Genomic DNA, 115,343 nt, shown 5'->3' with positions numbered 1-115,343 from the left:
GCCGGGGATATTCGCTGCGGTATCGGTGAACGAGTGCACCGCGCCGCCATAGCTGATCAGCTGCCAGTCGACCTTGGCCGCGTCCATCTCGGCTTCGAAAGCCGGTAGCTGCTCCTTGGGCACGAACGGGTCGGCGGCGCCATGCAACACCAGCATCGAAGCCTTGACCCTGCCCTCCACGGCTGGCAGCGGCGTATCCAGGGTGCCATGGAACGATACAGCGGCCAGCAGGCGGGCATCTTCACGGGCCAGCTCCAGGGCACAGCAGCCGCCGAAGCAGAAGCCGAAGGTGGCCAGCTTGCCAGGCTCCAATACCGCCCTCGATTGGCCCAGCAACTGGTCCAGCGCCGCCTTCAAGCGCTTGCGCAGCTCGACGCGGTCATTCTTCAGCGGCGTCATCGCCGCACCGGCTTCATCCATGTCCGACGGACGCAGGGTCTGGCCGTAGATGTCGGCCAGCAACACCACATAACCCTGGGCGGCAACCTCGCGGGCGATCCGTTCGGCGCCCTCGCCCACCCCCATCCAGTTTGGCGCCATCAAAAGCCCAGGCTGCTCACGGGCGCCCTGGGTATAGAACAAACGGCTCTCATAGGCTTTGCCGGCAACATGATAGACCAGCGATTCGACGGTAACCTTGCTCATGCACTCCTCCTTGCACCATGAAAAAAGCCCGCCGAAGCGGGCTTTCCTGCAACTACTTAAGCCGACAATTCGACCAGTAGCTTGTTCAGGCGACGAACGTACGCCGCCGGGTCCTTGAGGCTATCGCCCGCCGCCAGCGCGGCCTGATCGAAGAGGATGTGCGAGAAGTCGGCGAAACGGTCTTCGCTTTGCTCGTTGTCCAGTTTCTCGATCAGCGGGTGGCCAGGGTTGAATTCGAAGATCGGCTTGGAGTCCGGCACCTTCTGCCCGCTGGCCTCGAGAATCTGGCGCATCTGCAGCCCCAGGTCCTGCTCACCGATGGCCAGGATCGCCGGCGAATCGGTCAGGCGGTGCGACACGCGCACTTCGCTGACGCTTTCGCCCAGGGCCACCTTGAGGCGCTCGACCAGGCCTTCTTTCTCCTTGGCGACTTCTTCCTGGGCCTTCTTGTCCTCTTCGGAGTCCAGCTTGCCCAGGTCCAGGTCACCACGGGCGACGTCGACGAAGCTCTTGCCGTCGAATTCGCTCAGGTAGCTCATCAGCCACTCGTCGATGCGGTCGGTCAGCAGCAGCACTTCGATGCCTTTCTTGCGGAAGACCTCCAGGTGCGGGCTGTTCTTGACCTGCGCATAGGACTCGCCGGTGAGGAAGTAGATCTTGTCCTGACCTTCCTTGGCACGGGCCAGGTAGTCGGCCAGGGCAACGCTCTGCTCGCCGCTTTCATCAAAGGTGGAGGCGAAACGCAGCAGGCCGGCGATCTTCTCTTTGTTGGCGAAGTCTTCAGCCGGGCCTTCTTTCATCACCTGGCCAAAGTTCTTCCAGAAGCCCTTGTACTGCTCAGGCTCGTTCTTGGCCAGCTTCTCGAGCATGTCCAGCACGCGCTTGGTCAGGGCCGACTTCATCGAGTCGATGATCGGGTCTTTCTGCAGGATTTCGCGCGAAACGTTCAGCGACAGGTCGTTGGAGTCGACCACGCCCTTGATGAAGCGCAGGTACAGCGGCAGGAAGGATTCAGCCTGGTCCATGATGAACACGCGCTGTACGTACAGCTTCAGGCCACGTGGCGCTTCACGCTGGTACAGGTCGAACGGGGCACGGGCCGGTACGTAGAGCAGCGAGTTGTACTCAAGCTTGCCTTCGACCTTGTTGTGGCTCCAGGCCAGCGGGTTCTCGAAGTCGTGACCGATGTGCTTGTAGAACTCCTGGTATTCCTCGTCCTTGATCTCGGTGCGAGGACGGGTCCACAGGGCGCTGGCGCGGTTGACGGTTTCCCATTCTTCGGCCGGCTTTTCTTCGCCTTCGGCGGCTTCGACCTGTTTTGGCAGCTCGATCGGCAAGGCGATGTGATCGGAGTATTTCTTGACGATGTTGCGCAGGCGCCAGCCGTCGGCGAACTCTTCTTCACCCTTTTTCAGGTGCAGGACGATGCGGGTGCCGCGCTCGGCCTTGTCGACCGTGGCGACTTCGAACTCGCCTTCGCCCTTGGACGACCAGTGCACGCCCTCGGCGGCTGGCAGGCCGGCGCGGCGGCTGAACACGTCGACCTTGTCGGCAACGATGAAGGCCGAGTAGAAGCCCACGCCGAACTGGCCGATCAGGTGCGAGTCCTTCTTCTGGTCGCCGGTGAGGTTTTTCATGAAGTCGGCAGTGCCGGACTTGGCGATGGTGCCCAGGTGCGCGATCACCTCTTCGCGGCTCATGCCGATGCCGTTGTCTTCGAGGGTGACAGTGTTGGTGTTCTTGTCGAAGCTCAGGCGGATTTTCAGCTCGGCGCCGCCTTCGAGCAGCTCTGGCTTGGCCAGGGCTTCGAAGCGCAGTTTATCGACGGCGTCGGAGGCGTTGGAAATCAGTTCGCGAACAAAGATTTCCTTGTTCGAATACAGGGAATGGATCATGAGGTGCAGCAGTTGCTTCACCTCGGTCTGGAAGCCCAGGGTTTCTTTTTGAGTTTCCACACTCATGGTCTTCAACACTCCGATCTGATGACAGTTGTCGCTGGGCAGGCCGACGGCCTGCTTTCACGGCGGGATGCACAACAGATGGGGGTGGCTCGGGCTATTTCAAGGGCGAGGTCATTTCTTCGATCTTGAAATGCGCCCGCGCCGTGGCAATCGGTTCGTCCGGGTCGCCTTGCCAGGCGGTGATCGCGACGTTGGTCACCCGCCGGCCCTGGCGCCACAACTGACACTGGGCGTAAGTGTCACGGTAATGGCCGGCGCGCAGGTAATCGATGGAAAAGTCGATGATTTTCGGGATCGCCGCACTCTCACTGAAAATCAGCAGGTACAGCGCCGCCGACAGCTCCATGAAGCCGGCGATTACCCCGCCGTGGATCGCTGGCAGCAACGGATTGCCGATATTGTCCTGGCTGGCTGGCAGGCAGAACAGCAGGTCGTCGCCCTGGCGGCTGCACTGGATACCAATCAATCCGGCATAAGGAATCAGCCGCAGCAAGGGTTCATAGTTGCCTTCGGCATGTGCCTGGCGCAGTTGCTGGTGCACTTCTGGCGGGATCATTGGCCGCTCCCCTTGAGCGTGTTGGCGAAATTGAGACCGCCCTTGATGCCCTTGCCCAGACGCATGAAGGTGCCGACCACCTGGGCGATCGGTTGCTCGGGATCGTCCTGGTAGGCCACCCCGCGGGTGAAGATCACATCCCGCGAGACGCGGTAGCAATAGGCGTGGCCGAAGATATCCTTGCCGGCCTCGGCCGGGTGCATGTAGTCGATACGCAGGTCTAGCGTCGGGCATACCTCGAACTCAGGCAACACGCAGAGGGTGGCCATGCCGCAGGTGGTGTCCATCAGGGTGGTGATCGCACCGCCATGCACGGCCCCGGTTTGCGGGTTGCCAACGATCTGTGTGGAATACGGCAGTATCAGGGTCATGCCTTGCGCGTCCGCGTGATGCACCCGCATCTGTAATACCTGACAATGACGCAGTGCCGAGAGAAAGCGTTGGGCCATAGCCTGCAAAGAAGTGTCGATCATTTCAAAAAACTCTCAGGCCGTTGAGGCCATGCACAGAGAAAGGGAAATGTCCATATAGATCCATTTGTTATATATCTGTATGGTGCGCGGAACTTCTACCGGTTACTTGAGCTCAAAGGAACAAGTAACTTATTCCACAAGGAGAAACACCCCATGCGTAAACCTTTTGCTTTTGCCGTTATGCTCGCCGCTGCTCTGGGTCTGGCCGCTTGCGATAAAGCCAGCGAAAATAAAGCCCAAGATGCTCAGCAACATTCCGAGAACGCTCAAGAGAAAATGAACGAAGCTCAGGATAAAGTGAACGAGGCAGCGAAAGAAAACGTCGAAGCCGCCAAAGATCAGGCCGAAGCGCAACAAAAAGCCGCTGAAGAAGCTGCGAAAGAAGCCGCTCCTGCTGCCCCAGTTACTCCTGCTGAGCCTGCTAAACAGTAAGCAAGCCTGCCGGAATAAAAAAAACCCGACACTGTCGGGTTTTTTTATGGCTGCCGAAACTGGATTAAACGATTCAGTCGTCACTCTTCAGGCAAGGTTCTCTTTAGCCGGCTCCGGCGCAGGTGCCTCGGTAGGGGTGTAAACCATCACATCGAGCACATCCGAATGGAACTCGCGACGATAAAGCACCAACACTACCCCGGTACTCATCAGCATGAACAACCAGGGGCCGATAAACCAGCAGAGCATGGCCATCCCGAAGTAATAAGAACGCAAGCCGAAGTTGAACTGGTTGGCCGCCAGCGAAATAACCCTGGCCGCTCTAAGGGCAAATGCCTTGCGCTCCAGTTCACTGACATGGCGCTCACCAATCATCGGCGCCGAGCCCACCAGCACCGCGGCAAAGTTGTATTGGCGCATGCACCAGCTAAAGGTGAAGAAGGCATACACAAAGACCATCGCCAGGCACAGCAACTTGATTTCCGACATCCCCTGGGAAGCCTGCTGGACCAGCGGCAAATCCGCCAGTAACGATACAGCGCGGTCCGAAGCCCCGAGCACGGTGAGAATACCGGCCAGAATAATCAGGGTGCTGGAGGCGAAGAACGACGCATTGCGCTCCAGATTGCCGATCACGCTGGCATCGGCGATGCGGTTGTCACGCAACAACATGCGCCGCATCCAGTCTTCGCGGTAAAGGTGCAGTACGCTGGCCAGGCACGCAGTATCACGGCCCTTCCAGGTCGCGTAGCGGGTATAACCGCCCCAGCAGACGACAAACCAGCAGGCGGCCAGCAGGTGGATCAGATTGCTTTGAATGAAGCTCATGCAAGGTCCTGATTGAAGTTTCGAGCACAATAAAGCCCATTGACCGGCTTTCGACGCTTTACCGCAGAAAAAGACACGTCTTGCCCGCAGAAACGAAAAAGCCCCGCATCCTTTCGGACGCGGGGCTTGGAATCTGCCGTGACGGACACCCTGTTGGCTTGTGGCCGGTGTCCGTTACATGGCTAACTCAGGCCAGCGCTTCGCGCGGCTTGCCCAGCATGCGGTCACACAGCACCGCAACACCCAGGGTCACCACCGAAGGCACCAGCCAGGCCAGGCCCTGCTCGCTCAGCGGCAGATGCGCCAGCACGTCCGGCAGTTTGCTGGCCAGCACAGTGCCTTTGATGGCATCGATCATGCCGAACAGCAACGACACCAGCATCACTGGCGCCAGGATGCGAACTTGCGAGTTCCACAGGTCCTTGCAGAAGCTCAGGCCTACCACCACGATGCACGGCGGGTAGATAGCGGTCAGCACCGGGATCGAGAACAGGATCAGCTTGGTCAGGCCCAGGTTGGAAATCAGCAGCGAGAAGGCCGCGAGGATCACCACCAGGGTGCGGTACGACAGCGGCAGCACCTGGCTGAAGTACTCGGCGCAGGCGCAGGTCAGGCCGACGGCGGTCACCAGGCAGGCCAGGGCGATCAACACGGCGAGGAAGCCGCTGCCCAGCGAGCCGAAGGTGTGCTGCACGTAGGCATGCAACACCGCGGCGCCGTTGCTGGCACCGGCGGCGATCTCATGGCTGCCGGCACCCAGGCGGAACAGGCTGATGTACACCAGGGCCAGGCCGACACCGGCGATCAGGCCAGCGATGATCGCGTAGCGGGTGATCAGCTGCGGCGACTCGACGCCGCGCGAACGGATGGCGTTGACGATGACGATACCGAACACCAGCGCACCGAGGGTATCCATGGTCAGGTAACCATTGATGAAGCCCTGGGAGAACGGCGCGGCAACATAGGCTGGCTGTGCTTCGCCGATACCACCGGCTGGCAGCATGAACGCGGCGATGCCGAGTGCGGCCAGGGCAATGATCTTCAGCGGCGCGAGGAAGCGGCCGACAGTGTCGAGCAGCTTGCCCGGGTACATGGACACCGCCAGCACCACCAGGAAGTACACCAGGCTGTAGATGAACAGGGCCAGCGGGCTTTCACCGGTCAGCGGCGCAACACCTACCTCGAAGGATACGGTGGCGGTACGCGGGGTGGCGAACAGCGGGCCTACCGACAGGTAGCACACCGCTGCCAGCAGGCCGCCGGCGACCTTGCCGATCGGGCTGCTCAGCGCATCCATGCCGCCGCCGACCTTGGCCAGGGCGATGACAGTGATGACCGGCAGACCCACAGCAGTGATCAGGAAACCCAGCGCCGCCATCCACACGTGTGGACCGGATTGCAGACCGACGATAGGAGGGAAAATGATATTGCCCGCGCCGACGAACAAAGCGAACGTCATAAAACCAAGTGCCAGGATGTCCTGGCCTTTCAAAACTTTCATTAAGGAAATACCACACTGCTGAAATCGGGATTTAGAGAGGGATTTCCCCTTGGGTGAGGGAAATGCTGCCTGGCTGGATGAGCCAGACCCGTTTAGCGTGTCGTTCCCTTTTGGGGAGCGGGCACAAAATGAGTGCATAGGTTAACGAATTTGTCATAGAAACGCACTGTTGCAGGGCTGCTTGTCCGATGTGTGAATATGCGTGTCGCTTGCGCGACAGCTCCAAGCCGCAAGTTACAAGCCGCAAGCTTGCCGCAACACCCTCTTGCAGCTTGAAGCTTGTCGCTTGAAGCTGCTGCCCAGTAAACAAAAAAGGCCACCCGAAGGTGGCCTTTCTTGTTTACTGGGCAGTGATTACTTCTTCACTTCCCAGCCAGTCAGCTCGGCCAGGGCCTTGCCGATGTCTGCCAGCGAACGCACGGTTTTCACACCAGCGTCCTGCAGCGCAGCGAATTTCTCGTCTGCAGTGCCTTTGCCGCCGGAGATGATGGCGCCAGCGTGGCCCATACGCTTGCCCGCAGGAGCGGTAACACCAGCGATGTAGGAAACCACAGGCTTGGTGACGTTGGCCTTGATGTAGGCAGCCGCTTCTTCTTCAGCCGAACCGCCGATCTCGCCGATCATGACGATCGCTTCGGTCTTCGGGTCTTCCTGGAACAGCTTCAGGATGTCGATGAAGTTGGAGCCCGGGATCGGGTCGCCACCGATACCGACGCAGGTGGACTGACCGAAACCGGCGTCAGTGGTCTGCTTGACCGCTTCGTAGGTCAGGGTGCCGGAACGCGAAACGATACCGACCTTGCCTGGCAAGTGGATGTGACCTGGCATGATGCCGATCTTGCACTCGCCCGGAGTGATGACGCCTGGGCAGTTAGGGCCGATCAGGGTAACACCCAGCTCGTCGCACTTGACCTTGGCATCGAGCATGTCCAGGGTAGGAATGCCTTCGGTGATGCAGACGATCAGCTTGATGCCGCCGAAGGCAGCTTCCAGGATCGAGTCCTTGCAGAAAGGAGCCGGAACGTAGATGACCGACGCGTCAGCGCCGGTAGCTTCTACGGCTTCTTTGACAGTGTTGAACACTGGCAGGCCCAGGTGGGTGGTGCCACCCTTGCCCGGGGTCACGCCGCCGACCATCTTGGTGCCGTAGGCGATGGCCTGTTCGGAGTGGAAAGTACCTTGCGAGCCGGTGAAGCCCTGGCAGATGACTTTGGTGTCTTTATTGATCAGGACGCTCATTACTTGCCCTCCGCAGCTTTGACAACTTGTTGAGCAGCGTCGGTCAGGCTGGTTGCAGCAATGATGTTCAAACCGCTTTCTGCCAGTACTTTAGCACCCAGTTCAGCGTTGTTGCCTTCCAGGCGAACAACAACCGGTACCTTGACGCCGACTTCTTTCACAGCGCCAATGATGCCTTCGGCAATCATGTCGCAGCGAACGATGCCGCCGAAGATGTTGACCAGAACGGCCGCGACATTGCTGTCGGACAGGATGATCTTGAAGGCTTCGGTAACGCGCTCTTTGGTAGCACCACCACCTACGTCGAGGAAGTTGGCTGGCTTGCCGCCGTGCAGGTTGACGATGTCCATGGTACCCATGGCCAGGCCGGCACCGTTGACCATGCAGCCGATGTTGCCTTCCAGGGCCACGTAGTTCAGCTCGAAGCTGGCAGCGTGGGCTTCACGAGGGTCGTCTTGCGACGGGTCGTGGAAGGTTTTCAGCTTAGGCTGACGGTACATGGCGTTAGCGTCGATGTTGATCTTGGCATCGAGGCAGTGCAGGTCGCCGTCGGCCTTGATGACCAGCGGGTTTACTTCCAGCAGGGCCAGGTCGTGTTCTTTGAACAATTTGGCCAGGCCTACGAAAATCTTGGCGAACTGAGCAACTTGCTTGCCTTCCAGACCCAGCTGGAACGCCAGTTCACGACCCTGGAATGGCTGAGCGCCAACCAGTGGATCGATAGTAGCCTTGATGATCTTCTCAGGAGTTTCGTGAGCGACTTTCTCGATGTCCACGCCACCTTCGGTGGAGGCCATGAACACGATACGACGGCTCGAACGGTCGACTACAGCGCCCAGGTACAGCTCTTTGGCGATGTCAGTGCAGGATTCGACCAGGATCTTGGTCACTGGCTGACCGTTGGCGTCGGTCTGGTAGGTCACCAGACGCTTGCCCAACCATTGCGCAGCGAACGCCTTGGCGTCTTCCTTGCTGCGAACCAGCTTGACGCCGCCCGCTTTACCGCGACCACCGGCGTGGACCTGGGCTTTGACAACCCACTCGGTGCCACCGATCTTGTCGCAGGCTTCTGCGGCAGCTTCAGGGGTGTCGACTGCGAAACCCTTGGAAACTGGCAGGCCGTATTCAGCGAACAGCTGCTTACCCTGATACTCGTGAAGATTCATGCTTTTTACCGTCTTCGTTAGGTACTGCGCTTCGGCGCTGCGCCCCAAAGGAGTGCCGCGCCACCTGTGACCACTTGCCCCCGGTATGCTCCGGGAGTTCGAGTCCGGCGGACTTTCCGCGGTGAGTCATGCACGCAAGACTCACGACGGGCCACCCGCCGTGGTTTCTTATTGTTTAACGCTTCTTACGGTTGGCAACGTGAATGGCACCGCCATTCACTGCCAGCGCGGCTTCATGCAGCGCTTCGGACAGGGTCGGATGGGAGAAAACCATCATGCCCAGATCTTCGGCGCTGGTGCCGAATTCCATTGCGATTGCACCCTGCTGCACCAATTCGGCAGCCGATGGGCCAATCACGTGTACACCCAGGACGCGGTCGGTCTTGGCATCGGCGATGACCTTGACGAAACCACCGGTGTCGTTGGCAGCCATCGCACGGCCGCTGGCCGCGAACGGGAAGGTGCCCACGTTAACCTCAACGCCTTCGGCCTTCAAGGTCTGTTCGGTTTTACCGACCCATGCGATTTCCGGGTGGGTGTAGATAACCGACGGGATCAGGTCGTAGTTCATCTGGGCTTTGTGGCCCTTGATGCGCTCGACAACCATGATGCCCTCTTCCGAGGCCTTGTGCGCCAGCATCATGCCACGAACCACGTCACCGATGGCGTAGACGCCCGGTACGCTGGTCGCGCAGTGATCGTCGACGAAGATGAAACCACGCTCGTCGATGGTCACGCCGCTGTCGGCAGCCAGCAGATCGGTGGTCACCGGACGACGGCCGACCGCAACGATCAGCTTGTCGAAGGTGATCTTCTGCTCGCCGTTGGCATCGGTGTAGGTCACTTCGACTTCAGCGCCGTTGACCTTGGAGCCGGTCACGCGAGCGCCCAGCTTGATGTCCAGACCTTGCTTGGTCAGGGTTTTCAGCGCTTCCTTGGAGACAGCGGCGTCAGCGGCCATCAGGAAGGTGTCCAGGGCTTCCAGGACGGTGACTTGCGCACCCAGGCGAGCCCAGACCGAACCCAGTTCCAGACCGATCACACCAGCACCGATCACGCCCAGGCGCTTAGGTACGGCCTGGAATTCCAGGGCGCCGGTGGAGTCGACGATGACATTCTGGTCGACCGGAGCCGGTGGAATGTCGATCGGACGCGAACCGGAAGCCAGGATGACGTTTTCGGCTTCGATGATTTCGGTGGTGCCGTCAGCCTTGGTGACTTCGACCTTCTTGCCAGCCAGCAGCTTGCCGTGGCCCTGGATCGAGGTCACGCCGTTGGCCTTGAACAGGGTGGCAACACCGCCGGTCAGGTTCTTGACGATGCCGGCCTTGCGGCCAACCATCGCGGCGACGTCCATCTTCACTTCGCCAGTGGAGATACCGTGGACGTTGAAGCTCTCTTTGGCTTCCTTGTATTTCCAGGAGCTGTCCAGCAGCGCCTTGGAAGGAATGCAACCCACGTTCAGGCAGGTACCGCCGAGGGCCAGCTTGCCTTCGCCGTCAGTGTACTTCTCGATACAGGCAGTGCTCAGACCGAGCTGCGCGGCCTTGATGGCAGCTACGTAGCCGCCAGGACCTGCGCCAATCACTACCACATCAAATTTTTGCGACATTCAGAAAATCCTCTTTAAAGCTGCAAGCGATAAGCTGCAAGCCACAAGTTCAAGCGCAAACCGTTCAGGCTTGCCGCTTGAAGCTTGCAGCTTGCAGCTGCTCAATCAGATATCCAGCAGCAGACGAGCCGGGTCTTCCAGCAGGTTCTTGATGGTCACCAGGAAGGTCACGGCTTCTTTACCGTCGATCAGACGGTGGTCGTAGGACAGTGCCAGGTACATCATCGGACGGATCACGACCTGACCGTTAACGGCCATAGGACGCTGGATGATGTTGTGCATGCCCAGAATCGCAGCCTGCGGCGGGTTGACGATCGGGGTCGACATCATCGAACCAAAGGTACCACCGTTGGTGATGGTGAAAGTACCACCGGTCATTTCGTCGATCGACAGTTTGCCGTCACGGGCTTTCTTGCCGAAGGTGGCGATGCCGTTCTCGATCTCAGCCAGGCTCATTTGCTCGGCGTTGCGCAGTACCGGTACCACCAGGCCGCGGTCGCTGGAAACGGCAACGCCGATGTCCGCATAACCGTGGTAGACGATGTCGGAACCGTCGATCGAGGCGTTGACGGCTGGGAAGCGTTTCAGCGCTTCGGTGGCCGCCTTGACGAAGAACGACATGAAGCCCAGGCGCACGCCGTTGTGGGTCTTCTCGAACAGGTCCTTGTACTTCGAACGCAGGGCCATGACTTCGGTCATGTCGACTTCGTTGAAGGTGGTCAGCATGGCCATGTTCGACTGTGCTTCTACCAGGCGCTTGGCCACGGTAGCGCGCACGCGAGTCATCGGCACGCGCTTCTCGGTACGATCGCCAGTGGCGACAACCGGGGCAGCAGCGGCGGCTGGCTTGGCGGCAGGAGCGGCAGCCGGAGCGGATTTCTTCGCTTCGATGGCAGCAACCACGTCTTCCTTGGTGATGCGACCGTCTTTGCCGGTGCCCTTGATGCTGTTCAGGGCAATGCCGTTTTCTTCGGCCAGCTTGCGGGCAGCCGGAGCGCCGATGGCGTCTTCGTCGCCAGCAGCGGCGGCGGCAGGAGCAGCGGCAGCAGGCGCGGCAGCAGCGGCAGGTGCTGCGCCAGCAACGCCACCTTCTACGATCGAGCCCAGGACTTCGTCGGACAGGACGGTGTCGCCCTCGCCCTTGACGATTGCACCCAGTACGCCGTCAGCGGTAGCCAGTACTTCCAGGACAACCTTGTCGGTTTCGATGTCGACGATCAGCTCGTCACGCTTGACGGCTTCGCCCGGCTGCTTGTGCCAGGTGGCAACGGTGCCATCGGCAACCGATTCCGGGAAAGTAGGGGCTTTGATCTCGATAGCCATTATCAGTGGTTCCTTAAATTCGGTTTCTGGTGCGCGATGGCATTAAACGGTGAAGGCATCTTGCAGCAGTTTTTCCTGCTGCTCGGCGTGCATCGAAGCGTAACCACAGGCAGGTGCTGCCGAAGCATCGCGACCGGCGTACTCGAGGACCAGGTCCTTGTTGTGACGGGTCAGGATACGACGCATGTGGTGCTGGCTGCTGTACCAGGCGCCCTGGTTCATCGGTTCTTCCTGACACCACACCACATCCTTGAGATTGGTGTACGGCGCGAGGATTTCGACCAGGTCGTCTTCAGGGAACGGATACAGCTGCTCGATACGCACGACGGCGATATCTTCGCGGCCTTCGGCACGGCGTTTTTCCAGCAGATCGTAGTAGACCTTGCCGCTGCACAGGACCAGGCGCGTGACTTTTTTCGGATCGAGGGTATCGATTTCCGGGATCACGGTCTGGAACGAGCCTTCGGCCAGTTCTTCCAGGGTCGAGATGGCCAGCTTGTGGCGCAGCAGCGACTTTGGTGTCAGCACGATCAGCGGCTTGCGCAGCGGACGGATGACCTGACGACGCAGCAGGTGGTAGATCTGAGCCGGGGTGGTCGGTACGCACACCTGGACGTTGTGCTCGGCGCACAGCTGCAGGTAACGCTCCAGACGTGCCGAGGAGTGCTCAGGCCCCTGCCCTTCATAACCGTGTGGCAGCAGCATGGTCAGACCGCACAGACGGCCCCACTTGTGCTCGCCGCTGGTGATGAACTGGTCGACAACCACCTGGGCACCGTTGGCGAAGTCGCCGAACTGGGCTTCCCAGATCACCAGCGCGTTTGGCTGGGTGGTCGAGTAACCGTATTCGAATGCCAGGACCGCTTCTTCGGACAGGAACGAATCGTACAGGTCGAAACGTGGCTGGCCTTCATAGAGGTTCTGCAACGGGATGTAGGTGCTGGCGTCCTTCTGGTTGTGCAACACCGCATGGCGGTGAGAGAAGGTGCCGCGACCAATATCCTGACCCGTCATGCGAATCGGGTGACCTTCGAACGCGAGGGTGGCGTAGGCCATGGTTTCGGCGTAGCCCCAGTTGATCGGCAAGCCACCGGCTTGCATCTTCTGGCGGTCTTCGTAGATCTTCGAAACCTGACGCTGAACCACGAAGCCTTCCGGCAGTTCCAGCAGCTTGGCCGACAGTTCCTGCAGGGTCTTCAGATCGAAGCGGGTGTCGTGACGCGCGGTCCAGGCGTGGCCCAGGTACGGACGCCAGTCAACGAACAGCTCCTTGTTCGGCTCTTTGACCAGGCTTTTTACGACGTGCAGGCCGTTGTCCAGCGCGTTGCGGTACTCGTCGACCTTGGCCTGGACGCGCTCGGCGTCAAGACGACCCGACTGGGTCAGGGCTTCGGCGTACAGCTCGCGGGTGGTGCGCTGCTTGGTGATCTGCTGGTACATCAGCGGCTGGGTGCCGTTCGGCTCGTCGGCCTCGTTGTGGCCGCGACGACGGTAGCAGACCAGGTCGATGACCACGTCACGCTTGAACTGCATGCGGTAATCAACCGCCAGCTGGGTCACGAACAGCACCGCTTCCGGATCATCACCGTTGACGTGCAGGATCGGCGCCTGAATCATCTTGGCGACGTCGGTGCAGTACTCGGTGGAACGCGAGTCCAGCGGGTTGCTGATGGTGAAACCAACCTGGTTGTTGATCACGATGTGCACGGTACCGCCGGTCTTGAAACCGCGGGTCTGCGACATCTGGAAGGTTTCCATGACCACGCCTTGACCGGCGAATGCCGCGTCACCGTGGATGGAAATCGGCAGTACCTTGTCGCCAACGGTGTCGTTGCGACGGTCCTGACGGGCACGTACCGAACCTTCAACCACTGGCGAGACGATTTCCAGGTGCGAAGGGTTGAACGCCATGGCCAGGTGAACTTCGCCACCGGCGGTCATCACGTTGGACGAGAAGCCCTGGTGGTATTTCACGTCACCGGAACCCAGCTCGACCTTCTTCTTGCCTTCGAACTCGTCGAACAGGTCGCGCGGGTTCTTGCCGAAGGTGTTGACCAGTACGTTCAGACGGCCACGGTGGGCCATGCCGATGACAACTTCCTTGGTGCCGTAGGAACCGGAGCGTTGAATCAGCTCGTCCAGCATCGGAATCAGGCTCTCGCCGCCTTCCAGGCCGAAACGCTTGGTGCCCGGGTATTTGGTACCCAGGTATTTTTCCAGACCCTCAGCGGCGGTGACGCGCTCGAGCAGGTGGCTCTGAATATCCGCGGAGAAGACTGGACGCCCACGTACGCTCTCCAGACGCTGCTGGAACCAGCTGCGCTGCTCGGAGTCGACGATGTGGGTGAATTCGGCGCCAATGGTGCGGCAATATGTCTGCTGCAAAGCGTCGAAGATTTCGCGTAGGCTCGCTTCCTCTTTGCCGATGAACAGGTCGCCGGCACGGAAGGTCGTATCAAGATCGGCATTGGTCAAGCCGTAATGATTGATCGACAGGTCTACTGGCGCAGGGCGCTGCCACAACCCCAGGGGGTCGAGCTTAGCAGCTTGGTGGCCGCGCATACGGTAGGCCTGGATCAGTCGCAGAACTTCAACCTGCTTCTTCTCGTGTTCACTGCTCACGCTGCCGGCGGAAACCGGTTGGGCGCGGCGCTGGTTCTTTGCCAGCAGTACGAAATGGTCGCGGATTGTAGAGTGCGATACATCGGTAGCGGTGCTGCCTTCGGCGGGCAACTTCTGGAAGTAAGTGCGCCACTCTTCTGGCACAGCGTTAGGGTCGTGCAGGTAAAGCTCGTAGAGCTCTTCCACATATGCAGCGTTACCACCTGAAAGGTGGGCGCTATCCCACATGCGCTGCATCACGCTTTCTTGCATGCTTGGTCACCCTCGGTTAGGGGACGGATCGGCAAGAGCCACAGCACGCCTGGAAAAGTCCTAATGCAGCGACCCAACCAAGCCACCAAGGATCCTACAGATTTTCCGGGTACCAGCCCGGAAGCCCCTGCTGGTCTCATATCTTCATAGGTAAAAGCTTGGGCTTTGTGGGCCCCAGCTCGGGTTTCACCTTGGTGCGGGCAACGGCCCGCACCTTGGCGTACTACGGGTACAACACTTTTAAAATCAGGTACCGCTTTGCAGCAGCATGTTACGTACGTGACCGATGGCCTTGGTCGGGTTCAGACCTTTAGGGCAAACGTTCACGCAGTTCATGATGCCGCGGCAACGGAACACGCTGAACGGGTCATCCAGCGAAGCCAGACGCTCCTGGGTCTTGGTGTCACGGCTGTCGGCCAGGAAGCGATAGGCCTGCAGCAGTGCAGCTGGACCGAGGAACTTGTCCGGGTTCCACCAGAACGACGGGCAGGAAGTCGAGCAGCAAGCGCACAGGATGCACTCGTACAGACCGTCCAGCTTTTCACGCTCTTCCGGCGACTGCAGGCGCTCGATGGCCGGAGCCGGCGTGTCGTTCTGCAGGAATGGCTTCACCTTCTCGTACTGCTTGTAGAAGATGCTCATATCGACGACCAGGTCACGAATGACCGGCAATCCAGGCAAAGGGCGGACGATCAGCTTGTTGCGCTTGACCACGGCCGAAAGCGGCGTGATGCAGGCCAGACCGTTCTTGCCGTTGATGTTCATGCCATCGGAACCGCAAACACCCTCACGGCAGGAGCGACGATACGAGAAACCTTCGTCCTGCTCTTTGATCAGTGCCAATACATCGAGAACCATCAGGTCCTTGCCGCCGGTATCGACCTGGAACACCTGCATCTTGGGTGCCGAGTCGGTATCGGGGTTGTAACGATAAACTTCGACTTGCAACATTGTGGCCACCCTTAGTAAGTCCGGACTTTAGGCTCGAACGCCGGAACGGTTTTCGGCGCGAAGTTGACGGCGCGCTTGGCGACGCGCTTCTCACCCGGGAAGTACAGGGTGTGGCACAGCCAGTTTTCGTCGTCACGGTCTTCGAAGTCTTCACGGGCGTGCGCACCGCGGGACTCTTTACGGACTTCTGCAGCAATTGCAGTGGCTTCAGCGACTTCCAGCAGGTTCTGCAGCTCCAGCGCTTCGATACGCGCGGTGTTGAAGGCCTGGGACTTGTCGTTGATCTTGACGTTGGCGATACGCTCGCGCAGGCCAGCCAGTTGCTCGATACCCTTCTGCATGTATTCGCCAGTGCGGAATACACCGAAGTAGTTCTGCATGCAGCTCTGCAGCTCGCGACGCAGGGTAGCCACGTCTTCACCGGTGTTGCGCTCGTTGAGCTTGTTCAGGCGGCTCAGGGCAACATCGATGTCGGTGTCGCTGGCGTCGAGGTATTCGATACCGTCGCTCAGCGCTTTTTCCAGGTGCAGGCCGGCAGCACGACCGAAGACCACCAGGTCGAGCAGCGAGTTGCCGCCCAGGCGGTTGGCACCGTGAACCGATACGCACGCCACTTCACCTACCGCGAACAGACCCGGGATGATGTGATCAACGCCATCGGCGTCCTGGGTCATCGCCTGACCATGGATGTTGGTGGCAACGCCGCCCATCATGTAGTGGCAGGTTGGGACAACAGGAACCGGCGCGACCACAGGGTCGACGTGAGCGAAGGTCTTGGACAGTTCACAGATACCTGGCAGGCGGCTGTGCAGCACTTCTTCACCCAGGTGGTCAAGCTTGAGCATCACGTGGTCGCCGTTAGGGCCACAGCCGTTGCCGGCGATGATCTCTTTAACCATGGAACGGGCCACAACGTCACGACCAGCAAGGTCTTTGGCGTTAGGCGCGTAACGTTCCATGAAACGCTCGCCGTGCTTGTTGATCAGGTAACCGCCTTCACCACGGCAACCTTCAGTGACCAGTACACCAGCGCCGGCGATGCCGGTCGGGTGGAACTGCCACATCTCGATATCCTGGACCGGAACGCCTGCACGCAGGGCCATGCCGATACCGTCACCGGTGTTGATCAGGGCATTGGTGGTGGAGGAGTAGATACGGCCTGCACCGCCAGTCGCCAGAACGGTGGCCTTGGCTTTGATGTACAGGGTTTCGCCGGTTTCGATGCAGATTGCAATCACACCGACGAACGCGCCTTCCTGGTTCTTCACCAGGTCAACGGCGTAGTACTCGTTGAGGAAGGTGGTGCCTGCCTTCAAGTTGCCCTGGTACAGGGTGTGCAGCAGCGCGTGACCGGTACGGTCGGAAGCGGCGCAGGTACGGGCGGCCTGGCCACCTTTACCGAAGTCCTTGGACTGACCGCCGAACGGGCGCTGGTAGATACGGCCTTGTTCGGTACGCGAGAACGGCAGACCCATGTGGTCCAGCTCGAACACGGCAGCAGGGCCTTCCTGACACATGTATTCGATAGCGTCCTGGTCACCGATGTAGTCGGAACCCTTGACGGTATCGTACATGTGCCAGCGCCAGTCATCGTTCGGGTCGGCCGAAGCGATGGCACAGGTGATGCCACCCTGGGCCGATACAGTGTGCGAACGGGTCGGGAAGACCTTGGTGATCACGGCAGTCTTGTGACCGCCCTGGGCCAGCTGCAGCGCAGCGCGCATGCCGGCACCGCCGCCACCAATGATGATGGCGTCGAATGTAATCGTAGGAATGTTAGCCATGAATCAGATACCCCAGAGAATCTGCACACCCCAGACGAAGTACGCGAACATCGCGACACCACATACCGCCTGGAACAGGAAACGTACGGCAGTCGCCGACTTGCCCAGCGCCATCGGCGTCAGGTAGTCGGTGGCAATGGTCCACATGCCGACCCAGGCGTGAGCGCCCAGGGCCACAAGGGCCAGCAGACTGAAGATACGCATCGCGTTGTTGGAGAACAGAGCGTGCCACTGGGCAAACTCGATGCCCGGGTGCGCGATCAGGTATCCGATCAGGAAAATGAAATAAGCCGCGAGAACGACCGCAGAAACGCGCTGCGCCATCCAGTCATAGAGGCCCGAACGCGAGAGGTTCGTGACGTTGGTTACCATATCCAAACTCCTGCCAGCACAATCACCACCACGGAAACGGCGATGATAATTTTCGAGCCCAGTCGGCCGCCTTCCAGCGTTTCACCGATGCCCATGTCCATGATCAAGTGGCGCACACCGGCTACCAAGTGATACAGCAAGGCGGACAGGAGGCCCCATGCCACGAACTTGGCCAGCGGACTGGTCAAGCATGCCTTCACCTCGGCGAAACCTTCCTCCGAACCCAGGGATTTGCCCAATGCATAAAGCATGAAGCCAAGGCCCAGGAAGAGGATGATGCCGGAAACACGGTGAAGAAATGACGTAACGCCGGTAATGGGGAGTTTGATGGTCCTTAGGTCTAGGTTTACAGGTCGTTGGCTTTTCACGGCTTTTTTCACACTGAAGAGCCCCTAGCAAGCAGGGCAAAGTTGTTGGTAAGTGTACTGGTCAGGTACCCACCACCCAGGGAGTGACGACCCCAGCAACACGGGCTTGCAAGCCCCTGGCGGTCGGGGGCCGATTATAGACAGTTAGGCTACTAATGACAACGCAGACACCTAGCCCAAATAGCGCATTGCCTTTAATGAACAAAAGGCGTAAACGGGCGGTAATTTCGAGGAAAAACAGCGCCCAAAGCCCTTTACAACCGTGCTTTAGGCAAATTGACATTCGAATTTATCTCACTATAGTGGTGCGGGCCCTGCGTGGGGGGTCTGTCTGATGATTTCAAGCATTAATAGGAGGCCACATGGCTGACAAAAAAGCGCAGTTGGTCATCGAGGGCGCAGCCCCCGTCGAGCTGCCCATTTTAACCGGCACCGTTGGTCCCGATGTTATCGACGTTAGAGGGTTGGGGGCCACGGGTCACTTCACTTTCGACCCTGGTTTCATGGCGACCGCATCCTGCGAGTCGAAGATCACTTATATCGACGGCGACAAGGGTATCCTGCTGCATCGCGGCTATCCGATCGAACAGCTGGCCGAAAAATCCGACTACCTCGAGACCTGCTACCTACTGCTCAACGGCGAACTGCCGAATGCCGAGCAGAAGGCCCAGTTCGTCAGCACCGTGAAGAACCACACCATGGTGCACGAGCAGTTGAAGTCCTTCTTCAACGGCTTCCGCCGCGACGCTCACCCGATGGCCGTCATGTGCGGCGTGGTGGGTGCCCTGTCGGCGTTCTACCACGACTCGCTGGACATCAATAACCCGCAGCACCGCGAAATTTCCGCGGTCCGCCTGGTCGCCAAGATGCCGACCCTGGCGGCGATGGTGTACAAGTACTCCATGGGCCAACCCATGATGTACCCGCGCAACGACCTGTCGTACGCGGAAAACTTCCTGCACATGATGTTCAACACCCCGTGCGAGATCAAACCGATCAGCCCGGTACTGGCCAAGGCAATGGACCGGATCTTCATCCTCCACGCCGACCACGAGCAGAACGCCTCGACCTCTACCGTCCGTCTGGCAGGCTCCTCCGGCGCCAACCCGTTCGCCTGTATCGCCGCCGGTATCGCTGCACTGTGGGGCCCTGCCCACGGCGGCGCCAACGAAGCGGTACTGACCATGCTCGATGAAATCGGCGATGTCTCGAACATCGACAAGTTCATCGCCAAGGCCAAGGACAAGAACGATCCGTTCAAGCTGATGGGCTTCGGTCACCGCGTTTACAAGAACCGCGACCCGCGCGCCACCGTGATGAAACAGACCTGCGACGAAGTCCTGCGCGAGCTGGGCATCAAGAACGACCCGCAGCTGGAACTGGCCATGCGCCTGGAAGAGATCGCCCTCACCGATCCTTACTTCATCGAGCGCTCGCTGTACCCGAACGTCGACTTCTACTCAGGGATCATCCTCAAGGCGATCGGCATTCCAACCAGCATGTTCACCGTGATCTTCGCCCTGGCGCGGACCGTCGGCTGGATTTCGCACTGGAAAGAAATGCTCTCCAGCCCGTACAAGATCGGCCGCCCTCGCCAGCTGTACACCGGCTACGAGTCGCGCGACATCGTCAAACTGGAAGACCGCAAGTAAGCCTTTGGGCCGAACACGAAAAAGGCTGCCTTCGGGCAGCCTTTTTTATTGGGGCCTGGGGGGGGGGGGACTCATCGCGGGGCAAGCCCGCTCCTACAGAACCTGTGGGAGCGGGCTTGACCCGCGATTATCTAACAGTTGACCAGCACCCCTCACCCACCACAACTGTACTGACTATTTCTCAGCCCTCTCCTTCAATGCCTTCAAGGTATTGAACGGCGCATCCACCACAAACTTGTTGGCCACCATCGACGGCACGCTGCCGCCCGGCTCGGTATGCACCTGGTAAGTCACCTCGGTACCACCGTCTTTTGGCTGCAGCTTCCAGAAGCCATCAACCTTGGCCACCCGCACGAAACCCTTCTCTTCCGGCAGGTATTTCGGCACACCTTCAAGCTTGCGGGTCAGGCTGCCATCGGCGGCCTCGGTGGTGGTGACATGCATGACCGAATCACGCGCAGTGACCGGCCACGGGGTATTGAACTGGGTGTAGGTCCAGCTCTGGTCGCCTTCGGTTTTCAGCAGCTTTTGCGACTTGCACTCATGAATCCAGGCACAGGCACCGACGACATCTTCCTGCAGGGCCCTGACCTTCGCCAGTGGTGCCTTGATAAAGGTGACGCCGCGGTAGGCCTTGTAATCGGAACCGGCAACCTCGCTGAGCTCGACCTTGATCCCGTCCTCGTTCTTGGCCTGCTTCCAGTCCTCGGCATGGGCCAGCGGCACCAGTACCGCGCCAAGCCCCAACACCAGTGCCACTTGTTTAAACGATCCCATTCTCTTGTTCCTTATTGTCGAAGATCCGCGATTCAAGCTGCCGTCATTTGCTCCAGCCACCCCAGGATCCTGATTGCCTCGTCGCGGTCGTTGCCGCAGATTTCGGCCTCTGCCTTGAAACCACCGCACACCGCCGGACGCTCGGGTTTGCCGAACAAGCCACAGAGATTGGCAACCGATAGGTGCAAGCAGCGCTCGCCGGCTGGCTTGCCCTTGGGCATACCCGGTATCGGCGAGCTGATGGAGGGCGCGATGCAGCAGGCGCCACAACCTTCACGGCAGTTCATGACAACAGAATCCTCGGAGTAACAAATGATGAATGAACCCGGATAGTAACCGCTTAAACAGGCGTTTGAAATTACTGACGGGATGAAATATCAGCTGCACATGCGATGACCGAACAGTCAGTTTCGCCCTACTGCTTGAACTCGAACTCGATCGCCGCGCCCTCGACATCCTTGCGGCTTTCGTTTCGCAGCTGCAGCTGCATTTCGTTGCTGATCAGCCGGCCATTGAGCTGGAAGGGGCTGTCGGACGGAGGCTTTTCGCCGAACAGGTAGGGCAACAGCGGCTTGGGCAGCGGCGCCTGTTCCTGGGTATCGGGCTTGAGCTCCTTGACCATGCCGGAGGGCAGGCTCAGGTCCAGCTTGGCCTTGGGCAATGGCTGCGGTGCCGCCTTGACGTTTTTGCGCGTGCTGCGCTGGGCGGCCTTGGTAGTCGCCTTCTTTCTCACCGGTGCCGCTTTCACCTGCTTTGGCTTGGCGGCAGGCTTGACGCTTTTCGTTGCAGGGGCCTTGCTCGCCGGTGCGGTTTCAGCCACTGCTACCGAGGTACAGGCCAATCCACCCAGCAAACACAGGGACAACCCGATACTACGCAACACTTTCATAGGCACCGACGACTATCCCTGAAAATGCTTATGCTCCCCGTTCCTGACACGACTGGCAAGTCTAGAAAAAAGCGCCCGAGGCAGATTCTTGGCATAACTGGCTGGCCAACATACCCAAGGTCATTACTGCCCGCTCCGCCTCACGGTTCCACGGGATGCCGCAGTTCAGGCGAATGCAGTGGTTGAACTGCTCGGTGTTACTGAAGATCAACCCCGGCGCAATACTGATGCCCTGCTGCAGCGCACGTACATGCAACTCCTGGGTGTTGACCCGCCCCGGCAAGCTGACCCAGAGGATGAAGCCGCCGGTGGGCCGGGTCATCTGCGTACCTTCAGGAAAGTGCTGCTGCACCGCCAACTGATAAGCACTGAGATTCTTCCGATACTCCTGACGGATGTAGCGCAAATGCCGATCGTAGCCGCCGTTCTCCAGATAGGACGCCACCCCCATCTGGGTCACGCTGCAGGCCGAATGGGTAGTGAAGGTCTGCAAGCGCTGGATTTCCGCCTGGTACTTGCCGGCAACCATCCAGCCAATTCGCACCCCTGGCGACAGGGTCTTGGAGAAACTCGAGCAATAGATCACCCGCCCTAGCCGATCGAAGGCCTTGAGGGACTTGGTCTTGCCTTGCTCGAACATCAGCTCGCCGTAGATATCGTCCTCGACGATCTGAATATCGAAGTCCGAGGCCAGACGCAGCAACTGCTTCTGCCGGTCTTCCGGGATGGTGCCGCCCAGCGGGTTGCTCAGGCGCGCGGTCAACACCAGTGCCTTGATCGACCACTGGTTGGCGGCCAGCTGCAAGGCCTCAAGACTGATGCCGGTGGACGGATCACTGGGAATTTCGATGACTTTCAGGCCGAGCAAATCGGCCAGTTGCAGCAAGCCGTAGTAAGTCGGCGATTCGGCGGCGATCAGGTCGCCCGGGCGGGTCAGCACCCGTAGCGACATCTGCAGGGCATCGACGCAGCCATGGGTGACCACTACTTCGCTGGGGTCGACCACCACACCGGCATCGCGCATGCGAATGGCGATCTGCCGACGCAGGGGCTCAAATCCCGGGCTGAACATGTAGCTGAAGGCCCGTGGGCTATGAAAGCGGGTGACCTTGGCCAACTGCTGGTGCAGCGCCCGCACCGGCAGGTAATCGACATGGGGTACCGCCGCGCCAAAAGGGAACACCCCGTCGCGCCGAGCCTCGGTCAGCACCTGCTGGATGATGCTGCTGCGCGTGACCAGGCCGGGGCGCTCGACCCGGGCGATATCCGGCGTCTGCGCGGTCAGTGCCGGGGTCTGGTGCACATAGTAGCCGGACTGTGGCCGCGCGCGGATCAGGCCCTGGTCTTCGAGGTTGGCGTAAGCCTGGAGCACCGTGGCATGGCTGACATTGAGCTGCGAGCTCATCTTGCGCACCGACGGCACGCGCTCCCCTGGCTGATACACACCGCGGCGAATATCTTCGGCCAGTTGCTGGGCGATGCGCTGATAAAGCAGCAGGTTGGTCATGATCAGTTCTCGACACGCAGGCAATGTAGTTGTTTTTGTACGGCTGTTTTGAGCAAGAATACCGGAACAGTTGCGAAGTGTACTGGGACAGATTGCAGAATAGTCGACAATACAGTTGCGTGACAGAGGCTGGCGTGTGCCATTTTTCACAACCAGGCGATCGCCCATAAAAAAACCCGGAGCTGTGCGGCCTCCGGGTTTCTTCATCTATTACTCAGCGCGCCGCGCCAAGCTTGCCCTTCTCGTCGGAAAAGACGATCTCGACCCGACGGTTCTGCGCCCTGCCCCGCTCCGAGGCGTTAGCCTCGACCGGATACTGGTCGCCATAGCCTTCGACCTGGATGCGTTTTTCATCGACGCCCAGATCGATCAGCATATCTGCCACCGCCTGCGCCCGATCACGGGAGAGCTTGAGGTTGTCTTCCGGCGTACCGGTGCTGTCGGTGTAGCCCTCGATACGCACGACCCGCTTGGGGTTGAGCTGAAGGAATTGCACCAGCTTGAGCACGGTGCGGCTGGCCGAGTTCTTCAACTCCGCATGCCCGGTATCGAACAGCACGTCGCCCAAGGTCATGACTAGGCCGCGATCGCTCTGCTCGGTGGCCAGGCTGACAATCTGCGCCTCCAGCCACTTACCCTGCTGCTGCACGCTGGCAAGCTTGGCTTCGCGCAGGGCCAGCTGCAGGCGCTGACGCTCGAGCTCAAGCTTGGCCAGACGTTCCTGATTGAGCACCAGGTTGCTGTGCTCACGGGCGATGTCGCTGTAGCGCTGGCTCAAGTAAGCGTAATGACGCACATCGGCACCGGTGCCCAGATAACTGGACAGGCGCTCGGCACGGGCCAGGGATTCACCGGCACGAATCACGTCACGCGGCGCGCTGCGCAACACGTCGGAATCGTCCTTGACCGTCTGAAACTTGGCCGTAGCCTCATCCAGCGCCACCTCGCTGCGCTGGCTGGCACAACCCTGCAAGCCCACCACGCCGAGCAACAACAGTGCCACCAAAGGTTTGATCGAACTCACCGCTGCTCCCCCAACTGTTTACGCAGGCGATTGACCCGCGACTGCAGCAAGTCCAGCTGCTCCTTGCTCTTGACCGTCAGCACCCGCGCCTCGGCCAGACGCGCATCGAGCTCGGCCTGCTCGGCGCGCATGCGCGCGTCGCGATAGGATTCACTGGTCATGTTGGAACGAGCCCGGGCCAGTTTGTCTTCAGCCAGCTTCAGCTCGGCCACTTCATCGGTGGCACCGACCGCCTTGGCCTGCTCCAGCGCCTGCTCGGACAAGCGCAGCTGTTCATTGGGGGCCGGGTCATTGGCGCACCCGGCCAGGGCCAGCAACGCCAGAACGGCGAATAGTGAATGAGTTCTCACGCAATCTTCCTACTGTTTAGGGGCATCCAGCGGCGCCTGCATCTGCGCTTTCCAGCGTTCGACATTACGTTGCAGTACCGCCTGGGACACGCCGGAGGCCGGCAATTCTGTCAGTTTTTTTGCCAGTTGTCCGCGCAACCAAGCGTCATTACACGCCGAATTATGCGACAGCGCCAGGTACAACCCCGGACGGTCCAGGGGCAAGCCGCGGGCAATCAACTCGTTGCTCATGCCCAGGGTCTGAGCCATGGCCATGCCGGCGTAGCGACCGGCCAGCACATAGTCGACCTGGCCGAGCAGCAGCTTCTGGAAGGCCTGGGTCAGGTTCTGTGCCGGCGCAAGCTGCAATTGACTCCTGGCATAGGCGGTAAATTCGGGTGTCATCCGCGCCTTTTCCGAGACGCTGCCCTGATGCTCATGCAAATCGGCCAGGGTGTTGTACACCAGCGTCGAATCGTGGCGGGTCCAGACTACATATTCATTGTTCAGCAACGCGGGGTGAACATAGTCGACCGTGGTCAGCTCGGCCACCGCGAAGGGTGAGTCGATCAGCAGGTCGACACGCCCGCTGCGCACCTCTTCCAGCGCCTGGCTGCGGCTGCCGCTGTCGAGGACTTCGACTTTGAGCCCCAACTCGCTGGCGACCTGCTTGAACAAATCAACGTTGGCACCCATCAAGTGCTTGGGATCTTGCGGGTCGCGCCACGAATAAGGCGGGGCATCGGGGCTGCCGGTGGCCACCAGCCGCTCGCACTTACCCACCGCCCAGGCTTGCAACGGCATCAACACCGCAGCGAACACCAGCGCCGTGTTTATCCGGCAACGCCTTCCCATGCAACGACTCCCTGATCTTTTTACCCCGAATGAAAAAGCCCGATCCGACGGGCTGTGCAAGGCAGGCCTGCACAGCCCGAACGGACCGGGCTCTTTTATAAGTGAAGCAGCTGGATTAAACCAGCTTCTCCAGCTCAGGGATGGCTTCGAACAGGTCAGCCACCAGGCCGTAGTCGGCCACCTGGAAGATCGGCGCTTCTTCGTCCTTGTTGATCGCAACGATCACTTTGGAGTCTTTCATGCCGGCCAGGTGCTGGATCGCGCCGGAGATACCGACGGCGATGTACAGCTGTGGTGCAACGATCTTGCCGGTCTGACCGACCTGCATGTCGTTGGGTACGAAACCTGCGTCGACCGCAGCGCGCGAAGCGCCAACGGCAGCGCCGAGCTTGTCGGCCAGGGCGTACAGGTGCTTGAAGTTGTCACCGTTCTGCATGCCGCGACCGCCGGAAACGACGATCTTGGCAGCGGTCAGCTCTGGACGGTCGGACTTGGCCAGCTCTTCGCCAACGAACGCCGACTTGCCCGCGTCGTGGGCAGCAGCGACGGCTTCAACGGCAGCCGAACCACCTTCGGCGGCAACGGCGTCAAAGCCGGTGGAACGCACGGTGATGACCTTGACGGCAGCGTTCGATTGCACGGTGGCAATGGCGTTACCGGCGTAGATCGGACGTTTGAAGGTGTCAGCCGATTCAACCGAGATGATCTCGGAGATCTGGTCTACGTCCAGCAGCGCGGCAACGCGCGGCAGGATGTTCTTGCCGTTGGAGGTGGCAGGTGCCAGCACGTGGCGATAGCCCTTGCCCAGCTCGGCGACCAGTGGCGCAACGTTCTCCGGCAGCTGGTGAGCGTAGGCGGCATTGTCGGCAACCAACACCTTGGCAACGCCGGCGATCTTGGCCGCAGCTTCAGCGACGCCAGCGACGTTTGCGCCTGCGACCAGCACGTGGATGTCACCACCGATCTTGGCGGCAGCAGCAACAGTGTTCAGGGTGGCCGGGGCAACGGCACCGTTTTCGTGTTCAGCGATAACCAGGATAGTCATTTAGATTACCTTCGCCTCGTTCTTCAGTTTCTCGACCAGTTCAGCAACCGACTTGACCTTGATGCCAGCGCTGCGAGCAGCCGGCGCTTCGACTTTCAGGGTCTTGTTGGTGGAGGCGGTGGAAACGCCCAGCGCGTCTGGAGTAACGGTTTCCAGCGGCTTCTTCTTGGCCTTCATGATGTTCGGCAGCGACGCGTAGCGCGGCTCGTTCAGGCGCAGGTCGGTGGTGACGATGGCTGGCAGGTTCAGCGCAACGGTCTGCAGGCCGCCGTCGATTTCACGGGTGACGTTGACCTTGTCGCCAGCGACTTCGACCTTGGAGGCGAAGGTGCCCTGGGCGTAACCGCTCAGTGCCGCCAGCATCTGGCCGGTCTGGTTGTTGTCGCTGTCGATGGCTTGCTTGCCAAGGATCACCAGCTGCGGTTGCTCTTTGTCGACCACTGCTTTGAGCAGCTTGGCCACGGCCAGCGAAGTCAGCTCTTCAGCCGATTCGACCAGGATGGCGCGGTCGGCACCCAGTGCCAGGGCAGTACGCAGTTGCTCCTGGGCAGTGGCCGGGCCGACGGTAACGACGACGATCTCGCTCGCAACGCCCTTTTCTTTCAAGCGCACGGCTTCTTCTACGGCAATTTCGCAGAAGGGGTTCATGGACATCTTGACGTTAGCAAGGTCGACGCCGGAGTTGTCCGCCTTGACGCGAACCTTGACGTTATAGTCGACCACTCGTTTGACAGCTACAAGAACCTTCATGGATTCCTCGTTACTCTCCGGTGAAAAGAATGTCGCCTGGGACAAACCCGGCGATTGCGCGTGGGTACAAGGGCACCTCTAAAAACGATCACAGGTGGACGAATTTAACCCTGACCCAGCAGTCTCGATTCGGCCTGTCAGTTGCAAAACCCGTGGGTCATTATTTGTCGTGGCGTGTAAACTCCACTACAAAGCGGGTTGTGGCGTAACTACCCTGCTTTTCGCCTGGTTTTTAGGGGTGCTCCTGCATCCGGCGGTCAGCCTACGGCGAGCGCAAAACCGCTCGTATCTTGACCGTAACGCCCAATCCGGTCAATACGGCAAACCGGTCAGCTTCAAGCCGCGCTTCTTTGATTTTACTGGGCTGGGGCAAATTCAAACAAACGTTTGTATTGGACCCCGTGAGTGGTGTAGATATAATGCGCGGCCAAGAGAAAGCGGTGTAGTCCGTCATCGCTCGAGCTACAACCCGAGCGTCTGAAAAATGACCGCCTGACACCCGCCAACAAAGAAAAACCGATGAGCCTTGAGTAGGAGAGAACCTGTGGAACGCGAATACATGGAATTCGACGTGGTCATTGTCGGCGCTGGCCCGGCTGGCCTGTCCGCCGCCTGCCGACTGAAGCAGAAGGCCGCCGAAGCCGGTAACGAAATCAGCGTCTGCGTGGTCGAGAAAGGCTCGGAAGTCGGCGCCCACATCCTCTCCGGTGCGGTATTCGAACCGCGCGCCCTGAACGAACTGTTCCCGGACTGGAAAGAGCTCGGCGCGCCGCTCAACACCGAAGTCAAACGCGACGACATCTACGTGCTCAAGGATGCTGGCAGCTCGATCAAGGTCCCCGACCTGTTCGTGCCCAAGACCATGCACAACCAAGGCAACTACATCATCTCCCTGGGCAACCTGTGCCGCTGGCTGGCCCAGCAGGCCGAGAACCTGGGCGTGGAGATCTACCCGGGCTTCGCCGCCCAGGAGGCGCTGTTCGACGAGAACGGCGTGGTCCGCGGGATCATCACCGGCGACCTGGGTGTCGACCGTGAAGGCAACCCCAAAGAAGGCCTGTACACCCCAGGGATGGAACTGCGCGGCAAGTACACCCTGTTCGCCGAAGGCTGCCGTGGCCATATCGGCAAGCAGCTGATCAAGCGCTTCAACCTCGACAGCGAGTCCGACACCCAGCACTACGGCATCGGTCTCAAGGAAATCTGGGAAGTCGATCCGGCCAAGCATGAACAGGGCCTGGTGGTGCACACCGCCGGCTGGCCGCTGGACGTGATGAGCCCCGAAAATACCGGTGGCTCGTTCCTCTACCACCTGGAAAACAACCAGGTAGTGGTCGGGCTGATCGTCGACCTGTCCTACAGCAACGCCTACCTGTCGCCGTTCGATGAGTTCCAGCGCCTCAAGCACCACCCGGTGATCAGCAAGTACCTCGAAGGGGGCAAGCGCATCAGCTACGGCGCCCGCGCCATCAGCAAAGGCGGCCTGAACTCGCTGCCGAAGATGGTCTTCAACGGTGGTGCACTGATCGGTTGCGACCTCGGCACCCTGAACTTTGCCAAGATCAAGGGCAGCCACACCGCGATGAAGTCCGGCATGCTCGCCGCCGAAGCGGTGGCCGATGCCCTGCTGGCCGGCAGCGAAGGCGGCGACCAGCTCAACAGCTACGTCGAAGCGTTCAAGGCCAGCTGGCTGCATGAAGAGCTGTTCGCCAGCCGTAACTTCGGCCCGGCCATGCACAAGTTCGGTCCGATCTTCGGCGCGGCGTTCAACTATGTCGACCAGAACTGGTTCGGCGGCAAGCTGCCGTTCACCCTGCACGACACCAAGCCGGACTATGCCTGCCTGAAGCTGGCCGCCGACTCGAAAAAAATCGACTATCCAAAACCGGATGGCAAGCTGAGCTTCGACAAGCTGAGCTCGGTGTTCCTCTCCAGCACCAACCATGAAGAAGAGCAGCCATGCCACCTGAAACTGGCTGACGCGAGCATCCCGATCGCCACCAACCTGCCGCTGTACGACGAACCGGCGCAGCGCTATTGCCCGGCCGGCGTGTACGAAGTGGTCACCCAGGAAGACGGCAGCAAGCGCTTCCAGATCAACGCCCAGAACTGCGTGCACTGCAAGACCTGTGACATCAAGGACCCTTCGCAGAACATTACCTGGGTCACCCCGGAAGGCGCCGGTGGCCCGACTTACCCGAACATGTAAGTCCGCTGGCAGCTAAAAAAAGCCCCCTCGCCGTTGTGGCCAGGGGGCTTTTTTATGCTTTGCATCAGGCCAATCTGACCTCTGCGAACAACTCAGGGTGCCCGATCAGCGGTCATTCAGCGAGTAACGATTGTCACAGCAGATGAACTCAGCAGCGTACCGCCTGATCTTCGAAGGCCAGCACCTCGCGTGCGCCGAAGTACATCGCCGTGAGCACACCCACCGCGCCCATGACCAGACAAAAGCCGACACATACCCATGGGCTCCACGGCATCAGGGCAATCAGCAGCAACGGCGTGGTGCTCGCCCACAGGGCGTAGGCAATGTTGTAGGTAAAGGAAATCCCCGACACACGGATCTGGGCCGGGAACAGCCCGACCATCACCGACGGCACCACCCCCACCACCCCACAGGCCAGGCCTGCAAGCGCATAGGCCAGCCCGGTCCAGCCCCAACCACTGACCAGGCTGGCATAGAGACCGGCAATGCCCAGCGGCAGCAACAGGCTGTAGAACATCAGCGCCCGCCAGGCGCCGATACGGTCGACCAGCAAACCCGCCAGCACACAACCGATGTTAAGGAAGACGATACCCATGCTGCTCAAGGCAAAGGTGTGCCCGGCGCTCATGGCAAAACGCTGCTGCATCACCGTCGGGGTGATCACCACCAGCACCACCACCGCCGACGTCAGCACGCACGTCAGCAACGCAGCCGGAATCAATGCGCGGCGATGGTCACGCAGGACGGTACGCAGCGGAAAGGCCGGCGGCTGCTCACGTTGCTCGCGCAAGGCGAGAAACACCGGCGTCTCGCTCAGCCAGCGGCGCAGCCACACACCAATCACGCCAAACACACCGCCGAGCAGGAACGGGTAGCGCCAGGCGTAATCGAGAATTTCCTGCGGGCTGAACAGCTGCGCCAGCGCCGTCGCAGTCAAGGCGCCCAGCAGGTAGCCGAACGTCAGCCCCGCTTGCAGGAAGCCCAGGGCATAGCCGCGCCGCCCGGGCGGCGCATGCTCGGCGACGAAGGTCCAGGCGCTCGGTACCTCGCCGCCCACCGCTGCCCCTTGCAGGATACGCAAGGCCAGCAGGATCAGCGGCGCCGCATAGCCGATATCGGCGTAGGTCGGCATGACACCGATCAGCAGGCACGGCAGGGCCATCATCAGGATGCTCAAGCTGAACACCCGCTTGCGCCCCAGATGATCGGCAAAATGGGCCATCAGGATGCCGCCCAGCGGCCGCGCCAGGTAGCCGGTGACGAAGATCCCGAAGCTCTGCAGCAAGCGCAGCCATTCGGGCATCTGCGGCGGGAAGAACAGCTGGCTCAAGGTCAGGGCGAAGAACACGAAAATGATGAAATCGTAGATCTCCAGCGCCCCGCCCAACGCCGCCAGGCTCAGGGTCTTGTGATCGCGGCGCGACAGCTGCAACGGGCGTGCAGGGTCAGTGGCAGTCATAGAGGTATCCGCAAATGAACAGAAGCCGGCGCGACCGGGCGCCAGGGCAAACGCAAGAGGATAGCAAATGCCGACCGACCGTACCCAGCGCAAAGGCCGGGACAGGCCTAGGACTGACGGGAAAACGCGGTCTGGGCGAAGTTCATCCGCCGCGGGGCATAGCCCTGGTTGGCAGCGCGCTCGGCAACGGCGGGCAAGCGCCCAAGCACCTGCGGCGAATCGATGATGTTCATGAAGGACTGGATGGTTTCGTTGTCCGGGACCTTGGGCAGGCTGACGCTCACTGCCCGGCGCTGGCTGTCAGGAATGGCGGGGATCTTCAAATGCTGCGATTCATACAACAACGCGTGCTGAATCAACGGGTTGACCTGGCAAAAGCGCTCGAGGTCGACCCCGGCATGGCTGGCCAGGTCGATATTGCCCAGCAGCAGGTTGAACGGTTGCAATGCACTTTGCACCAGGCGCTGCAGATCTTCGAAACTCTCGACCGGGGCGATGCGGTAGTAGCCCATGCCATTGAGCATGCGCTCCAGTTGCAGCAACTGCATCGGGTGTTCGTCGGCGATCAGTATTCGCAGCGATTTGTTCGGCATTGTCTATGACCAAGGCAAACAGCGTTAGCGATGTTCCTTGACCATACTGCGCCACTCATCAATTGCAGGCTATTGGCGAGCACCCGCCAGATAAAGGGTCTGTATTGATAGTTGTCGGGAATCGGGCAGAAATCAAGCAACGTCACCACGAATTTTTCACATCCGCCCCGCGCCTGGCCTTACTGCGACTCCCATTCGCGCATCCGCACCCGGCAATGTTTCATGGCATTGACAATGTGTTTTTCCACCAGACTGCGCGAGATACCCAGGCGCTCGGCAATCTGCGGGTGCGACAGGCCATCGAGCTTGCGCAGCAGGAAACACTCGCGACAAGGCTGGCTGAGCTCGGCCAGGGCACGCTGCATCAGGTCCAGGCGCTGGTTGAGGTCCATGCTCTGGGACGGCGCCGGAGAAAAGAAACGCTCATCGGTATCGAGCACTTCAAGTGGCTCGGCCTGGCGCAGCAGCCCGCGCCGATGACCGTCGATCACCAGGTTCAGGGCCGTACGGTAGAGAAACGCGCGCGGATGCTCTATGTCATTCCCGCCAGTGCGCTCCAGTACCCGGATATAGGCATCGTGGGCAACGTCTTCAGCGGCCTGCCGGTTACCCAGGCGGGCACAAAGGAAACTCACCAGTTCGCGATAGTAGCTTTCCAACACAACACCTGGCCGCGACATCTGCGGGAATTCCCTTGGCTCTGGGTTAAGCGGGTCTGAATGATGGCAGAATGCAATAATACAAATTATAATTATTCTCAGCAAGCACCTCGCACCCCGGTAAATTCCAACGCCTTCACCTCGTTTACCTGGGAGCCTCCCGTGCCTGTCGAGTCATACCGCCAGGGTGAAGTCACGGGCCCTACCTTCTGGCTGGAACCCCTGCATGAGACGTTCTTCCACTCGCCGCCGCGCGGCCCTCTACAGCCTCGGCCTGCTAAGCCTCGGCGCCCTGCTCGCCTGGACAACCCTGCCAGCCGGCAGCGACCCGCTCAGTACCGTGGCCGTCACCCGCGGGGATATCGAAAGCAGCGTCACCGCCCTGGGCACCTTGCAACCCAGGCGCTATGTGGACGTTGGCGTCCAGGCGTCCGGACAGATCCGCAAACTGCATGTGGAGGTTGGCGACCAGGTCAAGGAAGGCCAGTTGCTGGTGGAAATCGACCCTTCGACCCAGCAGGCCAAACTGGATGCCGGGCGTTTTTCGATCGAAAACCTCAACGCCCAGCTCGATGAGCAGAAGGCCCAATACCAGTTGGCCGAGCAACGGTACAAGCGCCAGCGCAACCTTGCCGCTGGCGGGGCAACCCGCGAAGAGGACTTACAAAGTGCCCAGACCCAACTCAAGGTGACCCAGGCGCGCATCGACATGTATCGCGCACAAATCCGCCAGGCCCAGGCCAACCTGCGCAGCGATGAAGCCGAGCTGGGCTACACGCGCATCTATGCACCGATGTCCGGCACCGTGGTCGCTGTCGATGCTCGCGAAGGCCAGACCCTCAACGCCCAGCAGCAGACCCCGCTGATCCTGCGCATTGCCAAATTGTCGCCCATGACCGTCTGGGCGCAGGTCTCCGAAGCCGATATCGGCCACGTGAAGCCTGGCATGACGGCCTATTTCACCACCCTGGCCGGCGGCAAACGGCGCTGGGCCAGCAGTGTGCGGCAGATTCTACCGGTGCCGCCCAAACCCCTCGATCAAACCAGCCAGGGCGGTGGCAGCCCGGCCAGTGCCAGCGGCAGTGGCGCCAGCAGCAAGGTGGTGCTCTACACCGTGCTGCTGGATGTCGACAACCCGGACAACGCATTGATGGCGCAGATGACCACCCAGGTGTTCTTTGTTGCCGGGCGCGCCAGCAAGGTGCTGACCGTGCCGGTGGCGGCACTGGATGAACACGCCGATGGCAATGACCTGCGCATCGCCCAGGTACTCGACAGCAACGGTACGGTCAACCAGCGCCAGGTGCGCACCGGATTGAGCGACCGTCTGCGGGTACAGGTGCTCGACGGCTTGACCGAAGGCGAGCGCCTGCTGATCGGCGCACCCGCCGCGAGCGGGGGTTGAATGTCCACGCCCCTGATCGAACTGCGCGATATCCGCAAATCCTATGGCGGCATCGATACGCCCAAGGTCGAGGTGGTGCGCGGTATCAGCCTGGCCATCCACCCGGGCGAGTTCGTTGCCATTGTCGGCGCCTCCGGCTCCGGCAAATCAACGCTGATGAACATCCTCGGCTGCCTGGACCGCCCCACCTCAGGCAGCTACTACTTTGCGGGCAAGGACGTTGCCGAGCTCGACACTGACGAACTGGCCTGGCTGCGCCGGGAGGCCTTTGGTTTTGTCTTCCAGGGTTACCACCTGATCGCCTCGGGCTCGGCCCAGGAAAACGTCGAAATGCCAGCGATCTATGCCGGCACCCCCGCCACCGAACGCCACGCCCGCGCCGCCGCCCTGCTCGAGCGCCTGGGCTTGGCCAGCCGCACCGGTAACCGCCCACACCAGTTGTCCGGCGGCCAGCAGCAACGGGTGTCGATCGCCCGCGCCTTGATGAACGGCGGGCACATCATCCTCGCCGACGAGCCAACCGGCGCGCTGGACAGCCAGAGCGGCGCCGAGGTGATGGCACTGCTCGACGAACTGGCCAGCCAGGGCCATGTGGTGATCCTGATCACCCACGACCGCGAAGTCGCGGCACGGGCCAATCGGGTCATCGAGATTCGAGACGGGCTGGTGCTCAGCGACTCGGCAGCGCAACAGGCCTGCCCCGAACCCGGCACTCGCGGGCTGCGGGCCGAAGACCTGCGCCAGCGCCTGAGCCAGGGCGCGACCCTGAACGGGGCCTGGAAAGGCGAGCTGGTCGAAGCCCTGCAAGCGGCCTGGCGGATCATGTGGATCAACCGCTTGCGCACCGCCCTGACCCTGCTGGGGATCGTCATCGGCGTAGCGTCGGTGGTGGTCATGCTGGCCGTCGGTGAAGGCAGCAAGCGCCAGGTCATGGCGCAGATGGCCGCCTTCGGTTCGAACATTCTTTACCTCAGCGGTAGCGCGCCGACCCTGCGCGAACCTGCCGGGGTCGTGACCCTCAATGATGTCGCCGCAGTCTCCAGCCTGCCTCAGGTGAAGATGATCATGCCAGTGATCGGCAGCAAACTGATGGTGCGCTACGGCAGCAACAACCAACAGTTCTATGTCGGCGGCAACAACACGTATTTTCCCGAGATTTTCAACTGGCCGGTGGTCGAGGGCAGTTTTTTCACCGAAGCCGACGAACAGCACGCCGCAGCCGTCGCCGTGATTGGCCAGAAAGTACGCGAAAAGCTGTTTGGCGCCAGTACCAACCCCATCGGCCACTACATCCTGGTCGAAAACGTGCCCTTCCAGGTGATTGGCATGCTCGCCGGCAAAGGCGCCAGCTCCGGGGACCAGGACAGCGACGCGCGCATCGTGGTGCCCTACTCGGCTGCGGCAATCCGCCTGTTCGGCAGCCGCGACCCGGAGTATGTGACCATTGCCGCCGCCGACTCGCGGCGCGTGGCCGACACTGAAGCGGCCATCGACCGACTGATGCGCAAACTCCACCATGGCAAGCACGACTACGAGCTGACCAACGACGCGGCGCTGATTCAGGCCGAAGCACGGACACAGAACACCTTGTCGCTGATGCTGGGTTCGATCGCCGCCATCTCCTTGCTGGTGGGTGGCATCGGGGTGATGAACATCATGTTGATGACGGTTCGCGAGCGCACCCGCGAGATCGGTATCCGCATGGCTACCGGCGCCCGCCAGCGCGACATCCTGCGTCAGTTCCTCAGTGAAGCGGTGCTGCTGTCGATGGTCGGCGGCGTGACCGGCATTGCCCTGGCGCTGTTGATTGGCGGCGTGTTGCTCCTGGCCGATATTGCCGTGGCCTTCTCCTTGCCCGCCGTGCTCGGCGCCTTTGCCTGTGCAGTGATCACCGGCGTGGTGTTTGGTTTCATGCCGGCCCGCAAAGCCGCCCGCCTCGACCCGGTCAAAGCCCTAACCAGCGAATAATCCATGAACCTGCCCTGCCGTCTCAGTTTCCTCTCGATCAGTTTGGTGCTTGCCGCCTGCACGTCGACCGCCCCTACACTTTCAAGCGGCCTGCAGGCGCCAGCGCAGTGGCAAGGCCAGGCGACCAGCACCCCGCTGCCCCACGAGAACTGGTGGCGGCAATTCTCCAGCCCCGCGCTTGATCAACTGATCGAACAGGCCAGGCGCAACAGCTTCGACCTGGCCGCTGCCGCAGCGCGTATTCGCCAGGCCCAGGCTTCGGCGGTCATTGCCGGCGCGCCGTTGTTGCCCGAGCTCAAGTTCAGCCTCGATGCCAGACGCCAACGCCTGCTGCATGGCAACGGCTTCGACCAGCTCGATGCCAGCAGCCGCGAACGCACCAGCACCTCGTTCGGCACCCGCTTGAGCGCCAGCTACGAAGTGGACTTCTGGGGCGGCAAGACTGCCGCACGCGACAGCGCCCTGTTCAACCTGGATGCCAGCCGTTTCGATCGCCAGACCGTCGAACTGACCCTGCTCAGCGGCGTCGCCAACAGCTACCTGCAGAGCCTGGCCCTGCGAGAGCAGGTGCATATTGCCCGCCTCAATCTGAGTAATGCCGAGGATGTCCTGCGCCTGGTCGAAACCCGCTATCAATCCGGCTCGGCCACCGCCCTGGAACTAGCCCAGCAACGCAGCCTGGTTGCCGGCCAGCAACGCCAGGTACCACTGTTCGAGCAGCAGTTGCAGGAGGCGCGCATCACCCTGGCGACCTTGCTCGGCGAGCCAGTGCAGGCGCTGCCCGCCCTTGAAGAATCGATCACCCGCCTGAACTGGCCGCAAATCGGCAGCGGCGTGCCCAGCGAGCTGCTTAGCCGCCGTCCGGATATCGCCACTGCCGAAGCCAGCCTGGCCGCTGCCCAGGCAGACGTACGGGTAGCCCGCGCGGCGATGCTGCCGAGCCTGACCCTGGGCGCCGACCTGGGTTCAGGCGCCGATACCTTTGCCCAGGTGATGCGTAGCCCCTACTACACCTTGAGTGCCGGGTTGGCTGCGCCGATCTTCAACAACGGCCGCTTGCGCGCCGAACGCGACAAAGCCCGCGCTAAGCAGGATGAACTGCTGGAGAATTACCGCAGCAGCATCATCAACGGCTTTGCCGATGTCGAAAGGGCCATCAATGGCATCAGTGGCGTCGACCAGCAGCGCCAGTCGCAGGATGAGGAAGTGGAGCAGGCGCAGATCGCTTTCAGACTGTCTGAGCGCCGCTACCAGGCGGGTGCCGAGACCCTGCTGACAGTACTGGAAACCCAACGCACGCTGTATCAAGCCCAGGACCAGCAGGTACAACTGCGCCTGGCCCGGTTGCAAGGCAGCGTGGCGCTGTACAAGGCATTGGGTGGCGGATGGCAGGTGGTTCGCTAAATCATTGGCCTGCCTGCACAAACCCTGTGGGAGCCGGCCTTGCCGGCGATGGCCTGCAAAGCAGGCCCAATACAAGGAATCAGGAAACAATCCCGCGCAATGACAGATGCCGCGCATACCAGGGCCGTTGCGGTACCCGGCGGACCAGGTCGCCAATCTTGTCGTCCTCACCAAAAGTGATACGCAAGGCCAGCTTCATGGTCTCTACATCCATTTCCACCGACTTGCCGGGGAACATCCCTGGCGTGGTACTGCAACCATGGGTCACTGGCCCCAGCCACGGGTCATCGACTTCGACCCAGCGTCCCGGGGCAAACCACTGCACCCCATTGACCTCAAGACGCCGTACTTGCCCGGGGTTGTAGCGCTCGTGGGCCCGGAACCAGTCCTCGATGCGGTCATCGATCCAGCCGTGAAAGCCCCAGAACACCGGATTCACATGGGACGAGAACGGGTCGCCGAGAAAGTCGTTTTCTGCTCCGAACCAACGCCCGGCAAAATCGGCCGGATCACGCGCAAAGGGAACCGGAGCACCGTTGACCGGGTCACGTGGCACCGAGGCCCAGCCCATGTGCAGCCAGTCGTGCAGGTTCATCTCCAGCTCCGAACCGAACGTGCCAAGGGTCAGCTTCGACAGGTACAGCGGGTCCTGGTACTGCGACTCCCAGACCTGAAAGTTACTGCAGAACGTCTCCCCGGCCTTGATCGCCGAGACCCACTGGCCATAAGCCTCATCGCCCGGCGCCCGCCACCCGGGCGGCACGCAGTAGCCATCGTGGTTATCGTAGTAGCGGGCAAAGCCCTGGCGGTCGTGCTCGACACTGGGTTGCGGCAAGGGGAAATGCCTCCAGGAAGGCAGGTCCTGCATGGAGCGGGCAGTGCCCAGCATGTGTCGGTGCATGAACAAAAAGTCCACCCCCGAGCCATTGCGATGCTTGCGCGGGCCTCGGGCATCACGCTCCCGCTCGCGCGGGCCAGGCTGCCAGCCCAGGCCGCGCAAGGCACCGTGCTTTTCTTTCGGCAAGCGGTGCCACTTGTCACGGGTGGCATGCCAGAGTTGATGGAACAACCGGTGCTCGGGGCTGATCAGCCAGGCCTGCAATTGCGGTGTATAGGGCAACCGCTCACGGGCCTCGGGAAACAGACGTTTGACGGCAACGAAACGGCTGTCGGCCAGGGGCAACGCCATAGAACGATCCAGCGGCTGCAAGCGGCCACTGAGGGTACCGCTGCCGGCATTGCCGAAGTTGCCCCAGACTTCATCCAGGCTCGCCGAACATTCGTAGCCCGGCCCACCCAGGTTGCTCATCAGTCGCCAGCGCACCGTGGCCGTAGAGGCCGCCAGCAAGTCACCCAGCACCCGGTAAGCTGCCGGCCCATCACTGCGCAGGACGCTTTCGCGATCGACATATCCGCGCAGGCCACGGCCCTTGGTGGCGACGTCCAGGTACATCAGCACGCCTTCGCGAGGTAAGCCGGCCAGGCCGCCATCGACACCGTCAAAGCGCAGCTCCCAGACCCCACGCAACTGATCGGCCAATTGCTGGCCAGCGCTATCGGCCAGCTCGACGCTGGCCTCGCCGGGGGTCACGATATCGTCCTCGGGATCATGGGTCAGTTGCTTGTGCGCATAGTAGGCGGCTGGCACCGTCGCGCCCGCCACTGCCAGACCAGCTATGAATCCTCGTCGCGAAATCGTCATCGTCCTACCCGTATCAGCCATGAAGCAGGCTTTATCCAAGCTAGGACGTATCCTGAAAGGGTAAATTTAAGGTTCTTCACGGAATCCTGGGGGGCTAGGATCCTTGGCTTGGCTTGTTCCGGCTGCGAGCTTATCCATTTGCTGTGGCGCCGCTGCCAGCAGCGGCGCCACACCGAATGGATAAGCCCGCAACCTCAGCATCCCAACCCAAGGATCATAGTCCCCAGGACTCCGTGAAGAATCATAAAAAAGCCCGGTGCACTGCACCTGGCTTTTTTCCATAACGGAAGTTTACAAGCTCGCCACCGCCGCGCCGACGGCACGGGCAAACCGTCCGGCCACTTCATCGACTTGCTCAGCGGTGATGATCAGCGGCGGCAGGAAGCGCACCACCGCCCCCTGACGACCACCCAATTCGAGGATCAAACCGCGCTTGAGGCATTCACGCTGCACCAGCGGTGCCAGACGCGGGCAGACTGGCGGATGCCCTTGGGTATCGAGCCGGCCATTGGGATCGACCAGCTCGACACCCAGCATCAAGCCACGGCCACGGATGTCGCCCAACTGCGGGAAGTCTTGCTGCAGACGCCGCAGATGGCCGGCTAGACGCTCACCCATTGCCTCGGCGTGCGCACACAGGTCATGCGCCTTGAGGAAATTGATCACCGCCGAGCCTGCGGCCATGGCCATCTGGTTACCCCGGAAGGTGCCGGCATGCGCCCCTGGCTGCCAGGTGTCCAGCCATTGGCGGTAAACCACCACCGCCAGCGGCAGGCTACCGCCAATGGCCTTGGACAGCACCACGACGTCAGGGGTGATGCCCGCGTGCTCGAATGCGAACATCTTGCCAGTGCGGGCAAAGCCGCTCTGAATCTCATCGACGATAAGCGCTACACCGGCTTTTTCAGTGATACGCCGCACACCGCGTAGCCACTCGATATCCGCCGGAATCACCCCGCCTTCGCCCTGGACCACTTCAACGATCACCGCCGCCGGCAATTGCACGCCGCTTTCCGGGTCGCTCAGCAGGTTTTCCAGGTAGTGCAGGTTGACCTTCACACCCGCCTCGCCGCCCAAGCCAAAAGGGCAACGGTAGTCATAAGGGTACGGCAGGAACTGCACGCCATTGGCCAGCAGGGCCGCCAGCGGTTTCTTCGGCCCCAGGCTCCCCATCAGGCTCAGCGCCCCTTGGGACATGCCATGGTAGCCACCCTGGAACGACAGTACGGTGTTGCGCCCGGTGGCGGTGCGGACCAGTTTCAGCGCCGCTTCCACCGCATCGGTGCCGGTCGGCCCGCAGAACTGGATTTTCGCTTCGCTGCGCAGTTGCTCAGGCAGCAGGCTGAACAGGTCCTGGACGAACTGGTCCTTGACCGGCGTAGTCAGGTCCAGGGTATGCAGCGGCAGTTCATCGGCCAGCACTTGCTGGATCGCTTCGATCACCACCGGGTGGTTATGGCCCAGGGCCAGGGTGCCGGCACCGGCCAGGCAGTCGATGAACTGACGCCCTTCGACGTCCTCGACATAGAGGCCACGGGCACGCTTGAGCGCCAGCGGGATACGCCGCGGGTAGCTGCGGGCATTGGATTCCTGCTGGTTCTGTCGGGCCAGTAACGGCGATTCGTCGAATGCGTAAAGTGTTTCAGGAGCCAGGGTGTCCGAAGACACCGGGTGCGCCTGGGCAAGGCTGATAGCGACTGACATCGGGGAAAACCCTCGCAAGCAAGCGGATGTGCCCGTCACGCGCCTGTTACCAGATGGGTGCGGGTTGTTATCGCTTGAAAAACGCTTCAGCGCCGCGAGGATTTAGCCGCTTGGCTGTCACCGCTGAGGTTTTTTTCTGGCCCGCAGTACACAGCCCCTCATTGCGCGCGTGTGCGCAATGGAATCTGCAGCAGTACCCGCAAGCCATCGCTGCGGCTGTCAAAGCGCAAGCTGCCGGCGCAGCGCTGGACGATCGCCTGGACGATGGCCAGGCCCAGCCCGCAACCGCCACTCTGGCTGTTGCGCCAGAAGCGTTCGGTCAGGTGCTCAAGGTCCTGGTCGGCAATGCCCGGGCCGTGATCGCGGACCAGGAACGCCACCCGGTCCTGCTCCACCTGCACCGCCAACTCCACGGGTGCGCTTGCGCGGGTATGCCGCAGGGCGTTGTCGAGCAGGTTGCGCAAGGCCGTCACCGCCAGCGGCGTGGGCATGCCGAGGTAGACTTGGGCCGCACCGGGTGCCAACTGCAGATCAATACGCCGGGCGTTGTCGATGCCGGTGTCCTGAATCGCCTGGCGAGCGATCTGCTCGGCATTGCATTGCAGGCCATCTTCGAACGACAGGCGACCTTCCACCCGCGCCAGCAGGAGCAATTGCTCAAGCGTCCGATGCAGGCGATCAGCGCCCTGTTCGGCATGCTCCAGCGCCTGCTCGCGGACCTCGCCGTCGGTCATCCGGGCCACCTGCAGGTGGGTCTTGATCGCGGTCAGCGGGCTGCGCAGCTCATGGGCGGCATCATCGGTCAGCCGCCGTTCGCGCTCGATGGTCTGGCCGATGCGCAGGAACAGCTGGTTCTGGGTTTCCAGCAACGGTTGCAGCTCACTGGGCAGGCCGCGCACCTGCAGCGGCTCAAGGGAATCCGGGCTGCGCCGGCGCAAGGCATCGCGCATGCGGTTGAGCGGCGCCAGGCCCTTGCCAACCCCCATCCACAGCAAACCGAGACTGCCGAGCAAGGCCATCAGCACCGGCGCCGAGGCCGCCAGCAGGATCGAACGATTCAGGGCCTCGCGCTCCTGGTGGCGGTCGGCGGTGGTGATGCGTACATCGCCATGGGCATAGGTGAAACTGCGCCAGCGCGCACCATCGATGGTCTGGTCGTGAAAACCGCTGCGCTGGTCGTCGAGGGTCTGTTCGTTGTTGTGGCTGTGGGCGAGGATTTCACCCCGCAGCGAGCTGACCTGGCAGGCCATGCCGTCGACGCTCAGTTGATCAGCGCTCAGGCGCGTGCCCTCGCCCTTGCTCGACAACGGCTGCGGCAACTGGTCGACGAGACCTGCGACCATGCGCGCCGAGGCCACCAGGCGTTGATCGAGGGAGAACATCATCTGCATGCGCAGGTCGCGCAGCATCCACGCCGCCGCCAGCACCCAGATGACGATGAAGGCGGTACCCAGGATCAGGGTCAGGCGCAAACGCAGGGTCATGGTTGCGGCTCCTGCGGCAATTGCGCCGGCCCCAGGCGATAACCCAGGCCACGCACCGTTTCGACGATACCGTTGCCCAGCTTGCGCCGCAGGTGATGGATATGCACGTTCAGGGCATTGCTCTCGACCTCGTCACCAAAGCCGTAGACGCTGTCCTTGAGCTGCTCGCTGGACAACACCCGGCCACGGTTGTGCAACAGCGCCTGCAACAGCGCCTGCTCGCGGCGCGAGAGGTCGACCGGCTGGCCGCCCAGGCAGGTTTCACGGCTGCTGGGGTCGTAGCTGAGCGGGCCGTGTTCGATGACGTTCACCGCCCGTCCGGCCGCACGGCGCAACAAGGTGTGCAGGCGTGCGGCGAGCTCGCGCAGGTCGAAGGGTTTGAGCAGGTAGTCGTCGCCACCGGCTTGCAGGCCCTCGACCCGATCGGTGACCGCATCGCGGGCGGTGAGGATCAGTACCGGCAATGAATGACCCTGCTGACGCAAGCGCTGCAGCAGCTTGAGGCCGTCTTCGTCGGGCAGGCCCAGGTCGAGCACCATGACATCGAATGCCGCGGCCTGGAGCATGGCCTGGGCCGCGCTGGCGCTGGCCACCCGGTCGACGGTCATGCCCTGGGCGGTCAGGCCGGCGCTGATGCCGCTGGCGATCAGGTCATCATCCTCGCAGAGCAATACGTGCATGGTCGGGTCTCGGTCATGAAAGGCCTTATTCAAGCCCAGGCGGATTAACCGAGGATTATGCCGCGCCAGGCCACAGCCGTCGCGGCCTTGGCGACAATCGTCAGGCGCCGGGTTAACTTTCGGTTAATCGGGCTGGGCCAAGCTTGGCCCTTCATCGCATTGCCAAGGCGTCGACATGCGCGTTTTTCTGTTTGCCCTGATGTTCCTGCTAAGCGGCCTGAGCCAGGCCAACCCGTTTGCCCAGAGCGACTTCCTGCCGGTCAACAAGGCCTTCGTGTTCAGCAGCGAACGCCTGGAGACCGGGCAGATGCGCCTGCACTGGCAGATCACCGACGGCTACTACCTGTACCAGAAACGCCTGAAATTCGACGGCCTGGCGCCGGAGCAGCAGCCCGAATTGCCCGCCGCCCTGCCCCACAGCGACGAGTATTTTGGTGAAACCCAGGTATACCGTGGCGAACTGGAACTGATCCTGCCCGCCAGCGCCAGCGGTGAACTGCGCATGGGCTGGCAAGGCTGCGCCGATGCCGGCCTGTGCTACCCGCCACAAACCAGCCTGGTCAGCCTGGGCGGCACGACCGTCGACACGCAAGCCAGCGACCAGGCCCTGGCCGGTGGCCTGCAGCAGTCCACTCTGGCCTGGAGCCTGCTGGCCTTCCTCGGCCTGGGCCTGCTGCTGGCCTTCACCCCGTGCTCCCTGCCGATGCTGCCGATTCTCGCCGGGCTGGTCCTGGGCAGCGGTGCCAGTGCCCGCCGCGGCTGGTTGCTGGCCAGTGTCTATGTGCTGAGCATGGCCCTGGTGTATGCCGCCCTGGGCGTGGTTGCCGCGCTGCTGGGGGCCAGCTTTCAGGCCTGGCTGCAGCAACCCTGGCTGCTGGGCACCCTGGCCGGCTTGTTCGTGCTGCTGGCCCTGCCGATGTTCGGCGCCTTCGAGCTGCAGCTGCCGGTGTGGATTCGTGACCGCCTGGAGCGGGCCGGGCACGGCACCCGTGGCGGCAACCTGTATGGCGCCGCCTTGCTCGGGGCCTTGTCGGGCCTGCTGATGGGCCCGTGCATGACCGCACCGCTGGCCGGCGCCCTGCTGTATATCGCCCAGAGCGGCAACGCCGTGCATGGTGGCCTGGTGCTGTTCACCCTGGGCGTGGGCATGGGCTTGCCGCTGCTGTTGCTGGTGACCCTGGGCAACCGCTACCTGCCACGCCCGGGCGCCTGGATGAACCGGGTCAAGGGCCTGTTCGGCTTCGTCTTCCTGGCCATGGCGCTGTATACCTTGCGCGCGGTGCTGGAGCCGTCGCTGTGGCTCGGCCTTGCCGGCGCCTGGCTGATCGCCCTGGCCTGGGCCGCGTGGCCGGCGTTGCAGGCACTGCGAGCGCTGCGCGCAGCGTCGCTGCTGCTGGGGTTCTGGGGCAGCCTGTTGATCGTTGGCGCTGCCGCCGGTGGCAATGACCCGTGGCAACCGCTGCAGCCGTTTACCGCCGGCAACGGCCCGGCAACCCTCGCCGAGCACCGCGATGCCTTCACCACCGTGAGCCAGCCAGCCGACCTGCAGCGTGAGCTGGAGGCGGCCAAGGCCCAGGGCCAGTGGGTGATGCTCGACTACTATGCTGACTGGTGCGTGTCGTGCAAGGTCATGGAAAAACAGGTCTTCGCCCGTGCCGACGTGCTGGCGGCACTGAGCGGCGTGCGCCTGCTGCGTCTGGATGTAACCGCTGATGCAGCGTCCAGCCGCGAGTTGCTGCTGCGCTACCAGGTCCCGGGCCCGCCCAGCCTGATCTGGATCGGCCCGGAGGGCAGCGAACGCCGGGCCCGACGCATCACCGGTGAAATCGATGCGGCGAACTTTCTCCAACACTGGGCCGCCACCCGGAGCCAAGGATGATGCTGACTGTCGCGCTCGGGCCGCTGACCATGGCCCTGAACCACCTGCTGCTGATCTGTGCCCTGGCCCTGGCCAGCCTGGTCGGCTGGCGCGTCGCCAAGCGTGGTGGCGACAACCCGGAATCAGTGCTGTTCGGCCTGTTCTTGCTGGGCCTGTTCAGTGCTCGCGTGGGTTTTGTCATCCGCTACTGGTCAATGTACCAAGGGGACCTGCTGCAGATCATCGACCTGCGCGACGGCGGCTTCCTGCTCTGGCCAGGCCTGCTCGCGGTCGCCATCGGAGCGTTCTGCCTGGCTTATCGCCGGCCGGCCCTGCGCCGGCCGCTGGGCTGGGGACTGCTCAGTGGCGGCCTGTTCTGGCTGCTCGGCAGCCTGGCCAGCCATCTCTATGACCAGGGCACACAACTGCCCGACATGAGCCTGCGCAAGGCCAACGGCCAGGCCGTACAATTGGCCGAGTACCGCGGCAAGCCGCTGGTGATCAACCTCTGGGCCACCTGGTGCCCGCCGTGCCGGCGCGAGATGCCGGTGTTGCAACAGGCCCAGGGCGACTACCCGGACATCACCTTCCTGTTCGTCAACCAGGGCGAGGCGCCACAAACCGTGGTCACCTTCCTCGCGACCACGGGCCTGAACCTTTCCCACGTATTGTTCGACAGTGGCGGCCAACTGGCACAGAAAGTCGGCTCCATGGCCCTGCCCACGACCTTGTTCTACAACGCCGAGGGCCGCCTGGTCGGCAGCCACCTGGGCGAACTGTCGCGTGCCAGCCTCAGCCACGCCCTGCAATCTTTCGAGCGCGCGCCCGCGCCTGCCGCCCCATCCCCCACAAGGAACGTCGCATGCGATCTCTGCTAAAACTGCCCCTCACGCTGGCCCTGGGCCTGATAACCAGCCCACTGGTGCTGGCCGAAGACTTGCCCAAGGCCGTCCAGCAGCTGGAAGCCAAAGGCGCGAAAATCAAAGGCAGCTTCGATGCCCCCAACGGCCTGCGCGGCTATGCCGCCGAGTACCAGAACCGCGGCTTGGCGCTGTACCTGACCGCCGATGGCAAGCACGTGCTGGTGGGTAGCCTGTTCGACGAGCAGGGCCAGGACCTGAGCCAGGCGCCGCTGGAAAAACTGGTGTATGCGCCGATGGCCAAAGAGGTCTGGGCGAAGATGGAAAAAACCGCCTGGATCGCCGACGGCAAGGCCGATGCACCGCGTATCGTCTACCTGTTCAGCGACCCCAACTGCCCGTACTGCAATATGTTCTGGCAGCAGGCGCGGCCCTGGGTCGAGTCCGGCAAGGTGCAATTGCGCCATATCATGGTCGGCATCATTCGCGAAGACAGCCCGGGTAAATCCGCCACATTGCTGGCCAGCCATGACCCGGCCAAGGCCCTGGCGCAACATGAGCAGGCCGGCAAGGCTAGCACCCTCAAGGCCCTGGAGAAGATTCCCGAAGCCGTACAAAGCAAGCTCGACGCCAACCTGGCGGTGATGGAAGAGCTCGGTCTGTCAGCAACGCCGGCCATTTTCTACCTGGACGACCAGCAACAGCTGCAAACCCAACAGGGCGCACCGCGACCGGAGCTGCTCGGCAAGATCCTCGGCAAACGTTGAACAGCCGGCGGATGTAACAACAGGGCGGTCACGGCGTCTGGAGAATACCTGCCTCATCCAACCACAGGACCTCGCCATGACCCGCCCTGCCTGCCTTGACCGTTTCCTCCACTCCTCCCTCGACATCCAGCTGCTGCGCTGGAGCCTGATCCTGATCTTCTTCGGCTTTGGCTATACCAAGTGGTTCGACTACGAAGCCCAGGCGCTGATCCCGCTGATCGATAACAGCCCGCTGTTGTCCTGGCTGCACCTGGCCTTTGGCATCCAAGGCGCCAGCTATGCACTGGGCGTAGCAGAATGGGCGACTGGCGCGGCGTTGCTGGCCGGTATCTGGCAACCGCGGGTGGCAGTGATCGGAGCACTGGGTTCAGTGCTCACCTACACCACCACCCTGACCCTGATCATCACTACCCCGGGCGGCTGGGAGAACAGCGCCGGGGGCTTTCCGGCCATGGGTGGGGCGACGTCCTTCCTGATCAAGGACGCCGTATTGCTTGCCGCATCGGTCGCCTTGCTCAAGCACGACCTGCTGCGTACCCGCCCCGCCCCGGCCTGAAGCCCTACAGCGCTTCCAGCTCGGCCATCAGGTCACTGAGGCGGTCGACCTTGTCGTCGCTCAGCTCACTGGCCTTCAGGCCCTCGACATAGGTCGCCAGTTCCTCGACGGTACTGCACTCGAACATGGCCCGCAGCGGCACGTTCAGTTGCAGCACCTTCTGCACCCGCGAAGCGATCTGGGTGGCCAGCAATGAATGCCCGCCCAACTCGAAGAAGTTGTCGCGTACCCCGACCCGCTCAGCCTTGAGCACCTCGGCCCAGATACCGGCCAGGGTCGCTTCCAGTTCGCTGCGCGGTGCCAGGTAGGCCTGACGGTGCTGGGCGCCGATGTCGATGGCCGGCAAGGCCTTGCGGTCGAGCTTGCCGTTGGTATTGAGCGGCAGTTGCTGGAGCCAGGCCCAGTGTAGCGGCACCATGTACTCCGGCAGCTCGGCACGCAGACGCTGCTTGACCTGTTCCAGCTGCACGGAGGTATCGGCGCCTGCGTTGCTGGCCACCAGGTAGCCAACCAGGTGCTTGCCGTTGACCCCGTCCTGTACCCCGACCGCCGCATCACGAATCGCGCTCTGCTCATGCAGGCGTGCTTCGATCTCGCCCAGTTCGATGCGGTAGCCGCGAATCTTCACCTGATGGTCGATGCGCCCGACGTACTCGAGCACACCGTCGGTACGCCGACGCGCCAGGTCGCCAGTGCGATACAAACGTTCACCAGGCGCACCGAACGGATGCGGGATAAAGGCTTGCGCGGTGCGCACCGGGTCACCGACATAGCCACGGCCGACGCCGGTACCGGCAACGCACAGCTCGCCCACCGCCCCTAACGGCACCAGCGCCTGATCGTCGCCAAGCAGGTACAGGCGGTTGTTGTCGGTCGGCGTGCCGATCGGCAGGTAGCTGCCCCGGGTCGAGGCGGCATCGACGCGGAAGAACGCCACGTCATCCGAGCACTCGGCCGGGCCATAGGCATTGACCAGGCCAATGTGCGGATAACGCTGCAGCCACTGCGACGCCAGTTCCGGCGGCATCGCCTCACCGGTCGGGAGCATCCAGCGCAAGCCATCGAGCTGTTGGTGGTCGTTGGCAAGCATGCCCTGGATCAGCGACGGCACGCTCTCCAGCACGCTGATGCCGGTAGCCTGCACATGCACCAGCAAGCCCTGCGGGTCGTGGGCAATGGCATTCGGCACAATCGCCACCTGGGCACCAAACAGCGGTGCGGCGAGGAACTGCCAGACCGAAATATCGAAGCTCTGCGAGGCGGTCTGGGCAATCACGTCCTGCTCGTCCAGTTGCAGGTACGGCACCTTGCTCAACTGGTTATTGAGCATGCCGCGCTGCTCGACCATCACCCCTTTGGGCAGCCCGGTGGAGCCGGAGGTGTAGATAACATAGGCGAGGTTGTCCGGCCCGCTGTAGATGCCCGGGTTGCCATCCGGCCCGGCAGTTGCCTGGATCTGCTCCCAGATCAGCAGTTTCGGCCGCCCGGCACAGCTCAACTCGTCGAGCAAGGCACGCCCCTGCTCGGCACAGGCTTCACTGCACACCAGCACCGGTGTGCGGCTCAGTTCAACGATCCGTTGCAGGCGCGCACCGGGCAGGCCAGGGTCCAGCGGCAGGTAACCGGCGCCGGCCTTGAAGCAGCCGACGATCATGCCGAGCAATGGCAAGTCGCGTTCGGCCAGCAACGCCACTGGCTGATCGACCGCCACACCGGCGCCCACCAGGGCATGGCCCAGGCGGTTGGCCTGGCGGTTGAGCTCGGCATAGCTCAGCGTCTGCTCCAGGCAACGCGCGGCAATACGCTGTGGATGCGCCGCCACCCGCGCCTCGAACAATTCGGCGTAGCTCTGCTCCAGACTGTAGGCCTGCTCGCTGCGGTTGCAGTCATCGAGCAGGAAACGCCGCTCGGCTTCACCGAGCAACGGCAGTTCGCTGACATCGCCCTGGAAGCCCTCGGCCAGGGCCAGCAGCAAGCGCTTGAACTCGGCCAGCAAGCGCTCGACCGTGGCAGTATCGAAGTAACGCTGGTCGAACGACAGGTGCAGCCCCAGGTCGTCGCCTGGATAACAGACGGCGGTCAACGGGAAGTTGGTGTGGGTGCGCCCGGAATCGGAGCTGGCGTTAAGGCTCTGCGCTCGATCAAGTACGGCAACCTCCACCGGCGCATTCTCGAATACGAACAGGCTGTCGAACAGCGGCTGGCCCTTGGGCAGCTCGCTGCACTCCTGGATGCTCACCAACGGCAGGTACTCGTACTCGCGCAGCTCCATGTTGCGTTCCAGCAGGCCTTGCAGCCACTGGCGCACGCTGCAGCGCTCACCCGCTGCGGGCAGTTTCACCCGCAGGGCGATGCTGTTGATGAACAGCCCGACCGTGCGCTGCATCTGCGGCATGCTCACCGGCCGGCCGGCCACGGTAACGCCGAAGACCACGTCGCGCTCACCGCTGTAACGGCTCAGCACCAGCGCCCACGCGGCTTGTGCAAAGGTGTTGATGGTCAGCTGATGAGCCTGGGCCAACTCGCGCAGGCGGGCACCATCGACGGCATCGAGGCGGGTGTAGCAATCGCCGACGACCATGCCGGCATTCTCCACCGCGTGGTCACGCAGCAATGGCCGGTCGCTGGGCACCGCGGTGCTGCGCTCGAAGCCTTCGAGGTTGTTGCGCCACCACTGGCGCGCCTCGTCCAGGTCCTGATGCTGCAACCAGCCGATGTAGTCGCGGTAGCGCGGCGGCACCGGCAACTGCTCCTGACGGCCCTCGCCCATGGCCAGGTAGATCTCGAAGAAGTCGTTCATCAGCAGCGAACGGCACCAGGCATCGATGAGGATGTGGTGGTTGCTCATCATGAACCAGTAGCGGTCCGCGCCCACTCGCACCAGGCGCAGGTGGAACGGCGCCTGCCGGAGCAAGTCGAAACCGGCTTCGCGCTCCTGCTTGTGCAACGCTTGCAGGCGCGCTTCCTGTTCAGCTTCGGGAATAGCGGACCAGTCCTGATAGTCGACCGGCGTCGCCCCCGGCTTGTGAATGATCTGCAGCATGGCCTCGCCCGCATTCCAGCAGAACGAAGCGCGCAAGGCCTCGTGACGGCCGACCACCGCTTGCCAGGCTGCGGCGAAACGCTGCGGGTCGAGGGCGCTGTTGATCCGGTAGCGGTCCTGCATGTAGTAGATGCCGGTGCCCGGTTCCAGCAGGGTATGCAGCAGTAGCCCCTCCTGCATCGGCGTCAGCGGGTAGACATCCTCGATCTGCGCAGCGGCGACCGGCAAGGCATCGATCTGCTCCTGGCTCAACTGCGCCAGGGGGAAGTCCGAGGGTGTGAAGCTGCCGGCGCCCGGGCTCAGGCAATGCTCGATCAGGCCGATCAGTTCCAGGCGGTAGGCCTCGACCAGGGTTTCGATGGTCTGCAGGTCGTAACGCTCGCGGCTGAAGGTCCAGCGCAGTTGCAGCTCACCGCCATAGACCTGGCCATCAACGCTCAGCCAATTAGGCAGCGGCGACTCCAGGTCGTGGGCCAGCCCGGTACTTTCATCCACCGGCTGGTACAGCGCGCCGGCCTGGAACTGCTGGTCGAACTGGCCCAGGTAGTTGAAGGTGATACGCGCCTGCGGCAGCGCGGCCATGGCTTCGCGCACCGGGGTGTCGGCCAGGTAGCGCAGCACCCCGTAGCCCACACCCTTGTGCGGCACAGTGCGCAGTTGCTCCTTGATGGCCTTGATCGAAACGCCTTGCCCCGCAGCCCCTTCGACGTTCAACGGGTTCAGGCTCAGCGGATAGGCACTGGTGAACCAGCCGACGCTGCGGGTCAGGTCCATGTCCTCGAACAGGTTCTCGCGGCCGTGGCCTTCCAGTTGCACCAGCACCGAACTGTCGCCGCTCCAACGGCACAGCACGCGGGCCAGGGCGGTCAGCAGCAGGTCGTTGACCTGGGTGTGATAGGCACCGGGTGCCTCCTGCAGCAGTTGCCGGGTGCGGGTCGCGTCCAGGCGCACGCTGAGGGTTTGCGCCTGCTGGTGCAGATTGGCCCCTTGCGGATGATCACAGGGCAGTTCGCGGCTGGCGGTACTCAACTGTGCCTGCCACCAGGTTTGCTCGTCACGCAACGAATCACTGCCAGCATAGGCCACCAGCCGCGCGGCCCAGTCGCTCATGGCGCGGGTCTTGGCCGCCAGCAACTGACCGCGGTACAGCGCCTGCAAGTCTTCCAGCAATACGCGCCAGGAAACGCCGTCGACCACCAGGTGGTGGATCGCCAGCAACAGGCGCTGGCGCCCCTCGCCGTCCTCAACCAGTAAGGCGCGCAGCAGCGGCCCCTGCGCCAGATCGAGGCTGCGCTGCACATCGCTGTACAGGGCCTGGCAGTCAGCCAGATCGGTCACCGACGCTTGCCAGAGCAACTCGCGGTGGTCGGCCTGGGCGTATTCGCTCTGCCATTGCCCATCGGCCTGGGTGAAGCGCAAGCGCAAGGCATCATGCTGCTGCAGCAACTGCTGCAACGCCTGCTCCAGGTTCTTGCCATGCAAGCGTTCGACCGGCGCCAGCAGGACCGCCTGGTTCCAGTGCTGGGGTTGCGGCACATCGCTGTCGAAGAACCAGTGCTGGATCGGCGTCAACGCCGCACGTCCGCTCAGCGGGCCCTGATCGACCTGGGTGGTTTCACTGCGACTGACCACCGTGGCCAAAGTCTGGACGGTCTGATGCTGGAACAGGTCGCGCGGGGTGAAGTGCAGCCCGGCCTGACGCCCACGGCTGACCACCTGGATCGACAGGATCGAGTCGCCACCCAGTTCGAAGAAGTTGTCCTGCAGACCGACCTGCTGGACATTCAGCACTTCACGCCAGATCGCCGCCAACTGCTGTTCCAGCTCGCTGCGCGGCGCTTCATAGTGCTGACGGCCCTGCTCCAGGTCCGGCGCCGGCAACGCGCGGCGGTCAAGCTTGCCGTTGCCGGTCAACGGCATTTGCGCCAGCAGCACCAGGTGGGTCGGCACCATATAGTCCGGCAGGTGCAGGCGCAACTGCGCCTTGAGTCCGTCGCGCAGCTCGGCCTGCCCGGCGGCATCGGCCTGGGCCTGGTCGCACACTAGATAAGCGGCCAGTTGCTTGCCGCCAGGCATGTCCAGGGCCAGCACCACCGCCTCGCGCACCGCCGGGTGTTCGAGCAGGCGGGTTTCGATCTCGCCCAGTTCGATACGGAAGCCACGAATCTTCACCTGATGGTCGATACGCCCGACATACTCGACCAAACCGTCGGCACGTTGGCGCACCAGGTCGCCGGTACGGTACAGGCGCCCGCCGTTGTCGCTGAACGGGTCAGCGACAAAACGCTCGGCGCTCAAACCCGGGCGTTCGTGGTAACCCTGGGCCAGGCCGGCGCCACCGACGTACAGCTCGCCAATGCCACCTTGCGGCAACAGGGCCAGGTCGGCATCGAGGATGTACGCCGTGCGGGCACCGACCACGCGGCCGATCGGCACACTGCCGGCGCCGGCTTCAAGTTGCTCGGGAGCCAGGCACGCCAGGGGCATGACCACGGTTTCGGTCGGGCCATAGGCGTTGTAGAACTGCTGCGGCGTGAACGCCTGGCGAATTCGCTGCAGGTGCTCGCCGGTCAAGGCCTCGCCACCGGTAATCACCAGGCGCACCGGCAGGCTTTCATTGCGGCTGGCCAGCCACTGGGCGAGCTGGCTGCCATAGCTGGGCGTAAAGCCTAAGATCGACACCTGCTGCTCGCGGATCAAGCTGCAAATCTCTTGCGCCCCCCACTGCCCTTGCCCACGCAAAACTACCCGTGCACCACAGAGCAACGGCACCAGCAAGCGCTCGGTGGCAGCGTCGAAGTTGATCGAATAAAAATGCAGCTCGCAGTCGTCGCTGCGCATGCCAAAACGCTCGATCACCGCCTGGCAGTGCATGGCGATTTCACCATGGCTGACCACCACGCCCTTAGGCTTGCCGGTGGAGCCAGAGGTGTAGATCAGGTAGGCCTGATGACCCGGCAAGGTCAGCGCTGGCAAGGCTTCGCGACTGTAGGCGGCAAGCGCATCGCGGTCCTCTTCCAGGCACCAGCGGCCGACCTCGGCGGGCAACGCCCCGAGGGCCTCGAACAGTGCACGCTGGCCCAGCAGCAACGCAATGCCGCTGTCCTCGATCATGTAATGCAAGCGTTCCAGCGGGTACTCCGGGTCCAGTGGCACATAAGCGCCCCCGGCCTTGAGGATCGCCAGCAGGCCAACCACCATCTCCAGCGAGCGCTCCAGCGCCAGGCCGACGCGCACCTGCGGGCCGACGCCGCGCTCACGCAGCACGCGGGCCAACTGGTTGGCGCGGGCGTCGAGCTCAGCGTAGCTCAGGTGCTCACCGGCAAAGGTCAGGGCCAGGGCATCCGGCTGACGTGCTGCTTGTTCACTGAACAGCTGGTGAATGTTCTGCCCCAGCGCCAGGGCGCTGTCGCCCTTGAGCGAATCGCACAAGGCCCTTTGCTCGACCGCCGCCAGCAACGGCAACTCGCCCAGGCGTTGCTCGGGATCACCCAGCAGTGCCACCAGCAGGTTCTGCCAGTGGGCGGCCATTTTCGCGATGCGCGGCGCGTCGAACAGGTCGCGGCTGTAGGTCAGGCAGCAACCCAGGCAGCGGTCGAGGTCGGTGACTTCCAGGTTGAGGTCGAACTTGGTCGCGCGGGCGTCGTTGACCAGGTACTCGACCTGCATCCCGGCCAACTCGCGGCTTTGCTGGAATTCCCAGCGCTGGACGTTGCACATCACCTGGAACAGCGGGTTGTAGGCACTGCTGCGAGGCGGTTGCAGGGCCTCGACCAGTTGATCGAACGGCAGGTCCTGATGGGACTGGCCATCGATCACGGTCTGGCGCACCTGCTCGATCAACTCAGCGACGCGCATTTGCCCGTCGAGCTGGCAACGCAGCACCTGGGTATTGAGAAAGGCGCCGATCAGGCCCTCGCTTTCCGGACGAATACGATTGGCCACCGGCGCACCGATACGCAGGTCGGTCTGGCCACTGTAGCGGTACAGCAACACCGCCAGCGTGGCGGTCATGGTCATGAACAGGGTCAGGCCGTGCTCGGCATTGAAGGCGCGTACCCGCGCGGCCAGCTCCGGGCTCAGGTCGAAGCGATAGAGCTCACCGTGATGGCTCTGCAGCGCCGGGCGCGGACGATCGGCAGGCAGTTCGAGCACCGGATGCTCATCGCCCAGCTGGGCTTGCCAGTAATCCAGCTGACGCTGGCGCTCGCCGTTTTCCAGCCACTGGCGCTGCCACACGCTGTAGTCCAGGTACTGCACCGGCAACGGTGGCAGCGGCGATTCGCGCTCGTCGACAAAGGCCTCGTAAAGCTCGCCCAGCTCGCGGGCGAAAATATCCATGGCCCAGCCTTCGGTAACGATGTGGTGCAGGGTCAGCACGAAGTAGTGCTCTCGCTCGCCAGCCTTGACCAGGCAGGCGCGCAGCAGTGGCCCGCGCTCCAGGTCGAAGGGCTGGTGCGCCTGCTCGTCGGCGAACGCCTGCAGGCGTTGCTCGCGAACCTGCGCTGTGGCACTGGAGAAATCCAGCCAGCTCATCTGCAGGTTGCTGTCCTCGGCCACGCACTGATACGGCACGCCGTCGATGCTCGGGAAGGTCGTGCGCAGGGTTTCGTGGCGCACGATCAGCGCTTGCAGCGCCTGCTCGAAACGGCTGACATCCAGCACCCCGCTCAGGCGCGCCATGCCGCCGACGTTATAGGCCGGGCTGTCCGGCTCCATTTGCCAGAGGAACCACATGCGCTGCTGGGAGTAGGACAGCGGCACCGCCTGGCGACGGTCGATGCGCTGGATCTCGCCTTGCAGGTTGTGCGCACCGCTGCGCTGGATTGCCTCCACTGCCGCGGCAAAGGCGCCCAGCTCGCTGGCCTCGAACAAGGTGCGCAGCGGCAACTCGACGTTGCAGGCCTGGCGGGTACGGGAAATGATCTGGGTGGCCAGCAGCGAGTGGCCGCCCAGGGCAAAGAAATCGTCCTGCAAGCCGACCCGCTGGATACCCAGCACCTCGCGCCAGATCGCGGCAATCTGTTGCTGCAGGGCGGTACCCGGTTCGATGTGTTCACGCGATTGCCATTGCGGCTCGGGCAAGGCCTTGCGCTCGATCTTGCCGCTCGGGCCCAGCGGCATCTGCGCCAGGTGAACCAGTTGCGCTGGCACCATGTAGGCGGGCAGTTGCTCGGCCAGGGCTGCCAGCAACTGCGCGCTCGCGTCGATACCGCTGTAGTAGCCAACCAGCTGCGGGCCGGCGGCGCTGTCGCGAATCATCACCAGCGCCTGCTCGACGCCGGCCTGCTTCAATAGGCAAGCCTCGACTTCTTCGGGCTCGACCCGGAAGCCACGCAGCTTGACCTGCTGATCGAGGCGGCCAAGGTACTCCAGCGCCCCCAGGTCAGCCAGCCAGCGCGCCCGGTCGCCACTGCGGTACAGGCGCTGGCCGTCGCCATCGGGCTGCGGCACGAACCGTTCAGCGGTAAGCCCCGCACGCCCCAGGTAACCCCGGGCCAGGCCGGCACCGCCCAGGTACAGCTCACCCGGTACGCCAGGCGGCGTCGGTTCCAGCTCGGCATCGAGTACCCGGCACAGCACATTGGCCAACGGCCGGCCGATCGGCGAGCGCGTGCCGTCGGCAGCGCTGCATTGCCAGTGAGTGACGTTGATGGCGGTTTCGGTCGGGCCGTAGCGGTTGTGCAGAGCCACCTGCGGCAATACCTGCTGCACCCGCTCGCGCAGGTTTGCCGACAGTGCCTCACCGCCAGAGAACAACCGGCGCAGGCTGCTGCACTGTGCGGCCAGCGGTTCCTGGACAAACACCTGGAGCAAGGCCGGAACGAAATGCAAGGTGGTCACGCCATGCTCGCGCACCAGCTCGGCGATGCGTTGCGGGTCGCGGTGCTCGCCAGGGCCGGCGAGCACCAGCTGGCAACCGTTGGCCAGCGGCCAGAAGCATTCCCACACCGACACGTCGAAGCTGATCGGCGCCTTTTGCATCAGCACGTCGCTGTCATTCAATGCATAGCGCTCCTGCATCCACTGCAGGCGCTCGGCCAGTGCCGCATGGGTGTTGCCAACGCCTTTGGGTTGGCCGGTGGAGCCGGAGGTGTAGATCACATAGGCAAGATTGTCACCGTGCAGGTGCAGGCCCGGCGGCTGGCTTGGCCAGCTGTCGAGCTTGAGGCGGTCCATGGCAATGGCGCTGACCTCGGCCGGCAGGCTCAGGCGCTCGAGCACGTCGCTGTGACTGAGCAGCAGGCTCGCGCCACTGTCGGCGAGCATGTAGGCCAGACGCTCGGCTGGATAATCGACATCCAGCGGCACATAGGCCCCCCCGGCCTTGAGAATGGCCAACAAGCCAATCAGCAGTTGCGGCGAACGATCGGCGGCAATGGCCACGCACACATCCGGGCCGACGCCCTTGTCACGCAGGTAATGGGCCAGACGGTTGGCTTGCTGGTGCAGGCTGGCGTAGTCGAGACAGCCGCCCTGCCACACCAGGGCGGTACGCTCCGGGGTCTTGCGTGCCTGTTCGTTGAGCTGCTCGACCAGCCAATGCTGCGCCTGCGGTGCCGGGGCCTGGCCCCACTCGAGCAACCGCGCGCGGCCCTCGGCATCGAGCAATTGCAGCGCGCCAAGGGTGACGTCAGGTTGCGCGCAGACCTGTTCCAGCAAGCCGGTCAACTGTTCGATCAGGCGCTGCACGGTCGCCGCTTCGAACAGTTCCACGGCGTAGTCGAACGACAGCGTCAGCCTGCCCTGATGGTCCTCTTCACTGTGCAGTTGCAGGTCGAACTTGGCCTCGCGGCTGTGCCAGGGCAGTTCTTCGGCGAGCACCCCCGGGAGGCGGCGCAAGGCGCTGAGGTCGCGCTGCTGATGGTTGAACATGACCTGGAACAGGCCCTGCTCGCGCGCTTCGGGGAAGGCCTCGAGCAGTTGTTCGAACGGCAGGTCCTGGTGGGCCTGGGCCTCCAAGGTGGTGTGGCGCACCTGGGCCAGCAACTGCTTGAACGGCAAGCGGCCATCAAGCTGTGCGCGCAGCACCTGGGTATTGATGAAAAAGCCCACCAGGCCCTGGGTTTCCAGGCGCGGCCGATTGGCGTTGGGCACCCCGACACGGATGTCGGTTTGCCCGCTGTAACGGTGCAACAGGCTCTGGAAACCGGCAAGCAAGACCATGAACAGCGTGGCGTCATGAGCGCGCGCGAGGCTGCGCAAGGCTTCGGCCAGGCTCGGCTGCAGGCGCACGCTCAAGCGCGCGGCGGCATTGCTTTGGCGGTTTGAACGTGGGTAGTCGGTGGCAAGATCGAGCACCGCCTGCTGCTCACCGAGCCGATCCTTCCAGTACGCCAGTTGCCGGGCGCTTTCGCCCTGGGCCAGCCATTGGCGCTGCCAGCTGCCGTAGTCGGCATAGTCCAGGTGCAAAGCCGCCAGCTTGGCCTCCTGGCCCTGGCAATGAGCCGCATACAGGCGCGAGAACTCGTCGATGAGAATGTTCATCGACCAGCCGTCGGCGATGATGTGGTGCAACGTCACCCACAGCTGATGCTCTTCGCTGTCCAGGCGCACCAGAGTCACGCGCAGCAGCGGGCCCTGGTGCAGATCGAAGGGTTGCATGGCTTCGGCTTCGCGCTGCGCCAGCACTTCCTGGTCACTGGCGCCAGACAGATCCAGGCGCTGCACGCTAAACGCCAGGCTCGGCAGGATGCGTTGCAGTGCCTGGCCATCCTCCTCGGCGAACACCGTGCGCAGGGACTCGTGACGCTCGACCAGGGCCTGGAAGCTGGCCTGCAACGCCGCTTCGTCCAGTTCGCCACGCAGGCGCAGGGCACCGGGTATGTTGTATGCCGCGCTGTGCGGCTCAAGCTGCCAGGTCAGCCACAGGCGGTTTTGCGCCAGCGACTGCGGCAGGGCCTGCTCGCGGCCGAGGCGGCTGATGGCACCCCGGGCGACACCGCCATCGTTCTGCAACGCCGTCACCGCGGCGCTGAAGTCGGCCAGGGTCGGCGCCTCGAACAGCACCCGTACGCCCAACTCAAGCCCCAGTTCATCACCCAGGCGCGCACAGACCTGGGTGGCGGCAATCGAGTTGCCGCCGAGCAGGAAGAAGTGATCGTCCGCGGCAATCTGCTCCACGCCCAACTGCTCACGCCACAGACGGCCGATCCGGGCCTGCATGCCGGTCGCCGACGCATCTTGCTCGGCCACGGCCGCCGCCTGCTGATCGGGGAAGCGCGCATAGCAATCGAGGCTGCCGTCGTCCATGCGCAAACGGCAGGCCGAACGCTGCAGCTTGCCGCTGGACGTCTTCGGCAATGCGCCCGGGTTGAGCAGCAGCACCACCGCCGGGGCTTGCTGGCAGGCATCGGCGATCACCTGACGCAGGGTCTTGATCAGGCTCGCCGGGGTCATGATCTTCTGCACGTTGCGGCTGATCTCGACGGCGACGCCAATACCCTCCTCGCCATTGTCATCGACCGCGAATACCGCCACACGCCCTTTGCGCAGGACCTCGACCTCCCGCTCCAGGGTCTTTTCCAGATCTTGCGGGTAGAGGTTGTGCCCGCGCACGATCAGCAGGTCCTTGAGGCGACCGGTAACGAACAGCTCGCCGTCGCGCAAAAAGCCCAGGTCGCCGGTGCGCAGCCAGGTACGCCCGCTCTGTTCGACGAAGGTGGCGGCGGTGGCCTCAGGGTTGCGCCAGTAGCCTTTGGCAATGCTCGGACCGCTGGCCCAGATCTCGCCCACCTGGTTATCGGCCAGCACGGCCAGGCTGTGCGGCTCGACAACCTGCAGCGCATGCTCGGGCTGGCTGCGCCCGCAGCTCATCTGCAGCGAGCCGTTGCCTGGCGCTGCCCGGTTGCATGCCAAGGCCTGGGTATCCAGCTCAAGCGCGCCAATCCCCTGGCCACGGGTGCTGCCGCTGACAAACAGGGTGGCCTCGGCCAGCCCGTAACTGGCGAAAAAGTGTTCCGCGACGAATCCGCAGGGCGCGAACTTGTCGGCAAAGGCCTGCAGGCTGTCCTGGCGGATCGGCTCGGAGCCGGAATAGGCCACCCGCCATTTGCTCAGGTCGAGGCTGGCCATTGCCGCGGCACTGACCCGTTCGCTGCACAGCCGATAGGCGAAATCCGGCCCACCGCTGATGGTGCCACCGTGATCGCTGATCGCCTGCAGCCAGCGCTGCGGCCGCGCCAGAAAATACGCCGGGGCCATCAACACACAAGGCACGCCGCTGAAGATCGGTTGCAGCAGACCACCAATCAGGCCCATGTCGTGGTACAGCGGCAGCCAGCTGACGATCACGTCGTCCGGGTTTGCATCGATACCAAAGCCATGGCGAATCAACACTTCGTTGGCCACCAGGTTGCCGTGGCTGACTTGCACGCCCTTGGGCAAGGCAGTAGAGCCGGAGGTGTACTGCAGGAAGGCAATGTCATCGGCCTGCAAGGTCGGCGCCTGCCAACCGCCAGCCAGCTCCGCTGCCAGGCTATCGACCGCCAGCAATTGCGGCGCCGCGGGGTCGGCCAGCACGTCGAGGGCCTGCAGGCTGTCCTGCAAGGCGCTGATGGTCAGCAACAGGCGTGGCTCGGCATCGTCGATGATCGACAACAGGCGCTCCTGATGGTGGCGTCGTGAAGACTCCGGCGGGTAGGCCGGCACAGCAATCACACCGGCATACAAGCAGCCGAAGAACGCCGCGACGTAGTCCGGGCCACTGGGAAACAACAGGATCGCCCGATCCCCCACTGCAGTGCGCGCCTGCAAGGCAGCGGCGATGGTCCGCGCTCGCAGGTCAAGGTCGCGATAGGAAAGCACGGCTTCATCGCGCGGGTCTTCGGCCAGAAAGCGCAAGGCAACCCGATCCGGGCTGAGCGCTGCACGTTGAGCCAGTGCCTGGACCAGCGTAACCGGGAGTTCGAAGGCGTCCGTCATGGGGGTTCCTGCCAGAGTCTGTACATGAAATCAGGTCTCGGTTGGCGCGCCGGGCGGGCTTCCAGGCAGCGAAGTGCGCCTTGCCAGAGCCGAGGATGTACACAGAGGAACGGATGGCCGGAGGAAATAATTAAGCGGCGGGAACGGCGGGGGCAGCGGCGAAAAAGTGCGGAGTTTGAAGCCGGTCACAAAGCGCGAGCTTAGAAACAAAAGACATAGATACTTATTAACTTTCGCATTTGACAATAATTATCATTAAGAATAGCTTGTCGCACGTCGTAGGAGGCCTCCGATTCTGGAGACTTCCACTTCCCTCTTAGAGATAAGGTGATTTCCATGGCGGAACAACTATCCACAAGTAAGTGCGATTCACCGTTACTCCAGGCGTTTGTCGACAACCGCAGTATCCTGGTCAAGATTGCCGCACGCATCACCGGCTGCCGCTCGCGGGCCGAAGACGTGGTTCAGGATGCGTTCTTCCGGCTCGGATCGGCGCCGCAGATCACGTCCTCGTTCAAGGCCCAGCTTAGCTACCTGTTCCAGATCGTGCGCAACCTGGCCATCGACCACTATCGCAAGCAGGCCATGGAGCTGAAGTACTCCGGCAGCGAAGAGGAAGGCCTGAACGTGGTGATCCAGGGGGCTTCGCCAGAAACCACGCACATCAACTTCGCCACCCTTGAACACATCGCCGATGCCTTGAACGACCTGCCGCAACGCACCCGCTATGCCTTCGAAATGTACCGCCTGCACGGCGTGCCACAGAAAGACATCGCCAAGGAGCTCGGCGTCTCGCCGACCCTGGTCAACTTCATGATTCGCGATGCCCTGGTGCATTGTCGGAAAGTCTCAAGCCAGAGGGCTTGAGCGCGACAAGCTGCAAGCTTCAAGCGGCAAGTGGGTGGTGATGCCGCTTGCCGCTTGAGGGTCAGAGCAACCTGCAACCTTCGAAGAACCGCTCCCGCCCCAGAATCATCAATGCCGCACGCTTGTGCGGAAAGTCGAATTCCTTCTCGCAGTGAAAGCACTGGTCGTGCATGTAGCCGATCATCTTGCCGTTGTCCGCTCGCGGCTCGGCCACCACCCGCTGCGTGCGCGGATCATCCAGGAACAGGTAGTGCACCAGTGCTGACAACCAGCTGGCGACCTTGTGCGGCCCGCGATGCTGCTCTTCCCCCACCAGCATGTGGATGCCGCGGTCGTAATCATCCACCGCATAGAACGGCGCGATACGGTCTTCCTTGGCCCAGTAGGCCTCGAAGTAGGCGAAGGGCTGATCATCGAAACACCCGATCAGGGTCAGGCTGTGCGGATCGGCCTCAAGCTTGCCGAGGTAGTCACGGTGTTGTTCGAGGCTGCCGCCCTCCTGCCAGAAGTTGAGCACCCGCGGGTTGTTCTGCCAGCGATTGAACCGCTCCAGGTCCTGGTCGATTTCCAGGGTGCGTAACGACACCCACGCCCCCAGCCGCGCATCGAAGCGTCGATACACCTCGCCGCGCGGCTTGGGTGCGCGCCGGGGGTGGCGCTTGCCTTCACTGATCTGCATCTGTTGCGGGTAGACGCCGGCGAACGGCTGGCCGAGCCAGGGTTGAGGCAACTGCCAGAACAAGCTGCGCTCACACAGGTACTGGCCCTGGCGCGCGGTGCTGACCAACAGGCCACTGTTCAACGCCTGCGGTGGCGGCTGATCCAGCTGCCAGGTCAGGCGCTGACAACCGGGGTCACGGGCGAACAACCAGTAGCAAACGGCCCACAGGGCTTGTTGCACACGGTCGCGGGCACAGTCTTCAAGCTGAACCTGCAAGGTCTCGCCACGCTGCAGGCGCACACGCACCAACGGGCTGCCTTCCAGCACCAGGCTCAGATGACAATCGCCTTCATCGGCGCTGAGGCTACGCCAGCGAGGCAAGGACAAAGTCGGCGAAGCGGAATCGAATGGCATGATCTTGGCTCACAAGGGAATGATCGGCTCACCCTGGTGAACGTCGCCAACACAGACAAATTTAGTCAGCCTTGGGTGTGCTGACAGTGATGCGATAAGGCTGGAAGATTTTCAGCAACTCGCCATTGGCCCGCAAGGACTGCAACAAACCGGCAAATGCCGGGCCACTGATGGGGGCGCCGGGCCGCAACAGGGCGTAATGATGGTAGACCTGGTCAACGCGATCGGACGCCAGCAACTGCTCGGCGCTTTGCGGATTGCGCACCAGGAAGTCACTGAAATAGGAACGGGTGACCAGGGCAACCTCGGCACGGCCGCGCTGGACCATCAGCAGGTTACTGTCATGGGAATAGGTCAGGGTCGCATTGTAGGTGTCGGCCAGGTACTTGGGGTCGGCGTTGAAATCGGCAAAGGCGTAGTGATAGCCACTGTACAGTGCCAGGCGCTTGCCCTTGAGGTCGCTGAAGTAAGCCTGGTCGCGGCCGGGCTGGCGATGAGCGACGAAGACCTCGGCGTCTTCCAGGCCCATGTCTACACTCTCATGGGGAATCTGCTGCCAGCCCCACGCGGGGTTCTCGAAGATCGCCATGTCGGTGCGCCCCTGCTGGAAGTCACCGAAGCGCCGTTGAATCGAAGTCGGCACCAGGACGAAACGATAACGTTGCTGGACGTTGTTCAGCGCCTCGACCAGTTGCGGCAGCAGGCCGGTGTCGGCGCCTTGCTCCGGGCGCACGGTGTAGGGCGGGAAGTGTGCGGCCCCGACTTTGACCTCGATCTCTGCTGCCGCCCAAGCCGAGGGGGCCAGCCATATCGCGGCAAGCATTAACAACAAGGGCACCGTCTGTGGCATGGGCGCTGGACTCAAAGCAACACACTCTTTGCGGGATTAAACCGGAATCTAGCTAAGCTAGGCGTTTTCAAGGCGTTGCACAACTGTCGGTTACGCCAAGCGCAGCAGGCAAAATGCCAGGGGATACCCGGTTGGTCCGAGTTTGGCTACGCTCTTAGCAGTCTTGCATGGGAGCCTACTATGGGCCATTGGCTGGTGATCGACCTTGAAGCAACCACCGACGATGGTGGCTGGCCGGTCACAGATATGGAAATCATCGAAATCGGTGCGGCGCTGGTTGACCGCAAGGGCCGCGAAGTTGGTCATTTTCAGCGTTTCGTGCGCCCCAGGCGACGGCCGCAACTGACCCCGTTCTGCCGTGAACTGACGCACATCAGCCAGGCCAATGTCGATACAGCGGCGACCTTCGCCCAGGTGTGGGCGCAGTTCGAGCGCTGGCTCGAGCATCACGCCGGGCACCTTGAGGGTTGGGTCAGCTGGGGTGACTACGACCGCAAACAACTGTTGCAGGAATGGCAGCAGTACCAGGTCCACAGCTTGCTCGCCGAGTTGCCGCACATCAACCTCAAGCAACGCTTCGCCAAAGCCCGCCAGTTGCAACGGCCGCTGGGACTCAATGGCGCGTTGCAACTCGCCGGCCTGCAATTCAGTGGGCGCCAGCACCGGGCCCTGGAAGACGCCCGCAATACGGCCCGTCTGCTGCCCCTGTCGCTGCCGGCCAACGGCACCTGAAAGCGGATGACGACGCTGCGGGCCTTGGGCATACTGGCCTGCCTTTTTAGCCCCTTTTCAGGAGTCGCCCATGTTTAAAGTCAACGAGTACTTTGATGGCACGGTCAAGTCGATCGCCTTCGGCACCGCTGAAGGTCCGGCCACGGTTGGCGTGATGGCCCCGGGCGAATACGAGTTCGGCACTGCCCAGCGCGAAATCATGCACGTGGTGTCGGGTGCCCTGACCGTCAAACTGCCCGACAGCGACAACTGGGAAACCTTCAGCGCCGGTAGCCAGTTCAATGTCCCGGCCAACAGCAAGTTCCAACTCAAGGTAGCGGTTGATACTGCCTACCTGTGCGAGTATCGCGGCTAAGCCTGAATCAGGCGCCGACCCCATCGCTGGCAAGCCAGCTCCCACAAGTTGTTCACTGCAACCCTTGTGGGAGCTGGCTTGCCAGCGATGGGCTGCGCAGCAGCCCCCTCACTTCAGAAACGCGACAATCCTGTCCGCCGCCGTCGCCAGATGCTCGCCATGGCTGAACCCGGAAGCCTTCAGCGGCTTCAAGTCATGATCCCCCGCCTGCAGCCAGCACAGCTCAATCGCTGACGACAGCTCATAGCCTTCCACCGTTTGCCGATTGCCCAGGGCATCGCGCTCGCCCTGAACGATCAGGGTCGGTGTCTTCAGCCCGGCCAGGTGCGCCACCCGCGGCTTCTCTGGTTTGCCGGCGGCATAAAACGGATAACCCAGGCACACCAGCGCATCGGCGCCCAACTCGTCGGCCAGCAAACTCGCCATGCGCCCGCCCATGGACTTGCCGCCGATGGCCAACGCCCCAGTGACCAATGGTCGCACCTGCGCATACACCTCACGCCAGCAGTCCAGTAATTGGGCCTGCGGATTTGGCGGCCTTTTGCCACCATCGATGCGCCGCTGGGCCATGTAGGGGAACTCGAAGCGCAGCACCCCCAGCCCTTGCTCCGCCAGCCTTTGCGCGATTTCCTGCATGAACCCGCTGTCCATCGGCGCCCCCGCGCCATGGGCCAGGATCAGGCACCGCGATTGCTGGCCATCCCCCTGATTTTGCGGGGCATTCCACCGCCAGCCGCGGCTTTCGACCAGCCGCGCCCATTGATCCCCGTCAATACCGGCCAGTTGCCCATTACTCATGCTTGCCTCGCTGTTTAGTCTGCCTATAACCGTGGATGGGAACCCATACATGAACACAACCAGCAGTACCGCCTACAACTACAAGGTGGTCCGCCAATTCGCCATTATGACGGTGGTGTGGGGAATCGTCGGGATGGGGCTCGGCGTTTTTCTCGCCGCGCAACTCGTCTGGCCTTCGCTCAACTTCGACCTCCCCTGGACCAGCTTCGGCCGCCTGCGACCGCTGCACACCAACGCGGTGATCTTCGCCTTCGGTGGTTGCGCACTGTTCGCCGCTTCCTACTATTCGGTCCAGCGCACCTGCCAGACCACCCTGTTCTCGCCACGCCTGGCAGCTTTCACCTTCTGGGCCTGGCAACTGGTGATTCTGCTGGCTGCGATCAGCCTGCCGCTGGGTTATACCAGCTCCAAGGAATACGCCGAACTGGAATGGCCGATCGACATCCTCATCACCATTGTCTGGGTGGCCTATGCCGTGGTGTTCTTCGGCACCCTGATGAAGCGCACCACCAAGCACATTTATGTGGGTAACTGGTTCTTCGGCGCGTTCATCATCACCGTGGCGATCCTGCACATCGTCAACAACCTGGAAGTGCCAGTCAGCCTGACCAAGTCCTACTCGCTGTACGGTGGCGCCACCGACGCCATGGTCCAGTGGTGGTACGGTCACAACGCCGTGGGCTTCTTCCTGACTGCCGGCTTCCTGGGCATGATGTACTACTTCGTGCCAAAACAGGCCGAACGTCCGGTGTATTCCTATCGCCTGTCGATCGTGCACTTCTGGGCGCTGATCACCCTGTACATCTGGGCAGGTCCCCACCACCTGCACTACACCGCCCTGCCCGACTGGGCACAATCGCTGGGCATGATCATGTCGCTGGTCCTCCTGGCGCCAAGCTGGGGCGGCATGATCAACGGCATGATGACCCTCTCGGGCGCCTGGCATAAGCTGCGCAGCGACCCGATCCTGCGCTTCCTCGTGGTCTCCCTGGCGTTCTACGGCATGTCGACCTTCGAAGGCCCGATGATGGCGATCAAGACCGTCAACGCCCTGTCGCACTACACCGACTGGACCATCGGCCACGTACACGCCGGTGCGTTGGGCTGGGTGGCGATGATCTCGATCGGCGCCCTGTACCACATGATCCCGAAAATCTTCGGCCGCGAGCAGATGTACAGCCTCGGCCTGATCAACGCGCACTTCTGGCTGGCAACCATCGGCACCGTGCTCTACATCGCCTCGATGTGGGTCAACGGCATCGCCCAGGGCCTGATGTGGCGCGCAGTCAACGAAGACGGCACGCTGACCTACTCCTTCGTCGAAACCCTGGTGGCCAGCCACCCAGGCTTCATCGTGCGCTTCGTCGGCGGGGCGATCTTCCTTACCGGCATGCTGCTGATGGCGTACAACACCTGGCGCACCGTGCGTGCCCCGGTGGCCGCGACTGCCCCTGCCGCCGCGCAGCTGGCCTGAGGAGACCCTGATGAAACACGAAGTAATCGAGAAGAACGTCTTCCTGCTGGTGCTGTTGATGGTGTTTGCCGTCAGCATCGGCGGCTTGACCCAGATCGTCCCGCTGTTCTTCCAGGACGTCACCAACAAGCCGGTCGAAGGCATGAAGCCCTACACCGCGCTGCAACTGGAAGGCCGCGACGTCTACATCCGTGAAGGCTGCGTGCAGTGCCACTCGCAGATGATCCGTCCGTTCCGCGCCGAAACCGAACGCTACGGCCACTACTCGGTCGCCGGTGAAAGCGTCTGGGACCATCCGTTCCTCTGGGGCTCCAAGCGTACCGGCCCGGACCTGGCCCGCGTTGGCGGCCGCTACTCCGATGACTGGCACCGTGCGCACCTGTACAACCCGCGCAACGTCGTGCCCGAGTCGAAGATGCCGGCCTACCCATGGCTGGTCGCCAACCCAGTCGACAGCAGCCACACCGAGACCAAGCTGCGCACCATGCGCACCCTCGGCGTGCCGTACACCGATGCCGACATCGGCGGCGCGGTGGAGTCGCTCAAGGGCAAGACCGAAATGGACGCGCTGGTCGCCTACCTGCAGGTGCTCGGCACCGCGATCAAGAACAAGAGGTAAGCGCCATGGACTTCACACTGGATATCGGCCAATTGCGAGGCCTGGGCACCCTGCTGGTGGCCATCGCCTTCATCGGCCTGTCGCTGTGGGTGTTCAACGGCCGGCGTGACCGTGAATTCGCCGAAGCCAGCCTGCTGCCGTTCGCCGACGACCGCCTGGCACCTGCCGCCAACGAACCCGAACCGAGGAGTAACGGGCAATGACCACCTTCTGGAGTACGTACATCAGCGTACTGACCATCGGCAGCCTGATCGGCCTGACCTGGCTGCTGCTGGGCACCCGCAAGGGTGAAACCAAAGGCACCACCGACCAGACCATGGGCCACAGCTTCGACGGCATCGAGGAGTACGACAACCCGCTGCCCAAGTGGTGGTTCTGGCTGTTCGTCGGCACCCTGGTGTTTTCGGTCGGCTACCTGATCCTCTATCCGGGCCTGGGCAACTGGAAAGGCATCCTGCCGGGCTATGAAGACGGCTGGACCCAGACCAACGAATGGCAAAAGGAAATGAACAAGGCCGATGCCAAGTTCGGACCGATCTTCGCCAAATTCGCCGCCATGCCGGTGGAAGAAGTGGCCAAGGATCCGCAGGCGCTGAAAATGGGCGGCCGTCTGTTCGCCTCCAACTGCGCGGTGTGCCACGGCTCGGACGCCAAGGGTGCCTACGGCTTCCCTAACCTCACCGACAAGGACTGGCGCTGGGGCGGCGAGCCGGAAACCATCAAGGCTTCGATCATGGGCGGTCGTCACGGGGTAATGCCGGCCTGGGCCGAAGTGATTGGCGAACAAGGCGTTGCCGACGTGGCCGCGTTCGTGCTGACCAACCTCGATGGCCGCAGCCTGCCGCAAGACGCCAAGGCCGACCCTGCCAACGGCGAGAAGCTGTTCGCCACCAACTGCGTAGCCTGCCACGGCCCGCAAGGCAAGGGCACCCCGGCCATGGGCGCACCGGACCTGACCCACCCGACCGCGTTCATCTACGGTTCGAGCTTCGCCCAACTGCAGCAGACCATCCGTTATGGCCGCCAGGGCCAGATGCCTGCCCAGGAAGCGATCCAGGGCAACGACAAGGTCCACCTGCTGGCCGCCTATGTCTACAGCCTGTCCCAGGAGGAACCTGCACAAGGCGAAACCCTGTCTGCCAAGTAAAACGATTGAGTAACTGAGCCTTGACTCAAACCGCCGCATCGGCACCCGATGCGGCGGTTCCCTTCGCCCCTTGCGACCAAGTGTCGCACCCCGCCCTGCCCCCGCCTTGCACCCCCCTCGATCACAACTAAGCTTGTTGCCACAGCGACTGAAACAGCCGGCGCGCTTGCACCTTTTTGGGGCATTTTTCGTCAGCGGTTCTGCGCAAAGGCTGATGGGGCCGACTCAAGCGCCGATGTGCGAGTGATCAACGGCACTGAGCAAGCGTTCGGCAGAAGCCTTTGCCTTAGACGAAAAATCAAATTTTGGTACACATATCAATTAATTAATTGTGTACAATTTTACCGCCGAAAAGGCTCGAAACCGCTGTGGGGCAGGCGTTGGCAAGGATCGGCGCGGGCGCCATCGCGTTGCAATAACCACACGGTTTATACATACTTGCGCCGATTTTTACCCTATAAAAACACCCAAACCGTGGAACCTTAGAATGAGCACAGCAATCAGTCCGACTGCTTATAACTATAAGGTCGTCCGCCAGTTCGCCATCATGACGGTGGTCTGGGGGATCCTTGGCATGGGGCTTGGTGTCTTCATCGCCTCGCAACTGGTCTGGCCCCAGCTTAACCTGGACCTGCCGTGGACGAGCTTCGGACGCCTTCGCCCGCTGCACACCAACCTGGTGATCTTCGCCTTCGGTGGTTGTGCACTGTTTGCCACTTCCTACTATGTCGTGCAGCGAACCTGCCAGACGCGACTGATTTCCGACAGCCTTGCGGCCTTCACCTTCTGGGGTTGGCAAGCGGTGATCGTCGGTGCGCTCATTACCTTGCCGCTGGGCTACACCACGACCAAGGAATACGCCGAGCTGGAATGGCCGATCGCCGTTTTGCTGGCCATTGTCTGGGTCACCTACGGTGTGGTGTTCTTCGGTACCATCGTCAAGCGCAAGACCAAGCACATCTATGTGGGCAACTGGTTCTACGGCGCCTTCATCGTCGTCACCGCGATGCTGCACATCGTCAACCACGCCTCCTTGCCGGTCAGCCTGTTCAAGTCCTACTCGGCTTATTCGGGTGCCACCGACGCAATGATCCAGTGGTGGTACGGCCACAACGCCGTGGGCTTCTTCCTGACCACCGGCTTCCTGGGCATGATGTACTACTTCGTGCCAAAGCAGGCCGAGCGTCCGATCTACTCCTATCGCCTGTCGATCGTGCACTTCTGGGCACTGATCACCCTGTACATCTGGGCAGGTCCCCACCACCTGCACTACACCGCCCTGCCGGACTGGGCGCAGTCGCTGGGCATGGCCATGTCGATCATCCTCCTGGCGCCAAGCTGGGGCGGCATGATCAACGGCATGATGACCCTCTCGGGCGCCTGGCATAAGCTGCGCACCGACCCGATCCTGCGCTTCCTGGTGGTCTCCCTGGCCTTCTACGGCATGTCGACCTTCGAAGGTCCGATGATGGCGATCAAGACCGTCAACTCGCTGTCGCACTACACCGACTGGACCGTGGGCCACGTCCACGCCGGCGCCCTGGGCTGGGTCGCGATGATCTCGATCGGCGCCCTGTACCACATGATTCCGAAGGTCTACGGCCGCGAGCAGATGCACAGCACCGGCCTGATCAACGCGCACTTCTGGCTGGCGACCATCGGTACCGTGCTGTACATCTCCTCGATGTGGGTCAACGGCATCACCCAGGGCCTGATGTGGCGTGCAATCAACGACGACGGCACCCTCACCTACTCCTTCGTCGAAGCCCTGCAAGCCAGCCATCCGGGCTTTATCGTCCGCGCCCTGGGCGGTGCGTTCTTCGCCTCCGGCATGCTGCTGATGGCGTACAACGTTTTCCGTACCGTACGCGCCTCGAAGCCGGCCGAAGCTGAAGCCGCCGCTCAGATCGCTGTAGTTGGAGCTCACTGATGAAGCATGAAGTAGTCGAGAAGAATATCGGCCTGCTGGCCTTCTTCATGGTCATCGCCGTGAGCATCGGCGGCCTGACCCAGATCGTCCCGCTGTTCTTCCAGGACGTCACCAACAAGCCGGTCGAGGGCATGAAGCCGCGTACCGCGCTGGAGCTCGAAGGCCGCGACATCTACATCCGCGAAGGCTGCGTGCAGTGCCACTCGCAGATGATCCGTCCGTTCCGCGCCGAAACCGAACGCTACGGCCACTACTCGGTCGCCGGTGAAAGCGTCTGGGATCACCCGTTCCTGTGGGGTTCCAAGCGTACCGGCCCGGACCTGGCCCGCGTTGGCGGCCGTTACTCCGACGACTGGCACCGTGCTCACCTGTACAACCCGCGCAACGTCGTGCCCGAGTCGAAGATGCCGGCCTACCCATGGCTGGTGGAGAACAAGCTCGACGGCAAGGATACGGTGAAGAAGATGGAAGTCTTGCGCACCCTCGGCACGCCGTACACCGATGAAGACATCGCCGGTGCCCGCGACGCGGTCAAGGGCAAGACTGAAATGGACGCCCTGGTTGCCTACCTGCAAGGCCTGGGCACCATCATCAAAAGCAAACGGTGACATTGATGGATATCGGGATGATTCGTGGCCTGGGCACCGTCGTGGTGATGGTGGCCTTTATCGGCCTGGCGTTGTGGGTGTTCAGTTCTCGGCGCAAGTCAGAGTTCGACGAAGCGACCATGCTGCCCTTCGCGGATGATCCCGAAGCCAGCAAGCACGTCGAGCAAGCGCAAGCGAAAGCGTCTAGGAGTAACAACGAATGACTACCTTCTGGAGTCTGTACGTCACCGTTTTGAGTCTGGGCACCATCTTCGCCCTGACCTGGCTGCTGCTGTCCACCCGCAAGGGCCAGCGCAGCGAAACCACCGAAGAAACCGTGGGGCACGCCTACGACGGCATCGAGGAATACGACAACCCGCTGCCCAAATGGTGGTTCATGCTGTTCGTCGGCACCATCGTTTTTGCCCTGGGCTACCTGGTGCTGTACCCCGGCCTGGGTAACTGGAAAGGCCTGCTGCCGGGCTACCAGTACCTGGACAACGACAAGAAAACCGAGTTCGCCAACGGCCAGGCCGGCTGGACCGGCGTGCACGAGTGGGAGAAGGAAATGGCCCGCTCGGACGCCAAGTTCGGGCCGATCTTCGCCAAATTCGCCTCGATGCCTATCGAAGAAGTCGCCAAGGACCCGCAAGCGCTGAAGATGGGCGGCCGTCTGTTCGCCTCCAACTGCGCGGTGTGCCACGGCTCGGACGCCAAGGGCTCCTACGGCTTCCCCAACCTCACCGACAACGACTGGCGCTGGGGCGGCGAGCCGGAAACCATCAAGGCCACCATCATGGGTGGTCGTCACGGGGTGATGCCGGCCTGGGCCGAAGTGATTGGCGAACAAGGCGTTGCCGACGTGGCCGCGTACGTGCTGACCAACCTCGATGGCCGCAGCCTGCCCAAGGACGCCAAGGCCGATCCAGCCAACGGCCAGAAGCTGTTTGCCACCAACTGCGTGGCCTGCCACGGCCCTGAAGGCAAGGGCACCCCGGCCATGGGTGCGCCAAACCTGACCCACCCGACCGCGTTCATCTATGGTTCGAGCTTCGCTCAACTGCAGCAGACCATCCGTTACGGCCGCCAGGGCCAGATGCCTGCCCAGGAAGCGATCCAGGGCAACGACAAGGTCCACCTGCTGGCTGCCTATGTCTACAGCCTGTCGCACCAGCCTGAGAAGACTGCTGAAGCGAAGTAATTCGCGAGTGTAGCAAAAGGCCCCGTCAGTGCAGACTGGCGGGGCTTTTTTTCGAGCGCTATGCGCTCGATCGCCGGCAAGCCGGCTCCCACAAAGGACTCGCGCGCCCCTGTCGAGGCGGCTTGCCGGCGATGAGCCCGTGCGGATCACGCCTGTGCATGACCCATGTCAATTGACACGGGCCAATACACTATTACCCGCAATTCCCCAATGCGGCCAAAAGTCGCACCCCTCCCCCCTACCCGCAGGACAGGCGTATCATGCGCCCTAGAGCAGCAAGCTTCCGACTGCGGCCGGCAGGTACTGGCCGCGGCACTTCTCCACTGCCGTGGGACTCAATGATGAGCAAGCAGATTCCGGTACATGACGTCACCCCGCCTGCCAGTAAAGACAACAGCAGCGTCGACCTCTACGCCTCGCGTGAAAAGATCTACACCCGCGCCTTCACCGGCGTGTTCCGTAACCTGCGCATGGTCGGCGGCGCCGTCCTGTTCCTGCTGTACTTCGGTACGGTGTGGCTGAACTGGAGTGGCCACCAGGCCGTGTGGTGGAACCTGCCGGAGCGCAAGTTCTACATTTTCGGCACCACCATCTGGCCTCAGGATTTCATCCTGCTCTCGGGGTTGTTGATCGTCGCCGCCTTCGGCCTGTTCTTTATCACCGTGTACGCCGGCCGCGTATGGTGCGGCTATACCTGCCCGCAAAGTGTGTGGACCTGGATCTTCATGTGGTGCGAGAAAGTCACCGAAGGTGACCGCAACCAACGCATGAAACTCGACAAGGCGCCGATGAGCGGCAACAAGTTTCTGCGCAAGCTGGCCAAGCACAGCCTGTGGCTGAGCATCGGCTTTGTCACCGGCATGACCTTTGTTGGCTACTTCTCGCCGATCCGCGAACTGGTGATTGAGTTCTTTACCGGCCAGGCCGACGGCTGGGCGTACTTCTGGGTTGGTTTCTTCACCCTGGCCACCTACGGCAACGCCGGCTGGCTGCGCGAGCAGGTATGCGTGTACATGTGCCCCTATGCACGCTTCCAGAGCGTGATGTTCGACAAGGACACCCTGATCGTTTCCTACGACCCGCGCCGCGGCGAAACCCGCGGCCCGCGCAAGAAAGACCTGGACTACAAGGCCAAGGGCCTGGGCGACTGCATCGACTGCACCATGTGCGTTCAGGTGTGCCCGACCGGCATCGACATCCGCGACGGCCTGCAGATCGAGTGCATCGGCTGCGCCGCCTGCATCGATGCCTGCGACACCATCATGGACAAGATGAACTACCCCAAAGGCCTGATCAGCTACACCACCGAGCACAACCTCTCAGGGCAGAAGACCCACATGGTGCGCCCGCGCCTGATCGGCTATGCCGTCGTGTTGTTGACCATGATCGGCCTGCTTGCCAGCGCCTTCGTCATGCGCTCGCTGGTCGGTTTCGACGTCAGCAAGGACCGCGTGCTGTACCGCGAGAACGCCCAGGGGCGGATCGAGAACGTCTACAGCCTGAAGGTCATGAACAAGGACCAGCGCGATCACGTCTACGTGCTCGACGCTGGCGGCCTGCCCGACCTCAAGCTTGAAGGCGCACGGGAAATACGCGTCGCTGCCGGCGACATTGTCAGCCTGCCGGTACAACTGTCGATGGCGCCGGAACAACTGCCGTCGACCACCAACGAAGTCATCTTCACCCTCAAGGACGCTGACGACAGCGCCACCCAGGTTGAAGCCAAGAGCCGCTTCATCGGCCCGCAAATTCGATAAGAGACTGAGCCCATGCCTTCTGCAACTGCCGCTAGCCCCTGGTACAAGCACCTCTGGCCGTGGATCATCATCGGTGTACTGGCCACCTCGGTGACCCTCAGCCTGACCATGGTGACCATTGCGGTGAACAACCCGGACAACTTGGTCAACGATAACTACTACGAGGCCGGCAAAGGCATCAACCGCTCGCTGGACCGCGAGCTGCTGGCCCAGACCCTCAACCTCAAGGCCAGCGTGCACCTGGATGAGCTGACCGGCGAAGTCGACGTGCGCCTGACCGGCAACAGCCAGCCGCAGACCCTGGAGCTGAACCTGATCTCGCCGACCCAGCCGCAAAAGGACCGCAAGATCGCCCTGACCCGCAGCGACAGCGAAGCCGGCCGTTACCTTGGCCAACTCAGCGACAAGGTCGAAGGCCGTCGTTTCGTCGAGCTGCTGGGCAGCCAGGACCAGCATGTCTGGCGCCTGTTCGAGGAAGAAGAAGTCGCCCACGACAAGACCCTGGTACTCGGGGACGAGGCGCTGCAAGGGGCTGAACACCTCGAGAAATGAGTCGCCCCTATCGCTGGCAAGCCAGCGCCCACAGGTTGCACTATCCCTGTGGGAGCTGGCTTGCCAGCGATGCGGCCACCCTAAAAACCTGCGACGACTACCATGACCAGCCCCACGCCCTGCTACCACTGCGCCCTGCCCGTGCCTGCCGGCAGCCACTTCACCGCCCAGGTGCTCGGCCAGCCACGGGCGTTCTGCTGCCCTGGCTGCCAGGCAGTGGCCGAAGCCATCGTCGCCGGCAACCTGGAAAGCTATTACCAGCACCGCAGTGAAGCCAGCGCCAACCCCGACGCCCTGCCCCAGCAACTGGTCGACGAACTGGCCCTGTACGACCGCGCCGATGTGCAAAAGCCCTTCGTGCGCCACAGTGGCGAGCTGGCCGAAACCACCCTGCTGATCGAAGGCATCAGCTGCGCGGCCTGTGGCTGGCTGATCGAGAAACACCTGCGCAACCTGCCGGCGGTGGCCGAGGCGCGGCTGAACCTGTCCAACCACCGCCTGCAGGTCAGCTGGGCCGACAGCCAGTTGCCGCTGTCCAAGCTGCTCGCCGAGTTACGCCATATCGGCTACGCCGCTCACCCCTACCAGGCCGATCGCGCCGCCGAACAACTGGCCAGTGAAAACCGCACCGCGCTGCGCCAGCTGGGCGTCGCCGGGTTGTTGTGGTTCCAGGCGATGATGGCGACCATGGCCACCTGGCCGGAATTCAACATCGACCTGAGCCCCGAGCTGCACACCATCCTGCGCTGGGTAGCGATGTTCCTCACCACGCCGATCGTGTTCTACAGCTGCGCGCCGTTCTTTCGGGGTGCCGCCCGCGACTTGCGCACCCGCCACCTGACCATGGACGTCTCGGTATCGCTGGCCATCGGCCTGGCCTACGGCGCCGGGATCTGGACCGCAATCACCGGCAGTGGCGAGCTGTACTTCGACGCCGTGGGCATGTTTGCCCTCTTCCTGCTGGCCGGGCGCTACCTTGAACGCCGCGCCCGCGAACGCACGGCCGCCGCCACCGCGCAACTGGTCAACCTGCTGCCGGCCTCGTGCCTGCGCCTGGGCGCGGCCGGGCAGAGCGAGCGGATCCTGCTCAGCGAGCTGCGCCTGAAGGACTGCGTGCTGATCCAGCCCGGTCATGTGATCCCCGCCGACGGGCGTATTGTCAGCGGCCAGTCGAGCATCGACGAATCGCTGCTGACCGGCGAATACCTGCCACAACCGCGCAGCGCCGGCGACGCGGTCACTGCCGGCACCCTGAACGTCGAAAGCGCGCTGACCGTCGAGGTCCAGGCCCTGGGCCAGGACACCCGCCTGTCGGCCATCGTCCGCCTGCTGGAGCGGGCGCAGTCGGAAAAACCGCGCCTGGCGGAAATCGCCGACCGCGCCTCGCAATGGTTTTTGCTGTTCACTCTGATCGCCTCGGCCGCCATCGGCCTGCTGTGGTGGCAGATCGACCCGGCGCGGGCGTTCTGGATCGTCCTGGCCATGCTGGTTGCCACCTGCCCCTGCGCCCTGTCGCTGGCCACCCCGACCGCGCTGACCGCCGCCACCGGCACCCTGCACAAGCTCGGCCTGCTGCTGACCCGCGGCCATGTGCTGGAAGGCCTGAACCAGATCGACACGGTAATCTTCGACAAGACCGGCACCCTCACCGAAGGCCGCCTGACCCTGCGGGCGATTCGCCCCTTGAGCGATACCGATGCCGACCGCTGCCTGATGCTCGCCGCGGCCCTCGAGAACCGCTCCGAGCACCCCATCGCCCGCGCGTTTGGCCGCGCCAGCCAGGCCGCCGACGAGGTCCAGGCAATGCCCGGCCTCGGCCTGGAAGGCAAGGTTGGCCAACAGCAACTGCGCATCGGCGAAGCGGGTTTCGTCTGCGCCCTCAGTGGCACCACCGCTCCGGCGATGCCGGACGAAGCCGGGCAATGGTTGCTGCTCGGTGACCAGCGAGGCCCGCTGGCCTGGTTCGTCCTCGACGACCGCCTGCGCAGCGACGCCGCCGACCTGCTGGCCGCCTGCCGTGCCCGTGGCTGGCACACCCTGCTGTTGTCCGGCGACAGCTCGCCGATGGTCCACAGCGTGGCCGCCGTACTGCAGATCGACCAGGCCATCGGCGGCCTGCGCCCGGACGACAAGCTGGACAAACTCAAGGCCTTGCAGCAGCAAGGGCGCAAGGTGCTGATGCTCGGCGACGGGGTCAACGATGTGCCCGTGCTGGCCGCCGCCGATATCAGTATCGCCATGGGCTCGGCCACCGACCTGGCGAAAACCAGCGCCGACGCCGTGCTGCTGTCCAACCGCCTGGACGCCCTGGTCCAGGCCTTCAGCCTGGCCCGCCGCACCCGACGGATCATTATCGAGAACCTGCTGTGGGCCACGGCGTATAATGGCGTCATGCTGCCGTTTGCCGCGCTGGGCTGGATCACGCCAATCTGGGCGGCGGTCGGCATGTCGGTCAGTTCGCTGATCGTGGTCCTCAATGCCCTGCGCCTGACCCGCGCCAGCGGCTTGCCGGCCAGCCATGCGCCAGCCACTGCCACGCATCCCGCGACGGCCTGACCAGGAGCCTCCATGCCCGCGCTTTACATCATGATCCCGGCCGCCCTGCTGATCGTCGCCATCGCCATCTACATCTTCTTCTGGGCGGTGGACAGCGGCCAGTACGATGACCTCGACGGCCCGGCCCACAGCATCCTGTTCGACGACCAGGACCCGCAGCACCAGGCCGCGATGGACGAGGCCGACGGCAAGAAACCCGACGACGGTACGCCGCCTCGTGACTGAACTTCTACCCCTGCTCAGCTCGGCTCTGATCCTCGGCCTGCTCGGCGGCGGTCACTGCCTGGGCATGTGCGGCGGCCTGATGGGCGCGCTGACCCTGGCCATTCCCAAGGAACAACGCAGCCGTCGTTTTCGCCTGCTGCTGGCCTACAACCTGGGGCGCATCCTCAGTTACGCCCTGGCCGGCCTGTTGCTGGGCCTGGCTGGCTGGGCCGTGGCCAACAGCCCGGTGGCGACGGCCATGCGCGTCCTGGCCGCACTGTTGCTGATCAGCATGGGCCTGTACCTGGCCGGCTGGTGGAGCGGCTTGACCCGCATCGAAGGCCTGGGTCGGGGCTTGTGGCGGCATATCCAGCCCGTGGCCAACCGCCTGCTACCGGTCTCCAGCCTGCCACGCGCGCTACTGCTTGGCGCCCTGTGGGGCTGGCTGCCATGCGGGCTGGTATACAGCACCCTGCTCTGGGCGGCGAGCCAGGGCAATGCCGCCGACAGCGCGCTGCTGATGCTGGCCTTCGGCCTTGGCACCTGGCCAGTACTGCTTGCCACCGGTCTTGCCGCCGAACGCACCAGCGCCCTGCTGCGCCAGCGCGGTGTGCGCATCGCCGGCGGTGTGCTGGTGATGCTGTTTGGCCTGTGGACCCTGCCAGGGCCGCACCAGCACTGGCTGATGGGCCACTGAAGCGGCGTTGATACAAATCAACACGGGTTTGCCCCGCGCTCCCTAGACTCCGGACACTGCTGCTTTTTCTGGGGACTGCCCGCATGCTCGACGTTCTTCGTTGGGACTCCGACCTGATTCGCCGCTACGACCTGGCCGGCCCACGCTACACCTCCTACCCGACCGCGGTGCAATTGCACAGCGAAGTCGGCTCCTTCGACCTGCTGCACGCCCTGCGTGACAGCCGTCGCGCCGTACGCCCGCTGTCGATCTATGTGCATGTGCCGTTCTGCGCCAACATCTGCTACTACTGCGCCTGCAACAAGGTCATCACCAAGGACCGTGGCCGCGCCGCGCCCTACCTGCAACGCCTGGAACAAGAAATCCAGCTGATCGCCTGCCACCTGGACCCCAAGCAGACCGTCGAGCAACTGCACTTTGGCGGCGGTACCCCGACCTTCCTCAGCCACGTCGAGCTGCGCCAGTTGATGGCCCACCTGCGCCAGCATTTCAACCTGCTGGAGGACGACTCTGGCGACTACGGCATCGAGATCGACCCGCGCGAGGCCGACTGGTCGACCATGGGCCTGCTCCGCGAACTGGGTTTCAACCGCGTCAGCCTCGGCGTGCAAGACCTTGACCCGCTGGTGCAACGGGCGATCAACCGCCTGCAGAGCCTGGAGCAGACCCGGGCGATCATCGAAGCGGCGCGCACCCTGCAGTTTCGCTCGATCAACCTCGATCTGATCTACGGCCTGCCCAAGCAGACCCCGGAAGGTTTTGCCCGTACCGTCGAAGAAGTGATCAAGCTGCAACCGGACCGCCTTTCGGTGTTCAACTACGCCCACTTGCCGGAGCGCTTCATGCCCCAGCGGCGTATCGACAGCGCCGATTTGCCGGCCCCGGCGGCAAAGCTGGAAATGCTCCACAACACCATCGAGCAACTGACCGCCGCTGGTTACGTGTACATCGGCATGGACCACTTCGCCCTGCCCGATGACGAACTGGCGATTGCCCAGGAAGAGTCGACCCTGCAGCGCAACTTCCAGGGCTACACCACCCACGGGCATTGCGACCTGATTGGCCTGGGGGTCTCGGCCATCAGCCAGATCGGCGACTTGTACTGCCAGAACAGCAGCGACCTCAACACCTACCAGGACACTTTGTCCACCGCTCAACTGGCCACCAGCCGCGGCTTGATCTGCAGCGAAGATGACCGCCTGCGCCGGGCGGTGATCCAGCAATTGATCTGCCATTTCGAACTGGACTTCGCGACCATCGAGCGGGATTTCACCATCGACTTTCGCGGCTACTTCAACGACCAGTGGCCCGCCCTGCAGGCCATGCACGAGGATGGCCTGGTCGAACTGGGCAACGACAGCATCAAGGTGCTGCCCGCCGGACGGCTGCTGGTGCGCTCGGTGTGCATGGTGTTCGATGCCTACCTGGACCTGCATAACCGCCAACGTTTCTCCCGGGTTATCTGAGGTTTTTTGTCGCACTCCTATCCTGCCTGGCCTCGGCACAATCGTCCAAGCTGGCCGAAACACCCTAGCCTGGGTTACCCTTACGGCTTATGTGTGCTTTCCCACAAGGATTGAAGAAATGTCCGAGCCAGTCAAACTGCGCCCCCACAACCAGGCCCATTGCAAGGATTGCAGCCTGGCGCCTCTGTGCCTGCCCTTGTCGCTGAACTTGGAAGACATGGATGCACTGGATGAAATCGTCAAACGCGGGCGTCCGCTGAAAAAAGGCGAGTTTCTGTTCCGCCAGGGCGACAATTTCGGCTCGGTCTACGCGGTGCGCTCCGGCGCCCTGAAAACCTTCAGCCTGAGCGACAGTGGCGAAGAGCAGATCACTGGCTTCCACCTGCCCAGCGAACTGGTCGGCCTGTCGGGCATGGACACCGAAGCCTACCCGGTCTCGGCCCAGGCCCAGGAAACCACGTCGGTCTGCGAAATCCCCTTCGAACGCCTGGATGAGCTGTCGGTGCAACTGCCACAGTTGCGCCGTCAGTTGATGCGGGTGATGAGCCGCGAAATCCGCGACGACCAGCAGATGATGCTGTTGCTGTCGAAAAAGACCGCCGACGAGCGCATCGCCACCTTCCTGGTCAACCTCTCGGCGCGCTTCCGTGCCCGTGGCTACTCGGCCAACCAGTTCCGCCTGAGCATGTCGCGCAACGAGATCGGCAACTACCTGGGCCTGGCGGTCGAGACCGTCTCGCGGGTGTTCACGCGCTTCCAGCAAAACGGCCTGATCCAGGCCGAAGGCAAGGAAATCCATATCCTCGACCCGATCCAGCTGTGCGCCCTGGCCGGTGGCTCGCTGGAAAGCTGACCCTGCGGATAACGGGTATACTGGCGGGCATTGTTTTTCAGGATACCCGCCTCATGCCCAGCGCCGCCTTCGACCTCAAAGCCCTGATCCGTCCGGTACCGGACTTCCCCAAGCCTGGCGTGATCTTTCGCGACATCACCCCGCTGTTCCAGTCGCCGCGGGGCCTGCGCCATGTCGCCGATGCCTTTATCGAACGCTACGTCGAAACCGACTTCAGCCATATCGGCGCCATGGATGCGCGGGGCTTTCTGATCGGCTCGATCATCGCCCACCAGTTGAACAAGCCACTGATCCTGTTTCGCAAGCAAGGCAAGCTGCCAGCCGATGTGCTCGCCGAGGGCTATCAGACCGAGTACGGTGAAGCCTTCCTCGAAGTGCACGCCGACAGCCTCTGTGAAGGCGATTCGGTACTGATTTTCGATGACCTGATCGCCACCGGCGGCACCTTGCTGGCCGCTACCAGCCTGGTACGGCGCATGGGGGCGCAGGTGTTCGAGGCAGCAGCAATCATCGACCTGCCGGAGCTGGGCGGCACCCAGCGCCTGAACGACGCGGGTGTGCCGACCTTCTGCCTGACCGAGTTCTCGCTGAGCGAGTATTGACAGCATCGCGGGGCAAGCCCGCCCCCACAGGCTAAGGTTCTGTGGGAGCGCGCTTGCCCCGCGAGAAAGACCCAGGGCTACAGCGAGATCGGTTTGCGCCCGGCGAACGAATGCGCCAGGGTGCCGCCATCGACCAGCTCCAGCTCACCGCCCAAGGGCACGCCGTGAGCAATGCGTGAAGCGACCAGGCCTTTGTCGGCCAGCAACTGGGCGATGTAATGCGCGGTCGCTTCGCCTTCCACCGTTGGGTTGGTGGCCAGGATCACCTCGGCAAAGGTGCCCTGCTCCTCGATCCGCGCCATCAGTTGTGGAATACCGATGGCTTCCGGGCCCAGGCCATCCAGCGGCGACAGATGCCCCTTGAGCACGAAGTAGCGGCCGCGATAGCCGGTTTGCTCAACGGCATAGACGTCCATCGGCCCTTCCACCACGCACAGCAGCGTGTCGTCCCGGCGCGTGTCGGAACACTGCGGGCACAGCTCCTGCTCGGTCAGGGTCCGGCACTGGCGGCAATGCCCCACCCCTTCCATGGCCTGGTTCAAGGCCTGGGCCAGCCGGGTACCCCCACTGCGATCACGCTCAAGTAGCTGCAAGGCCATGCGCTGGGCGGTTTTCTGGCCGACACCAGGCAAGATGCGCAATGCGTCGATCAGCTGTCGGATAAGTGGGCTGAAACTCATGGGAAAAGGCCTTGATGCAAGTGAAGGCGGTTTATACCTGCCAGACTGGCCAACGTCAAATCTTACAGACATTTAGATTAGCATCGTAAGAAGATAATATTTCTATTTCTTCAGCAGGAACATTCCCTACATAACATACAGCAATTGGCACACCCTCTAACACCTACAGAAGCACACCCCATCTAAAGTCCCCCAATCGTACAGCATCCGGCTAAATCCCCCCATTACCACCACCCTCCTTCCTACATCCAGCCAATCAAATAAACCGCATAATTTCCCGGCGTTCAAAAACAAGTAAATATGCCTCTACAACAACTCATTTACTTATTAACGCACAACCTTTATCAATCTAATTGGAAAACAAATGAACAAACGTACTTTGGGCTTTGCACTGTCTTTACCGCTGCTGGCCGGTATCAGTCTCCATGCCCAGGCAACTGATGGACAGATCGAATTCACCGGCAGTATCTCGGGCACCACCTGCACCATCAACGGCGGCCCTGGCGGCCAGAACTTCACCGTCCCCATGAGCCCGGCGCACACCAGCGAGTTCTCAGGGGCCGGCAGCATTGCCCAACCTCGCACCTTCGAGATCTCCCTGACCAACTGTGCCGCCGGTAGCAGCGGACAGGTAGACATCGAATTCCTGGGGGGCGCCCTGGTGCAGAACGGCCGCCTGAACATGGATGCCGGCCCTGCCAGCGCAACCAACGTGCAGTACCAACTGCTCAACCAACAAGGCGGACCGATCATTATCGGCGGGCCAACCGGTGCGCAGAACACCATCCCTGTGGCTCTGGAAGACGGCTCAGCAACCCTGCGCTACACCAGCCAGTACTACGCCACCGCCGCAACGGTCACACCGGGTGCCGCCAACTCCCGCGTTCAGTACCTGATCAATCTCCCGTAATGAACCGGCAGGCGCGCTCAGCGCGCCTGCTACCCCTAATCAGGCCGGATGTCGCTTTCATGACTCGCTTTTCCCCCTCCCTGCTGGCAGCCCTCGCGCTACTGGCGGCCAGCGTGCCCGCGCATGCCAGCGTTGTAATTACCGGTACCCGCATCATCTTTGCGGCTCAAGAGCGCGAAGCCACCGTCAACCTTGTCAACAATGGCAAAGACCCCAGCCTGGTCCAGGTCTGGGTAGACGATGGCGATACTCGTGCCGCGCCCGAGACCATCCAGGTGCCGTTTACCGTGACGCCAGTGCTGGCCCGTGTCGAACCTGCACAAGGGCAAAGTATTCGCCTGCTGCATACCGGCAGTCCAATGGCCAGTGATCGAGAGTCTCTGTTCTGGTTCAACATGCTTGAGGTCCCGCCAAAAACCAAGGACAGCAATGTCCTGCAACTGGCCTTCCGTACCCGTATCAAGCTGCTGTACCGCCCGCAGGGCCTGCCGGGCAAGGCCGAGGACGCACCGGCCATGGTGACCTGGCACCGAGCGCCTGGACAAGACGGCAAGCCTGAGACGCTGGTTGGCCGCAACCCGTCGGCCTACTACGTCAATCTCGGTGAAATAAAAATTGAATATAACGGCAAGTCGACTTCACTGGGCACGGGCTACATTGCGCCTTATTCGCTGGGACATTTCATATCCTCGTCACCTGTCAACCCGCGCTCAACGGTCAACTTCACCAGTATCAATGACTACGGCGCCGGGAATAACCATAACCAACTATTGAGCTCTAGGCCTGCCAGTACTCCACCCCCTTAGCCCACTCTCCCTCCTCGACACTCCGGGCGTTCTCGAAGTTTTCGTGCGTGCCCAAGTTTAATATTGGCACCCCTGAAAATGACTTTAATATCATTACACTTTCGCTCGCCCCGAAAAAAATCAGTCTCAACAATAAGCCGATTATCTGTTGGTCTGTCCGGTTTGTTGTCATGCCACGTTTCGGTCATGGCCGACACCGCCTTATCCGCGCAGGTTGAATTTGAACCGGCATTCCTGGGCAACGGCAGTAACCTGCCCGTGGACCTGTCGCGCTTCGAGCGGCGCAACGTCGCAAGCCCTGGAATCTACAATGTGGACGTTGTGGTCAACGACGAGTGGCACGGGCGCTTCAACCTCAGTTTCAAGGCCCGGCCTGGTAACGAAGAAGCCCTGGCCTGTTTCGACAATGCCCTGCTAGAGCGTCTCGGCCTGGATAGCAGCAAGTTTTACCCGCAAGCGCAACAGCAACTTTCTGCCGCCCAGGCCTGCATACCCATCGACGGAGCACTGGACGATGCCAGCAGCCGCCTGGACTTTGCCAACCAGCGCCTGTACTTGTCGGTGCCGCAAATCGCGGTCAAACGCAGCGCCCGCGAAACGGTTGACCCGTCACAATGGGACAGCGGCATAACAGCGGGTTTTCTCGACTACAACCTCAACACCTACAGCACCCAGCATCGCAGCCAGGGCAATTTTCGCCAGACCTACCTGGGGCTCGGTGCCGGGCTCAATATCGGGCCGTGGCGCCTGCGCCATGATGGTTCGCTGAACTGGAGCGACCAAGGCCAGCAGCGCTACCAGAGCATTGCCAGCTATGCCCAGCGTGATATCACCCCCTGGCGCTCGCAACTGACACTTGGTGAAAGCTACACCTCGGGCGGGCTGTTCGATTCATTGAGCTACACCGGCATACGCCTGGCCAGCGACGATCGCATGCTGCCCGCCTCGCTGCGCGGCTATGCACCAGTGGTGCGCGGTATCGCCAGCAGTAACGCACGAGTACTGATCCGCCAACGCGGTGTAACCCTGCACGAAACCACCGTGGCACCGGGCGCATTCGAAATCGATGACTTGTATGCAACCGGCTACGGCGGCGACCTGGAGGTCACAGTGACCGAGGCGGACGGCCGCGAACATAGTTTCTCCGTGCCTTACGCCGCCGTTCCGTTGTCCTTGCGCGCCGGCGCCAGCCGCTACAGTGCAACGCTGGGCACCTTGCGCAACCAGCAACTGAACAGCAACCCGGTGTTCGTCGAAGGCACCTGGCAATATGGCCTGAACAACCTGGTCAGCACCTACAGCGGTATGACCCTGGCATCCGGGTATGGCTCAGCCTTGCTCGGTGGTAGCCTGAACACTGAGCTGGGTGCGTTCGGCGCCGACCTTACCCAGGCCCGTACCCACCTGCCCGGGCTCGGCAGTCAGCAAGGCCAGAGCCTGCGCCTGAGCTACGCAAAGACCCTGAGCGAAACCGACACGCAGATCGCCCTGGCCACCTACCGCTACTCCACCCGCGGCTTCTATGGCCTGGAAGACGCCCAGCTCAGCCGCCAGTTCCTGCGCGATGCCGGCGATCAGCGCTACCAGCGCCATCGCAGCCGCACCACCCTGTCACTAGCCCAACCGTTGGCACTAAATTACGGCCAACTGCACCTGAGCGCCTCGGCGTCGAGCTACTGGGACCATGCCGGCAGTGATCTGAGCTACTCGATCGGCTATAGCAATCACTACAAGACCCTGGGCTACACCCTCAGCAGTACTCGGGAACGTGACCGCTTCGGGCGCGCCGGCAACACCCTCTATTTGAGCCTGTCCTTACCACTGGGCAGCGAGCGTGTGCGCAGCCTCAGCAGCAGTATTTCCAGGGACAGCAACGGCAACAGCCGGGCCCAGGCCACCCTTACGGGCGCCACCAGTGACGATCAGCACCTGAGCTACGGCATCACCGCCAGCCAGGACCGCCATCATGGCCAGAACAACCATACACTCAGCAGCAACCTACTCTACCGCGGCTCGGCCGCCGAGCTCAGCGGTTCACTCAGCCAGGGACGGCACACTTCGCAAGCCTCGCTTGGCCTGCGCGGCGCCATCGTCGCCCATGCTGACGGTTTAACCTTGTCGCAACCCTTGAGTGAAACCTTCGGCCTGATTCACGCCAAAGACGCCGATGGCGCACGAGTCACCTCCGGCACCGCGCTAAAAGTCGACAGCAGTGGCTATGCCGTAGTACCAAACCTTACGCCTTACCGGCGCAACACGGTTGCCATCGACCCCAAGGGGCTGTCGACCGACGTCGAGCTGCAATCGAGCAGCCAGCAGACCGTGCCACGGGCCGGCGCCATTCCACTGCTGGTATTCCAGACCCGCTCCGGGCGTTCGGCCGTTATTCACGCCCGCCAGGTCGATGGCCAGCCATTGCCGTTTGGCGCAGCGGTGCTGGATACCAACGGCAATGAATTGGGTGCCGTCGGACAAGGCAGCCAACTGTTCGCCCGCGGCCTTCAGGATGAAGGTGAAATCATCGTGCGCTGGGACAACGGCTCGACAGGCAATTGCCGGATTACCTATGCCCTGCCCGCCGCCGCGAAAAAAACTGCGGGCGCCGCGCCGCAAAACATTCAGTCCGTTTGCCTTGCAACGCCAGCCCACCCTTGAACCGTCGAGACCTGCCTATGCTTTGTTCTTTACCCGCGCGCATCGCCGGCGCGACAGGATTGCTGCTGCTGGCCCATAGCGGCATCAGTACCGCCAGTTGTGTACATATCGGCTCCAGCCCTTCCCAAGCCTACATCACCATAAACTCGCAGCTGACGGTGTCTGCAATAGATCCGGTAGGCAAGGTGATTTATGACAGCGGCACCCGATACGCGACACGCATGGCCTACCGCTGCTCTGCCGCCCATGGGCAGCGAGCCGGTTTTACCGAGGTTTTCACCCACATCGGCGAAGGCATTCATCGAACCAATCTGGAGGGTATCGGTATCAAGATCACGGGCTCCGAAGCCGGCGCCAGTCGTTTTTATAGCTGGCCGGTCCCCACTATCACGCATCCGGCCGGCACTACCGATGTCACCCCTTGGTACAGACTGCAATTGATCAAGACCGGACCGGTGAACAGCGGGGTCCTGTTTTTCCCGCAGACAATCATTAGCCACACCTTTGAGCCGCATACCCCGGCCAACACCGCCAGGCTGACGATGGTGCAAACCAGAGTCGAGGTTGTCTCAGCCGACCCCACCTGCGCCGTCGACCCGGGTTCGAAAACGATCCCCGTCAACCTGCTGGATCATCCATCAAGATTCTTTGACGCCGTGGGCAAGGTCACCGCACCCCAGCCGCTCGAGATCCGTCTCAACTGTGTCGGCGGCAGCAGTGGCAGCCGCCTCAACGTCAGCTATACCATCACCGACGCCAGCAACCCGGGCAACCAGTCCTCAACCATCAGCCTGGCCAGTCACGCTACTGCGCGTGGTATCGGTATTCGCCTGCTGCGTAACGACAACACCCCAATCGTGCTGGGCACCCGGCAACCAGGCGGTACCGTGGGTTCAGGCCCGGTGACGCACCGGATCCCCTTGCGCGCACAGTACGTACAGACCACCGCCCAGGTAACCCCCGGCTCTGCTCCAGGCCGGGCGACGTTCCTGATGAGTTACGACTGAGCACAAAAAAGCCAGGCAATAGCCTGGCTTTTTTAACCGTGCAACGACTTCAGAACGGCATCTTGAAACCTGGCGGCAACTGCATGCCGGCGGTCATGCCGCCCATTTTTTCCTGGCTGTTGGCTTCGACCTTGCGCACGGCGTCGTTGACGGCGGCGGCGATCAGGTCTTCAAGCACTTCCTTGTCTTCCTGCATCAGGCTGTCGTCCAGGCTGATGCGCTTGACGTCGTGACGACCGGTCATCACCACGCTGACCAGGCCGGCACCGGATTGGCCGGTCACTTCGGCGTTGGCCAGTTCTTCCTGCATCTTGGCCATTTTTTCCTGCATCTGCTGAGCCTGCTTCATCAGGCCGGCCATGCCACCTTTCATCATGGGGATCACCTCAAGTATTACGTTACGGGGTGCGGCGAGGGCCTGGCCCGGGCCGCTGGTGTTATTGCGTTACTCGCCCTGGGCAACCGGAGCGTCGACAGGTTCAATAGTATCGTGCCTGACCATGGCGCCGAACTGCTGGATCATCTGCTGGATCAGCGGATCATCCTGGATCGAGGCCTCTGCCTGGCCCTGGCGTTCGGCGCGCTTGCGGGCTGCGGCCTGGGCCGGGGTTTCCTGCTCAGGGCGAATCAGCTCGATGGTCAGTTTGAGCGTACGGCCCAGGTGCTGGTTCAACGCATCGTTCAGGCGCCGCTGTTGCGTGCTGTTGAACAGGGCGCTGTGGGCCGGGTCCAGGTGCAGCAGCCAATCGTCGCCTTCGGCACTGATCAGCGTACAGTTGGCGGCGATATTGCCGGTCATCCCGGAAATCGGCAACTGCGGGAACAATTCCAGCCATTTCAGCGCCAGGCCCGTGGCCGGCTGCGCGGCGGGCAATGGCTCGGCAGGCGGCGCATCAACTTCGTGAGCATGCTCGATGGCCAGCTCGTCCAGGTAACTGTAGCTGGCCGGGTCCATTTCCGGCTCGTAATAGTCTTCGTCCAGCGGCGGCTCGTCGTCGCGGTCCATGCCGGCCGGGCTGTAGCCGATGCCATCGTCGGGCGGCGGCACGTGCTGCGGCGCGACCTGCTGAGCCGGCGCAGGCGCGGGCGGCGGCTCTACGGCAACCGGCGCGGGCTCGACCTCAGGCTCAGAAGCGACGGGATCGTTCCAGGGCAGGTCGACAACCGGCTCAGGTAGCTGGGCCTCGACCGGCTCGGGTACAGGCTCTGGCTCTGGCTCCGCAACAGGCTCAGGCTCAGTAACCACGGGCGCAGCCGCCACGGCCGGCGCAGCCTGGGGGGCTGCTGCCACCGCGCTTGCAGAATCAGCTGTGGCCTGGCTGATCCCCACCGGCTTTAGCACCGGCTTCGGCGCATCGTCGGTATCGGCGGGACGGAACGCCAGCATGCGCAGCAGGACCATCTCGAAACCACCACGCGGATCCGGCGCCAACGGCAGATCGCGTCGACCGATCAGCCCCATCTGGTAATAGAACTGCACGTCTTCGGCCGGCAATGCCCGAGCCAGGGCCAGGACCCGGTCGCGATCGCCCTGGCCATTATCGACCGCCTCCGGCAACGCCTGGGCAATGGCCACGCGGTGCAGCACGTTGAGCATCTCGGCCAGCACGCCATTCCAGTCCGGCCCCTGTTCCGCCAGGTGCCGAACGGCTTCGAGCAAGGCCCGCGCGTCGCCTTCCAGCAAGGCCTGAAGCACGCCGTACACCTGACCGTGGTCGAGGGTGCCGAGCATTGCCCGCACATCGGCTGCCAGGACCTTGCCTTCGCCAAAGGCGATGGCCTGGTCGGTCAGGCTCATGGCGTCGCGCATCGAGCCGTCGGCCGCGCGGCCGAGCAGCCACAGGGCATCGTCTTCAAAGGGTACGTTTTCGGCGCCGAGCACATGGCTCAAGTGCTCGACCACCCGCTCGGGGGTCATGTTCTTCAGCGAGAACTGCAGGCAGCGCGACAGGATGGTCGCCGGCAGCTTCTGCGGGTCGGTGGTGGCAAGGATGAACTTGACGTAGGGTGGTGGCTCTTCCAGCGTTTTCAGCAAGGCGTTGAACGAGTGGCTGGAGAGCATGTGCACTTCGTCGATCAGGTAAACCTTGAAGCGTCCGCGGCTTGGCGCGTACTGCACATTGTCGAGCAGTTCGCGGGTGTCTTCGACCTTGGTGCGGCTGGCGGCGTCGATCTCGATCAGGTCGACAAAGCGCCCTTCGTCGATTTCCCGGCACACCGAACAGGTACCACAGGGCGTGGAGGTGATACCGGTTTCGCAGTTAAGGCACTTGGCGATGATCCGCGCGATGGTGGTCTTGCCCACGCCGCGGGTGCCGGTGAACAGGTAGGCATGGTGCAGGCGCTGGTTGTCCAGCGCATTGATCAAGGCCTTGAGCACATGGGTCTGGCCGACCATTTCGCGGAACGAGCGCGGACGCCATTTACGTGCAAGAACCTGATAACTCATCGAAAACCGTCGCGACTGCAAGCTGAAGACCGCTAATCGTAGCGGAGCGGGGGCAAAATTGCACCCCGCCGATCTCGGCTAAGCTGTCAGGCGGGCATCAGGGAGGATGCGGTGTGTGGAGAATACTGAGTGCGTTGCTGCTGGCAAGCACCGCCAGCCAGGCGGCCGACCCCGTACTGCGCTTTTCGGTGGCCGAAAGCTGGGCCATGCCACTGATACGCGTTGAACAGCAACAACCGGTCGAAGGTATTCTGCACGACCTGATGCTGGCCGTGGCCCGAGACGTCGGGCATCGCGCGCAGTTTCATGTATTACCGCGCCTGCGCTTGCAGCACGCCATGGAGAACGGCGATATCGATGTACGCTGCTATGTTGCCCAGTCCTGGCTCACTATCCCCGAGAATACCTACCTCTGGAGTTTGCCGCTGCTCCAGCAACGCGACTTGCTGGTCGGCCAGCCCGGCGAGATGCAGCCGCTGCTACCCAAGCAACTGGCACCGCAAGCCATTGGCACCGTGCTCGGCTACACCTACTCAACTATCGAGCCGCTGTTTGCCAGCGGCCAGTTGCAGCGTGAAGACAGCCGCAATCAATTGCTGGTACTGAACAAGCTGAACGCCAACCGCTACCGCTATGCAATCAGCAACCAGCTATCGCTGGACTGGTTCAACCGCGAGTTGCCTGCCGGGCAACGGCTGCGGCCTCTGGCCGTGGTCGAGGAGCAGAGCCTGGGGTGCGTTGTTCGCAATGCGCCGGACCTGCCGGTACAGGGTATTTTACGCGCGTTGCTGCACCTGAAGGCGTCCGGGGAACTCCAGCAGATCATCGAGCGTTACACTCAGCCAACCGTTGCAACGCCATAACCGCAAAAAACCGAGCGCGCGCCATCATTCGCTGGCCAATGGCAGCCAAGGGCATTCAAGGAGACGAGGGATGAGACAAGAGGTGATGCATGACGCACAAGGCGAGATAGGTGGCGACCCCACCAGCCACACCCCGGCACACAATGTCACCGCTGCGGCTGCTCCCTTCCAGGCCTGACCGGGTTCACGGCTGATCGTTGCGGGGGGACCGATGGGGTCACCATAACGCATGCTCATCTGGCGACGAGCCGCGCCATTGTACCGGCATCAGGCCAAGTTACAACCTTTAATTGCTAAAAACTCATCGTTACTCAATGACTTGGCGTTCCTGGCCAGCATCTGCCGGCGCTGTGCTCTCTTCGCGGGTCAGGGTTTGCACCAACGCATCGAAGGCGTTCTGCCGTGCTTCGCCGATCATCGCCGCCTGCTGCCAATAGTTGTCGTCCTCTTCGGCGGCCGCCTCCAGCGCTTGGCGATAAGGCCTCTGCATGGCGGTGAAGCGGTCCGGGTACTTGCGCCGCAGAAAGTCCTGCCAGAAATCCCGCGAACAGACGAACTTCTGCAAGGCCTCACCCTGCTCATCGGCCAACACCTGGAGCCGGGCTTGTTCCAACTGCTGCGGCCCTACCCCGGCCCAATCGTCATGGAGCATGGTGCGCGGCTGCCCCGGTAACGCCAATGCATCGGCCAGACCCAGGCGATAAGCCAGGCGCACTTCGATCTGATCCCGTGCCCGATCCACCAGCAAAGGCCTGGCGGCCAGCTCCTGGTCGGCGAAACTGTCCAACTGCTCCAGGCGAAACAATCCGCGGGCCAGTTTGAGTAATGGAGCGCTGTCGTTGGCATCGAGCGCCAGGGCGCCAACCTGATGCGCCAACATGCGGACCTCCATGGCACTGAAGTTGAGGGCCACGCTGTCGCCACAGGTAACATCACTGACCGCCAGATCGAATAACTCGCTACGCAAGCCTGCGCTTGCCCAGGCCGCATCGAACAAGGCCCAGACCCGACACTCGAGATCGCCCCGTTGCAAACGGTAATCAGCGGTCTCCCCGAGACGCGCCAGCAGATCGAAAAACGCCCCGGCGCCGCTTTCGTGCTCCACCAGGGCCCACTGCAGTTCACGCTGCGCTTTCAGGGGCGCCGACAACAGGTCCAGCCAGTAGTAGGAGGCATGCCAGGTGGCCTGCTGACGCGGGGCCAACCCGCCCAGGGTAACGTTGGTACGCTGGCGATACTCCAGCAACCCTTGACGGGCAGCGCTGTCGAACGGGTTGTCACCCAGCAGCACCCGCGGCGCCAGCCGTGAATCAATTGCCAACAGCTCGGCGGGGAGCGTCACGATCGCGTTGTTGCGCAAGTCGGCCAGCTCCAGAAAGGCTCTGCCCGCCAGGCCCTCGGGGCAGGTTTGCAGCCCACAGTTTTGCAGTTGCAAGCGCCGCAGGTAGGGCATCCGTTCCAAGTTCGGCGCGGTACTCAACGGGTTGTCGGCAAGCCTCAGCTCCTCCAGTTGGGTCAGGCCGGACAGCGCCTGCGCCTGCTCCGCCGTCAAGGACAATCGGTTGTGCGACAGGTTGAGATACTTGAGATCGGTGCAGGCGCTGATCTCGGCCGTAAGCCGCTGAAGGTCATTATGATCGAGGGAAAGCCGCTCCAGATCGGGGAATGCAGCGAGAAAACCCTGGGGGATTTCGCTCAACGCCATATCGGTCAAGGTCAGTTCGACCACCGCATCAAAGTTGCAGGCTTCAAGCTCCGGCAGCCGACCGATGCGCGCGCCATGCAAATCCAGGCGAAAGCCATAGGCCTTGCCCTGAGGGTCGTAGGCGCGCTCCGCCTGACGCCCCCAGGCCCGGCGCAACTGCCGGGAAACCCGGCGCCTGGCACTGGTCGACGCCTCGCCAATGGCCTCCCCTTCCCAGTAGCGCAGGTCACTTTCAAGTTGCCTGAGCTCGGCCTTGCGCTGCACCAGGTAGCTCGCCAGCGTGGTGCCGCGAGCCTCCAGATACGCCACCAGTTGATTGATTTCACCATCCGTCATGTTCGGATATAGAGCGCGCACCTGGCCCGACCTTGAAGGGTGAATGGCCCAAAGGCGCCCCCTGCCGCTCAACGGATAGCCGAGCCGCCCCGCATCCAGACGCTGCGGTGAACGCAACCAGGCTGTCTCGTTCTGCAAACCCAGCAGTTGCGCACACCGCCTGCGCTGCAGCAATGCCTCACTGGCCAGTTCTGTACCCAGTTCAGCGGGCTCGGCGAAAGACCCTTGCAACGACGCAGAAAGCCGCTGGAAAAGCGCCGCGATGACATCCGTGTGCGGGTCGATCTGCTCGACCAGCTCTTGCGCCGTGACGGCCAGGGACTCACCTGCTGGCCAGCCCGGCAACCGCGGCAGTAACCCCAGCGCCAGACGAGCGGTGTCGATGCCTGCCGATTGCCGGTGATAAAAGCCGATCAGCGCGCGATTGAGACGCAGTTCACGCAAGGTTCGCACAGCCTTCTCGGCGAGTGCCGGCGCCACACGCTGGCGGCGGTTCATGACCTGCAGTTCAACGTCGGTTGCCGATGCGGCAATTTGTTCGGCGGCACGCACCGATAATCCGGGAAAGTCCCGCAGCAACCATTGACCGTGCACGGAGACCGGTTGCGGCCAGGGCAATCTGGCCCCACCCATCCGCTCGAAGGCATCGACAATCACCGCTGGCAGCGGCTGCTGCTCGATCAACAGCTGGCGAACGGACGCAAGATCATAGCCACAGACTCCCAGCGCCTGGTGAATCTGCTCATCGGCCAGGCCTTCGGCGCATGCCCCGAGGCGGCGTCCAAGCACGTGCAATTGCTGCCATTGCCAGGGTGACTCACCCGCGTGCAGCCAGCCGCCATCGCCGTTATGCCTAAGTGCCGGCGCAAAGGTGTGGCGCTCGTCCACTGGCTGGATATGCCAGGCATCCCCCTGATTGACCACGGCAAAATCGTGCTTCTGCATGCGCAAGTACTGGCCGCCTGAGGCCATGAACAACCCTGGGTGCTCGCCTGGCCCCTCGGCCAGGCGCAGCCCCGCCTGGCGGTATGGTGCAAGGTCGGGGTGCCATAGGCGCTGTTGGTTGCCAACAAGGCGTATTGACTGCAAGGCTTGCATAAAGCCCGAAGCCTCTGCCAGCTCTTGCAATACACGACCGCCCGCCGCCAGCGCGACAGCCCCGGCCACCTGTTCCACAGCGCGCTGCAGATGCTCGAGCGCCTCGTCCCGGTGATCATTGTGCCAAGCCTGGAAGCCTTCAAAGACTTCAGCGGCCAGTTGCACGGCCGCCACCCCCAGCATGACCTCGCCAAGCACCGGAATGAGCAAGCCGGCAACGCCCAGCAAGTCGAGGCCAGCCGTTTCGTACCATTCCCAGTTGCGTTGACGCACCCGCGCATCGACCTGGGCCGTGGGAACCGCCAGCCTGGCTGCATCTTCACGCAAGGCGGCAACTTGTGCGCGAACCATGTCGCGAAACAGGTTGGCTGCCAGCGGGGTGCCCTGGTAGCTGATGCTCAGCTCGACACTGCCAGCGGGTTGTAGACTTGCCAACTGCGCCTGCAACCTGCCGCGATCCTGCACACTGGCAAAGCGCAGCAATGAATCTGCATAGCCCGGCAGCCCGAGGCGCTGCTGCCATTCATCCCGCAGTTCGGCGACACTGGCAAACTCCTTGAGGCTGCCCTGAGCGTCGCCGGGAATGTAGAGGAACAGGCTGGCGGCCTGTTCGAGGGAGTTGCACCGCTGCGGATGCTGGCCGATAACCAGCACCTCTCGCAGGGCCACGCCCATCAGGCTGGGAACAAAGGCGCGGATGTCGATGTTCTTCAAACGCAACGGCCCGGCCTGCGCCGTGAGGTTCTGCATCAGACGGAACCCCCATTCGGTCAGGTCACCTTGAAACCAGGCCAGGTAAGCCGTTACCCGTAAGTCAAAACGGCGCTGCTCTTCGAGCATCTCGTGCACCTCACGGGCCGCTGCCCCCTGGGTTTGGCCGGGACCGTCCATAGGGGTAAAGAGCGCTTCCAGGTGCGCCTGAAAACGCCCGCCCAGGTCCAGCTCACGGCAGCGCCGGGCAAAATCCGCAGCCTCTGCCCGGGCCCGCTTGCCAACGATCAGGTAACTTTCGCCCAGCGTATCAGCCAGGGTTTCCTCTGCTTCGAAGTTGTCCATTGCAGCCTGCAGCATACTGCGGCGGGTTTCCACGCGCTTGTAGCTGACTCTTTGCGGTGGAATCTGCAGCGAGGATTGAGCGACCCTGGTGACTCGGCAAAACTGATCACGCTGCGGGTCGAAATCCTGCCCGAAGACCGGCACCAGCGCTTTTTTCAGTTCTGCATGGACAAAGCCCGGCAGTGCCTGCAACGTGCTCAGTAACGACTGCACCCGGGCACGGTACAGGCGGCTCTGAGCCATGCTGTAGGCAAGTTCTGCAAGATGACTGGGCTGGGCCTGAAGTAGCCAGGCGGGCAAAGTACGCTGCAAGGCTTCATGGAAGCTCAGAGCGTCTGCGGGGTCGTGGGATTCAAGCATGGCGTCTTCTCTGTATGAACAGTGGGAAAGCGCCACGCTACCGGCCGCTCGGCGGCACCTGGCGGTAGATATCTACCCGTGCAGGCGACGCAGCCTTGCAACATCCCCCAGATTCCATCGCACCGCCTCTTCGCTCAGGCTGTGGATCAGTTCGGCGGTTTTTTCCTGGAACACTTTGTAGAGGCTCGAGTACCCGGCGTAGTACTCGGCATCGCTGATCGAGGCCCGACGCTCTTCCAACGCCTGCTCCTGTTGCTCCAGCGAGTTGCGCAGGGCAAGGAATGCCTGGGTGTCGCGCTGGCGCAACCAGTCGCACCAGAACCAGGTCCGGGAACAACATTGCCGATGGCTGCCCCGGCAGGTCCAGCACTTCGGCCAGCCTGACCCGATAACCCAGGCTGACTTCCACTTCCTCGACATCGCGCCAGCGCCCCTGGGTGCTTTCCCGCCGCAGCCTGATACCGTCCAGCACCACCTTGTCGAGCTTGTCCAGGCGGAACAGGCCCTGGCCCAGACGCAGCAGCCGGGCGGTAACCTGGGAGCTCTCGCTTACCGACAGGGCCTGAAAGACCTGGACCTGGATTTCCAGGTAGCTGAAGTTCAGCGCAATACTGTTGCCGCAGGTACGCGGATGGCCCGCCAGCCTGAACAACTTGGCACGCAACTGACTGTCGGCGCTGGCAGCATCGACCATGCGCCAGACCCTGTCGAACAACTCGGTGCGCACCGCATCGTACTCGGCGACGTGCCCAAGGGGTTGTTACTCAGGTCAAGCACCTCCAGCCCGCTGCGCGCCACTGGACTGCGGCGCAGCATCATCCTGCACCCATTGACTCAAAGACTTGCGCAAACTGGCCAGTTCCTCGGCTTTTTCCCTGAGCAGCCTGGGCACATCGACAGCATCCGTGAGCCGCGGAAACAACTGCTTGGCCTGGTCGCGATAGAACTGCCAATACTCGCCCGCCGCACCACGGCCACTCAAGGGATAGCCGATCCGCCCATCGGCCAGGCGTGCGGGTGGCCTGAACCGGTCCTCCAGCACTACCTGGCCACTCAGGCGCCGGGCGCGATTACGGTCGGTATCGCTACCCTCCTGCCCCTCGACGCTGAAATGCCCCTCGGCGCTTTTGACCAGGGTACGCACCTGGCCCCAGCGGTCTGTTCCGGCACTTGCCAGCAGCACGCCGGCAGACCAGCCCGGCAGATGTTCGAGCGGGTCATGTTGGGGCTTCACAAAAGACACGAGGCTATTGCATTGCCCGGCAGCAGTTGCACTACATAGCTATGCCACCGGCGCCAGTTGACAGTCGGCCATGCGCAGATGAATGAAGTGCAGCTTGGCCACCACCGCCGACGGCAGCACGAACGGATAGAAATCCACCTGGCCCATGCTGCGCGACAGCTCATTGAGCATCGCTGACAGCTCGACCCAGGCATTGATAAAAGCGAGAAAATCTTTTGCCCCGGGGTCATCCGGGCGATACAGGTCCTCACGGGTGAAGGGCGGGAAATCCAGCTCCAGGCTGCTGGCATTCATGCCCAAGGCCAGAGCGGTGTCGAGTGCATCGGTCATGTGCAGATAGTGCGCCCAGGTTTCGGCCCAGTCTTCCCAGGGGTGCATGGTGGCGTAGGCACTGACATGGGCGGCCGCCCAATCACTCGGCGCGCCCTGCTGATAGTGACGCTCCAGCGCCTGGCCGTAGCTTTCGCGCTCATCGCCGAACAGGTCGCGAAAGCCGTCGAGCCAATGGCTGCCAGCAATCAAACGGTCCCAATAGTAGTGGCCGACTTCGTGACGCAGGTGGCCCAGCAGGGTTCGATAAGGTTCGTGCAGTTGCACGCGTACCCGCTCGCGCCAGTCGTCATCGGCCTCGCGCACATCAAGGGTGATCAGGCCATTGGCATGACCGGTCACCGGGGCCTTGCCATCAAGGTCGACGCCGATGAAATCGAAGGCCAGGCCCGGGCCACCCTCCTCGCCTTTCGGCTCCACCGGCAAGCCCAGGTGCAACAGCTGCGCGGTCAGCCGGCGCTTGGCGGTTTCCAGCTTGCGCCAGCGTAGGTGGTTGTCGATGATGGAAAGGTCCGGAATGGTCCGGTTCAGGCGACAGGCCAGGCACAGGCTATCCGGCTCGTGGTCGGCCAGCAGCCAGTTGCAGGCGGCCGGGGTATCGAGGTTGGCGCAGCGCCGCAGCGGGCCGGCCTCAGGCTCACCATCGAGCAGCCAGAGCCCCTGTGCAGGCCCGGGCAAGAGACTCGCCACCCGGTTGCTCGGCGGCCAATAGCCCAGCGCCGACTGGCAGGCCAGGCACTGGCTGTTGCGAAAAAATACCGACTGCCCGCATTGGCACTGCCAGACCCGATCCGGACGCTGCGGCTGGCTGACGAAGCGCACGGCGATCCTGGCGCCCAGCTGTTCGAAAAAACGGTACATGGCGATCCCTCCCTGGCTGCCTGCCAAGACTAGACCATGGTTACCGTCGCCAGTGCCGTGTTTATACCGCGATGCCGTGACCGGCCAGGAAGCCGACGAAGGCATCTTCATCCAGCACCTTCAGGCCCAACTCGCTGGCCTTGGCCAGCTTGGAACCGGCGCCGGGGCCGGCGACCACGCAGTGGGTCTTGGCCGAGACGGAACCGGCGACCTTGGCCCCGAGGCTTTCCAGCTTGTCCTTGGCCACATCGCGGCTCATGCGTTCCAGCGAGCCGGTCAGCACCCAGGTCTGGCCGGCCAGGGGCAAGCCTTCGGCGACTTTCTTCTCGCTCGACCAGTGCATACCGAAGTCGCGCAGCTGCGCTTCGATGGCCAGGGCCAGGGCGGCGTTTTCCGCGACCTGGAAGAAGGCCCGTACCGCTTCGGCCGGCTTGGCCGCCAAGGCCTGGCGCAGGTCGATGCCGTCAGCGGCGATGATCTTCTCCAGGCTGTCGAGCTTGGCCACCAGTTTTTCCGCGCCGGTGGGCCCGACCGACGGAATATCCAGCTTGGCAATCAACCCGGCCAGGGTAGTGCTGGCGGCGAACTCGGCGCCCAGCTCCCCTTCGTCCTGCAACTGCAAGCCGCGTTCGAGCAACTGCGCGATCACTGTGCGGTTGTGCTCGTCTTCGAAGAAGCTGTGGATCTCGTGGGCGACCTCCAGGCCGATGTCCGGCAGGTAAGTCAGCACCTGCGGCAACGCCGCCATGACCCGCTGCAACGAACCCAGGGAGCGAGCCAGTACCTTGGCCGTCTCCTCGCCCACATCCGGAATGCCGAGGGCGTAGATGAAGCGCGCCAGGCCCGGTTTTTTGCTGGCTTCGATGGCCGCCAACAGGTTCTTGCTCGACAGCTCGGCAAAGCCTTCAAGGTCGACGATCTGCTCAAAGGTCAGCTGGTACAGATCAGCTGGCGAACGGATCAAGCCTTCGTCCACCAGTTGCTCGACGCTCTTCTCGCCCAGGCCTTCGATATCCATGGCGCGGCGCGATACATAGTGAATGATCGCCTGCTTGAGCTGGGCGGCGCAGGCCAGACGGCCGACGCAGCGGTACACAGCGCCTTCGCTGACGGTCTCCTTGCCCTTGCTGCGCTTGACCAGCTGGGTGCGCTCGACCTGCGAGCCGCACACCGGGCATTCGGTGGGGATGTGCACGGGGCGGGCACCTTCCGGGCGACGCTCGGTGACCACCTGCATGACTTGCGGGATGACGTCACCGGCGCGGCGAATGATCACCGTGTCGCCGATCATCAGGCCCAGGCGGGCGACTTCGTCCATGTTGTGCAGGGTGGCATTGGACACCGTCACACCCGCCACCTTGACCGGCTTGAGCCGGGCCACGGGGGTTACCGCGCCGGTGCGGCCGACCTGGAACTCGACGTCCAGCACTTCGGTCAGCTCCTCCATGGCCGGGAACTTGTGGGCAATCGCCCAGCGCGGTTCACGGGCGCGGAAGCCCAACTCGCGCTGGGAAGCCAGGCTGTTGACCTTGAACACTACGCCGTCGATCTCGTAAGGCAGCTCGTTGCGCCGCGCGCCGATGTCGCGGTAGTACTCCAGGCACTCGGCCACGCCAGCGGCATGGCGCAGCTCGCGGCTGATCGGCATGCCCCAGGCCTTGAGCTGCTCCAGGGTGCCGATGTGGGTGTCGGCAACCGGCGCCGATACCTGGCCGACGCCATAGCAGCAGAATTCCAGCGGGCGGCTGGCGGTGATCTTCGAGTCAAGCTGGCGCAGGCTGCCGGCGGCGGCATTGCGCGGGTTGGCGAAGGTCTTGCCGCCCGCGTCGATCTGCGCCTGGTTCAGGCGCTCGAACCCGGCCTTGGACATGTACACTTCACCACGCACTTCCAGCACTGCCGGCCAGCCTTCGCCCTGCAGCTTGAGCGGGATGTTGCGCACAGTGCGCACATTGACGCTGATGTCTTCCCCCGTGGTGCCGTCGCCACGGGTTGCGCCCTGCACCAGTTGCCCATCACGGTACAGCAGGCTGACCGCCAGGCCGTCGAGCTTGGGCTCGCAACTGTAGTCGACTGCGGCGCCGTCACCCAGCAGGTCGCCAGCCGGCAGGTCCAGACCTTCAACCACACGACGGTCAAACTCGCGCAAGTCATTTTCTTCAAAGGCATTGCCCAGGCTGAGCATCGGCACTTCGTGGCGCACCTGGCTGAATGCCGACAACGCCGAGCCGCCAACACGCTGGGTCGGCGAGTCAGCGGTCACCAGCCCTGGATGTTCGGCTTCCAGGGCTTTGAGTTCATTGAACAGGCGATCGTACTCAGCGTCGGGCACACTCGGCTCATCGAGCACGTAGTAGCGGTAGTTGTGCTGGTCGAGCTCGGCGCGCAGTTCAAGGATTCGGGATTCGGCGGTCATGGTGTGTCGTCTCTTGCAAAGCAAAAGAGCAGCCTTGGCTGCTCTTTGGGGCATGTCTCTACATATCGGTTGAGGCTTCATCGCCGGCAAGGCCGGCGATGCCGTTAGCGCTTCTGGGTCAGCGCCCGGCGCTCGAACTCGACAATGCGCTGGCGGTAGTGCTCGATGGTCTGCGCGGTCATCACGCTGCGCTGGTCATCCTTGAGCTCACCGTTGAGTTCGTGGGCCAGCTTGCGTGCCGCCGCCACCATCACGTCGAAGGCCTGCTTCGGATGACGCGGGCCCGGCAGGCCGAGGAAGAAGCTCACCGCACGGGTGCTGAAGTGGTCGATGTCATCGAGGTCGAACACGCCCGGCTTGACCGCGTTGGCCATCGAGAACAGCACTTCACCATTACCGGCCATGCTTTCGTGCCGGTGGAAGATGTCCATTTCACCGAAACGCAGGCCGCTTTCCAGAATGTTCTGCAGCAACGCCGGGCCCTTGAAGCCGCCTTCGTCGCGGGAAATCACGCTGATCACCAGCACTTCTTCAACCGGCGGCAGGTCCTTGCCTTCGCTGGAACCGTAGCCAGTGGTTTTCGGGCTTTCGTCGGGGAAGTCATCGTCAGCATTGCCGAACAGGTCCGGCTCACGCGGTTCGGCGGCCAGGTTCAGGTCACCCTGTTGTGGCTCGTTGCCGCGCTTGTTGCGCTTGCCCTTGCCGACCTTGGGTTCACGCTCACGCCCCGCACTCATCGACGGCAAATCGTGTTCGTCCAGCGCTGGCTCTTTGTGGGTGTCGAGCACGCGCGGCTCACCGATCACTTCGGTGCCACCGCTGCTGTCATCGTCCGGCAGGTTGGAAAAGCTGCGGTCCAGACGGAATTTCAACTTGCCCTTGCCGCCGCGCATGCGGCGCCAGCCGTCGAAAAGAATACCGGCAATGACAATAATGCCGATGACGATCAGCCACTCGCGCAGACCGATTTCCATGTAATCCCGTGCCTCTGTAAAAAATGCTGAAAAATAAAGGGTTTAAACCCCTTTAAAACGTGGCGCCAACTCTATGTTCTGACAGGCGTTTTACCCACGCAAAAAAATAAGTGACATTAAGCTAGCACGACCAAAGATAACTTTACACCGTCTGTCGCAACTGACAGGGCCATTTACCGCTGGTTCACACCTTATTGCTTCAAATCAGGCGTCGACCATGGCCATCGCCTCCTCCACATCCACCGCCACCAGCCGTGAACAACCCGGTTCATGCATGGTAACCCCCATCAGTTGATCGGCCATTTCCATGGCGATCTTGTTGTGGGTGATATAGATGAACTGCACTGTCTGGCTCATCTCTTTCACCAGCCGGGCGTAACGCCCGACGTTGGCATCGTCCAGCGGCGCATCGACTTCGTCGAGCATGCAGAACGGTGCCGGGTTCAACTTGAAAATGGCAAACACCAGGGCCAGGGCGGTCAACGCTTTCTCACCGCCCGAGAGCAGGTGGATGGTGCTGTTCTTCTTGCCCGGTGGCCGCGCCATGATCGTCACCCCTGTATCGAGTAGATCTTCGCCCGTCAGTTCCAGGTAAGCGCTGCCACCACCGAAAACTTTTGGGAAAAGTGCCTGTAATCCGGCATTTATCTGATCAAAGGTATCCTTGAAGCGGTTGCGGGTTTCCTTGTCGATCTTGCGAATGACGTTTTCGAGGGTGTCCAGGGCTTCGACCAGATCGGCGTCCTGGGCATCCAGGTAGCGCTTGCGCTCGGACTGCTGCTGGTACTCGTCGATCGCCGCCAGGTTGATCGCGCCCAGGCGCTGGATGCGCGCATCGATGCGCTCGAGCTCTTGCTCGGCTTCCTGCTCGCTGGCCTGCTCGCCCAGGGTTGCCAGTACCCCGTCGAGGTCGTAGCCGTCGGCGAGCAGTTGCTCCTGCAAGGTCTTGCGCCGCACACTCAGCCCTTGCCATTCCAGCCGGTGCTGCTCGAGCTGGCCACGCAGCAGTTGCGACTGCTGCTCGGCCTGGGTGCGGCGCTTCTCGGCATCACGCAGCTCACGGTCGGCTTCGTCCATGTGCAGCCGCGCCTGACGCATTTCGTCATCGACGCTCATGCGTTTTTCTAGCAGTTCTTCAAGCTTGAGGCGCAGCTCTTCCAGCGGCGCCTCGCCCTCCTCCAGGTTCAGGGTCAGCTGTTCGCGCTTCTCGCTCAGGCGCTCGGACTGCAGTTCCAGACGTTCCAGGGCCTGGCGGGTGGAATCGTGCTGGGCGCGCAATGACCCCAGGCGCACCGCTAATTGATGGGCATGATCCTTGTGCTGACGGGCTTCCTGACGCACCCGATCGAGACGTTCGCGCAAGCTGTCGCGCTGAGCCAGCAGCAGCTCGCGCTGCTCGGTGTCCTGAGCCATCAGGTCGAGGGCTTCCTGCAGTTGCAGCCGTGACTCACCGAGGTTTTCGTGCTCGATGCTGCGTTGTTCGAGCAGCTCGGCCAGCTCTTCTTCAAGGCGCCGGCGGCGCAGGCTCAACTGTTCGGCGCGGGCCTTGCCGGCCGAGAGCCGGGCGTTGAGCTCGCTTTGTTGGCGCGCTTCGTCCTGTGCGCGGCGGCGCAGTTGCTCGCGGCGCTCTTCAAGTTGTTGCTGCTGCTCGCGCTGCTCCTGCAGCCTGGCCTCCAGCAGTTCCAGCGTCGCTTCGTGCTCTTGCAGCTCTTGGCCCAGGCGCTCCAGCTCCTGACCTCGGGCCAGCACCCCGCCCTGGGCATCGCTGGCGCGGCTGACACGCAAAAAGTGCCGGCCCACCCAGTAACCGTCCCGGCTGATCAGGCTTTGCCCCTCGGCCAACTGAGTGCGCAGGGCCAAGGCCTGTTCGAGGCGCTCTACCGGTTTGACCTGGCCGAGCCAGGGCGCCAGATCGATGCGCCCTTCGACCTTGTCGAGCAGGCTGCCGGGCATGCGCACGCCTTGGCCGCGGCTGTCGAGCAGGCGCAGCTCGCCTTGATCAAAGGCGCTCAGGTCCAGCCCATTGAAGTCGTCAACCAGCACCGCCTGCAGATCGGCGCCCAGCACGGTTTCCACCGCCAGCTCCCAACCCGGCTCAACGCGCAAGCCTTCGGCCAGGCGCGGACGTTGCTCCAGGCCCTGCTCGCGCAGCCATTGTGCGGTGCCGGTGCCAGGATCGAGCGCTGCTTGCTGCAGGGCTTCCAGTGACGCCAGGCGACCGCCCAGGCGCTGCAATTCGCCCTGGGCTTGCTGCTGGGCCTGTACCGCCTGCTGCAGCTGTTCGCGCAGCGCTTCGAGCTGCTCGACCACCTGCAGCTCTTCTATCTGCAGTTCTTCAAGCAGCAGTTCGCTGGTCGCGACCTGCTCGCCCAGTTCGAGGATCGCGGCGTCTTCCGGGTCGGCACTGAGCTGATCGCGCTCTTCGCCGAGCTTGCGCTGGCGCTCGGCCAGGCGCTCGAGGCTGGTTTCCAGCTGCTGGATACGCGCCTGCTGCACCTCGGCCTGGCGCCGCGGCTCGGCCGAGCGGGTGTTGAAACTGTCCCACTGCTCCTGCCAGCCGTGCATGGTGGTTTCGGCGTCTTCCAGGGTGGCGGCGGCCTCTTCGGCAGCGGCCAGGGTCAGCTCCTGCTCGGGCTCGAGCATCTGCAGCTCTTCGCCCAGGGTGGCGAGCATCGTGCGGTCATGGCCCAGGTGCGACTCGGTTTCCAGGCGCGAGCGTTCGGCCTCCTTGAGGTCATCCTGCAACTGGCGCAGACGCTGCTGGCCGTGCTGAATGCTCTGCTCAACCCGGGCAATATCGCCGCCGACCGAATAGAAACGCCCCTGCACCAGGTTGAAGCGCTCGGACAGCTCATGGTGGCCATCACGCAGGCGCTCAATGCTGGCATCGGCATTGCGCTGTTCGGCCACCAGGGCCTCGAAGGCCACTTCCTGGTCGCCGATCACCGCTTCGCGCTGGCCCACCTGATCGTTCAGGGCCTGCCAGCGCAGGGCCGCCAATTGTGCCTTGAGCTGACGCTCCTCGGCCTTGTATTCCTTGTATTTCTCGGCCGCCTGGGCCTGACGATGCAGGCGTTCGAGCTGGCGCTCGAGCTCTTCGCGCAGGTCGGTCAGGCGTTCGAGGTTCTCGTGGGTGCGGCGGATACGGTTCTCGGTCTCGCGCCGGCGTTCCTTGTACTTGGAAATGCCCGCCGCTTCTTCGATGAAGTTGCGCAGGTCCTCGGGCTTGGCCTCGATCAGCTTGGAGATCATCCCCTGCTCGATGATCGAGTAGCTGCGCGGGCCCAGGCCGGTACCGAGGAAGATATCGGTAATGTCACGGCGCCGGCATTTGGCGCCATTGAGGTAATAGGTATTCTGCCCGTCGCGGGTCACCTTGCGGCGGATGGAGATTTCCGCATAGGCCGCGTACTCGCCCACCAGGGTGCTGTCGGAGTTATCGAACACCAGCTCGATGCTGGCCTGGCTCACCGGCTTGCGGCTGGTCGAACCGTTGAAGATGACGTCGGTCATCGACTCGCCACGCAGGTTTTTGGCCGAGCTTTCGCCCATCACCCAGCGCACCGCATCGATGATGTTGGACTTGCCGCAGCCGTTGGGCCCGACCACGGCGGCCATGTTGCTGGGGAAGTTGACCGTGGTGGGGTCGACGAACGACTTGAACCCGGCCAGGCGAATGCACTTGAGGCGCATGCTCAGGCAGTCGCCAGCGCCGCCAGCACCAGCTCGCAGCTGCGCTGGCAGTACTCGGCCAGCACCGTGCGGATGCGCAGCTGGTCACGGGCCACCACGGCCTCGAGCAGGTTGGCAAACAGCACCAGGAAGTCGTTCATATTGGCCTTGCGCTGGTCCAGTGCCAGGTAATAGGCACGACTCATGGCCGGCTGCAGGTTCTCGACGGTTTCCTGCAAGTAGGGGTTGTCGGCAAACGGATAGGCAGCGCGCATCACCGTGAAGCTGTCTTCGACGAAGGCACGGATGTCCTGACGCTCAAAAGCGCTGGTCAGTCGCTGCTGGATCTTGAGGAACGGCAGCAGGTCAGCGTCATTGCGCCAGTGCTGTGCCACGGCGTTGCCGAGCAAGGTGTACAGCTCGCCCATCAACGTGCACAGACTGCGCACGTTGTGCTCGTCGAGCTCGGTCACGTGGGCACCACGACGCGGCAGGATGGTCACCAGATGGCGGCGCTCGAGGATCAGCAGCGCCTCGCGCACCGAACCACGGCTGACATTCAACGCCTGGGTAACCTTCTGCTCCTGGATACGTTCGGCAGGCTTGAGCTCGCCGCGGATGATCCGCTCGGCCAGGTAATGGGCAATTTGCTCGGAGAGGCTGTCCGGCGCCTTGAACGTCATGGTTTTCCTTCAAAATCATTGAACTGTGCACAAGCGCCGAATTGTAGCGCACTTGCCCCCACGCCGCGCAGTGGCCATTTGGCAGAAGTTGGCACGATTAGCGCAAAAGATTCGGATCACACAGGGCCAACTATGCTCATAACTGAGCACCTGTAAAAGGGCGGAAGCGCCACGAGAAATTTCCTGACCCGAAGGTCAGAAAATTGTTGACCTGAAAATCAAGTCTGCTTACAGTCCGCTCAACAACAATAAGTCGCTTGTGAGGCCTTCCCGTGATCCAGTTTCTACTTAACCAGGAGCTGCGCAGTGAGCATGCCCTGGACCCCAACCTGACAGTCCTCGAGTATCTTCGTGAACACCTGGGCAAGTCCGGTACCAAGGAAGGCTGCGCCAGCGGCGATTGCGGCGCCTGCACCGTGGTGGTCGGCGAGCTGGCGCAGAACGATGACGGCCGCGAGCACATCCGCTACCGCAGCCTCAACTCGTGCCTGACCTTCGTCTCCTCGCTGCACGGCAAACAGCTGATCAGCGTCGAAGGCCTCAAGCACCAGGGCAAGCTGCACAGCGTGCAGCAGGCCATGGCCGACTGCCATGGTTCGCAATGCGGCTTCTGCACCCCGGGCTTCGTCATGTCGCTGTTTGCCCTGCAAAAGAACAGCGACGCCCCCGACCTGCACAAGGCCCAGGAAGCCCTGGCCGGCAACCTCTGCCGCTGCACCGGCTACCGGCCGATCCTGGCCGCTGCCGAACAGTCCTGCTGCCAGGCCAAGCCTGATCAGTTCGATGCCAGCGAAGCCCAGACCATCGCCCGCCTCAAAGCTATCGCCCCAAGCGAAACCGGTGAGCTCAACAGTGGCGACAAGCGCTGCCTGGTGCCGCTGACCGTGGCCGACCTTGCCGACCTCTACAGCTCGCACCCCGAAGCCCGGTTGCTGGCTGGCGGTACCGACCTGGCGCTGGAAGTCACCCAGTTCCACAAGACCCTGCCGGTGATGATCTATGTCGGCAACGTCGCCGAACTCAAGCGCATCGAGACTCACGACCAGCACCTGGAAATCGGCGCAGCCACGCCATTGACCGACTGCTACGACGCCCTGAGCCGCGAGTACCCGGACTTCGGCGAGTTGCTGCACCGCTTTGCCTCACTGCAAATCCGTAACCAGGGCACCCTCGGCGGCAACATCGGCAACGCCTCGCCGATCGGTGACTCGCCGCCCCTGCTGATTGCCCTGGATGCGCAGATCGTTTTACGCAAGGGTGAAAACACCCGCACCCTGGCGCTGGAAGACTACTTCATCGACTACCGCATCACCGCGCGCCAGGATAGCGAGTTCATCGAGAAGATCGTCGTGCCACGGGCCCGTGCCGACTGGGCGTTCCGCGCCTACAAGGTGTCCAAGCGCCTGGACGATGACATCTCGGCAGTCTGCGCGGCGTTCAACCTGCGCATCAGCAACGGCGTGGTCGAGGCTGCACGCATTGCTTTCGGCGGCATGGCGGCGATCCCGAAACGGGCCCGCGCCTGCGAAACAGCGCTAGTCGGCAAGGCCTGGAACCAGGCCAGCATCGAGCGCGCCTGCCAGGCCCTGGCAGAGGACTTCACGCCGCTTTCGGATTTCCGTGCCAGCAAAGAATACCGCCTGCTCAGCGCGCAGAACCTGCTGCGCAAATACTTCATCGAACTGCAAACACCGCACATCGAAACTCGGGTGACCGCTTATGTCTAACCATCACGTCGCCAAAAGCCAGGCAGAGCTGGCCGAACTGTTCAGCCAGGACCTGACCACCGGGGTTGGCCGCAGCCTCAAGCACGATAGCGCCGACAAGCATGTGTCGGGCGAAGCGGTGTACATCGATGATCGCCTGGAGTTCCCCAATCAGCTGCATGTCTATGCGCGGCTGTCCGACCGCGCCCATGCACGGGTGCTGAGCATCGACACCAGCCCCTGCTACGCCTTCGAAGGCGTGCGCATCGCCATCACCCATGAAGACATACCGGGCCTCAAGGACATCGGCCCGCTGCTGCCCGGTGACCCGCTGCTGGCCATCGACACCGTCGAGTTCGTTGGCCAGCCGGTGGTCGCCGTCGCTGCCCGCGACCTGGATACCGCGCGCCGCGCGGCCATGGCCGCGATCATCGAATATGAAGACCTGGAGCCAGTGCTGGATGTGGTCGAGGCCCTGCGCAAGAAACACTTCGTGCTCGACAGCCACACCCACCAGCGCGGTGACTCGGTCAGCGCCCTGGCCAGCGCCCCGCATCGCCTGCAGGGCACCCTGCACATCGGCGGCCAGGAGCACTTCTACCTGGAAACCCAGATCTCCTCGGTGATGCCCACCGAAGACGGCGGAATGATCGTCTACTGCTCGACCCAGAACCCCACCGAAGTGCAGAAGCTGGTGGCGGAAGTCCTCGACGTGCCAATGAACAAGATCGTCGTTGACATGCGCCGCATGGGCGGTGGTTTCGGCGGCAAGGAAACCCAGGCGGCCAGCCCCGCCTGCCTGTGCGCAGTGATCGCGCACCTCACCGGCCAGCCGACCAAGATGCGCCTGCCGCGGGTCGAAGACATGCTCATGACCGGCAAGCGCCACCCGTTCTACATCGAATACGACGTCGGCTTCGATGACAACGGCCGCCTGCACGGTATCAATTTCGACCTGGCCGGCAACTGCGGCTGCTCGCCGGACCTCTCGGCGTCGATCGTCGACCGCGCCATGTTCCACGCCGACAACGCCTATTACCTGGGCGATGCCACCATCCATGGCCACCGCTGCAAGACCAACACCGCGTCGAACACCGCCTACCGCGGCTTCGGTGGCCCGCAAGGCATGGTCGCCATCGAAGAGGTCATGGACCACATCGCCCGCCACCTGGCCCTCGACCCGCTGGCGGTGCGCAAGGCCAACTACTATGGCAAGACCGAGCGCAACGTCACCCATTACTACCAGACCGTCGAGCACAACATGCTCGAAGAGATCACCGCCGAGCTCGAAACCAGCAGCGATTATGCCGAGCGCCGCGAGTCGATCCGCCGCTTCAACGCCAACAGCCCGATCCTCAAAAAAGGCCTGGCGCTGACCCCGGTGAAGTTCGGTATCTCGTTCACTGCCAGCTTCCTCAACCAGGCTGGCGCCCTGGTGCACATCTACACCGATGGCAGCATTCACCTGAACCACGGCGGCACCGAAATGGGCCAGGGCCTGAACACCAAGGTGGCACAGGTGGTGGCCGAAGTGTTCCAGGTGGATTTCCAACGCATCCAGATCACTGCGACCAACACCGACAAGGTGCCCAACACCTCGCCGACCGCCGCCTCCAGCGGCGCCGACCTGAACGGCAAGGCGGCGCAGAATGCCGCCGAGATCCTCAAGAAACGCCTGACCGAGTTCGCCGCCCGTCAATACAAGGTCAGCGAGGAAGACGTCGAGTTTCGCAACGGCCACGTGCGTGTGCGCGATGAAATCCTCAGTTTCGAAGCCCTGGTGCAACAGGCATATTTTGCTCAGGTGTCGCTGTCGAGCACCGGCTTCTACAAGACCCCGAAAATCTACTACGACCGCAGCCAGGCCCGCGGCCGGCCGTTCTACTACTTCGCCTTCGGTGCGGCCTGTGCCGAGGTGATCGTCGACACCCTGACCGGCGAATACAAGATGCTGCGCACCGACATCCTTCACGATGTGGGCGCCTCGCTGAACCCGGCCATCGACATCGGCCAGGTCGAGGGCGGGTTCATCCAGGGCATGGGCTGGCTGACCACCGAAGAGCTGGTATGGAACGCCAAGGGCAAGCTGATGACCAACGGCCCGGCCAGCTACAAGATCCCGGCGGTGGCCGACATGCCGGTGGATTTGCGCGTCAAGCTGGTGGAGAACCGCAAGAACCCGGAAGACACGGTGTTCCACTCCAAGGCCGTGGGTGAGCCGCCGTTCATGCTCGGCATTGCCGCCTGGTGCGCGATCAAGGACGCCGTGGCGAGCCTGGGCGACTACCGCGTGCACCCGCTGATCGATGCGCCGGCGACGCCGGAGCGGGTGCTCTGGGGTTGCGAGCAGGTGCGCAAAGCGGTGGCGGCGCAACAGCCTGCTACCGAGGTTGAGACAGTGACACCGTGAGTCCGCTATCGCTGGCAAGCCAGCTCCCACAGGATCTGTGTACACCGGACCTGTGGGAGCTGGCTTGCAAGCGATGAGGCCAGAACAGGCACCGTAGAGGTAACTGAATAATGCACACCTGGATCAACGCCCTGTCCGACCTGCAATCTCGCGGCGAGCCCTGCGTACTGGTGACCATCATCGAAGAACGTGGCTCGACGCCACGCAACGCCGGCTCGAAAATGGTCGTCAGCGCCGAGCAGCTGTTCGACACCATCGGCGGCGGCCACCTGGAATACAAGGCCATGCACATCGCCCGGCAGATGCTTGCCGAGCGCCGTGAAGCGCCGCACCTGGAACGCTTCAGCCTCGGCGCCAGCCTCGGCCAGTGCTGCGGCGGCGCCACCGTGCTGCTGTTCGAACCGATGGGCCAGGTCCAGGCGCAGATCGCCGTGTTCGGCGCAGGCCATGTCGGCCGCGCTCTGGTACCCTTGCTCGCCGCCTTGCCCTGCAAGGTGCGCTGGATCGATTCGCGCGAGCAGGAATTCCCCGAGCACATGCCGGCCGGGGTCAGCAAGATCGTCAGCGAAGAGCCGGTGGATGAAGTCGATGACCTGCCCGCTGGCAGCTACTGCATCGTCATGACCCACAACCATCAGCTGGATCTGGAACTGACCGCAGCGATCCTCAAACGCAATGACTTCACCTGGTTCGGCCTGATCGGCTCGAGGACCAAGCGCGTCAAGTTCGAGCATCGCCTGCGTGAACGCGGCTTTGCCGAGGAGCGCCTGCAGCGCATGCGCTGCCCGATGGGCATCGCCGAGGTCAAGGGCAAGCTGCCGATCGAGATCGCCGTGTCGATCGCCGCCGAAATCATTGCCACCTACAACGCCAGCTTTGGCCAGCACAACAACGCTGCCAACGCCGGCCCCATTGCCCAATTGCTGCCGCCGTCACGGCGCAGCCAAGCCATATGACGAGAGCCCTATGAGCGCAACCCGCAAAGCCTACCGTGCCGCCATCCTGCACAGCATCGCCGACCCAGCCGAAGTAGGCGTCGAAGCCTCCTATCAGTATTTCGAAGACGGCCTGATGCTGATCGACAACGGCAAGATCAGCGCCCTGGGCCATGCCCGCGACCTGCTGCCGACCCTGGCGGCTGACATCGAGGTTGAGCATTACCAGGATGCCCTGATCACCCCGGGCTTCATCGACACGCATATCCACTTCCCGCAGACCGGCATGATCGGCTCCTACGGCGAGCAGTTGCTGGACTGGCTCAACACCTACACCTTCCCCTGCGAGAAGCAGTTTGCCGACAAGGCGCATGCCGACAAGGTCGCAAAGATCTTCATCGAAGAACTGCTGCGCAACGGCACCACCACCGCCCTGGTGTTCGGCAGCGTGCACCCCGAATCGGTCAATGCCTTCTTCGAACACGCCGAGCGCCTGGACCTGCGGATGATTGCCGGCAAGGTGATGATGGACCGCAATGCCCCGGACTACCTGACCGACACCGCCGAATCCGGCTATATCCAGAGCAAGGCGCTGATCGAGCGCTGGCATGGCAAAGGCCGCCTGCACTACGCGGTGACCCCGCGCTTTGCGCCGACCAGCACCCCGGAGCAACTGACCCTGGCCGGCCAGTTGCTGGGCGAATACCCCGACCTGTACATGCACACCCACCTGAGCGAAAACCTCAAGGAAATCGACTGGGTCAAGGCGCTGTTCCCGGAGCGCAAGGGCTACCTGGACGTCTACGATCACTTCAAGCTGCTCGGCCAGCGCTCGGTGTTCGCCCACGGCGTGCACCTGTGCGACGACGAATGCCAGCGCCTGGCAGAAACCGGCTCGGCCGTGGCCTTCTGCCCGACCTCCAACCTGTTCCTCGGCAGCGGCCTGTTCAACCTGCCGCAAGCCGAGAAGTTCAAGGTCAAGGTCGGTTTGGGCACCGACGTCGGGGCCGGTACCAGCTTCTCGCTGCTCAACACCCTGAATGAAGCCTACAAGGTCATGCAACTGCAGGGCGCGCGCCTGAGCCCGTTCAAGTCACTGTACCTGGCGACCCTGGGCGGCGCCCGGGCGCTGAGCCTGGACGACCGTATCGGCAGCCTGCGGCCCGGCAACGATGCCGACTTCGTGGTACTCGATTACAAGGCCACGGCGCTGATGGACTACCGCCTCCAGCAGTCGAACAGCATCGACGAGACGCTGTTCGTGCTGATGACCCTGGGCGACGACCGTACCGTCAAGCAGACCTTCGCCGCCGGCCGCTGCGTACACCAGCGCTAAGGCTCGCGCGCCAGCCCCCGGTACAAGGCGCCGCCGATCACTGCCCCGATCAGCGGCGCCACCCAGAACAACCACAGCTGCTGCAGCGCCCAGCCACCGACGAAAATCGCCGGCCCCGTGCTGCGCGCCGGGTTCACCGAGGTGTTGGTGACCGGAATCGAGATCAGGTGGATCAGCGTCAGGGCCAGGCCGATGGCAATCGGTGCAAAGCCCGCCGGGGCACGGCTGTCGGTGGCGCCCATGATGATCAGGATGAACATCGCGGTCATCACCACTTCACTGGCAAAGCCTGCCGCCAACGAGTAGCCGCTGGGGGAATGCTCGGCATAGCCATTGGACGCCAACCCCGCCGACAACTCAAAGCCCGCCTTGCCGCTGGCAATGAAGTAGATCAGCGCTGCGCCGAGAATCGCGCCAATCACCTGGGCGATGACGTAGGGCAGCAGGTCCTTGAGCGGAAAACGCCCGCCCACCACCAGCCCGAGCGACACCGCGGGGTTGAGGTGGCATCCGGAAATATGGCCGATGGCGAAAGCCATGGTCAGCACGGTCAGGCCAAAGGCCATGGCCACCCCGACCAGGCCGATACCGATGGGGAGCGACGCGGCGATCACCGCACTACCGCAGCCACCCAGCACCAGCCAGAACGTCCCGATCAGTTCAGCACCCATGCGTTTGCTCAGGGGCATCGACATATACCTGTCCTCAAGTAGTTGAAGTTCTACGCATAGCGCGCAAGCCCAACTGCTTGATGAAGGTTTGCGGTGGATCAGGTGAGAATCTAGCAGAGGCTGGATAACCTGCCAGTGGCCGGAAAGCATCGCGGGGCAAGTCGAATCGTCGCACCGCGATTGGGTGTTACTGGCCTTCAACCCTTGAGCGGTGCAACCCCACCACGCTTCTTGGTCTGCAGCAGGTGCGAGAACACCGCATGCAGGTCATCCGACGCGCTGTCTTCGTCGAGGTTGAGCTTGCTGTCGATGTGGTCCATGTGGTGCATCATCAGGCTCACCGCCTGGTTGACGTCACGGGCCTCGATGGCGTCGATCAGTTGCATGTGCTCGTCGTAGGAGCAATGCGAACGGTTGCCGCTTTCGTACTGGGCAATGATCAACGAGGTTTGCGACACCAGGCTGCGCTGAAAGCTGATCAGCGGCGCATTGCCTGCAGCCTCTGCCAGCTTGAGGTGAAACTCGCCGGACAAACGAATGCCGGCGCCGCGATCGCCACGGGAGAAGCTGTCGCGCTCCTCGCGGACCATCTGGCGCAGCTCGTTGAGTTGCTCGGCGGTGGCATGCTCGACCGCAAGCTCGGTGATGGCGCGCTCGACCATGCGCCGCGAGAAGAACACCTGGCGGGCTTCCTCGACCGTCGGGCTGGCCACTACCGCGCCGCGGTTGGGCCGCAGCAGCACCACGCTTTCGTGGGCCAGGCGCGACAGGGCGCGGCGGATGATGGTGCGGCTGACGCCGAAGATCTCGCCCAGGGCTTCCTCGCTCAACTTGGTACCCGGCGCCAGACGCTGCTCGAGGATGGCCTCGAAAATGTGCGCATAGACGATATCGTCCTGGGTTCCGCTACGACCGGCCTTGCCGGTACGCACTGGTTTCTTGAGAGGTTGCAGCTGTTCGTTCATGGGCACTCGAGCACGGAGATCCGCCAGTCGGACCCTGACTGTAATACCAGCCAGAGGGGCGATGGCAAGTCCTGGTAAGAAAATTAAACGATTAAGGTATTGGCACATTGTACACAGCCGCAGGGATTTCTGCAGGTGGCGATAGCCTTTATAGCTGCACAGGCAAATTATCTGAGCACAACAACGAAAACATTATTTGCATTCTTTGTATACAAACGCATAATCCATCCGTGCAACTTCCTGACCCAGAAGTCAACAAACGGTCCGGTGGCCTGCCATCCCATCCGCCTCACAGAGCCCCCCAGTGCGTGCGCAGGACTGGCTCTGGAAAACAAGAAAAGACTTGAGGAGTACACGCTGTGGAAAGCCGCAAATCCGACGCCCCTACGCTGGATCTTGCCCCACCGCTCGAAACGAGCTGGCTGGAGCGGATTTTCAAACTCAAGCTACATGGCACCACCGTCAAAACCGAAATGATCGCCGGGTTGACCACCTTCATCACCATGGCCTACATCATCTTCGTCAACCCCAACATCATGGCCGATGCTGGCATCGATCACGGCGCGGCGTTCGTCGCCACCTGCATCGCCGCCGCCCTCGGCTGCCTGTTGATGGGCCTGTACGCCAACTGGCCAGTAGGCTTGGCACCGGGCATGGGGCTCAACGCCTTCTTTACCTACACCGTGGTCGGGACCATGGGCTACACCTGGGAAGCTGCGCTGGGCGCAGTGTTCGTCTCCGGGGTGCTGTTCATGCTGCTGACCTTGTCGCGGGTGCGCGAATGGCTGCTCAACAGCATTCCAGTCAGCCTGCGTCATGCCATGGGTGCCGGCGTCGGATTGTTTCTCGGACTGATCGGTCTTAAAACCGCAGGGATTGTCGTCGACAGCCCGGCGACCCTGATCAAGCTCGGCTCGCTGCACGAGCCTGGCCCGCTGCTGGCGGCCATCTGCTTTTTGATGATCGCGGTGCTCAGCTACCACCGGGTGTTCGGCGCGATCCTGATCAGCATCATCAGCGTCACCCTCGCCGGCTGGGGCCTGGGCCTGGTGGAGTACGGCGGATTGTTCTCGCTGCCGCCGAGCCTGGCGCCGACCTGGATGGCCATGGATGTCGCCGGCGTGTTCAACGTCAGCATGATTGCCGTGGTCTTCGCCTTCCTCTTCGTGCACATGTTCGACACCGCCGGCACCCTGATGGGCGTGGCCCAACGGGCCAACCTGGTGAATGCCGACGGGCGCATCGAAAACCTGTCGCGGGCGCTCAAGGCCGACAGTGCATCGAGTGTGTTCGGTGCCGTGGTCGGCGTACCACCGGTGACCAGTTATGTAGAGAGTGCTGCCGGGGTCGCCGCCGGTGGCCGTACCGGGCTGACTGCCGTGGTGGTCGGCCTGTTCTTCATCGCCGCGATGTTCTTCGCCCCGCTGGCCGGGATGATTCCGGCCTATGCGACTGCCGGTGCCTTGATCTACGTGGCGATGCTGATGATGGGCAGCATGGCCCATATCGATTGGGACGAAGCCACCGACAGCATTCCGGCAATCGTCACCGCGATCATGATGCCGCTGACCTTCTCGGTCGCCGACGGCATCGCCCTGGGCTTTATCACCTATGTGGTGCTCAAGGCCGGGACCGGGCGCTACAAGGAGATCTCGGCAAGCCTGTGGGTGCTGACGGCGATCTTCATTGCCAAGTTCGTGTTCCTCTAAACACGGCACACTGCTACAACAGAGCCTCACCTTCGGGTGGGGCTTTTTGTTGTCGGCTAAACAGTGCTGATGCCTGAGTGGTCCCTGTGGGATCTCGAATTACAGGCAAAAAAAAAGGTTCTTCACGGAATTTCGGGGACTATGAGCCTTGGGGTGGGGTTGGTTGCGAGCTTATCCATTCGGTGTGGCGCCGCTGCTGGCCCCTTCCGCCCTTACGGCGGCCTACTTTTCTCTTGGGAAAAGTAGGCAAAACCGCTTGCTACTGCATACGGCCCTACGCTGCGCTTCGGGTCCCTTCGCTACGGCGCCCTCCGGGGCATCGCGGCCTACGACTTGCTACGCCAAGTCTACGTCTCGCGTCTTCGGCTGACGCCGAAGGTGCTGCGCACTGCCCCTACAGGCACCTCCACTCAGCCTCCTGAAGTCGCTTTTGGCGGCGCCTGGAATTACGTGCATGAAGATCAAGATCAGCATCAAGATGAAGCAGGCCAGTCCTCGCTTTGGGGTCAGTTTGGCTACGCCATAATCTGCTTTCGCAGATACGCCAGTGCAGGCGCCGCCCGTAACTTCGCGACTTCAGGAGGCTGAGTGTAGGTGTCTGGAGGGGGCTGGTGCGCAGCACCCTTCGGCGTTAGCCGAAGACGCGAGACGTAGACTTGCGTAGCAAGTCGTAGGCCGCGATGCCCCTGGAGGACACCGAAGCGAAGGAACCCGAAGCGCAGCGTAGGGCCGTATGCGGGAGCGAGCGGTTTTGCCTACTTTTCCCAAGAGAAAAGTAGGACGCCGTAAAGGCGGAAGGGGCCGGCAGCGGCGCCACAGCAAATGGATAAGCTCGCAGCCGGAACAAGCCAAGCCAAGCCAAGGATCCTAGCCCCCCAGGATTCCATGAAGAACCATAAAAAAAGCCCGCAGTGTGAGCGGGCAAGGACCTACGAAGATTCTTCTAGCGACCAACTAGCTTCCACGGTAGGTCGAGTAACTGTACGGCGAGATCAACAACGGTACGTGGTAGTGATCCTGCTCGGCACTGATGCCGAAACGCAGCACCACCACATCAAGGAAAGCAGGCTCGGGCAATTGCACGCCGCGGGCACGGTAGTAGTCGCCGGCGCTGAACTGCAACTGGTAGACGCCGCTGCGATAATCATCGCCTTGCAGCAGCGGCGCGTCGCAACGGCCATCGCTGTTGGTCAGGGTGGTGTTCACCAGTTCCAGCTGCTGGCCTTCGACCCGGTACAGCTCGACCTTGATCGAACTGCCAGGGCAGCCATGCGCGGCATCCAGTACATGCGTGGTCAAACGTCCCATTGCTTGCTCGCCTCTGTTCTATGTGTGGGCAAAAAATACCCGCACGCCAGGCTCAGAACGCCCGACAACGTGCGGCTGTCGGATTATTAAGACATTTTTCTTAAATATTGTACACAATAATTCAGTATTCTTTCCCGACACCCCGCCCCTCCCCTGTAAATACACCATCAGTCGCAAAACCACGCCACTGGCCGACGTGCCCGTCATTAGCTGACCGATCAGGCAGGTTTCTTGCAGGGCTCCTTATAGAGGCTGGAGTGGGTAAAAAGGCAAAGAAAAGCGAAAAAACAGGCTTACAAATCGCAAACAAAGTTGTATACAATCATTCCATCGTCGTGGCCGATACCCTACCCGGGTGCCCACGCCCTCCGCATTCACGTACAAGAAGGAAGACTGCAGTGAGCGCTGATTACCCTCGCGACCTGATCGGTTACGGCAACACCCCACCCCATCCGCGCTGGCCGGGGAATGCCCGCATTGCTTTGTCTTTCGTGCTCAATTACGAGGAAGGTGGCGAACGCAACATCCTGCACGGGGATAAAGAGTCCGAAGCCTTCCTCTCGGAAATGGTCGCTGCCCAGCCACTGCAGGGCGCGCGCAACATGAGCATGGAATCGCTCTACGAGTATGGCAGCCGCGCTGGCGTCTGGCGCCTGCTCAAGCTGTTCAAGGACACTGGTGTGCCACTG

At 62.5% G+C, this 115,343-nt stretch carries 89 protein-coding genes, 1 other RNA gene and 1 pseudogene (2 of these 91 only partly in view); 40 read left to right on the top strand and 51 right to left on the bottom strand.

The window, feature by feature from the left end; all coding sequences use genetic code 11:
- The 4 genes from BV82_RS09050 to BV82_RS09035 all read right to left on the bottom strand — a co-directional run.
- On the bottom strand, window positions 1-645 hold the 5' portion of the coding sequence (locus BV82_RS09050; protein WP_010224662.1) for a dienelactone hydrolase family protein. 81 nt of this gene lie to the left of the window's left edge; only the first 645 of its 726 coding nucleotides appear in the window; its start codon is at window positions 643-645; its stop codon lies off the left edge, out of view.
- 56 nt (window positions 646-701) lie between these two features.
- Window positions 702-2,606 carry a molecular chaperone HtpG gene (htpG, locus tag BV82_RS09045; RefSeq protein WP_010224663.1) on the bottom strand — a complete coding sequence of 635 codons (1,905 nt, stop codon included), beginning with the start codon at window positions 2,604-2,606 and terminating at the stop codon, window positions 702-704.
- 94 nt (window positions 2,607-2,700) lie between these two features.
- Window positions 2,701-3,162, bottom strand: a complete 462-nt coding sequence (locus tag BV82_RS09040) for a PaaI family thioesterase (protein WP_010224664.1) — start codon at window positions 3,160-3,162, stop codon at window positions 2,701-2,703.
- Window positions 3,159-3,635 (bottom strand): PaaI family thioesterase, encoded by a 477-nt coding sequence (locus tag BV82_RS09035; RefSeq protein WP_010224665.1) that lies wholly within the window; start codon window positions 3,633-3,635, stop codon window positions 3,159-3,161. Before BV82_RS09035 ends, BV82_RS09040 begins: the two co-directional genes overlap by 4 nt.
- 153 nt (window positions 3,636-3,788) lie before the next feature.
- Here BV82_RS09035 and BV82_RS09030 point away from each other — a divergent pair, with 153 nt between their 5' ends.
- On the top strand, window positions 3,789-4,067 hold the full coding sequence (locus BV82_RS09030) for a hypothetical protein (protein WP_026001405.1): 279 nt from the start codon (window positions 3,789-3,791) through the stop codon (window positions 4,065-4,067).
- A gap of 87 nt (window positions 4,068-4,154) precedes the next feature.
- Here BV82_RS09030 and BV82_RS09025 read toward each other — a convergent pair whose 3' ends face one another.
- From BV82_RS09025 to sdhC, 11 genes are all read right to left on the bottom strand, one after another.
- Complete coding sequence (locus BV82_RS09025) at window positions 4,155-4,895, bottom strand: DUF599 domain-containing protein (protein ID WP_010224666.1); 741 nt, start codon at window positions 4,893-4,895, stop codon at window positions 4,155-4,157.
- Between the two features lie 187 nt (window positions 4,896-5,082).
- On the bottom strand, window positions 5,083-6,396 hold the full coding sequence (brnQ, locus tag BV82_RS09020; protein ID WP_010224668.1) for a branched-chain amino acid transport system II carrier protein: 1,314 nt from the start codon (window positions 6,394-6,396) through the stop codon (window positions 5,083-5,085).
- A gap of 354 nt (window positions 6,397-6,750) precedes the next feature.
- The gene (sucD, locus tag BV82_RS09015; protein WP_004376004.1) at window positions 6,751-7,635 is read right to left on the bottom strand and encodes a succinate--CoA ligase subunit alpha; all 885 of its coding nucleotides are present in this window, start codon (window positions 7,633-7,635) and stop codon (window positions 6,751-6,753) included.
- Complete coding sequence (gene sucC / locus BV82_RS09010; RefSeq protein ID WP_010224674.1) at window positions 7,635-8,801, bottom strand: ADP-forming succinate--CoA ligase subunit beta; 1,167 nt, start codon at window positions 8,799-8,801, stop codon at window positions 7,635-7,637. The genes sucD and sucC overlap by 1 nt, the downstream gene beginning before the upstream one ends.
- Before the next feature lie 175 nt (window positions 8,802-8,976).
- Window positions 8,977-10,413: a dihydrolipoyl dehydrogenase gene (lpdA, locus tag BV82_RS09005; RefSeq protein WP_010224675.1), complete on the bottom strand. Its 1,437-nt coding sequence runs from the start codon at window positions 10,411-10,413 to the stop codon at window positions 8,977-8,979.
- 105 nt (window positions 10,414-10,518) lie between these two features.
- A complete protein-coding gene (gene odhB, locus BV82_RS09000; protein ID WP_010224676.1) occupies window positions 10,519-11,736 on the bottom strand; it encodes a 2-oxoglutarate dehydrogenase complex dihydrolipoyllysine-residue succinyltransferase in 1,218 nt (405 codons plus the stop codon).
- A 42-nt stretch (window positions 11,737-11,778) separates the two neighbouring features.
- Complete coding sequence (locus BV82_RS08995) at window positions 11,779-14,610, bottom strand: 2-oxoglutarate dehydrogenase E1 component (protein WP_010224677.1); 2,832 nt, start codon at window positions 14,608-14,610, stop codon at window positions 11,779-11,781.
- A gap of 246 nt (window positions 14,611-14,856) precedes the next feature.
- The gene (locus tag BV82_RS08990; RefSeq protein WP_010224678.1) at window positions 14,857-15,561 is read right to left on the bottom strand and encodes a succinate dehydrogenase iron-sulfur subunit; all 705 of its coding nucleotides are present in this window, start codon (window positions 15,559-15,561) and stop codon (window positions 14,857-14,859) included.
- An 11-nt stretch (window positions 15,562-15,572) separates the two neighbouring features.
- Window positions 15,573-17,345, bottom strand: a complete 1,773-nt coding sequence (gene sdhA, locus BV82_RS08985; RefSeq protein WP_010224679.1) for a succinate dehydrogenase flavoprotein subunit — start codon at window positions 17,343-17,345, stop codon at window positions 15,573-15,575.
- Between the two features lie 3 nt (window positions 17,346-17,348).
- A complete protein-coding gene (sdhD, locus tag BV82_RS08980; RefSeq protein ID WP_010224681.1) occupies window positions 17,349-17,717 on the bottom strand; it encodes a succinate dehydrogenase, hydrophobic membrane anchor protein in 369 nt (122 codons plus the stop codon).
- On the bottom strand, window positions 17,711-18,097 hold the full coding sequence (gene sdhC, locus BV82_RS08975; RefSeq protein WP_174242293.1) for a succinate dehydrogenase, cytochrome b556 subunit: 387 nt from the start codon (window positions 18,095-18,097) through the stop codon (window positions 17,711-17,713). The genes sdhD and sdhC overlap by 7 nt, the downstream gene beginning before the upstream one ends.
- Window positions 18,098-18,447: 350 nt before the next feature.
- On the opposite strand from sdhC, the gene gltA reads away from it, so the two are divergent.
- Complete coding sequence (gene gltA, locus BV82_RS08970; RefSeq protein WP_010224685.1) at window positions 18,448-19,737, top strand: citrate synthase; 1,290 nt, start codon at window positions 18,448-18,450, stop codon at window positions 19,735-19,737.
- Between the two features lie 174 nt (window positions 19,738-19,911).
- Here the strand turns inward: gltA and BV82_RS08965 are convergent, their stop codons facing one another.
- From BV82_RS08965 to BV82_RS08925, 9 genes are all read right to left on the bottom strand, one after another.
- Entirely contained in the window at window positions 19,912-20,514 is a 603-nt protein-coding gene (locus tag BV82_RS08965; RefSeq protein WP_036994407.1) for an START domain-containing protein, read from the bottom strand.
- 32 nt (window positions 20,515-20,546) lie between these two features.
- The gene (locus BV82_RS08960; RefSeq protein ID WP_010224690.1) at window positions 20,547-20,801 is read right to left on the bottom strand and encodes a YkgJ family cysteine cluster protein; all 255 of its coding nucleotides are present in this window, start codon (window positions 20,799-20,801) and stop codon (window positions 20,547-20,549) included.
- Between the two features lie 128 nt (window positions 20,802-20,929).
- Window positions 20,930-21,247 (bottom strand): translation initiation factor 2, encoded by a 318-nt coding sequence (locus BV82_RS08955; RefSeq protein ID WP_374045240.1) that lies wholly within the window; start codon window positions 21,245-21,247, stop codon window positions 20,930-20,932.
- 217 nt (window positions 21,248-21,464) lie between these two features.
- Entirely contained in the window at window positions 21,465-22,910 is a 1,446-nt protein-coding gene (locus tag BV82_RS08950; protein WP_010224694.1) for an aminotransferase-like domain-containing protein, read from the bottom strand.
- Window positions 22,911-23,124: 214 nt separating this feature from the next.
- Entirely contained in the window at window positions 23,125-23,934 is an 810-nt protein-coding gene (locus BV82_RS08945) for an OmpA family protein (RefSeq protein ID WP_036994404.1), read from the bottom strand.
- Window positions 23,931-24,284: a DUF4398 domain-containing protein gene (locus BV82_RS08940; RefSeq protein WP_010224697.1), complete on the bottom strand. Its 354-nt coding sequence runs from the start codon at window positions 24,282-24,284 to the stop codon at window positions 23,931-23,933. Before BV82_RS08940 ends, BV82_RS08945 begins: the two co-directional genes overlap by 4 nt.
- Before the next feature lie 9 nt (window positions 24,285-24,293).
- Window positions 24,294-25,118, bottom strand: coding sequence for a substrate-binding periplasmic protein (locus BV82_RS08935; protein WP_050990025.1), 825 nt, complete (start codon window positions 25,116-25,118; stop codon window positions 24,294-24,296).
- 115 nt (window positions 25,119-25,233) lie between these two features.
- The gene (locus BV82_RS08930) at window positions 25,234-26,163 is read right to left on the bottom strand and encodes an electron transfer flavoprotein subunit alpha/FixB family protein (protein WP_036994403.1); all 930 of its coding nucleotides are present in this window, start codon (window positions 26,161-26,163) and stop codon (window positions 25,234-25,236) included.
- Window positions 26,164-26,913: an electron transfer flavoprotein subunit beta/FixA family protein gene (locus BV82_RS08925; protein WP_010224703.1), complete on the bottom strand. Its 750-nt coding sequence runs from the start codon at window positions 26,911-26,913 to the stop codon at window positions 26,164-26,166.
- A 544-nt stretch (window positions 26,914-27,457) separates the two neighbouring features.
- On the opposite strand from BV82_RS08925, the gene BV82_RS08920 reads away from it, so the two are divergent.
- Window positions 27,458-29,122, top strand: coding sequence for an electron transfer flavoprotein-ubiquinone oxidoreductase (locus tag BV82_RS08920; RefSeq protein WP_036994401.1), 1,665 nt, complete (start codon window positions 27,458-27,460; stop codon window positions 29,120-29,122).
- Window positions 29,123-29,270: 148 nt separating this feature from the next.
- Here BV82_RS08920 and BV82_RS08915 read toward each other — a convergent pair whose 3' ends face one another.
- From BV82_RS08915 to BV82_RS08905, 3 genes are all read right to left on the bottom strand, one after another.
- A complete protein-coding gene (locus BV82_RS08915; RefSeq protein ID WP_036994399.1) occupies window positions 29,271-30,581 on the bottom strand; it encodes an MFS transporter in 1,311 nt (436 codons plus the stop codon).
- A 107-nt stretch (window positions 30,582-30,688) separates the two neighbouring features.
- Window positions 30,689-31,174 carry a hypothetical protein gene (locus tag BV82_RS08910; protein WP_010224707.1) on the bottom strand — a complete coding sequence of 162 codons (486 nt, stop codon included), beginning with the start codon at window positions 31,172-31,174 and terminating at the stop codon, window positions 30,689-30,691.
- A gap of 179 nt (window positions 31,175-31,353) precedes the next feature.
- Entirely contained in the window at window positions 31,354-31,833 is a 480-nt protein-coding gene (locus BV82_RS08905; protein ID WP_010224708.1) for a sigma-70 family RNA polymerase sigma factor, read from the bottom strand.
- 226 nt (window positions 31,834-32,059) lie between these two features.
- Here BV82_RS08905 and BV82_RS08900 point away from each other — a divergent pair, with 226 nt between their 5' ends.
- Genes BV82_RS08900 through BV82_RS08890 form a run of 3 tightly spaced genes read left to right on the top strand, consistent with a single transcriptional unit; the run spans window position 32,060 to window position 36,610 of the window.
- The gene (locus BV82_RS08900) at window positions 32,060-33,238 is read left to right on the top strand and encodes an efflux RND transporter periplasmic adaptor subunit (RefSeq protein WP_036994398.1); all 1,179 of its coding nucleotides are present in this window, start codon (window positions 32,060-32,062) and stop codon (window positions 33,236-33,238) included.
- Complete coding sequence (locus tag BV82_RS08895) at window positions 33,239-35,206, top strand: MacB family efflux pump subunit (protein WP_036994396.1); 1,968 nt, start codon at window positions 33,239-33,241, stop codon at window positions 35,204-35,206.
- A 3-nt stretch (window positions 35,207-35,209) separates the two neighbouring features.
- A complete protein-coding gene (locus BV82_RS08890; protein WP_010224711.1) occupies window positions 35,210-36,610 on the top strand; it encodes an efflux transporter outer membrane subunit in 1,401 nt (466 codons plus the stop codon).
- Window positions 36,611-36,689: 79 nt separating this feature from the next.
- On the opposite strand, the gene pvdP is transcribed toward BV82_RS08890, so the two are convergent.
- The 4 genes from pvdP to BV82_RS08870 all read right to left on the bottom strand — a co-directional run bounded on the left by pvdP (window position 36,690) and on the right by BV82_RS08870 (window position 42,180).
- Entirely contained in the window at window positions 36,690-38,312 is a 1,623-nt protein-coding gene (gene pvdP / locus BV82_RS08885) for a pyoverdine maturation tyrosinase PvdP (protein WP_026001406.1), read from the bottom strand.
- Window positions 38,313-38,603: 291 nt separating this feature from the next.
- Window positions 38,604-40,016: an aspartate aminotransferase family protein gene (locus BV82_RS08880; protein ID WP_036994395.1), complete on the bottom strand. Its 1,413-nt coding sequence runs from the start codon at window positions 40,014-40,016 to the stop codon at window positions 38,604-38,606.
- 158 nt (window positions 40,017-40,174) lie between these two features.
- Window positions 40,175-41,500 (bottom strand): ATP-binding protein, encoded by a 1,326-nt coding sequence (locus BV82_RS08875; protein WP_036994394.1) that lies wholly within the window; start codon window positions 41,498-41,500, stop codon window positions 40,175-40,177.
- A complete protein-coding gene (locus BV82_RS08870; RefSeq protein WP_010225961.1) occupies window positions 41,497-42,180 on the bottom strand; it encodes a response regulator in 684 nt (227 codons plus the stop codon). Before BV82_RS08870 ends, BV82_RS08875 begins: the two co-directional genes overlap by 4 nt.
- 175 nt (window positions 42,181-42,355) lie before the next feature.
- Between BV82_RS08870 and dsbD the strand changes: the two genes are divergently transcribed.
- The 4 genes from dsbD (at window position 42,356) to BV82_RS08850 (ending at window position 46,221) form a co-directional block, all read left to right on the top strand.
- Complete coding sequence (gene dsbD / locus BV82_RS08865) at window positions 42,356-44,059, top strand: protein-disulfide reductase DsbD (protein WP_036994393.1); 1,704 nt, start codon at window positions 42,356-42,358, stop codon at window positions 44,057-44,059.
- The gene (locus BV82_RS08860; RefSeq protein WP_026001474.1) at window positions 44,059-44,916 is read left to right on the top strand and encodes a TlpA family protein disulfide reductase; all 858 of its coding nucleotides are present in this window, start codon (window positions 44,059-44,061) and stop codon (window positions 44,914-44,916) included. Before dsbD ends, BV82_RS08860 begins: the two co-directional genes overlap by 1 nt.
- Window positions 44,901-45,665 (top strand): thiol:disulfide interchange protein DsbG, encoded by a 765-nt coding sequence (gene dsbG / locus BV82_RS08855; protein WP_010225966.1) that lies wholly within the window; start codon window positions 44,901-44,903, stop codon window positions 45,663-45,665. Before BV82_RS08860 ends, dsbG begins: the two co-directional genes overlap by 16 nt.
- 76 nt (window positions 45,666-45,741) lie before the next feature.
- Window positions 45,742-46,221, top strand: a complete 480-nt coding sequence (locus tag BV82_RS08850) for a YkgB family protein (RefSeq protein WP_036994392.1) — start codon at window positions 45,742-45,744, stop codon at window positions 46,219-46,221.
- Between the two features lie 4 nt (window positions 46,222-46,225).
- Here BV82_RS08850 and BV82_RS08845 read toward each other — a convergent pair whose 3' ends face one another.
- Window positions 46,226-59,188 (bottom strand): non-ribosomal peptide synthetase, encoded by a 12,963-nt coding sequence (locus BV82_RS08845; RefSeq protein ID WP_036994391.1) that lies wholly within the window; start codon window positions 59,186-59,188, stop codon window positions 46,226-46,228.
- 336 nt (window positions 59,189-59,524) lie between these two features.
- Between BV82_RS08845 and BV82_RS08840 the strand changes: the two genes are divergently transcribed.
- Entirely contained in the window at window positions 59,525-60,055 is a 531-nt protein-coding gene (locus BV82_RS08840; RefSeq protein ID WP_010225972.1) for an RNA polymerase factor sigma-70, read from the top strand.
- Window positions 60,056-60,116: 61 nt separating this feature from the next.
- Here the strand turns inward: BV82_RS08840 and BV82_RS08835 are convergent, their stop codons facing one another.
- Together BV82_RS08835 and BV82_RS08830 are read right to left on the bottom strand one after the other, a co-directional pair.
- Window positions 60,117-61,130, bottom strand: a complete 1,014-nt coding sequence (locus BV82_RS08835; RefSeq protein WP_036994389.1) for a GNAT family N-acetyltransferase — start codon at window positions 61,128-61,130, stop codon at window positions 60,117-60,119.
- A gap of 61 nt (window positions 61,131-61,191) precedes the next feature.
- Entirely contained in the window at window positions 61,192-61,995 is an 804-nt protein-coding gene (locus tag BV82_RS08830) for a substrate-binding periplasmic protein (RefSeq protein ID WP_026001475.1), read from the bottom strand.
- A 165-nt stretch (window positions 61,996-62,160) separates the two neighbouring features.
- Here BV82_RS08830 and BV82_RS08825 point away from each other — a divergent pair, with 165 nt between their 5' ends.
- Together BV82_RS08825 and ppnP are read left to right on the top strand one after the other, a co-directional pair.
- Complete coding sequence (locus tag BV82_RS08825) at window positions 62,161-62,712, top strand: 3'-5' exonuclease (protein ID WP_010225978.1); 552 nt, start codon at window positions 62,161-62,163, stop codon at window positions 62,710-62,712.
- Window positions 62,713-62,782: 70 nt separating this feature from the next.
- Complete coding sequence (gene ppnP, locus BV82_RS08820; RefSeq protein ID WP_010225980.1) at window positions 62,783-63,067, top strand: pyrimidine/purine nucleoside phosphorylase; 285 nt, start codon at window positions 62,783-62,785, stop codon at window positions 63,065-63,067.
- Window positions 63,068-63,175: 108 nt separating this feature from the next.
- Here the strand turns inward: ppnP and BV82_RS08815 are convergent, their stop codons facing one another.
- Window positions 63,176-63,865 carry an alpha/beta family hydrolase gene (locus tag BV82_RS08815; RefSeq protein ID WP_010225982.1) on the bottom strand — a complete coding sequence of 230 codons (690 nt, stop codon included), beginning with the start codon at window positions 63,863-63,865 and terminating at the stop codon, window positions 63,176-63,178.
- A gap of 49 nt (window positions 63,866-63,914) precedes the next feature.
- On the opposite strand from BV82_RS08815, the gene ccoN (BV82_RS08810) reads away from it, so the two are divergent.
- The 16 genes from ccoN (BV82_RS08810) to BV82_RS08735 all read left to right on the top strand — a co-directional run bounded on the left by ccoN (BV82_RS08810) (window position 63,915) and on the right by BV82_RS08735 (window position 79,510).
- Complete coding sequence (gene ccoN / locus BV82_RS08810) at window positions 63,915-65,339, top strand: cytochrome-c oxidase, cbb3-type subunit I (protein ID WP_036994388.1); 1,425 nt, start codon at window positions 63,915-63,917, stop codon at window positions 65,337-65,339.
- A gap of 10 nt (window positions 65,340-65,349) precedes the next feature.
- Window positions 65,350-65,958: a cytochrome-c oxidase, cbb3-type subunit II gene (gene ccoO, locus BV82_RS08805; protein WP_010225986.1), complete on the top strand. Its 609-nt coding sequence runs from the start codon at window positions 65,350-65,352 to the stop codon at window positions 65,956-65,958.
- Window positions 65,959-65,963: 5 nt separating this feature from the next.
- Window positions 65,964-66,161, top strand: a complete 198-nt coding sequence (locus BV82_RS08800; RefSeq protein WP_010225988.1) for a cbb3-type cytochrome oxidase subunit 3 — start codon at window positions 65,964-65,966, stop codon at window positions 66,159-66,161.
- On the top strand, window positions 66,158-67,105 hold the full coding sequence (ccoP, locus tag BV82_RS08795) for a cytochrome-c oxidase, cbb3-type subunit III (RefSeq protein ID WP_010225989.1): 948 nt from the start codon (window positions 66,158-66,160) through the stop codon (window positions 67,103-67,105). The genes BV82_RS08800 and ccoP (BV82_RS08795) overlap by 4 nt, the downstream gene beginning before the upstream one ends.
- Before the next feature lie 487 nt (window positions 67,106-67,592).
- Window positions 67,593-69,035 (top strand): cytochrome-c oxidase, cbb3-type subunit I, encoded by a 1,443-nt coding sequence (gene ccoN, locus BV82_RS08790; RefSeq protein WP_010225990.1) that lies wholly within the window; start codon window positions 67,593-67,595, stop codon window positions 69,033-69,035.
- The gene (ccoO, locus tag BV82_RS08785) at window positions 69,035-69,643 is read left to right on the top strand and encodes a cytochrome-c oxidase, cbb3-type subunit II (protein ID WP_036994387.1); all 609 of its coding nucleotides are present in this window, start codon (window positions 69,035-69,037) and stop codon (window positions 69,641-69,643) included. The genes ccoN (BV82_RS08790) and ccoO (BV82_RS08785) overlap by 1 nt, the downstream gene beginning before the upstream one ends.
- Window positions 69,644-69,648: 5 nt before the next feature.
- On the top strand, window positions 69,649-69,846 hold the full coding sequence (locus BV82_RS08780) for a CcoQ/FixQ family Cbb3-type cytochrome c oxidase assembly chaperone (protein ID WP_010225992.1): 198 nt from the start codon (window positions 69,649-69,651) through the stop codon (window positions 69,844-69,846).
- Window positions 69,843-70,823 (top strand): cytochrome-c oxidase, cbb3-type subunit III, encoded by a 981-nt coding sequence (ccoP, locus tag BV82_RS08775; protein WP_010225993.1) that lies wholly within the window; start codon window positions 69,843-69,845, stop codon window positions 70,821-70,823. The genes BV82_RS08780 and ccoP (BV82_RS08775) overlap by 4 nt, the downstream gene beginning before the upstream one ends.
- Before the next feature lie 341 nt (window positions 70,824-71,164).
- The gene (gene ccoG / locus BV82_RS08770) at window positions 71,165-72,580 is read left to right on the top strand and encodes a cytochrome c oxidase accessory protein CcoG (RefSeq protein WP_010225994.1); all 1,416 of its coding nucleotides are present in this window, start codon (window positions 71,165-71,167) and stop codon (window positions 72,578-72,580) included.
- A 12-nt stretch (window positions 72,581-72,592) separates the two neighbouring features.
- Window positions 72,593-73,132: a FixH family protein gene (locus BV82_RS08765; RefSeq protein WP_036994385.1), complete on the top strand. Its 540-nt coding sequence runs from the start codon at window positions 72,593-72,595 to the stop codon at window positions 73,130-73,132.
- A gap of 102 nt (window positions 73,133-73,234) precedes the next feature.
- Entirely contained in the window at window positions 73,235-75,688 is a 2,454-nt protein-coding gene (locus BV82_RS08760; RefSeq protein WP_036994383.1) for a heavy metal translocating P-type ATPase, read from the top strand.
- Window positions 75,689-75,700: 12 nt separating this feature from the next.
- Window positions 75,701-75,913: a cbb3-type cytochrome oxidase assembly protein CcoS gene (gene ccoS / locus BV82_RS08755; RefSeq protein ID WP_010225999.1), complete on the top strand. Its 213-nt coding sequence runs from the start codon at window positions 75,701-75,703 to the stop codon at window positions 75,911-75,913.
- The gene (locus tag BV82_RS08750; RefSeq protein WP_010226000.1) at window positions 75,906-76,589 is read left to right on the top strand and encodes a sulfite exporter TauE/SafE family protein; all 684 of its coding nucleotides are present in this window, start codon (window positions 75,906-75,908) and stop codon (window positions 76,587-76,589) included. The genes ccoS and BV82_RS08750 overlap by 8 nt, the downstream gene beginning before the upstream one ends.
- 83 nt (window positions 76,590-76,672) lie before the next feature.
- Entirely contained in the window at window positions 76,673-78,055 is a 1,383-nt protein-coding gene (gene hemN / locus BV82_RS08745; RefSeq protein ID WP_036994382.1) for an oxygen-independent coproporphyrinogen III oxidase, read from the top strand.
- A 118-nt stretch (window positions 78,056-78,173) separates the two neighbouring features.
- Window positions 78,174-78,908, top strand: coding sequence for a Crp/Fnr family transcriptional regulator FnrA (gene fnrA, locus BV82_RS08740; RefSeq protein ID WP_010226003.1), 735 nt, complete (start codon window positions 78,174-78,176; stop codon window positions 78,906-78,908).
- 53 nt (window positions 78,909-78,961) lie between these two features.
- Window positions 78,962-79,510 (top strand): adenine phosphoribosyltransferase, encoded by a 549-nt coding sequence (locus tag BV82_RS08735; RefSeq protein WP_036994381.1) that lies wholly within the window; start codon window positions 78,962-78,964, stop codon window positions 79,508-79,510.
- Between the two features lie 77 nt (window positions 79,511-79,587).
- Here BV82_RS08735 and recR read toward each other — a convergent pair whose 3' ends face one another.
- Window positions 79,588-80,190, bottom strand: a complete 603-nt coding sequence (gene recR / locus BV82_RS08730) for a recombination mediator RecR (protein ID WP_036994380.1) — start codon at window positions 80,188-80,190, stop codon at window positions 79,588-79,590.
- A gap of 364 nt (window positions 80,191-80,554) precedes the next feature.
- Here recR and BV82_RS08725 point away from each other — a divergent pair, with 364 nt between their 5' ends.
- The 4 genes from BV82_RS08725 (at window position 80,555) to BV82_RS08710 (ending at window position 85,568) form a co-directional block, all read left to right on the top strand.
- Window positions 80,555-81,100 carry a fimbrial protein gene (locus BV82_RS08725; protein WP_010226007.1) on the top strand — a complete coding sequence of 182 codons (546 nt, stop codon included), beginning with the start codon at window positions 80,555-80,557 and terminating at the stop codon, window positions 81,098-81,100.
- Window positions 81,101-81,159: 59 nt separating this feature from the next.
- Complete coding sequence (locus BV82_RS08720; RefSeq protein WP_036994379.1) at window positions 81,160-81,906, top strand: fimbria/pilus periplasmic chaperone; 747 nt, start codon at window positions 81,160-81,162, stop codon at window positions 81,904-81,906.
- Window positions 81,907-82,092: 186 nt separating this feature from the next.
- Window positions 82,093-84,561 (top strand): fimbria/pilus outer membrane usher protein, encoded by a 2,469-nt coding sequence (locus BV82_RS08715; RefSeq protein WP_036994376.1) that lies wholly within the window; start codon window positions 82,093-82,095, stop codon window positions 84,559-84,561.
- 17 nt (window positions 84,562-84,578) lie between these two features.
- Window positions 84,579-85,568 carry a fimbrial protein gene (locus BV82_RS08710; RefSeq protein WP_081839626.1) on the top strand — a complete coding sequence of 330 codons (990 nt, stop codon included), beginning with the start codon at window positions 84,579-84,581 and terminating at the stop codon, window positions 85,566-85,568.
- A 49-nt stretch (window positions 85,569-85,617) separates the two neighbouring features.
- On the opposite strand, the gene BV82_RS08705 is transcribed toward BV82_RS08710, so the two are convergent.
- Window positions 85,618-85,944, bottom strand: coding sequence for a YbaB/EbfC family nucleoid-associated protein (locus BV82_RS08705; RefSeq protein WP_010226011.1), 327 nt, complete (start codon window positions 85,942-85,944; stop codon window positions 85,618-85,620).
- Between the two features lie 69 nt (window positions 85,945-86,013).
- Entirely contained in the window at window positions 86,014-88,017 is a 2,004-nt protein-coding gene (gene dnaX / locus BV82_RS08700) for a DNA polymerase III subunit gamma/tau (protein ID WP_010226012.1), read from the bottom strand.
- A 113-nt stretch (window positions 88,018-88,130) separates the two neighbouring features.
- Between dnaX and BV82_RS08695 the strand changes: the two genes are divergently transcribed.
- A complete protein-coding gene (locus BV82_RS08695; RefSeq protein WP_036994374.1) occupies window positions 88,131-88,880 on the top strand; it encodes a substrate-binding periplasmic protein in 750 nt (249 codons plus the stop codon).
- A 117-nt stretch (window positions 88,881-88,997) separates the two neighbouring features.
- On the opposite strand, the gene ffs is transcribed toward BV82_RS08695, so the two are convergent.
- The 10 genes and pseudogenes from ffs to BV82_RS08650 form a co-directional block, all read right to left on the bottom strand.
- Window positions 88,998-89,094: signal recognition particle sRNA small type (gene ffs, locus BV82_RS08690), an RNA gene on the bottom strand.
- Window positions 89,095-89,187: 93 nt separating this feature from the next.
- Window positions 89,188-93,435: an NEL-type E3 ubiquitin ligase domain-containing protein gene (locus BV82_RS08685; RefSeq protein ID WP_036994373.1), complete on the bottom strand. Its 4,248-nt coding sequence runs from the start codon at window positions 93,433-93,435 to the stop codon at window positions 89,188-89,190.
- A gap of 72 nt (window positions 93,436-93,507) precedes the next feature.
- A complete protein-coding gene (locus BV82_RS26315; RefSeq protein WP_036994372.1) occupies window positions 93,508-93,741 on the bottom strand; it encodes a hypothetical protein in 234 nt (77 codons plus the stop codon).
- A gap of 22 nt (window positions 93,742-93,763) precedes the next feature.
- Window positions 93,764-94,177: pseudogene (locus tag BV82_RS26690) on the bottom strand (NEL-type E3 ubiquitin ligase domain-containing protein); the annotation flags it as partial.
- Window positions 94,178-94,204: 27 nt separating this feature from the next.
- Window positions 94,205-94,669: a hypothetical protein gene (locus BV82_RS08675; protein WP_145997587.1), complete on the bottom strand. Its 465-nt coding sequence runs from the start codon at window positions 94,667-94,669 to the stop codon at window positions 94,205-94,207.
- 48 nt (window positions 94,670-94,717) lie between these two features.
- Window positions 94,718-95,869, bottom strand: a complete 1,152-nt coding sequence (locus tag BV82_RS08670; protein ID WP_036994370.1) for a zinc-binding metallopeptidase family protein — start codon at window positions 95,867-95,869, stop codon at window positions 94,718-94,720.
- A 61-nt stretch (window positions 95,870-95,930) separates the two neighbouring features.
- Window positions 95,931-98,285, bottom strand: coding sequence for an NAD-dependent DNA ligase LigA (gene ligA / locus BV82_RS08665; RefSeq protein WP_036994369.1), 2,355 nt, complete (start codon window positions 98,283-98,285; stop codon window positions 95,931-95,933).
- A 104-nt stretch (window positions 98,286-98,389) separates the two neighbouring features.
- On the bottom strand, window positions 98,390-99,259 hold the full coding sequence (zipA, locus tag BV82_RS08660) for a cell division protein ZipA (protein WP_010226021.1): 870 nt from the start codon (window positions 99,257-99,259) through the stop codon (window positions 98,390-98,392).
- A 204-nt stretch (window positions 99,260-99,463) separates the two neighbouring features.
- A complete protein-coding gene (gene smc, locus BV82_RS08655; RefSeq protein ID WP_036994368.1) occupies window positions 99,464-102,952 on the bottom strand; it encodes a chromosome segregation protein SMC in 3,489 nt (1,162 codons plus the stop codon).
- Window positions 102,953-102,954: 2 nt separating this feature from the next.
- Window positions 102,955-103,614 carry a GntR family transcriptional regulator gene (locus tag BV82_RS08650; RefSeq protein WP_036994367.1) on the bottom strand — a complete coding sequence of 220 codons (660 nt, stop codon included), beginning with the start codon at window positions 103,612-103,614 and terminating at the stop codon, window positions 102,955-102,957.
- 272 nt (window positions 103,615-103,886) lie between these two features.
- On the opposite strand from BV82_RS08650, the gene xdhA reads away from it, so the two are divergent.
- The 4 genes from xdhA to guaD all read left to right on the top strand — a co-directional run bounded on the left by xdhA (window position 103,887) and on the right by guaD (window position 110,001).
- Window positions 103,887-105,341 (top strand): xanthine dehydrogenase small subunit, encoded by a 1,455-nt coding sequence (xdhA, locus tag BV82_RS08645; protein ID WP_010226028.1) that lies wholly within the window; start codon window positions 103,887-103,889, stop codon window positions 105,339-105,341.
- Window positions 105,334-107,730, top strand: a complete 2,397-nt coding sequence (xdhB, locus tag BV82_RS08640; RefSeq protein WP_036994366.1) for a xanthine dehydrogenase molybdopterin binding subunit — start codon at window positions 105,334-105,336, stop codon at window positions 107,728-107,730. The genes xdhA and xdhB overlap by 8 nt, the downstream gene beginning before the upstream one ends.
- Window positions 107,731-107,840: 110 nt before the next feature.
- Window positions 107,841-108,686, top strand: coding sequence for a xanthine dehydrogenase accessory protein XdhC (xdhC, locus tag BV82_RS08635; protein ID WP_010226032.1), 846 nt, complete (start codon window positions 107,841-107,843; stop codon window positions 108,684-108,686).
- 10 nt (window positions 108,687-108,696) lie between these two features.
- Window positions 108,697-110,001, top strand: coding sequence for a guanine deaminase (gene guaD, locus BV82_RS08630; protein ID WP_010226034.1), 1,305 nt, complete (start codon window positions 108,697-108,699; stop codon window positions 109,999-110,001).
- Here guaD and aqpZ read toward each other — a convergent pair.
- On the bottom strand, window positions 109,998-110,690 hold the full coding sequence (gene aqpZ, locus BV82_RS08625; protein WP_010226035.1) for an aquaporin Z: 693 nt from the start codon (window positions 110,688-110,690) through the stop codon (window positions 109,998-110,000). The genes guaD and aqpZ overlap by 4 nt on opposite strands.
- Before the next feature lie 179 nt (window positions 110,691-110,869).
- Window positions 110,870-111,637 carry a GntR family transcriptional regulator gene (locus tag BV82_RS08620; protein WP_036994364.1) on the bottom strand — a complete coding sequence of 256 codons (768 nt, stop codon included), beginning with the start codon at window positions 111,635-111,637 and terminating at the stop codon, window positions 110,870-110,872.
- A gap of 359 nt (window positions 111,638-111,996) precedes the next feature.
- Between BV82_RS08620 and BV82_RS08615 the strand changes: the two genes are divergently transcribed.
- A complete protein-coding gene (locus BV82_RS08615) occupies window positions 111,997-113,346 on the top strand; it encodes an NCS2 family permease (RefSeq protein WP_010226038.1) in 1,350 nt (449 codons plus the stop codon).
- 954 nt (window positions 113,347-114,300) lie between these two features.
- Here the strand turns inward: BV82_RS08615 and uraH are convergent.
- The gene (gene uraH / locus BV82_RS08610) at window positions 114,301-114,654 is read right to left on the bottom strand and encodes a hydroxyisourate hydrolase (RefSeq protein ID WP_010225132.1); all 354 of its coding nucleotides are present in this window, start codon (window positions 114,652-114,654) and stop codon (window positions 114,301-114,303) included.
- 398 nt (window positions 114,655-115,052) lie between these two features.
- On the opposite strand from uraH, the gene puuE reads away from it, so the two are divergent.
- Window positions 115,053-115,343, top strand: partial view of an allantoinase PuuE gene (gene puuE / locus BV82_RS08605; protein ID WP_036994363.1) — the start only. Its footprint extends 639 nt past the window's final position; only the first 291 of its 930 coding nucleotides appear in the window; the start codon lies at window positions 115,053-115,055; its stop codon lies beyond the right edge, outside the window.

This window comes from Pseudomonas donghuensis, assembly GCF_000696345.2.
Classification (GTDB): domain Bacteria; phylum Pseudomonadota; class Gammaproteobacteria; order Pseudomonadales; family Pseudomonadaceae; genus Aquipseudomonas; species Aquipseudomonas donghuensis.
Note: the sequence above shows the minus strand (reverse complement) of the source record. Positions and strands in the feature narration are given on the sequence as shown.

What these genes read in the sequence shown, in the direction of transcription:
- htpG (WP_010224663.1), bottom strand. Translation starts at nt 2,606, where the DNA reads ATGAGTGTGGAAACTCAAAAAGAAACCCTGGGCTTCCAGACCGAGGTG.
- BV82_RS09040 (WP_010224664.1), bottom strand. Translation starts at nt 3,162, where the DNA reads ATGATCCCGCCAGAAGTGCACCAGCAACTGCGCCAGGCACATGCCGAA.
- BV82_RS09035 (WP_010224665.1), bottom strand. Translation starts at nt 3,635, where the DNA reads ATGATCGACACTTCTTTGCAGGCTATGGCCCAACGCTTTCTCTCGGCA.
- BV82_RS09030 (WP_026001405.1), top strand. Translation starts at nt 3,789, where the DNA reads ATGCGTAAACCTTTTGCTTTTGCCGTTATGCTCGCCGCTGCTCTGGGT.
- BV82_RS09025 (WP_010224666.1), bottom strand. Translation starts at nt 4,895, where the DNA reads ATGAGCTTCATTCAAAGCAATCTGATCCACCTGCTGGCCGCCTGCTGG.
- brnQ (WP_010224668.1), bottom strand. Translation starts at nt 6,396, where the DNA reads ATGAAAGTTTTGAAAGGCCAGGACATCCTGGCACTTGGTTTTATGACG.
- sucD (WP_004376004.1), bottom strand. Translation starts at nt 7,635, where the DNA reads ATGAGCGTCCTGATCAATAAAGACACCAAAGTCATCTGCCAGGGCTTC.
- sucC (WP_010224674.1), bottom strand. Translation starts at nt 8,801, where the DNA reads ATGAATCTTCACGAGTATCAGGGTAAGCAGCTGTTCGCTGAATACGGC.
- lpdA (WP_010224675.1), bottom strand. Translation starts at nt 10,413, where the DNA reads ATGTCGCAAAAATTTGATGTGGTAGTGATTGGCGCAGGTCCTGGCGGC.
- odhB (WP_010224676.1), bottom strand. Translation starts at nt 11,736, where the DNA reads ATGGCTATCGAGATCAAAGCCCCTACTTTCCCGGAATCGGTTGCCGAT.
- BV82_RS08995 (WP_010224677.1), bottom strand. Translation starts at nt 14,610, where the DNA reads ATGCAAGAAAGCGTGATGCAGCGCATGTGGGATAGCGCCCACCTTTCA.
- BV82_RS08990 (WP_010224678.1), bottom strand. Translation starts at nt 15,561, where the DNA reads ATGTTGCAAGTCGAAGTTTATCGTTACAACCCCGATACCGACTCGGCA.
- sdhA (WP_010224679.1), bottom strand. Translation starts at nt 17,345, where the DNA reads ATGGCTAACATTCCTACGATTACATTCGACGCCATCATCATTGGTGGC.
- sdhD (WP_010224681.1), bottom strand. Translation starts at nt 17,717, where the DNA reads ATGGTAACCAACGTCACGAACCTCTCGCGTTCGGGCCTCTATGACTGG.
- gltA (WP_010224685.1), top strand. Translation starts at nt 18,448, where the DNA reads ATGGCTGACAAAAAAGCGCAGTTGGTCATCGAGGGCGCAGCCCCCGTC.
- BV82_RS08965 (WP_036994407.1), bottom strand. Translation starts at nt 20,514, where the DNA reads ATGGGATCGTTTAAACAAGTGGCACTGGTGTTGGGGCTTGGCGCGGTA.
- BV82_RS08960 (WP_010224690.1), bottom strand. Translation starts at nt 20,801, where the DNA reads ATGAACTGCCGTGAAGGTTGTGGCGCCTGCTGCATCGCGCCCTCCATC.
- BV82_RS08950 (WP_010224694.1), bottom strand. Translation starts at nt 22,910, where the DNA reads ATGACCAACCTGCTGCTTTATCAGCGCATCGCCCAGCAACTGGCCGAA.
- BV82_RS08935 (WP_050990025.1), bottom strand. Translation starts at nt 25,118, where the DNA reads ATGGGAAGGCGTTGCCGGATAAACACGGCGCTGGTGTTCGCTGCGGTG.
- BV82_RS08930 (WP_036994403.1), bottom strand. Translation starts at nt 26,163, where the DNA reads ATGACTATCCTGGTTATCGCTGAACACGAAAACGGTGCCGTTGCCCCG.
- BV82_RS08925 (WP_010224703.1), bottom strand. Translation starts at nt 26,913, where the DNA reads ATGAAGGTTCTTGTAGCTGTCAAACGAGTGGTCGACTATAACGTCAAG.
- BV82_RS08915 (WP_036994399.1), bottom strand. Translation starts at nt 30,581, where the DNA reads ATGACTGCCACTGACCCTGCACGCCCGTTGCAGCTGTCGCGCCGCGAT.
- BV82_RS08910 (WP_010224707.1), bottom strand. Translation starts at nt 31,174, where the DNA reads ATGCCGAACAAATCGCTGCGAATACTGATCGCCGACGAACACCCGATG.
- BV82_RS08900 (WP_036994398.1), top strand. Translation starts at nt 32,060, where the DNA reads ATGAGACGTTCTTCCACTCGCCGCCGCGCGGCCCTCTACAGCCTCGGC.
- BV82_RS08895 (WP_036994396.1), top strand. Translation starts at nt 33,239, where the DNA reads ATGTCCACGCCCCTGATCGAACTGCGCGATATCCGCAAATCCTATGGC.
- BV82_RS08890 (WP_010224711.1), top strand. Translation starts at nt 35,210, where the DNA reads ATGAACCTGCCCTGCCGTCTCAGTTTCCTCTCGATCAGTTTGGTGCTT.
- pvdP (WP_026001406.1), bottom strand. Translation starts at nt 38,312, where the DNA reads ATGACGATTTCGCGACGAGGATTCATAGCTGGTCTGGCAGTGGCGGGC.
- BV82_RS08880 (WP_036994395.1), bottom strand. Translation starts at nt 40,016, where the DNA reads ATGTCAGTCGCTATCAGCCTTGCCCAGGCGCACCCGGTGTCTTCGGAC.
- BV82_RS08875 (WP_036994394.1), bottom strand. Translation starts at nt 41,500, where the DNA reads ATGACCCTGCGTTTGCGCCTGACCCTGATCCTGGGTACCGCCTTCATC.
- BV82_RS08870 (WP_010225961.1), bottom strand. Translation starts at nt 42,180, where the DNA reads ATGCACGTATTGCTCTGCGAGGATGATGACCTGATCGCCAGCGGCATC.
- dsbD (WP_036994393.1), top strand. Translation starts at nt 42,356, where the DNA reads ATGCGCGTTTTTCTGTTTGCCCTGATGTTCCTGCTAAGCGGCCTGAGC.
- BV82_RS08860 (WP_026001474.1), top strand. Translation starts at nt 44,059, where the DNA reads ATGCTGACTGTCGCGCTCGGGCCGCTGACCATGGCCCTGAACCACCTG.
- dsbG (WP_010225966.1), top strand. Translation starts at nt 44,901, where the DNA reads ATGCGATCTCTGCTAAAACTGCCCCTCACGCTGGCCCTGGGCCTGATA.
- BV82_RS08850 (WP_036994392.1), top strand. Translation starts at nt 45,742, where the DNA reads ATGACCCGCCCTGCCTGCCTTGACCGTTTCCTCCACTCCTCCCTCGAC.
- BV82_RS08845 (WP_036994391.1), bottom strand. Translation starts at nt 59,188, where the DNA reads ATGACGGACGCCTTCGAACTCCCGGTTACGCTGGTCCAGGCACTGGCT.
- BV82_RS08840 (WP_010225972.1), top strand. Translation starts at nt 59,525, where the DNA reads ATGGCGGAACAACTATCCACAAGTAAGTGCGATTCACCGTTACTCCAG.
- BV82_RS08835 (WP_036994389.1), bottom strand. Translation starts at nt 61,130, where the DNA reads ATGCCATTCGATTCCGCTTCGCCGACTTTGTCCTTGCCTCGCTGGCGT.
- BV82_RS08825 (WP_010225978.1), top strand. Translation starts at nt 62,161, where the DNA reads ATGGGCCATTGGCTGGTGATCGACCTTGAAGCAACCACCGACGATGGT.
- ppnP (WP_010225980.1), top strand. Translation starts at nt 62,783, where the DNA reads ATGTTTAAAGTCAACGAGTACTTTGATGGCACGGTCAAGTCGATCGCC.
- BV82_RS08815 (WP_010225982.1), bottom strand. Translation starts at nt 63,865, where the DNA reads ATGAGTAATGGGCAACTGGCCGGTATTGACGGGGATCAATGGGCGCGG.
- ccoN (WP_036994388.1), top strand. Translation starts at nt 63,915, where the DNA reads ATGAACACAACCAGCAGTACCGCCTACAACTACAAGGTGGTCCGCCAA.
- ccoO (WP_010225986.1), top strand. Translation starts at nt 65,350, where the DNA reads ATGAAACACGAAGTAATCGAGAAGAACGTCTTCCTGCTGGTGCTGTTG.
- BV82_RS08800 (WP_010225988.1), top strand. Translation starts at nt 65,964, where the DNA reads ATGGACTTCACACTGGATATCGGCCAATTGCGAGGCCTGGGCACCCTG.
- ccoP (WP_010225989.1), top strand. Translation starts at nt 66,158, where the DNA reads ATGACCACCTTCTGGAGTACGTACATCAGCGTACTGACCATCGGCAGC.
- ccoN (WP_010225990.1), top strand. Translation starts at nt 67,593, where the DNA reads ATGAGCACAGCAATCAGTCCGACTGCTTATAACTATAAGGTCGTCCGC.
- ccoO (WP_036994387.1), top strand. Translation starts at nt 69,035, where the DNA reads ATGAAGCATGAAGTAGTCGAGAAGAATATCGGCCTGCTGGCCTTCTTC.
- BV82_RS08780 (WP_010225992.1), top strand. Translation starts at nt 69,649, where the DNA reads ATGGATATCGGGATGATTCGTGGCCTGGGCACCGTCGTGGTGATGGTG.
- ccoP (WP_010225993.1), top strand. Translation starts at nt 69,843, where the DNA reads ATGACTACCTTCTGGAGTCTGTACGTCACCGTTTTGAGTCTGGGCACC.
- ccoG (WP_010225994.1), top strand. Translation starts at nt 71,165, where the DNA reads ATGAGCAAGCAGATTCCGGTACATGACGTCACCCCGCCTGCCAGTAAA.
- BV82_RS08765 (WP_036994385.1), top strand. Translation starts at nt 72,593, where the DNA reads ATGCCTTCTGCAACTGCCGCTAGCCCCTGGTACAAGCACCTCTGGCCG.
- BV82_RS08760 (WP_036994383.1), top strand. Translation starts at nt 73,235, where the DNA reads ATGACCAGCCCCACGCCCTGCTACCACTGCGCCCTGCCCGTGCCTGCC.
- ccoS (WP_010225999.1), top strand. Translation starts at nt 75,701, where the DNA reads ATGCCCGCGCTTTACATCATGATCCCGGCCGCCCTGCTGATCGTCGCC.
- hemN (WP_036994382.1), top strand. Translation starts at nt 76,673, where the DNA reads ATGCTCGACGTTCTTCGTTGGGACTCCGACCTGATTCGCCGCTACGAC.
- fnrA (WP_010226003.1), top strand. Translation starts at nt 78,174, where the DNA reads ATGTCCGAGCCAGTCAAACTGCGCCCCCACAACCAGGCCCATTGCAAG.
- BV82_RS08735 (WP_036994381.1), top strand. Translation starts at nt 78,962, where the DNA reads ATGCCCAGCGCCGCCTTCGACCTCAAAGCCCTGATCCGTCCGGTACCG.
- recR (WP_036994380.1), bottom strand. Translation starts at nt 80,190, where the DNA reads ATGAGTTTCAGCCCACTTATCCGACAGCTGATCGACGCATTGCGCATC.
- BV82_RS08725 (WP_010226007.1), top strand. Translation starts at nt 80,555, where the DNA reads ATGAACAAACGTACTTTGGGCTTTGCACTGTCTTTACCGCTGCTGGCC.
- BV82_RS08720 (WP_036994379.1), top strand. Translation starts at nt 81,160, where the DNA reads ATGACTCGCTTTTCCCCCTCCCTGCTGGCAGCCCTCGCGCTACTGGCG.
- BV82_RS08715 (WP_036994376.1), top strand. Translation starts at nt 82,093, where the DNA reads ATGGCCGACACCGCCTTATCCGCGCAGGTTGAATTTGAACCGGCATTC.
- BV82_RS08710 (WP_081839626.1), top strand. Translation starts at nt 84,579, where the DNA reads ATGCTTTGTTCTTTACCCGCGCGCATCGCCGGCGCGACAGGATTGCTG.
- BV82_RS08705 (WP_010226011.1), bottom strand. Translation starts at nt 85,944, where the DNA reads ATGATGAAAGGTGGCATGGCCGGCCTGATGAAGCAGGCTCAGCAGATG.
- dnaX (WP_010226012.1), bottom strand. Translation starts at nt 88,017, where the DNA reads ATGAGTTATCAGGTTCTTGCACGTAAATGGCGTCCGCGCTCGTTCCGC.
- BV82_RS08685 (WP_036994373.1), bottom strand. Translation starts at nt 93,435, where the DNA reads ATGCTTGAATCCCACGACCCCGCAGACGCTCTGAGCTTCCATGAAGCC.
- BV82_RS08670 (WP_036994370.1), bottom strand. Translation starts at nt 95,869, where the DNA reads ATGTACCGTTTTTTCGAACAGCTGGGCGCCAGGATCGCCGTGCGCTTC.
- ligA (WP_036994369.1), bottom strand. Translation starts at nt 98,285, where the DNA reads ATGACCGCCGAATCCCGAATCCTTGAACTGCGCGCCGAGCTCGACCAG.
- zipA (WP_010226021.1), bottom strand. Translation starts at nt 99,259, where the DNA reads ATGGAAATCGGTCTGCGCGAGTGGCTGATCGTCATCGGCATTATTGTC.
- smc (WP_036994368.1), bottom strand. Translation starts at nt 102,952, where the DNA reads ATGCGCCTCAAGTGCATTCGCCTGGCCGGGTTCAAGTCGTTCGTCGAC.
- BV82_RS08650 (WP_036994367.1), bottom strand. Translation starts at nt 103,614, where the DNA reads ATGACGTTCAAGGCGCCGGACAGCCTCTCCGAGCAAATTGCCCATTAC.
- xdhB (WP_036994366.1), top strand. Translation starts at nt 105,334, where the DNA reads ATGTCTAACCATCACGTCGCCAAAAGCCAGGCAGAGCTGGCCGAACTG.
- xdhC (WP_010226032.1), top strand. Translation starts at nt 107,841, where the DNA reads ATGCACACCTGGATCAACGCCCTGTCCGACCTGCAATCTCGCGGCGAG.
- guaD (WP_010226034.1), top strand. Translation starts at nt 108,697, where the DNA reads ATGAGCGCAACCCGCAAAGCCTACCGTGCCGCCATCCTGCACAGCATC.
- aqpZ (WP_010226035.1), bottom strand. Translation starts at nt 110,690, where the DNA reads ATGCCCCTGAGCAAACGCATGGGTGCTGAACTGATCGGGACGTTCTGG.
- BV82_RS08620 (WP_036994364.1), bottom strand. Translation starts at nt 111,637, where the DNA reads ATGAACGAACAGCTGCAACCTCTCAAGAAACCAGTGCGTACCGGCAAG.
- uraH (WP_010225132.1), bottom strand. Translation starts at nt 114,654, where the DNA reads ATGGGACGTTTGACCACGCATGTACTGGATGCCGCGCATGGCTGCCCT.